This window comes from Streptomyces sp. RLA123 (assembly GCF_056270165.1).
Map to the genome: position 1 here is coordinate 3,925,505 of NZ_JBWDOR010000003.1, position 113,719 is coordinate 4,039,223.

General features: G+C 71.6%; 105 protein-coding genes, 4 tRNA genes and 5 pseudogenes (2 of these 114 cut by a window edge). 61 read left to right on the forward strand and 53 right to left on the reverse strand.

Going from position 1 to position 113,719, the window contains the following annotated elements:
• On the reverse strand, window positions 1-135 hold the beginning of the coding sequence (locus RV983_RS17760) for a DUF7144 family membrane protein (protein ID WP_475986747.1). It extends 348 nt beyond the left edge of the window; only the first 135 of its 483 coding nucleotides appear in the window; the start codon lies at window positions 133-135; the stop codon falls past the left edge of the window.
• Window positions 136-477: 342 nt separating this feature from the next.
• Here RV983_RS17760 and RV983_RS17765 point away from each other — a divergent pair, with 342 nt between their 5' ends.
• Window positions 478-1,113: an HhH-GPD-type base excision DNA repair protein gene (locus RV983_RS17765; RefSeq protein WP_475986748.1), complete on the forward strand. Its 636-nt coding sequence runs from the start codon at window positions 478-480 to the stop codon at window positions 1,111-1,113.
• Here RV983_RS17765 and RV983_RS17770 read toward each other — a convergent pair.
• Window positions 1,110-1,745 (reverse strand): annotated as a pseudogene (locus RV983_RS17770) (helicase HerA-like domain-containing protein); the annotation flags it as partial. The gene RV983_RS17765 and the pseudogene RV983_RS17770 sit on opposite strands and share 4 nt — an antisense overlap.
• A gap of 188 nt (window positions 1,746-1,933) precedes the next feature.
• On the opposite strand from RV983_RS17770, the gene RV983_RS17775 reads away from it, so the two are divergent.
• Window positions 1,934-2,230, forward strand: coding sequence for a type II toxin-antitoxin system VapB family antitoxin (locus RV983_RS17775; RefSeq protein ID WP_319134963.1), 297 nt, complete (start codon window positions 1,934-1,936; stop codon window positions 2,228-2,230).
• 146 nt (window positions 2,231-2,376) lie between these two features.
• Complete coding sequence (locus RV983_RS17780) at window positions 2,377-3,054, forward strand: LytR C-terminal domain-containing protein (RefSeq protein WP_475986749.1); 678 nt, start codon at window positions 2,377-2,379, stop codon at window positions 3,052-3,054.
• 79 nt (window positions 3,055-3,133) lie between these two features.
• Here RV983_RS17780 and upp read toward each other — a convergent pair whose 3' ends face one another.
• Window positions 3,134-3,769: a uracil phosphoribosyltransferase gene (upp, locus tag RV983_RS17785; RefSeq protein ID WP_384290175.1), complete on the reverse strand. Its 636-nt coding sequence runs from the start codon at window positions 3,767-3,769 to the stop codon at window positions 3,134-3,136.
• A gap of 158 nt (window positions 3,770-3,927) precedes the next feature.
• Here upp and RV983_RS17790 point away from each other — a divergent pair, with 158 nt between their 5' ends.
• The 4 genes from RV983_RS17790 (at window position 3,928) to RV983_RS17805 (ending at window position 5,478) form a co-directional block, all read left to right on the forward strand.
• On the forward strand, window positions 3,928-4,128 hold the full coding sequence (locus RV983_RS17790; protein WP_475986750.1) for a hypothetical protein: 201 nt from the start codon (window positions 3,928-3,930) through the stop codon (window positions 4,126-4,128).
• 222 nt (window positions 4,129-4,350) lie between these two features.
• The gene (locus RV983_RS17795) at window positions 4,351-4,893 is read left to right on the forward strand and encodes a tRNA adenosine deaminase-associated protein (RefSeq protein WP_475986751.1); all 543 of its coding nucleotides are present in this window, start codon (window positions 4,351-4,353) and stop codon (window positions 4,891-4,893) included.
• Between the two features lie 32 nt (window positions 4,894-4,925).
• On the forward strand, window positions 4,926-5,381 hold the full coding sequence (gene tadA, locus RV983_RS17800; protein ID WP_475986752.1) for a tRNA adenosine(34) deaminase TadA: 456 nt from the start codon (window positions 4,926-4,928) through the stop codon (window positions 5,379-5,381).
• A 10-nt stretch (window positions 5,382-5,391) separates the two neighbouring features.
• Window positions 5,392-5,478 (forward strand) — tRNA-Ser (locus RV983_RS17805).
• A gap of 322 nt (window positions 5,479-5,800) precedes the next feature.
• Here RV983_RS17805 and RV983_RS17810 read toward each other — a convergent pair.
• Both RV983_RS17810 and RV983_RS17815 read right to left on the reverse strand, forming a co-directional pair.
• Entirely contained in the window at window positions 5,801-7,138 is a 1,338-nt protein-coding gene (locus RV983_RS17810; protein WP_475986753.1) for a hypothetical protein, read from the reverse strand.
• Window positions 7,139-7,591: 453 nt separating this feature from the next.
• Window positions 7,592-9,625 carry a choice-of-anchor D domain-containing protein gene (locus tag RV983_RS17815; protein WP_475986754.1) on the reverse strand — a complete coding sequence of 678 codons (2,034 nt, stop codon included), beginning with the start codon at window positions 9,623-9,625 and terminating at the stop codon, window positions 7,592-7,594.
• A 439-nt stretch (window positions 9,626-10,064) separates the two neighbouring features.
• Between RV983_RS17815 and RV983_RS17820 the strand changes: the two genes are divergently transcribed.
• The 5 genes from RV983_RS17820 to RV983_RS17840 all read left to right on the forward strand — a co-directional run bounded on the left by RV983_RS17820 (window position 10,065) and on the right by RV983_RS17840 (window position 13,693).
• Window positions 10,065-10,229, forward strand: a complete 165-nt coding sequence (locus RV983_RS17820; protein WP_475986755.1) for a hypothetical protein — start codon at window positions 10,065-10,067, stop codon at window positions 10,227-10,229.
• Between the two features lie 24 nt (window positions 10,230-10,253).
• Entirely contained in the window at window positions 10,254-10,550 is a 297-nt protein-coding gene (locus RV983_RS17825; protein WP_475986756.1) for a Dabb family protein, read from the forward strand.
• A 485-nt stretch (window positions 10,551-11,035) separates the two neighbouring features.
• Window positions 11,036-11,863, forward strand: a complete 828-nt coding sequence (locus RV983_RS17830; protein WP_475990360.1) for an RNA polymerase sigma factor SigF — start codon at window positions 11,036-11,038, stop codon at window positions 11,861-11,863.
• Between the two features lie 168 nt (window positions 11,864-12,031).
• On the forward strand, window positions 12,032-12,886 hold the full coding sequence (locus tag RV983_RS17835; protein ID WP_475986757.1) for an RNA polymerase sigma factor SigF: 855 nt from the start codon (window positions 12,032-12,034) through the stop codon (window positions 12,884-12,886).
• Window positions 12,887-13,402: 516 nt separating this feature from the next.
• Window positions 13,403-13,693: a hypothetical protein gene (locus RV983_RS17840; RefSeq protein ID WP_475986758.1), complete on the forward strand. Its 291-nt coding sequence runs from the start codon at window positions 13,403-13,405 to the stop codon at window positions 13,691-13,693.
• A 43-nt stretch (window positions 13,694-13,736) separates the two neighbouring features.
• Here RV983_RS17840 and RV983_RS17845 read toward each other — a convergent pair whose 3' ends face one another.
• On the reverse strand, window positions 13,737-13,913 hold the full coding sequence (locus RV983_RS17845; protein ID WP_475986759.1) for a hypothetical protein: 177 nt from the start codon (window positions 13,911-13,913) through the stop codon (window positions 13,737-13,739).
• 106 nt (window positions 13,914-14,019) lie between these two features.
• Between RV983_RS17845 and RV983_RS17850 the strand changes: the two genes are divergently transcribed.
• The 5 genes from RV983_RS17850 to RV983_RS17870 all read left to right on the forward strand — a co-directional run bounded on the left by RV983_RS17850 (window position 14,020) and on the right by RV983_RS17870 (window position 19,548).
• On the forward strand, window positions 14,020-14,961 hold the full coding sequence (locus RV983_RS17850; protein WP_475986760.1) for an aldo/keto reductase: 942 nt from the start codon (window positions 14,020-14,022) through the stop codon (window positions 14,959-14,961).
• A 148-nt stretch (window positions 14,962-15,109) separates the two neighbouring features.
• On the forward strand, window positions 15,110-15,568 hold the full coding sequence (locus RV983_RS17855) for a MarR family winged helix-turn-helix transcriptional regulator (protein WP_475986761.1): 459 nt from the start codon (window positions 15,110-15,112) through the stop codon (window positions 15,566-15,568).
• Window positions 15,569-15,648: 80 nt separating this feature from the next.
• Window positions 15,649-18,036, forward strand: coding sequence for an MFS transporter (locus RV983_RS17860; protein WP_475990361.1), 2,388 nt, complete (start codon window positions 15,649-15,651; stop codon window positions 18,034-18,036).
• Between the two features lie 180 nt (window positions 18,037-18,216).
• Complete coding sequence (locus RV983_RS17865; RefSeq protein ID WP_475990362.1) at window positions 18,217-19,050, forward strand: YceI family protein; 834 nt, start codon at window positions 18,217-18,219, stop codon at window positions 19,048-19,050.
• A 24-nt stretch (window positions 19,051-19,074) separates the two neighbouring features.
• Window positions 19,075-19,548, forward strand: coding sequence for a PPOX class F420-dependent oxidoreductase (locus tag RV983_RS17870; protein ID WP_475986762.1), 474 nt, complete (start codon window positions 19,075-19,077; stop codon window positions 19,546-19,548).
• Between the two features lie 89 nt (window positions 19,549-19,637).
• On the opposite strand, the gene RV983_RS17875 is transcribed toward RV983_RS17870, so the two are convergent.
• Window positions 19,638-20,381, reverse strand: a complete 744-nt coding sequence (locus tag RV983_RS17875) for a response regulator transcription factor (RefSeq protein ID WP_475986763.1) — start codon at window positions 20,379-20,381, stop codon at window positions 19,638-19,640.
• A 225-nt stretch (window positions 20,382-20,606) separates the two neighbouring features.
• Between RV983_RS17875 and RV983_RS17880 the strand changes: the two genes are divergently transcribed.
• Window positions 20,607-21,503 (forward strand): LLM class F420-dependent oxidoreductase, encoded by an 897-nt coding sequence (locus tag RV983_RS17880; RefSeq protein WP_475986764.1) that lies wholly within the window; start codon window positions 20,607-20,609, stop codon window positions 21,501-21,503.
• Between the two features lie 111 nt (window positions 21,504-21,614).
• Window positions 21,615-22,457, forward strand: coding sequence for an MEDS domain-containing protein (locus RV983_RS17885; protein WP_475986765.1), 843 nt, complete (start codon window positions 21,615-21,617; stop codon window positions 22,455-22,457).
• Window positions 22,458-22,459: 2 nt separating this feature from the next.
• Here RV983_RS17885 and RV983_RS17890 read toward each other — a convergent pair whose 3' ends face one another.
• Window positions 22,460-22,672 (reverse strand): EF-hand domain-containing protein, encoded by a 213-nt coding sequence (locus RV983_RS17890; protein ID WP_475986766.1) that lies wholly within the window; start codon window positions 22,670-22,672, stop codon window positions 22,460-22,462.
• Between the two features lie 199 nt (window positions 22,673-22,871).
• Between RV983_RS17890 and RV983_RS17895 the strand changes: the two genes are divergently transcribed.
• A complete protein-coding gene (locus tag RV983_RS17895; RefSeq protein WP_475986767.1) occupies window positions 22,872-23,342 on the forward strand; it encodes a hypothetical protein in 471 nt (156 codons plus the stop codon).
• Between the two features lie 320 nt (window positions 23,343-23,662).
• Window positions 23,663-25,846 carry a SpoIIE family protein phosphatase gene (locus RV983_RS17900; RefSeq protein ID WP_475986768.1) on the forward strand — a complete coding sequence of 728 codons (2,184 nt, stop codon included), beginning with the start codon at window positions 23,663-23,665 and terminating at the stop codon, window positions 25,844-25,846.
• Window positions 25,847-26,175: 329 nt separating this feature from the next.
• Here the strand turns inward: RV983_RS17900 and RV983_RS17905 are convergent, their stop codons facing one another.
• Window positions 26,176-26,397, reverse strand: coding sequence for a hypothetical protein (locus RV983_RS17905; protein ID WP_475990585.1), 222 nt, complete (start codon window positions 26,395-26,397; stop codon window positions 26,176-26,178).
• Here RV983_RS17905 and RV983_RS17910 point away from each other — a divergent pair.
• Window positions 26,303-26,734: pseudogene (locus RV983_RS17910) on the forward strand (sigma-70 family RNA polymerase sigma factor family protein); the annotation flags it as partial. The gene RV983_RS17905 and the pseudogene RV983_RS17910 overlap by 95 nt on opposite strands.
• A gap of 402 nt (window positions 26,735-27,136) precedes the next feature.
• Here RV983_RS17910 and RV983_RS17915 read toward each other — a convergent pair.
• Window positions 27,137-27,209 (reverse strand) — tRNA-Arg (locus RV983_RS17915).
• A gap of 182 nt (window positions 27,210-27,391) precedes the next feature.
• A tRNA-Ser gene (locus RV983_RS17920) sits at window positions 27,392-27,482 on the reverse strand.
• Between the two features lie 191 nt (window positions 27,483-27,673).
• Here RV983_RS17920 and RV983_RS17925 point away from each other — a divergent pair.
• Entirely contained in the window at window positions 27,674-28,132 is a 459-nt protein-coding gene (locus RV983_RS17925) for an SSI family serine proteinase inhibitor (RefSeq protein WP_475986769.1), read from the forward strand.
• 207 nt (window positions 28,133-28,339) lie between these two features.
• Complete coding sequence (locus RV983_RS17930) at window positions 28,340-31,735, forward strand: response regulator (RefSeq protein ID WP_475986770.1); 3,396 nt, start codon at window positions 28,340-28,342, stop codon at window positions 31,733-31,735.
• Window positions 31,736-31,797: 62 nt separating this feature from the next.
• Here the strand turns inward: RV983_RS17930 and RV983_RS17935 are convergent, their stop codons facing one another.
• The 4 genes and pseudogenes from RV983_RS17935 to RV983_RS17950 all read right to left on the reverse strand — a co-directional run bounded on the left by RV983_RS17935 (window position 31,798) and on the right by RV983_RS17950 (window position 36,104).
• Entirely contained in the window at window positions 31,798-33,447 is a 1,650-nt protein-coding gene (locus tag RV983_RS17935; RefSeq protein WP_475986771.1) for a long-chain fatty acid--CoA ligase, read from the reverse strand.
• Between the two features lie 78 nt (window positions 33,448-33,525).
• Window positions 33,526-34,054, reverse strand: a pseudogene (locus tag RV983_RS17940) (SigE family RNA polymerase sigma factor).
• Between the two features lie 175 nt (window positions 34,055-34,229).
• Entirely contained in the window at window positions 34,230-35,222 is a 993-nt protein-coding gene (locus RV983_RS17945) for a DUF1906 domain-containing protein (protein ID WP_475986772.1), read from the reverse strand.
• A gap of 576 nt (window positions 35,223-35,798) precedes the next feature.
• Window positions 35,799-36,104, reverse strand: coding sequence for a hypothetical protein (locus tag RV983_RS17950; protein ID WP_475986773.1), 306 nt, complete (start codon window positions 36,102-36,104; stop codon window positions 35,799-35,801).
• A 432-nt stretch (window positions 36,105-36,536) separates the two neighbouring features.
• On the opposite strand from RV983_RS17950, the gene RV983_RS17955 reads away from it, so the two are divergent.
• Together RV983_RS17955 and RV983_RS17960 are read left to right on the forward strand one after the other, a co-directional pair.
• Entirely contained in the window at window positions 36,537-38,006 is a 1,470-nt protein-coding gene (locus RV983_RS17955) for a multicopper oxidase family protein (RefSeq protein ID WP_475986774.1), read from the forward strand.
• 189 nt (window positions 38,007-38,195) lie between these two features.
• The gene (locus RV983_RS17960; protein ID WP_475986775.1) at window positions 38,196-38,948 is read left to right on the forward strand and encodes an ATP-binding protein; all 753 of its coding nucleotides are present in this window, start codon (window positions 38,196-38,198) and stop codon (window positions 38,946-38,948) included.
• A gap of 76 nt (window positions 38,949-39,024) precedes the next feature.
• Here RV983_RS17960 and RV983_RS17965 read toward each other — a convergent pair whose 3' ends face one another.
• From RV983_RS17965 to RV983_RS17990, 6 genes are all read right to left on the reverse strand, one after another.
• The gene (locus RV983_RS17965) at window positions 39,025-40,446 is read right to left on the reverse strand and encodes an FG-GAP-like repeat-containing protein (protein ID WP_475986776.1); all 1,422 of its coding nucleotides are present in this window, start codon (window positions 40,444-40,446) and stop codon (window positions 39,025-39,027) included.
• Between the two features lie 540 nt (window positions 40,447-40,986).
• Complete coding sequence (locus RV983_RS17970) at window positions 40,987-41,166, reverse strand: barstar family protein (RefSeq protein WP_475986777.1); 180 nt, start codon at window positions 41,164-41,166, stop codon at window positions 40,987-40,989.
• Window positions 41,163-41,864, reverse strand: coding sequence for an IS5 family transposase (locus RV983_RS17975; RefSeq protein ID WP_475986778.1), 702 nt, complete (start codon window positions 41,862-41,864; stop codon window positions 41,163-41,165). Before RV983_RS17975 ends, RV983_RS17970 begins: the two co-directional genes overlap by 4 nt.
• 286 nt (window positions 41,865-42,150) lie before the next feature.
• Window positions 42,151-42,564 carry an arsenate reductase ArsC gene (locus RV983_RS17980; RefSeq protein ID WP_475986779.1) on the reverse strand — a complete coding sequence of 138 codons (414 nt, stop codon included), beginning with the start codon at window positions 42,562-42,564 and terminating at the stop codon, window positions 42,151-42,153.
• Between the two features lie 14 nt (window positions 42,565-42,578).
• Entirely contained in the window at window positions 42,579-43,325 is a 747-nt protein-coding gene (locus tag RV983_RS17985) for an aquaporin (RefSeq protein WP_475986780.1), read from the reverse strand.
• A complete protein-coding gene (locus RV983_RS17990; protein ID WP_475986781.1) occupies window positions 43,325-43,711 on the reverse strand; it encodes an ArsR/SmtB family transcription factor in 387 nt (128 codons plus the stop codon). The genes RV983_RS17985 and RV983_RS17990 overlap by 1 nt, the downstream gene beginning before the upstream one ends.
• A 96-nt stretch (window positions 43,712-43,807) precedes the next feature.
• Here RV983_RS17990 and RV983_RS17995 point away from each other — a divergent pair, with 96 nt between their 5' ends.
• The gene (locus RV983_RS17995) at window positions 43,808-44,296 is read left to right on the forward strand and encodes an ArsI/CadI family heavy metal resistance metalloenzyme (RefSeq protein WP_475986782.1); all 489 of its coding nucleotides are present in this window, start codon (window positions 43,808-43,810) and stop codon (window positions 44,294-44,296) included.
• Window positions 44,297-44,447: 151 nt separating this feature from the next.
• On the opposite strand, the gene RV983_RS18000 is transcribed toward RV983_RS17995, so the two are convergent.
• Together RV983_RS18000 and RV983_RS18005 are read right to left on the reverse strand one after the other, a co-directional pair.
• Window positions 44,448-44,534 (reverse strand) — tRNA-Ser (locus RV983_RS18000).
• 56 nt (window positions 44,535-44,590) lie between these two features.
• Window positions 44,591-46,192, reverse strand: coding sequence for a S1C family serine protease (locus RV983_RS18005; protein ID WP_475986783.1), 1,602 nt, complete (start codon window positions 46,190-46,192; stop codon window positions 44,591-44,593).
• Between the two features lie 169 nt (window positions 46,193-46,361).
• Between RV983_RS18005 and RV983_RS18010 the strand changes: the two genes are divergently transcribed.
• From RV983_RS18010 to RV983_RS18020, 3 genes are all read left to right on the forward strand, one after another.
• A complete protein-coding gene (locus tag RV983_RS18010) occupies window positions 46,362-47,171 on the forward strand; it encodes a glycerophosphodiester phosphodiesterase (RefSeq protein ID WP_475986784.1) in 810 nt (269 codons plus the stop codon).
• Window positions 47,172-47,354: 183 nt separating this feature from the next.
• Window positions 47,355-47,879: an ATP-binding protein gene (locus RV983_RS18015; protein ID WP_475986785.1), complete on the forward strand. Its 525-nt coding sequence runs from the start codon at window positions 47,355-47,357 to the stop codon at window positions 47,877-47,879.
• A gap of 156 nt (window positions 47,880-48,035) precedes the next feature.
• Window positions 48,036-49,010 carry a DUF5926 family protein gene (locus tag RV983_RS18020; protein ID WP_475986786.1) on the forward strand — a complete coding sequence of 325 codons (975 nt, stop codon included), beginning with the start codon at window positions 48,036-48,038 and terminating at the stop codon, window positions 49,008-49,010.
• A 182-nt stretch (window positions 49,011-49,192) separates the two neighbouring features.
• Here the strand turns inward: RV983_RS18020 and RV983_RS18025 are convergent, their stop codons facing one another.
• Both RV983_RS18025 and RV983_RS18030 read right to left on the reverse strand, forming a co-directional pair.
• Complete coding sequence (locus RV983_RS18025) at window positions 49,193-49,720, reverse strand: hypothetical protein (protein WP_475986787.1); 528 nt, start codon at window positions 49,718-49,720, stop codon at window positions 49,193-49,195.
• Window positions 49,721-49,836: 116 nt separating this feature from the next.
• Window positions 49,837-50,481 carry a bifunctional DNA primase/polymerase gene (locus tag RV983_RS18030; protein ID WP_475986788.1) on the reverse strand — a complete coding sequence of 215 codons (645 nt, stop codon included), beginning with the start codon at window positions 50,479-50,481 and terminating at the stop codon, window positions 49,837-49,839.
• 579 nt (window positions 50,482-51,060) lie between these two features.
• Between RV983_RS18030 and RV983_RS18035 the strand changes: the two genes are divergently transcribed.
• Both RV983_RS18035 and RV983_RS18040 read left to right on the forward strand, forming a co-directional pair.
• A complete protein-coding gene (locus RV983_RS18035; RefSeq protein WP_475986789.1) occupies window positions 51,061-52,461 on the forward strand; it encodes a PP2C family protein-serine/threonine phosphatase in 1,401 nt (466 codons plus the stop codon).
• Between the two features lie 40 nt (window positions 52,462-52,501).
• Window positions 52,502-53,959, forward strand: coding sequence for an aminopeptidase P family protein (locus RV983_RS18040; protein WP_475986790.1), 1,458 nt, complete (start codon window positions 52,502-52,504; stop codon window positions 53,957-53,959).
• Window positions 53,960-54,073: 114 nt separating this feature from the next.
• Here the strand turns inward: RV983_RS18040 and RV983_RS18045 are convergent, their stop codons facing one another.
• Entirely contained in the window at window positions 54,074-54,520 is a 447-nt protein-coding gene (locus RV983_RS18045) for an ATP-binding protein (protein WP_319663428.1), read from the reverse strand.
• A gap of 212 nt (window positions 54,521-54,732) precedes the next feature.
• Between RV983_RS18045 and RV983_RS18050 the strand changes: the two genes are divergently transcribed.
• The 8 genes from RV983_RS18050 to RV983_RS18085 all read left to right on the forward strand — a co-directional run bounded on the left by RV983_RS18050 (window position 54,733) and on the right by RV983_RS18085 (window position 63,464).
• Complete coding sequence (locus RV983_RS18050) at window positions 54,733-55,491, forward strand: hypothetical protein (protein ID WP_475986791.1); 759 nt, start codon at window positions 54,733-54,735, stop codon at window positions 55,489-55,491.
• Window positions 55,492-55,588: 97 nt separating this feature from the next.
• Complete coding sequence (locus tag RV983_RS18055) at window positions 55,589-56,404, forward strand: YcnI family copper-binding membrane protein (RefSeq protein ID WP_475986792.1); 816 nt, start codon at window positions 55,589-55,591, stop codon at window positions 56,402-56,404.
• A gap of 78 nt (window positions 56,405-56,482) precedes the next feature.
• Window positions 56,483-57,148: an SCO family protein gene (locus RV983_RS18060; RefSeq protein WP_475986793.1), complete on the forward strand. Its 666-nt coding sequence runs from the start codon at window positions 56,483-56,485 to the stop codon at window positions 57,146-57,148.
• Window positions 57,145-57,600, forward strand: a complete 456-nt coding sequence (locus RV983_RS18065; protein WP_475986794.1) for a copper chaperone PCu(A)C — start codon at window positions 57,145-57,147, stop codon at window positions 57,598-57,600. The genes RV983_RS18060 and RV983_RS18065 overlap by 4 nt, the downstream gene beginning before the upstream one ends.
• A gap of 10 nt (window positions 57,601-57,610) precedes the next feature.
• Complete coding sequence (locus RV983_RS18070; RefSeq protein ID WP_475986795.1) at window positions 57,611-59,506, forward strand: copper resistance protein CopC; 1,896 nt, start codon at window positions 57,611-57,613, stop codon at window positions 59,504-59,506.
• The gene (gene efeB / locus RV983_RS18075; RefSeq protein ID WP_475986796.1) at window positions 59,503-60,741 is read left to right on the forward strand and encodes an iron uptake transporter deferrochelatase/peroxidase subunit; all 1,239 of its coding nucleotides are present in this window, start codon (window positions 59,503-59,505) and stop codon (window positions 60,739-60,741) included. Before RV983_RS18070 ends, efeB begins: the two co-directional genes overlap by 4 nt.
• Window positions 60,742-61,368: 627 nt before the next feature.
• A complete protein-coding gene (serS, locus tag RV983_RS18080; RefSeq protein ID WP_475986797.1) occupies window positions 61,369-62,646 on the forward strand; it encodes a serine--tRNA ligase in 1,278 nt (425 codons plus the stop codon).
• Complete coding sequence (locus RV983_RS18085) at window positions 62,643-63,464, forward strand: HAD family hydrolase (RefSeq protein WP_475986798.1); 822 nt, start codon at window positions 62,643-62,645, stop codon at window positions 63,462-63,464. Before serS ends, RV983_RS18085 begins: the two co-directional genes overlap by 4 nt.
• A 52-nt stretch (window positions 63,465-63,516) precedes the next feature.
• On the opposite strand, the pseudogene RV983_RS18090 reads toward RV983_RS18085, so the two are convergent.
• From RV983_RS18090 to RV983_RS18115, 6 genes and pseudogenes are all read right to left on the reverse strand, one after another.
• Window positions 63,517-64,131: pseudogene (locus tag RV983_RS18090) on the reverse strand (rhomboid-like protein); the annotation flags it as partial.
• 34 nt (window positions 64,132-64,165) lie between these two features.
• Complete coding sequence (locus RV983_RS18095; RefSeq protein WP_475986799.1) at window positions 64,166-64,774, reverse strand: YceI family protein; 609 nt, start codon at window positions 64,772-64,774, stop codon at window positions 64,166-64,168.
• Between the two features lie 354 nt (window positions 64,775-65,128).
• Window positions 65,129-65,848 carry an ABC transporter permease subunit gene (locus tag RV983_RS18100; RefSeq protein ID WP_475990363.1) on the reverse strand — a complete coding sequence of 240 codons (720 nt, stop codon included), beginning with the start codon at window positions 65,846-65,848 and terminating at the stop codon, window positions 65,129-65,131.
• Between the two features lie 24 nt (window positions 65,849-65,872).
• Window positions 65,873-66,790 carry an ABC transporter ATP-binding protein gene (locus tag RV983_RS18105; RefSeq protein WP_475986800.1) on the reverse strand — a complete coding sequence of 306 codons (918 nt, stop codon included), beginning with the start codon at window positions 66,788-66,790 and terminating at the stop codon, window positions 65,873-65,875.
• Entirely contained in the window at window positions 66,787-67,704 is a 918-nt protein-coding gene (locus tag RV983_RS18110) for an ABC transporter permease (RefSeq protein WP_475986801.1), read from the reverse strand. The genes RV983_RS18105 and RV983_RS18110 overlap by 4 nt, the downstream gene beginning before the upstream one ends.
• Window positions 67,691-68,605, reverse strand: coding sequence for an ABC transporter ATP-binding protein (locus tag RV983_RS18115; protein WP_475986802.1), 915 nt, complete (start codon window positions 68,603-68,605; stop codon window positions 67,691-67,693). Before RV983_RS18115 ends, RV983_RS18110 begins: the two co-directional genes overlap by 14 nt.
• 300 nt (window positions 68,606-68,905) lie before the next feature.
• Here RV983_RS18115 and RV983_RS18120 point away from each other — a divergent pair, with 300 nt between their 5' ends.
• Window positions 68,906-69,634 carry a DUF6159 family protein gene (locus tag RV983_RS18120; protein WP_475986803.1) on the forward strand — a complete coding sequence of 243 codons (729 nt, stop codon included), beginning with the start codon at window positions 68,906-68,908 and terminating at the stop codon, window positions 69,632-69,634.
• Window positions 69,635-69,738: 104 nt separating this feature from the next.
• Here RV983_RS18120 and RV983_RS18125 read toward each other — a convergent pair whose 3' ends face one another.
• A complete protein-coding gene (locus RV983_RS18125; protein WP_475986804.1) occupies window positions 69,739-70,386 on the reverse strand; it encodes a DUF6344 domain-containing protein in 648 nt (215 codons plus the stop codon).
• 464 nt (window positions 70,387-70,850) lie between these two features.
• Here RV983_RS18125 and RV983_RS18130 point away from each other — a divergent pair, with 464 nt between their 5' ends.
• Together RV983_RS18130 and RV983_RS18135 are read left to right on the forward strand one after the other, a co-directional pair.
• Window positions 70,851-71,195: a hypothetical protein gene (locus RV983_RS18130; protein ID WP_475986805.1), complete on the forward strand. Its 345-nt coding sequence runs from the start codon at window positions 70,851-70,853 to the stop codon at window positions 71,193-71,195.
• Window positions 71,196-71,217: 22 nt separating this feature from the next.
• The gene (locus RV983_RS18135; protein ID WP_475986806.1) at window positions 71,218-72,108 is read left to right on the forward strand and encodes an LLM class flavin-dependent oxidoreductase; all 891 of its coding nucleotides are present in this window, start codon (window positions 71,218-71,220) and stop codon (window positions 72,106-72,108) included.
• Here the strand turns inward: RV983_RS18135 and RV983_RS18140 are convergent.
• Window positions 72,101-72,532 carry a DUF6083 domain-containing protein gene (locus RV983_RS18140; RefSeq protein WP_475986807.1) on the reverse strand — a complete coding sequence of 144 codons (432 nt, stop codon included), beginning with the start codon at window positions 72,530-72,532 and terminating at the stop codon, window positions 72,101-72,103. The two genes, RV983_RS18135 and RV983_RS18140, sit on opposite strands and share 8 nt — an antisense overlap.
• 110 nt (window positions 72,533-72,642) lie before the next feature.
• On the opposite strand from RV983_RS18140, the gene RV983_RS18145 reads away from it, so the two are divergent.
• Window positions 72,643-73,500 carry an HAD family hydrolase gene (locus RV983_RS18145; RefSeq protein WP_475986808.1) on the forward strand — a complete coding sequence of 286 codons (858 nt, stop codon included), beginning with the start codon at window positions 72,643-72,645 and terminating at the stop codon, window positions 73,498-73,500.
• A gap of 18 nt (window positions 73,501-73,518) precedes the next feature.
• On the opposite strand, the pseudogene RV983_RS18150 reads toward RV983_RS18145, so the two are convergent.
• From RV983_RS18150 to hisC, 5 genes and pseudogenes are all read right to left on the reverse strand, one after another.
• Window positions 73,519-74,619 (reverse strand): annotated as a pseudogene (locus RV983_RS18150) (GAF domain-containing sensor histidine kinase); the annotation flags it as partial.
• A gap of 51 nt (window positions 74,620-74,670) precedes the next feature.
• Entirely contained in the window at window positions 74,671-78,132 is a 3,462-nt protein-coding gene (gene cydD / locus RV983_RS18155) for a thiol reductant ABC exporter subunit CydD (RefSeq protein ID WP_475986809.1), read from the reverse strand.
• A 22-nt stretch (window positions 78,133-78,154) separates the two neighbouring features.
• Window positions 78,155-79,156, reverse strand: coding sequence for a cytochrome d ubiquinol oxidase subunit II (gene cydB, locus RV983_RS18160; RefSeq protein ID WP_475986810.1), 1,002 nt, complete (start codon window positions 79,154-79,156; stop codon window positions 78,155-78,157).
• A gap of 11 nt (window positions 79,157-79,167) precedes the next feature.
• Window positions 79,168-80,715 (reverse strand): cytochrome ubiquinol oxidase subunit I, encoded by a 1,548-nt coding sequence (locus RV983_RS18165; protein WP_475986811.1) that lies wholly within the window; start codon window positions 80,713-80,715, stop codon window positions 79,168-79,170.
• A gap of 129 nt (window positions 80,716-80,844) precedes the next feature.
• Window positions 80,845-81,918, reverse strand: a complete 1,074-nt coding sequence (hisC, locus tag RV983_RS18170; protein ID WP_475986812.1) for a histidinol-phosphate transaminase — start codon at window positions 81,916-81,918, stop codon at window positions 80,845-80,847.
• A gap of 337 nt (window positions 81,919-82,255) precedes the next feature.
• Between hisC and RV983_RS18175 the strand changes: the two genes are divergently transcribed.
• From RV983_RS18175 to RV983_RS18185, 3 genes are all read left to right on the forward strand, one after another.
• Complete coding sequence (locus RV983_RS18175) at window positions 82,256-83,356, forward strand: LacI family DNA-binding transcriptional regulator (protein ID WP_475986813.1); 1,101 nt, start codon at window positions 82,256-82,258, stop codon at window positions 83,354-83,356.
• A 227-nt stretch (window positions 83,357-83,583) separates the two neighbouring features.
• A complete protein-coding gene (locus RV983_RS18180) occupies window positions 83,584-84,588 on the forward strand; it encodes a metallophosphoesterase (RefSeq protein WP_475986814.1) in 1,005 nt (334 codons plus the stop codon).
• 158 nt (window positions 84,589-84,746) lie between these two features.
• A complete protein-coding gene (locus RV983_RS18185; RefSeq protein WP_475986815.1) occupies window positions 84,747-85,604 on the forward strand; it encodes a hypothetical protein in 858 nt (285 codons plus the stop codon).
• A gap of 100 nt (window positions 85,605-85,704) precedes the next feature.
• On the opposite strand, the gene thiC is transcribed toward RV983_RS18185, so the two are convergent.
• On the reverse strand, window positions 85,705-87,450 hold the full coding sequence (gene thiC / locus RV983_RS18190) for a phosphomethylpyrimidine synthase ThiC (protein ID WP_475986816.1): 1,746 nt from the start codon (window positions 87,448-87,450) through the stop codon (window positions 85,705-85,707).
• A 181-nt stretch (window positions 87,451-87,631) separates the two neighbouring features.
• Here thiC and RV983_RS18195 point away from each other — a divergent pair, with 181 nt between their 5' ends.
• The 3 genes from RV983_RS18195 to RV983_RS18205 all read left to right on the forward strand — a co-directional run bounded on the left by RV983_RS18195 (window position 87,632) and on the right by RV983_RS18205 (window position 90,753).
• Window positions 87,632-88,942, forward strand: a complete 1,311-nt coding sequence (locus tag RV983_RS18195; protein WP_475986817.1) for a YibE/F family protein — start codon at window positions 87,632-87,634, stop codon at window positions 88,940-88,942.
• A 26-nt stretch (window positions 88,943-88,968) separates the two neighbouring features.
• Window positions 88,969-89,169 (forward strand): hypothetical protein, encoded by a 201-nt coding sequence (locus RV983_RS18200; protein ID WP_475990364.1) that lies wholly within the window; start codon window positions 88,969-88,971, stop codon window positions 89,167-89,169.
• A 120-nt stretch (window positions 89,170-89,289) separates the two neighbouring features.
• On the forward strand, window positions 89,290-90,753 hold the full coding sequence (locus RV983_RS18205) for a flotillin family protein (RefSeq protein ID WP_475986818.1): 1,464 nt from the start codon (window positions 89,290-89,292) through the stop codon (window positions 90,751-90,753).
• A gap of 45 nt (window positions 90,754-90,798) precedes the next feature.
• On the opposite strand, the gene RV983_RS18210 is transcribed toward RV983_RS18205, so the two are convergent.
• Both RV983_RS18210 and RV983_RS18215 read right to left on the reverse strand, forming a co-directional pair.
• Window positions 90,799-91,017, reverse strand: a complete 219-nt coding sequence (locus tag RV983_RS18210) for a DUF5326 family protein (RefSeq protein ID WP_475986819.1) — start codon at window positions 91,015-91,017, stop codon at window positions 90,799-90,801.
• A 123-nt stretch (window positions 91,018-91,140) separates the two neighbouring features.
• On the reverse strand, window positions 91,141-91,458 hold the full coding sequence (locus tag RV983_RS18215) for a cupin domain-containing protein (RefSeq protein WP_475986820.1): 318 nt from the start codon (window positions 91,456-91,458) through the stop codon (window positions 91,141-91,143).
• Window positions 91,459-91,515: 57 nt separating this feature from the next.
• Between RV983_RS18215 and RV983_RS18220 the strand changes: the two genes are divergently transcribed.
• From RV983_RS18220 to RV983_RS18245, 6 genes are all read left to right on the forward strand, one after another.
• A complete protein-coding gene (locus tag RV983_RS18220) occupies window positions 91,516-91,893 on the forward strand; it encodes a phage holin family protein (protein WP_475986821.1) in 378 nt (125 codons plus the stop codon).
• Window positions 91,894-91,917: 24 nt separating this feature from the next.
• Window positions 91,918-92,454 carry a low molecular weight protein-tyrosine-phosphatase gene (locus RV983_RS18225; protein ID WP_475986822.1) on the forward strand — a complete coding sequence of 179 codons (537 nt, stop codon included), beginning with the start codon at window positions 91,918-91,920 and terminating at the stop codon, window positions 92,452-92,454.
• Window positions 92,451-93,356 (forward strand): fructosamine kinase family protein, encoded by a 906-nt coding sequence (locus RV983_RS18230; protein ID WP_475986823.1) that lies wholly within the window; start codon window positions 92,451-92,453, stop codon window positions 93,354-93,356. Before RV983_RS18225 ends, RV983_RS18230 begins: the two co-directional genes overlap by 4 nt.
• Window positions 93,357-93,437: 81 nt before the next feature.
• Window positions 93,438-94,571, forward strand: a complete 1,134-nt coding sequence (locus tag RV983_RS18235; protein WP_475986824.1) for a cystathionine gamma-lyase — start codon at window positions 93,438-93,440, stop codon at window positions 94,569-94,571.
• 225 nt (window positions 94,572-94,796) lie between these two features.
• The gene (locus RV983_RS18240; protein WP_475986825.1) at window positions 94,797-95,693 is read left to right on the forward strand and encodes a LysR family transcriptional regulator; all 897 of its coding nucleotides are present in this window, start codon (window positions 94,797-94,799) and stop codon (window positions 95,691-95,693) included.
• A 103-nt stretch (window positions 95,694-95,796) separates the two neighbouring features.
• Entirely contained in the window at window positions 95,797-96,324 is a 528-nt protein-coding gene (locus tag RV983_RS18245; protein WP_475986826.1) for an NUDIX domain-containing protein, read from the forward strand.
• 83 nt (window positions 96,325-96,407) lie between these two features.
• On the opposite strand, the gene RV983_RS18250 is transcribed toward RV983_RS18245, so the two are convergent.
• Both RV983_RS18250 and RV983_RS18255 read right to left on the reverse strand, forming a co-directional pair.
• Window positions 96,408-97,886, reverse strand: a complete 1,479-nt coding sequence (locus RV983_RS18250) for a globin domain-containing protein (RefSeq protein ID WP_475990365.1) — start codon at window positions 97,884-97,886, stop codon at window positions 96,408-96,410.
• Between the two features lie 217 nt (window positions 97,887-98,103).
• The gene (locus tag RV983_RS18255) at window positions 98,104-98,736 is read right to left on the reverse strand and encodes an HAD family hydrolase (RefSeq protein ID WP_475986827.1); all 633 of its coding nucleotides are present in this window, start codon (window positions 98,734-98,736) and stop codon (window positions 98,104-98,106) included.
• Window positions 98,737-99,260: 524 nt separating this feature from the next.
• On the opposite strand from RV983_RS18255, the gene RV983_RS18260 reads away from it, so the two are divergent.
• Window positions 99,261-100,136, forward strand: a complete 876-nt coding sequence (locus RV983_RS18260) for a GNAT family N-acetyltransferase (RefSeq protein WP_475986828.1) — start codon at window positions 99,261-99,263, stop codon at window positions 100,134-100,136.
• A 412-nt stretch (window positions 100,137-100,548) separates the two neighbouring features.
• On the opposite strand, the gene RV983_RS18265 is transcribed toward RV983_RS18260, so the two are convergent.
• From RV983_RS18265 to dnaB, 3 genes are all read right to left on the reverse strand, one after another.
• Window positions 100,549-101,382: a PIG-L family deacetylase gene (locus tag RV983_RS18265; RefSeq protein ID WP_475986829.1), complete on the reverse strand. Its 834-nt coding sequence runs from the start codon at window positions 101,380-101,382 to the stop codon at window positions 100,549-100,551.
• 227 nt (window positions 101,383-101,609) lie between these two features.
• Complete coding sequence (locus RV983_RS18270; RefSeq protein WP_475986830.1) at window positions 101,610-101,768, reverse strand: hypothetical protein; 159 nt, start codon at window positions 101,766-101,768, stop codon at window positions 101,610-101,612.
• A gap of 70 nt (window positions 101,769-101,838) precedes the next feature.
• A complete protein-coding gene (gene dnaB / locus RV983_RS18275) occupies window positions 101,839-103,320 on the reverse strand; it encodes a replicative DNA helicase (protein WP_475986831.1) in 1,482 nt (493 codons plus the stop codon).
• Between the two features lie 451 nt (window positions 103,321-103,771).
• On the opposite strand from dnaB, the gene RV983_RS18280 reads away from it, so the two are divergent.
• Window positions 103,772-105,115 (forward strand): MATE family efflux transporter, encoded by a 1,344-nt coding sequence (locus tag RV983_RS18280; RefSeq protein WP_475986832.1) that lies wholly within the window; start codon window positions 103,772-103,774, stop codon window positions 105,113-105,115.
• Between the two features lie 65 nt (window positions 105,116-105,180).
• Here RV983_RS18280 and rplI read toward each other — a convergent pair whose 3' ends face one another.
• From rplI to rpsF, 4 genes are all read right to left on the reverse strand, one after another.
• The gene (gene rplI, locus RV983_RS18285; RefSeq protein WP_475986833.1) at window positions 105,181-105,630 is read right to left on the reverse strand and encodes a 50S ribosomal protein L9; all 450 of its coding nucleotides are present in this window, start codon (window positions 105,628-105,630) and stop codon (window positions 105,181-105,183) included.
• 17 nt (window positions 105,631-105,647) lie between these two features.
• Window positions 105,648-105,884 (reverse strand): 30S ribosomal protein S18, encoded by a 237-nt coding sequence (gene rpsR, locus RV983_RS18290; protein ID WP_026250812.1) that lies wholly within the window; start codon window positions 105,882-105,884, stop codon window positions 105,648-105,650.
• A gap of 41 nt (window positions 105,885-105,925) precedes the next feature.
• Entirely contained in the window at window positions 105,926-106,525 is a 600-nt protein-coding gene (locus RV983_RS18295; RefSeq protein ID WP_475986834.1) for a single-stranded DNA-binding protein, read from the reverse strand.
• A gap of 62 nt (window positions 106,526-106,587) precedes the next feature.
• On the reverse strand, window positions 106,588-106,878 hold the full coding sequence (rpsF, locus tag RV983_RS18300) for a 30S ribosomal protein S6 (protein WP_319663375.1): 291 nt from the start codon (window positions 106,876-106,878) through the stop codon (window positions 106,588-106,590).
• A 290-nt stretch (window positions 106,879-107,168) separates the two neighbouring features.
• Between rpsF and RV983_RS18305 the strand changes: the two genes are divergently transcribed.
• The 3 genes from RV983_RS18305 to RV983_RS18315 all read left to right on the forward strand — a co-directional run bounded on the left by RV983_RS18305 (window position 107,169) and on the right by RV983_RS18315 (window position 109,906).
• Window positions 107,169-107,507 carry a hypothetical protein gene (locus RV983_RS18305; protein WP_475986835.1) on the forward strand — a complete coding sequence of 113 codons (339 nt, stop codon included), beginning with the start codon at window positions 107,169-107,171 and terminating at the stop codon, window positions 107,505-107,507.
• A gap of 199 nt (window positions 107,508-107,706) precedes the next feature.
• Window positions 107,707-108,828 (forward strand): lipid II:glycine glycyltransferase FemX, encoded by a 1,122-nt coding sequence (locus RV983_RS18310; protein ID WP_475986836.1) that lies wholly within the window; start codon window positions 107,707-107,709, stop codon window positions 108,826-108,828.
• Between the two features lie 46 nt (window positions 108,829-108,874).
• Entirely contained in the window at window positions 108,875-109,906 is a 1,032-nt protein-coding gene (locus RV983_RS18315; protein ID WP_475986837.1) for an alanine racemase, read from the forward strand.
• Between the two features lie 69 nt (window positions 109,907-109,975).
• Here the strand turns inward: RV983_RS18315 and RV983_RS18320 are convergent, their stop codons facing one another.
• Window positions 109,976-111,544: a glycosyltransferase family 87 protein gene (locus tag RV983_RS18320; protein ID WP_475986838.1), complete on the reverse strand. Its 1,569-nt coding sequence runs from the start codon at window positions 111,542-111,544 to the stop codon at window positions 109,976-109,978.
• Between the two features lie 131 nt (window positions 111,545-111,675).
• Window positions 111,676-113,719: the 3' portion of a transglycosylase domain-containing protein gene (locus RV983_RS18325; RefSeq protein ID WP_475990366.1), read on the reverse strand. 260 nt of this gene lie beyond the right edge of the window; 2,044 of the gene's 2,304 nt are visible here — the last part of the coding sequence; its start codon lies beyond the right edge, outside the window; its stop codon occupies window positions 111,676-111,678.

A 113,719-nucleotide genomic window follows, 5' to 3' on the forward strand; every position in this document is an offset into this window, starting at 1 on the left:
CTTGGCGATGGCGGAAATGCCCTCGAGGATGGCCCAGACACCCGAGACCATCATCAGGACGCCCGCGAACACGGTGCCGCCGGTCGCCCAGCCCGAGTGGTGATGCGGCTTGACCGACTGCGTCTGCTGGCTCATCACAAGGCTCCCATCGCGTCGGTGGGTGGACACCTCACACGGTCCGCCCGCACCGCCCGGTCGGCCATCGGCGATGGGCCGTTCGGGTGACGCGGGAGCGACACGCCCCGCGCGCCGCCCGGCACGGAGCCGCGCGAGTTCACCGGCGCATCGTCCTGTCCGGGCTCGTCAGCGCCGTCAGGGGCGCCGGCGGCGGCACACCGCGGGAAACACCCGGCCCGGCCCTCGCCCCCGGGACGCGGAAACGCGGAAACGCGGAGGCCTACGGAGCTCGGCGCCTCCGGACCGAGGACGGTATGCCCGCCCCGCCCGAAGGCCGGGATTCCCTGCGAGGATCAGGGGATGGCAACCACACTCCGGCTGTCCCAGCAGCCCGAGGCCGACGCGCTGCTCGGCCGCAGCCCGCTCGCCGCACTCACCGGCATGCTCCTGGACCAGCAGATCCCGATGGAATGGGCCTTCACCGGCCCGCACACCATCGCCACGCGCATGGGCCGCGACGACCTGGACGCCCATGAGATCGCGGCCTACGACCCCGAGGCCTTCGTCGCCCTGTTCTCCGAGAAGCCGGCCGTGCACCGCTACCCGGGCTCGATGGCCAAGCGCGTCCAGCAGTTGTGCCAGTACCTCGTCGAGCACTACGACGGCGACGCCGAGGCGGTCTGGCGCGGTGCCGGTGACGGCAGGGAACTGCTGAAACGGCTGGGCGACCTGCCCGGCTACGGCAAGCAGAAGGCGCAGATCTTCCTGGCCCTGCTCGGCAAGCAGCTCGGCGTCACCCCCGAGGGCTGGCGCGAGGCCGCCGGGCTCTACGGCGAGCAGGGCTCGTTCCGCTCCGTGGCCGACATCACGGGACCGGAGTCCCTGGACAAGGTGCGGGCCTTCAAACAGGAGGCCAAGCGCGCGGCCAAGGCGGCCCCGCCCGCCAAACCCGCGAAACCCGCGAAACCCGCCAAGAAGGCCAAGGCCCAGGACTAGCGGCGGCGTCGCTTGGACGTGCCGAAGAGGGACCGGGTGATCTCGCGCCCGAACTGGGTGCCGACGGAGCGGGCCAGCGACTGGAAGACGCCGCTGCCGATCACCTGCTCCACGACCCCCGGCTCCTCCTTCGGCCGCTGCTCCCCCTCCTCCCGCTTACGGGCCGCGGGTCCGGCCGCCGCGGGCCGCTCGCTCAGGCGCTCGTACGCCGACTCCCGGTCCACCGCCTGGGCGTAGCGCGGATACAGCGCGGAGCCCTTCACGGCCGCCTCCAGCGCCTCCGGGGCGACCGGTCCCATCAGCGACCGCGGCGACCGCAGCCGGGTGGCGGCGACCGGGGTGGGGGCGCCGTTCTCGCCGAGCACCGTGACCACCGCCTCGCCGGTGCCGAGACCGGTGAGCAGTTCCTCCAGGTCGTACGGGGACACCGGGAAGGTCCGCACGGTCGCCTTGAGCGCCTTGGCGTCCTCCGGGGTGAAGGCGCGCAGCGCGTGCTGGACCCGGTTGCCGAGCTGCCCCAGCACATCGGCGGGCACGTCCTTGGGCGTCTGCGTCACGAAGAAGATCCCCACCCCCTTGGAGCGGATCAGCCGCACGGTCTGCGTGATCGCCTCCAGAAAGGCCTTGCTCGCCCAGGAGCGCCCCGAGATCGAGCGCCGGTCCGGTGAACGCGTACCCCTGGGCGATGGTCCGCGCGGCGTCGGGCGTCGTCGGCGTGGTCATGGGCTGCTCCGCTGCTCCCGCTATCACCGTATTTGCCCACCATCGCACTCCCGCACCATTGCTGCGCCCGTACGCCCTTGCCCGGTAGGCTTTCCGTGTGATCTTCAAGCGCATCGGAAACGGGCGGCCGTATCCCGACCACGGCCGGAAAAGCACCCGTGAATGGGCGGACGTCGCCCCACGTCCGGTACGCCTCGACCAGTTGGTCACCACGAAGGGGCAACTCGACCTGGAGACCCTGCTCGCCGAGGACTCGACGTTCTACGGGGACCTGTTCGCCCATGTCGTGAAGTGGCAGGGCGACCTCTACCTGGAGGACGGGCTCCACCGTGCCGTGCGCGCGGCACTCCAGCAGCGGCAGGTGCTGCACGCGCGCGTGCTGGAGATGGACTGAACCCGGACGGCCGAGAGGGCACCGGCGGGCGGTACTGACATCCGTTCAGCCGATTGTTGACCCTTTCGGGTTCAAGTCGTCCCGATTGGCCGCGATTGGTTGATCGTTTAGTAGGCCAAGTCGGAATCCAGCACTACGCTGCGCACATGAGCATGCTGACGCCCCCTGGCATGGGCGGGAAGTACCGTGTCACCGGGAACCAGTACCCACGAATGCGCCGTCCACGGAGCCGGGTCCGGATCGTGACGGTACTGGTCACGACCGTCGCCGTGCTCGGCCTCGCCGGCTGGGGCACGATGCAGCTGGTCGACGTCTTCGACGGCGACGCCGCAGCCAAGGGGAAGCCCGCGCAAGCGGCCAACGCCTCCAAGGAGCGGGCCTGCGAGGCGGTCGCACCGGCGCCCAGAACACCCGGCAGCAAACCCACCGCGTTCCCCGAGCCCGGGCAGCTCACGGTCAACGTCTACAACGCGACCGCCAAGAGCGGCCTCGCCAAGAAGACCGCCGACCAGCTCGCCGCCCGGGGCTTCAAGATCGGCACCTTCGGCAACGCCGACCCCGAGTACGACCGCAAGGTCACCGCGGCCGCCCTGCTGCTCGGCGGCTCCGGCACAAAGGCCGAGGCGGCCATGAAGGTGGTCGGCGCCCAGTTCAAGGGCACCACCGCCTACAAGCCCGCGGCCCCCAAGAGCAAGCACGCGGCCGACACCGTCGACCTGATGCTGGGCAAGGGCTTCACCACGCTCGCCGCCGACAGGGTCGTCGAGAGGAACCTCGTCCTCCTCGCCAAGCCGAGCGCGGCCCCACGTCCGGCCGGCTGCTAGGGCGGCCCGACACAGACGTCAGGGCGGTCCGGACCCCGTGCGGGGTCCGGACCGCCCTGACGTGTCGGAAGGGTGCCCGCTAGCCCGCGGTGCCGTAGAGGCGGTCGCCCGCGTCACCGAGGCCCGGGACGATGTAGCCGCTCTCGTTGAGGTGGCTGTCGACGGCGGCGGTGACGACGGTGACGGGCTTGCCCGCCAATGCGCGCTCCATGGCCTCGACGCCCTCCGGGGAGGCGAGCAGCACCACGGCCGTCACGTCGTCCGCGCCGCGCTCGATCAGCAGGTCGATCGCGGCGATCAGGGTGCCGCCGGTCGCCAGCATCGGGTCCAGCACGTACACCTGCCGCCCCGAGAGGTCCTCCGGCATGCGGGTGGCGTAGGTCTTGGCCTCCAGCGTCTCCTCGTCACGAATCATGCCGAGGAAGCCGACCTCGGCGGTCGGCAGCAGGCGCACCAGGCCCTCCAGCATGCCGAGACCGGCGCGCAGGATCGGCACGACCAGCGGCCGCGGGTGGGAGAGCCGTACGCCCGTGGTCCGCGCCACCGGCGTGGCGATGTCGACCTGCTCGGTGCGCACATCACGGGTGGCCTCGTAGGCGAGCAGGGTGACCAGCTCGTCGGCCAGCCGCCGGAAGGTCGGCGAGTCGGTGCGCTCGTCGCGCAGCGTGGTGAGTTTGTGCGCCACCAGGGGGTGGTCGACGACATGGATCCGCATGCCCACGACTTTAACGTCGCGCCCGCCCCCGGGCAGAAACGGCTGCCCCTGAGCGGCTGTGCAACGGGCCGCTTTGAAACCACACTGAAGGGGGAAGGCGAGCCCTTACGCCCGGACCGTACCGCCCGGGCCCCGCGGATCACCAGAGGTGTTGCCCCATGACGGAGCACGACGACGGTGGCGCCGACGCGAGCGACGCCCGTACGCAGCAGGAGCGCGACGCCGAACGCAGACGGCGCCGGACGATGTTCCTGCGGGAGCTGAACGAGGCCAAGGAGCTCCGCGACCGCGTGCAGCCACGCAGGGCGCGCGCGGCGCGGGCGCGCCAGCAGATGCGGATGCGCACCTTCCGCTGGTAGGCCACCAGGACGGCCCAACCGCCCCTGCCGGACGGGTTCCGGCGGGTCCCCGCAGGCCGCCGCAGGGAAAAAGCCGGAAGCCCTGGCACGCGGCGCGCGCGGAAGACCCTTCGCAAAGCCGAGGTTTCTGCCACGATGCCGAGTGTGGGCGGGGACCCCCGAGCTGATCATCCGGCTCCCGCCCGAAAGTCCGGACGGCCTGAGACCTGTGGGAGAGTCACGGTGTATTTCGCCGCACTGCTCGCGCGCACCGAGGACGGTTGGGAAGCGCGCGAGACCGATCTCGACGATGTGGAAACCCTCGGCGACCTGACCGAGGTGGCCCGTGCCGCCTCGACCGAGGAAGATACGGTCCTGGTCTTCATCGAGCAGGAGGACGCCTGGTTCGGCGTCGTCCGCTTGGACGGTGAAGAGGACCCCCGGATCTATGTGTCCGACGCCGCCGCGGCGGCCCGCAGCTCCTACGGCGAGATCCTGCTCACCGACGAGCTGCTCGGCCGTGACCCGGAGGACCTCGACGAGATCGTCGACCTCGACGGCACCGAGGAGGGTGACAGCGAGGAACTCGACGACGACGTGGTGCCGGGGCCGACCGAGGTCCATGTGCCCGTGGGCCCGCTCGGTGACGCCGAGCTGCTCGTGGACCTGGGGATGAGCGACAAGGAGCTGCTCGCGCTCAGCGGCGACGGCGCGCTGACGGGCGAGGCCCTCGGCGAGATCGCCGACTCGCTGGGCTGCGCGGACGTTCTGGAGGCGGTCCGCTGACCGATCCGCTCCGCGACCCCTGGGCCGGGCCCATGCGGCTCGCCCTCCACGAAGCGACCCTCGCCCCGCGCACCGGCGACGTGCCGGTGGGCGCGGTCGTGCTGTCCTCGGACGGCACGGTCATCGGCCGGGGCCGCAACGAGCGGGAGGCGGTCGGCGACCCGACCGCCCACGCGGAGGTCCTCGCCATCCGCGAGGCCTCCAGGACGGCCGGTTCCTGGCGGCTGGGCGGCTGCACGCTGGTCGTGACCCTGGAGCCCTGCACCATGTGCGCGGGCGCCGTGGTCCTGTCCCGGCTGGACCGCGTGGTCTACGGCGCCCTCGACGAGAAGGCCGGCGCGGCCGGTTCGCTCTGGGACCTGGTCCGCGACCGGCGCCTGAACCACCGCCCGGAAGTGATCTCCGGGGTGCTCGCGGAGGAGTGCGGTGAGCTGCTCACCCGCTTCTTTCGCACAAACGATTTCAGAGCACACCCGGACGTCCGCTAAGCTCTCCCTCGGTAGCGTGTCCGAGCGGCCTAAGGAGCACGCCTCGAAAGCGTGTGAGGGGGCAACTCCTCCGTGGGTTCAAATCCCACCGCTACCGCTCTGAAGAGCAAAAACGAAGGGCCCCACTCAGTCGAGTGGGGCCCTTCGTGATCTTTGGTCTCCGTTCTGGCCCCGGTTGGCCGGTACGAGGGCCCCGGAGGAGCCGTCGTCGTCCCCCGGCCTTGTCCCGCGGGGCGCCCCACAGGGTGCTGCCGAGCTTGTCCGCGATGCTCTGCAACACGGGGTCTGTGGCGTGCTGATAGCGGCGCCGCGGCGGTGGCCGCGTCCCCGCCCCGCGGGTCGCAGGGCACACGCCCGGCCCCCGGGAGGCGGGCGGAGGGCTCGCCTGCCCGGGGAACGGGGTCACGGAAGGGCCGGGGTCACTTCACGTCGACGGCGTCGGGGGTGCCGTGGGAGGTGCGCAGCGTGGTGGTGCCGTTGAAGACGGGCATCCAGGTGCCGTCCTTGCCGGCGGTGAGCTTCTTGGTGAAGCGACCGGTCGAGTTGGTGGTGGCGTAGCCGCTGTACGCCCACTTGGTGCTGCCCTTGGGCTGGAAGAACAGGGAGACGCGCTGGCCGGGGACGGGCTTGGTGGTGGTTCCGGACTTGCGGTCCAGCACGCCCGTGGCGGTGAGGGTGGCGCCCTTGCGGACCAGCTCGGGGGAGGCGTTGAAACCGTAGATGGCGGTGGTGTTCAGAACGAGGCAGGCGGGCTTCGCGCCGGTGGGGCGGGTGGCCGTGAAGTTCGCCGTCGGGAAGAAGGTGTTGGGACCGACTCCGGGGTACTCGCCGGCGGACAGCTGGTGCTTGCCCGCGGTGAAGTTGCCGCCCAGGAGCAGCCGGGCGGTGACCACCCGGTGGTCCACGGGCCCGGTGGCCCAGCGGTTGAGGGCCGTCATCTTGCCCGGAAGGAACGTGTTGGTGCCGACCGGGTTCCAGGTCCCGAGGACGGGGTCGCGGATCTCGATGCGGGCGTCGCAGGCGGGCGGGTTCTTGTCCGACCAGCCGGCGTCCAGGCCGAAGCCGGCCTCCTTCAGGCGCCAGTCCGCCTTGTGCTGCGTGCGGATGTCGAGGGTGAAGCCGACTGCCCGCCGGTCCACCGGCACGGTGGCCGGCAAGCCGAGCACCTTGGGCACCATGCCGCGCACCGCGAGCCCGGCGGTCTCCCTGCCGACCAGCGCGGACGGGCCGCCCTCGCCGTCACTGCCACCGCCGAGGCGCGCCCCCGCTCCCAGGCGGTGGATCGGCTCGGTCATGGTGGACTGCGGCATGGACAGGCGGATCCGGTAGGTGTGGCTGGTGTGCGGCTTGAGGGTCCAGCCGTCCGCCGGACCCATCCGCCAGTGCAGGTTGACGGGGTAACGCCATTCCGAAGGCTTGGAGCCGAACGGGTAGAGGACCTTCAGCGGCGCCCGGTGCCAGGTGTCGCCGCTGCCGTCCGCCCAGTCCATCAGGACCGAGCCGGCCGGCATCGGGTCGGTCCAGTCCATGGTGCTGATGTCCCAGAAGACATGCTGACCCGTGAGAGTGGTGGAGCCGGGGTTGGCCACGGTGAGCGTGCCCTGCGCCCAGTCCCCCTTGACCGTGACCGCGCCGGGCAGCGAGACCTTGACGGAGCCGTCGAGCCACGGGTCCGCCGAGGCCGACGCCGAGGACGTCATGACGGCGCAGGCCGGCAGTGCCACGGCAGCTGCGATCAGCAGGCGTGTGAGTCTCAAGCGGATACTCCGATGAGTGTTGATCCGGCGGCAGTCGACTGCCGCGCCCCCCGCCCGCACCGGATGCGTGTGCGAGCGAGCACACCCTAGCGGCCGAGGCCGACAGCGGGCCCCGGGGTTTCCGGGGCCGGAGTTGCCCAGTGGCCGTGCCGGTCTGCAGTCCAACTGGTCTTCCCTGGCGGCACTCTGGGCTCTGGTCTCATCCGCCGCGGTCCGCCACCGTTCAGGGCGGGACGTCGCTACGGCCTGGCCGCTGGTCAGGCCGTACGCGACCTGCGTCGCACAGCGGGTCACCGGCCTCGAAAGCGTGTGAGGGGGCAACTCCTCCGTGGGTTCGAATCCCACCGCTACCGCTCTGAGCAGGAAAACGAGGGGCCCGGCGGTTTCGACTGCCGGGCCCCTCGTCGTCCTCCGCTCCGCGCCTGTGGTCCCGCCCGGGCCCGCGCCCGTGGGTCAGTCCTCGTCCCGCGCCACCCGGGTGGCGACGGTGGCGACGTTGTTGCCGGCGTCGGTGTCGAGGGTGGTGGTGACGGCCCGGGCCGTCGAGGTGATCAGGCCGAGGCCGGGAGGCGCGGTGAGGTCGACCTCGAAGGTCGCCGTCCGGCCGGGCGCGAGGTCTCCGACGGTCCACACGACCCGCTGGATGGACGGGTGCGGGCCACCGCCGCTGAGGAACCGCACGCCGCCGGGTGCGCGGGTGCTCGCCCCCCACCAGGTGATGTCCGGGAGGGGGCCGGAACCGGCGCGCGGGTCCCCGTCGAACGGGCGTCCACGGCCCAGGAGCTCCAGCGTGGCGGCCACGCCGGTGGCGGTGTCGGGGCCGTTGTTGACCACCCGCACGGTGTACGTGAGGGGGCCGCGCGGCGCGACGGCCTCCGGTGCGCTCAGGGTGATCTGCACATCGGCGCTGCTCGTGGCGGCGACACCGGCACCGGTCAGCGCCGCGCTGCGGACGCCCGCGGTGGTGTCCGCGGTGAGCGCGGCGGTGCGCGTACCGGTCGCCGTGGGCCGGAAGGTCACGGCGATCGTGCAGCGGGTCCGCGGTGCGAGGCCGCCCGTGCAGGTGCCGGCCCCCAGGGCGAAGTCCGCCGCGTCCGCCCCGGACAGGGACACCCCGTGCACGGTCTGGGTCGTGGTGCCGTGGTTGGTGAGCGTGAACGTCCGTGCCGCGCCGGTGGTGTTCAGCGGCTGGCTGTCGAGGTCCAGGCTCGCCGGGCTCAGCGTGACGGCGGGCGTGGCGATGCCCAGGGTCAGGTCGCTGGGACCCGCCACCCCGTTGCCGAAGGCCACCGTGGCCGAGGAGGTCGCGGTCGGGCCGGACGGGGCGGCGGCCACCCGCGCCGTGTAGGAGAGGGTCACGGTCCCCCCGGCGGCGAGCGTGCCGCCCGAGGCGGCGCCGGCGCCGGTGCCGAGGCGCGCGCTGACCGACGACGCCGTGACGGTGACCGTCTCCTGAACGGCCGTCGCACCGTCGACCCGGACGTCTCTCACGCCGGTGAGATTGGTGAGGGTGTCGGTGAGGACGACGCCCGTCGCCGGGGCGTCGCCGGTGTTCACCACGGAACGCGAGACGGCGACCACGTCCCCGGGGTTGAGGCCACCGCCGTCGACGTCGGTGATGCCCGACGTCCTGAACTCCGGCTGGGCGGCCTGGGGGTAGCTGAAGCCGTACCCCAGGGCGATGCCCGCGGCGCCCCGGCCGCCGGCGAACCTGCCGTCCACGGTCGTCGCTCCCGGCTGCCAGGCGCTGTCGCCGACGGCGGCGAACTCCCCGGCGCCGATGGTCACCGGCGACCCCTTCGTCGCCCCGCTGTCGACGCGGACCCCGACCGGGGCTGCCCCGGCGCCGACAGCGTCGTCGAGCAGACCGCCGGCCCGCACGGTCCTCGCCGCCCCGGCGGCGATCTGCGGGGCCGCGGCACGCGGGGTGTCGCCGCCGTCCACCAGGGCCCTGGGCCCGGCGACGAGCACCACGTGCTTCGGTACCGCGCCCTCGGCGGCGCCCCCGGTATAGGTCGCGGCGAGCCGCCAGCGGGTCGCGGAGCCCCCGTCGACCGTCCCGGTGAAGGTGGCGCCGGCGGCGCGGCCGGCGAAGACGGCCGGGAGTTGCGCCATGGCGATGGTGCGGCCGCCCACGGTCGTGGTGGTGACGGCGGCGTCCGGGAGGGTCACGGACGTCTCGCCGTCGCCGAAGCGGTAGGGGCTGGCAGCGCCGGCCGGGTCGGCCGGAGCGCTGTCGGAGGAGAAGAACACGACGCCCGCGTCGAGCGTGCTGCCCTGCGGAGGTGCCGCCGCCAGCCGCGCACCGGTGCCGCTGCCGCCGCCGGCGTGGGCGAAGCCGTCGCCTGCGGTCGTCACAATCCTCTGCAGCGTCAGCGGAAGCACGGAGGTGCCGGCTCCGGCGGCCGCGGCCGGCAGGACGGCGGGCAGCCCGAGCGCGAGCAGTGCCGGGGCGACGACGGCGGCCGCGACGCGGGGGAGGGACAAGCGTCGGGGTATATGACGCACGGTCAAGGCAACCTCCACTGAGGGGCGCGGTCGGGAGGACAAAGCGCACTTTTGTATGGTGATCAGTCAATTACGCACCGTAGGGGCGAGGGGAGGCCCCGGCCACCGGGCGTCCGCATCCGGGTGATCACCCACCGCCCCGAGTCACGGCGGCGCGAACTGACGCCCCGGAAGCCGGAGCGGACCGCGGGTCGCGGAGGCATGCGGACCCGATCCGGTACACGGTCGCTGACGCTCCGTCGACGGCGGTGGCACCGGCGCGACGGGCCCCGCGCGCGGCCGTCCCGGCAGGGCGGGAAACGCCTGCCGGGCACGCCCGCGAGCTGCTGCGGCCGCGTCTCACGGACGGCGGGGAAGAGCCTGAGGTGACGGCAAATGAGACCGCCTGATTGGCCCATTCGGTGGATACACTCCAGCCATGGCGCAGGCGAAGAAAGTCACCATGTACGTCCTCGTGGTCTTCGTGCTCTATACGATCATCACGTCGCCCGGACGTGCCGCTGATCTTGTACAGGTGGGGTTCCAGGGCGTATCCGACGCCGCCAAGGGCGTCGGTGAGTTCATGACCGCGCTGATCGACTGATCGGCCGCGACCCCGAGGAGCGCCGTGATTCGCCACCTGGTCCTTTTCAAGCTGAATGAGGGCGTCGAGCGCGACGACCCGCGGGTGGTGGCCGGCGTGCGGGCCTTCGAGGAGCTCGGCGGCCTGATCCCGGAACTCACCTCCTGGGAGCTCGGCTGGAACATCTCGTCGCGCCCCATCGCCCACGACTTCGCCCTCAACGCCTCGGTCGCCGACGAGAGCGACCTCGGCGCCTACCTGTGGCACCCCGCTCACCAGGCAGGAGTGGCCCTCTGGCACGAATTCGCCACCTGGGTGGTCGCCGATTACGTCGTCGAGTGACGGCCCCGGCCGACCCCGGTCCCGAACAGCCCTTCGCCCGCCGGGCGGAGGGCTTTTTCGTCTAGCACCGCGCCTCGCTTGCACACAGTGCACATGAATTGTGATGCTATGACCGCTTTTGCCGGATGAGTGGACCGATGAGGAGTGGCATGCCCGTGTCGGCCCGTACGGCGTCACCAGCAATTCCCGGCGACGACAGCGGGACCGGTACAACGGAGGGCGCCCGGGGCGAGGGAGGGAACGGCCGGGACGACCGGAGGATCCACAGCGCGCGGGAAGCCGCGGACGGCCACCACGGGCGGGATCCCGGTGGCGGCACGGACGGCACCGCCGGCCCGGACGTACCGGACGTACCGGACGTGCCGGAGGGCCACGCCGCCGGCGAGGGGCAGGGGAGCCAGGACGGTCCCGCCGCCCCGGAAGCCGCGGAAGCCGGGGAAGCCCAGGACGGCGGCGGCGGGGACAGCGGGCCCGGACAGGGCGGCGTGACCTTCGCGGGCCGCCCCTTCGGCCGGCCCGGCGGGACCCGCTCCGGGACCACCAACACCAACGCGATCGAGGCGCGGGCACTGACCCAGGTGCTGTTCGAGGAACTGACCGGGCTGGAGCCGGGGACCCCGGACCACGCGCGGGTGCGGGCCGCCCTCATCGAGGTCAACCTGCCGCTGGTGCGCTACGCGGCGGCGCGCTTCCGCAGCCGCAACGAGCCGATGGAGGACGTCGTCCAGGTCGGCACGATCGGGCTGATCAACGCGATCGACCGGTTCGACCCGGAACGCGGTGTGCAGTTCCCGACCTTCGCGATGCCGACCGTGGTCGGCGAGATCAAACGTTACTTCAGGGACAACGTCCGCACCGTCCACGTGCCCCGCCGGCTGCACGAGCTGTGGGTGCAGGTCAGCGGCGCCATCGAGGACCTGACGGTGGCCCACGGGCGCACCCCGACCACCGCCGAGATCGCCGACCGGCTGAAGCTGTCCGAGGACGAGGTGCTGGCCTGCCTGGAGGCGGGGCGGGCGTACCACGCGACATCCCTGGAGGCGGCGCAGGAGGGCGGGGAGGGGTCGCCGGGCCTGCTGGACCGGCTCGGCTACGAGGACCCGGCACTGACCGGGGTCGAGCACCGCGACCTCGTACGGCACCTGCTGGTGCAGCTGCCCGAACGCGAGCGGCGGATCCTTCTGCTGCGCTACTTCGGAAATCTGACCCAGTCCCAGATCAGTGCGGAACTGGGGGTTTCGCAGATGCATGTGTCGCGTTTGCTGTCCCGGAGCTTCGCTCGGCTGCGATCCGCAAATCAGCTCGAATCGTAACCTTTGCGAGCGACCCTCCCTGCGGAAATAAGTCGACATGGCGCTACAGCGTGTTGCCGACATGTGACATTCTGCGGGAACAGCGTTTGTCGCGGTCCGGCCTCCGGTATTCCAGTGGAGGAACGAACCGTCGCCCGCGACACCCGTCCGCGACCTCAAGGGGGTGGCATGTCCGTAGAACTGGGCAGTCCGAAGGTGCTGAACATCGAAGCGCCGCACCATGCTCCTGACGACAGCCTCGACATCGCCGAACCCGCCGTCGTCGACACCCGCACGCTGTCCCGCTCGCTGTTCCTGCGGCTCTCCGAGCTGACGGACGACAGCCCCGAGCGGCCCTACGTGCGGGACACGCTCATCGAACTCAACCTCCCGCTCGTGCGGTACGCGGCGGCCCGCTTCCGCAGCCGCAACGAGCCGATGGAGGACATCGTCCAGGTCGGCACGATCGGCCTCATCAAGGCCATCGACCGCTTCGACTGCAACCGCGGTGTGGAGTTCCCGACCTTCGCGATGCCCACGATCGTCGGCGAGGTCAAGCGCTTCTTCCGCGACACCTCGTGGTCGGTGCGGGTGCCGCGCCGGCTCCAGGAGCTGCGGCTGGCGCTGACCAAGACCAGCGACGAGCTCGCGCAGAAGCTGGACCGCTCGCCGACGGTCGCCGAACTCGCCGTCGCGCTGGGCGTGTCGGAGGAGGACGTGGTCGACGGCCTCGCGGTCGGCAACGCCTACACCGCGAGTTCGCTGGACTCCCCGCCGCCCGAGGACGACGGCGGCGAGGGCTCGCTCGCCGACCGGCTCGGCTACGAGGACGCCGCGCTGGAAGGCGTCGAGTACCGCGAGTCGCTCAAGCCGCTGCTCGCCCAACTCCAGCCGCGTGAACGGCGAATCATCATGCTCCGCTTCTTCGCCAACATGACCCAGTCGCAGATCGGCGAGGAGGTCGGCATCTCCCAGATGCACGTCTCCCGGCTGCTGACCCGCACGTTGGCGCAGCTGCGCGAGGGACTCACCGCCGAACACTAGGCGCTATCCCGAACCGGTACTGCGCAGGGGCTGGTTCGGGACCCCTGAGTGCTGACGGCCCGCCATCACACTGGTGCGATGGTGCACCTACCGACCGGTCGCCGGGGCGCGCTTGCCGCAGCCTCGGCGGCCGTCGTCTGCCTGGGCGCCCTGGCCGCCCTGGGCCAGGACCGCGACCGCGCGGGAACGGGCCGGGTTCGGCCGGCACCCCCGGCCGCGTGGGCAGCGCCGGCGTGCACCCGGTCCCCACGGACGGCGCATCAGACGGCCCGACACCTCGAAACCGCCCACCGGGCGTCCCGTGACGAGCGGCACCCCGTTGCCGTCCGGCTCCGCCACGCCGCGGGACCCCGGCATCACGGCCGGAGCCACGGCCACCGCGACCGTGTCCGCCCCCGCGGGCGGCGGTCCGAGTCCTACGCCCGGACCCGGGTCGGCCCCGGCGTCCGGCTCCCACGGCGAAACCGTCCGGGGCGACACCGTTCCGGGGCGGCCGGCGCCCCCGCCCGCCTGGTGGTGAGCGCGGTCGTCCGTACCGCCGGCGAGGTCCGCGGGTGCGAGAACGTCACGGTGACACCGGCCGACACCGGTGACCGCGCGGCCCTACCGGGCACGCTGGTCTTCGGCACCCGCATCATCGGCCCGCTCGGCGTGGACCGGGCCACGATCGAGAGCCGCGACCCGATGCCGGCGTCCCTCGCGGGCGGGGCGGAGGACACGGAGGCCTGGACGGAGTGCGCCGACGCCTGGCGCGTCCCTCCGGGCATGCACGTCGAGACCCGCGACGTCTCCGTCCGGGTCCCGTGACCGTTCCTCCGGTGACCCGGGGGACCCGGGCACCGGTGGTGGGTCAGGACAGGGCGAACCAGGCGACGGCCGCCACGACCACGACGGCCGCGATGATGCCGGCGATCAGTCCCGTGCGGCTGCTGCCCGAGGCCTGGACCTGCGCGGGCTCCTCATCGACGAAGGCGCGGAACATCTGGGTGTTGCCGGCCGGGTCGTAATTGTTGTCAGGGGTAGTCATGGTGCAGGACCCTAGCGAAGTCATGTCGCACCGGTCACCCCTGGGGCCCGGACAACCGGGGAACGGGGGCGGGAATACCTCCCGTCGAAACGGTGTCGCACCTTCCATGGCACTCATCGGCACCTCTGATCTCGACGTCTTTCCCCTCTCGCTCGGCGGCAATGTCTTCGGCTGGACAGCCGACGAGGAGACGACCTTCGCCGTTCTGGACGCGTACGCCGCGGCCGGCGGCAACTTCGTCGACACTGCGGACACCTACTCGTCCTGGGTCCCCGGTCACACCGGCGGCGAGTCCGAGCTCCTGATCGGCAGCTGGCTCTCCAAGCGCGGACGGCGCGACGACGTCGTCGTCGCCACGAAGGTCGGCTCCCACCCGGACTTCAAGGGGCTGAAGGCCTCGACGATCAAGGCCGCGGCGGAGGAGTCGCTGCGCCGCCTCGGCACGGACCACATCGACCTGTACTACACCCATTTCGACGACGTCGAGACGCCGGTGGAGGAGATCATCGGCGCGATGGACGCGCTGGTCCGCGAGGGCAAGGTGCGGTACATCGCCGCGTCCAACATCAGCCCGGAGCGGCTGACGGCCTCGCTGGAGTTCTCCGACCGGGAGGGCCTGGCGAAGTACGTGGCGCTCCAGCAGCACTACAACCTGGTGGAGCGGGAGTACGAGAGCTCGCTGCGCGAGGTGGTGCGGGCGCACGGGCTGGCCTCGGTACCGTACTTCGGCCTGGCCCGCGGCTTCCTCACCGGCAAGTACCGGCCCGGCGTCACGGTGGACAGCCCCCGCGCGGGCGCGGCGGGCGCCTATCTGGAGTCCGCGCGCGGCCCCCGCGTGCTGGCCGCGCTGGACGAGGTGGCGGCGGCGCACGGCGCGGAACCGGCGAGCGTGGCACTGGCCTGGCTGCGGTCCCGGCCGACCGTCGTGGCGCCGATCGCCAGCGCCCGGACGTCTGAGCAGCTGCCCGCGCTGCTGGCCTCGGTGGAGCTGGAGCTGACCGCCGCGGAGCTGGAACTGCTCACCGAGGCCTCGACCGCCTCGGCCTGACCTGCGCTCTACCGCCCGGCCCGCCTCCCTGACCGGAGGTGGGCCGTTCCTTTTGCAGTTTTTTTACCCCAATAAATTTGCCTGCAACAACCAATTATCTTACGGTTGCTCAAGGCAACCAATAGTCCTGAGGGAAGGCGGCGATCCCATGGCATCGCAGGAGCTCTACGGGGAGCTGGCGCACCAACTGCGCGCCATCCCCGCCGTGGCCCGCGAGCTCAGCCGCTCGTGCCCGCAGGACTGCCCGCCCGCCTCGCTCGGTGTGCTCGCGGTCGTGAGCCGCCACGACGCACTGCGGATGAGCCGGCTGGCGGAGCTGCTGGACATCGACATGTCGGTCACCAGCCGCCATGTCGCACACCTCACGGAACGCGGCTGGATCGACCGGCTGCCCGATCCGCACGACAGACGGTCGCGCCTGCTGCGGCTGACCCCCGGCGGCAGGGACATGCTCCATGCGGCCCTGGACGGGGTCGCCGCCTCGCTCGCCCACCACCTGCGGGACTGGCCAGACGAGGACGTCATGGTGCTCTGCGGGCTGCTGGAGCGGCTGCGCACCGCCTTCACGGCCGACTGTCGCCCCCGTACGCAAACGATCACGATGTGAAGAGGATGACGATGGCAACAACCGCATCACCGGCCGGTGTGCGGGGGGCGGCCGACGCCCACGCAGGACACGCGGCCCCCATGTCGCACCGGCAGATCATGGAGGCGCTGGCCGGGCTGATACTCGGCCTGTTCGTGGCAATCCTGTCGTCCACGATCATCTCCAACGCGCTGCCGAGGATCATCTCCGATCTGCACGGCGGTCAGAGCGCGTACACCTGGGTCGTCACCGCCGCGCTGCTCAGCACCACCGCCACCACCCCGCTGTGGGGCAAGCTCTCCGACTTGTTCAGCAAGAAACTGCTGGTCCAGCTGGCGCTGGTGATCTACGTGCTGGGCTCGCTGATCGCGGGTCTGTCGCAGAACGCGGGCATGCTCATCGCCTGCCGCGTCGTCCAGGGCATCGGCGCCGGCGGTCTGACCGCGCTGACCCAGGTCATCCTGGCCTCGATGATCTCCCCGCGCGAGCGCGGCCGCTACAGCGGCTACCTGGGCGCGGCCTTCGCCGTCGGCACCGTCGGCGGCCCGCTGCTCGGCGGCGTCATCGTCGACACCGACTGGCTCGGCTGGCGCTGGTGCTTCTACGTCGGTGTGCCCTTCGCGATCATCGCCATCATCGTGCTGCAGAAGACCCTGCACCTGCCGGTCACCAAGCGGCGGGCCAAGGTCGACTGGGCGGGTGCCTTCTTCATCACCGCCGCCGTCAGCCTGCTGCTGGTCTGGGTCACCTTCGCCGGGGACAAGTACGACTGGGTCTCCTGGCAGACCTACGTCCTGACCGCGGGCGCGGTGCTGCTGGGCCTGATCTTCGTCCTGGTCGAGTCCCGCGCGCGCGAGCCGATCATGCCGCTGCGGCTGTTCCGCAACAAGACGATCAGCCTCACCTCGGTCAGCTCGCTCTTCATCGGCACCGCGCTGTTCACCGGCACGGTCTTCCTCAGCCAGTACTTCCAGCTGGCCCGCGGGGAGTCGCCGACGATGTCCGGCGTCATGACCGTCCCGCTGGTCGCCGGCCTGTTCGTCTCCTCCACCGTCTCCGGCCAGGTCATCACCCGCACCGGTCGCTGGAAGGCCTTCCTGGTCTCCGGCGCCGTGCTGCTCACCGCGGGCCTGGGCCTGCTGGGCACGCTGCGGTACGACACCGTCTACTGGCACATGGCGATCTACATGACGCTGCTGGGCCTCGGCCTCGGCATGGTGCTCCAGAACCTCGTGCTCGCCGTGCAGAACCAGGTCAGTGCGGCAGACCTCGGCGCGGCCAGCTCCGTGGTCACCTTCTTCCGCACCCTCGGCGGCGCGATCGGCGTCTCCGCGCTGGGCGCCCTCCTCTCCGCCCGGGTCACCGACTACACCCACGACGGCCTCGCCGCGCTGGGCGTGCCGTCCTCCGGTTCCTCCGACGGCGCGATCCCGGATCTCGGCACCCTGCCCGCGCCGATCCGCACCGTCGTGGAGAGCGCGTTCGGGCACGGCGCCGGCGACATCTTCCTGGTCGCCACCCCACTGGCATTCCTCGCGCTGCTGCTTCTGCTGTTCGTCAAGGAGGTGCCGCTGAGGACCTCGAGCGGTCTGCAGCAGGCGGCCGTCGTGGCCGCCGCGCCGGAGCCGGCGGCCGCGGCCCCGGCCCCGGCCACCGTCCCGCTGCCCGAACGCGCGCCCGCGCCCGCGCCCGAACCCGCACCAGCGCCCGTACCCGTCCAGGAGGGCCCCATGATCCACGGCCAGGTCCGCAACTCCGAGGGCACCGGCGTCGAACACGCCACGCTCACACTGATCTCGCTCACCGGCAAGCAGCTCGGCCGGGCCGCCACCGGCCCCGACGGCGGCTATGTGCTCACCACGCCCGGCGCCGGCTCGTACGTCCTGATCGCGGCCGCCGACGGCCACCAGCCGCAGGCCTCCACCGTCGTGGCCGGCGAGGACCCGGTCCCCTACGACGTGGTCCTGTCCGGCACCAGCGGTCTCACCGGCACCGTCACCTCCGAGGCCGACGGCATCCCGGTCCACGGCGCCGTGGTCGTCGTCACCGACATCCGCGGCGAGGTGCTGGCCAGCGGCGGCACCGGGCAGGACGGCGGCTTCGGCTTCGGCGACCTCCCGGCCGGCGACTTCATCCTCGCGGTCAACGCCACCGGCTTCCGGCCGGTCGCCCTCCCCGTCGAGGTGGGCGGCAACGGCCCGGCCCACGTCGACGTCGCGCTGCGGCTCGGCGGCCGCGTCCAGGGCACCGTTCTCGGCGGCGCGACCCGGCTGCCGCTGCCCGAGGCGCGCGTCACCCTCGTGGACGGCGCCGGCAACGTCGTGGCCACCGCCACGACCGGCGGCGACGGCGCGTACGCCTTCGGCGACCTGGACGCGGGCGAGTACTCGCTCATAGCCAGTGGCTTCCCGCCGGTGGCGACCACGATCAGGGTCGGCGACGAGAGCGCCAAGGACGTCGACGTGGAGCTCGGCCACCCCGAGGGGTGAGCGGACCCGCTGGAGAACGGCCGGGCCGTGCGCCTGCGGAGACGCACGGCCCGGCTGCCCCGGGGGACACCCCGTTCCGGTCCGGACGGCACCGGCGGGGGACGGCCGCGCACCGTCCGGACGGACCACGACGGATGGCTCCCGCAGCGACACACACGCAACGGAAGGCGAGCGATGAGCATGACCACGACCGGGAAGACGGGCCTGCGGGGGCGGGTGCGGACCAAGGACGGCTGGGCGGTGCCGCACGCCGTGCTGACGGTCACCGACATGACGGGCCGACAGGTCGCCCGAGAGGCCGTGGACGCCGAGGGCGCGGTGCGCACCGCCGCACTGGCCCAGGGCGCGTACACGGTCATCGTGACGGCCGTCGGCTACCGCCCGGCGGCGGCGACGGCGCTGGTCACCGCCTCGGGATCGGCGGACGTCGGCACCCTGACCCTCGCCCGCTCGGGCGGCGTGGAACTGCCCCCGCCGGGCGTGTGGACCGTCGACCCCGCCCACTCCGAGATCCGCGCCGTCGCCCAGCACCTCGGACTGTCCAGCGTGCACGGCCGCTTCAAGGGCTTCGCGGCGAGCATCGAGATCGCCGAGCAGCCGCTGCACTCCGGCGTGCAGGCCGTGATCGACGCGGCGTCCATCGACACCGGCAACGGCACCCGCGACGCGCACCTGCGTTCCCCCGACTTCCTGGACGTGGCGGCGCACCCCAGCGTGACCTACCGCAGCACCTCCATGGAGCAGGCCGCCCAGGACCGCTGGACCGTGCACGGCGAGCTGTCGATGCGCGGCGTGACCCGTCCGGTGGACCTGGACCTGGCGTACCTGGGCACCGGCCCGGACCCGTGGGGCGGAGTGCGCGCCGCCTTCCGCGCGACGGCGCAGCTGCGGCGGGAGGACTTCGCCATGCACTACAACCAGGTCGTGCAGGCCGGCATCGTCGCCGTCGGCACCACCGTGAAGGTCGAGCTCGACATCCAGGCCGTGCAGGGCACCGCCCTCCCCGCCCTGTAGCCACCGGCGGCATAGGCTGCTGTCATGGCCTACATCGCGACCAACACCGCCGTGGAGCTCGATCAGTTGCTGGAGTTCGTCCGGCCGCGTCACCACGCGCTGCTGCTGACCACCCGCTCGGACGGACGTCCCCAGGGCTCCCCCGTGACCTGCGGCGTCGACGACTCCGGGCGGCTGGTGGTCTCCACGTACCCCGAGCGGGCCAAGGCCCGCAACGCGCGCCGCGACCCGCGGGCGAGCGTGATCGTGCTCTCCGACGAGTGGGACGGGCCCTGGGTCCAGATCGACGGCACCGTGGAGGTGATCGACCCGCCGGAGTCGGTCGAGCCGCTCGTGGAGTACTACCGCAACATCGCCGGCGAGCACCCGGACTGGGACGAGTACCGTGCCGCGATGCTCAAGCAGGGCAAGTCACTGCTCCGGGTGACGCCCGAGCGGTGGGGGCCCCTCGCGACGGGCGGCTTCCCGGCCCGGCTGGCGCCCTCCGACGAGGACTGACCGGCCGGCGACGGGCGCCCGCAGCGACCAGCGGCGCCGGGGTGGCGGACGGCGCCGCAGCGGGCGGGCGGCGCGGTCAGGGCCGCGGCTCACGCCGTTTCGCCCGGCTTGATCAGGTATCCGGCGCCGCGCCGGGTGTGGATCATCGGCGCGCGGCCCGCGTCGATCTTCTTGCGCAGGTAGGAGATGTACAGCTCGACGACGTTGGCCCGACCGCCGAAGTCGTACGACCAGACGCGGTCGAGGATCTGGGCCTTGCTGAGCACCCGGCGCGGATTGCGCATCAGGTAGCGCAGCAGCTCGAACTCGGTGGCGGTGAGGTGGATGCCGGCGCCGTCGCGGCTGACCGCGTGGCTGTCCTCGTTCAGCACGAGGCCGCCCACGACCAGCAGCGAGTCCTGTCGGGCGGCCGCCGCGCCGGCCCGGCGCAGCAGGCCGCGCAACCGGGCGACGACCTCCTCCAGGCTGAAGGGCTTGGTCACGTAGTCGTCGCCGCCCGCGGTGAGCCCGGCGATGCGGTCCTCGACGGCGTCCTTGGCGGTGAGGAACAGCACGGGCACGTCGGCCAGGTCGCGGCGCAGCCGGGCCAGGACCTCCAGGCCGCCCATGTCGGGCAGCACCATGTCCATGACCACGGCGTCCGGGTGCCGTTCCCGCGCGGCCCGCAGGGCGTCGGCGCCCGTGCCCTCGGTGTGGACGTCCCAGCCCTCGTAACGCAGGGCCATGGAGAGCAGATCGGCCAGGGCGGTCTCGTCGTCCACGACGAGGACGCGCACGGGGGAGCCGTCCGGACGCGTGAGGTCGGCGGCGGAGGAGGAAGGAGACGCGGTCATGGGGGGAATCCTGTGAGCCGCCGCTGAGAACACCCTTGGCGGTGTCTGTGAATTGTCTGAGAACAAGCCGTCGTGACGGGTGACGGGCGACGGGCCGCCGGGAATCGCAGGCCGCGCGGGGCGCGCGGCCGTGAACACGCCGCCCGGGGGAATGCGCGGATCGCCGGGCCGCGTTTGGTACGACGGAGATCGGACTTCAGTCGACCTGGTGGTGGGAGACGGCCCATGGGCTTCAGCGACAGCGACAGCGACAGCGGCACGGCGGCGAGGGCGATCGGCCGATACGGACTGTGGAGCGGCGGCCTGCGCGACCCCGATCCCTCCCGCGCCAAGGAACTCGCCGAGACCGCGGCCGAGTTGGAGGAGCTGGGCTACGGCGCCCTCTGGCTCGGCGGCAGCAGCGGCGTGGAGCACGCGACCCCGCTGATCGAGGCGACCTCCTCCATCACCGTCGCGACCGGCATCCTCAGCATCTGGCAGTACGAGGCCGTGGACGTCGCCGCCCGCTGGTCCGCCGTGGAGGCCTCGTACCCGGGCCGCTTCCTGCTCGGACTCGGCGTCAGCCACGCCAAGCTCGCCGCGCAGTACGACCGCCCCTACGCCGCCATGACCGACTACCTCGACGCGCTGGACGCCGCCGGGGTCCCGGCCGGCCGCCGTGTACTGGCAGCGCTCGGCCCGAAGATGATGGAACTCTCCCGCGACCGCGCCACGGGCGCCCACCCGTACCTGGTCACCCCCGAGCACACCGCGCAGGCCCGCGAGATCCTCGGCCGGGGCCCGCTGCTCGCCCCGGAGTTCACCGTCGTCCTGGACACCGACCCCGAGCGCGCCCGGGCGACCGCCCGCGCGATGCTCTCGCTCTACCTCACGCTGCCCAACTACACCAACAGCTGGCTGCGCCTGGGCTTCACCGAGGACGATCTGGCGAACGGCGGCAGCAACCGCCTGGTGGACGCGCTGATCGGCTGGGGCGACGAGCAGCGGCTGCACGAGCGCATCGACGCCTTCCTCGACGCGGGGGCCGACCACGTCGCCGTGCAGGTGCTGACCGCCGGCGAGGACCGGACCGCTCTGCCGCGTGAGGAGTGGCGCCGGCTCGCGGTGGCGCTGGGGCTCTGAGCCCGGTCACCGAAGGGGCAGTTGGGGACAGCCGCTCATCAGGAACGGAAGCCTCCGCTCAAAGCCGTTCAGCGCCCGGCCGGGCACCGGGGCCGGGCGTATGTTCGGCCCATGGACAGCGGCACCGTGCCCCGAACCGTCCCGGTCGATCGCATGGCGTCCGGCGACCACGCCTGCCTCGGCTTCGAGGACGAGGACGCCCGCTGGGAGGTCCGCGCCGCCTTCACCGCCATCGGCCTCGGCCAGGGGGAACGCGTCCTGCTCTTCAGCGGGCGCGGCACGCCTCCGGCGGAGGCCGTCACCCGGCTCACCGCGCTCGGCGTCCGCGCCGCCGATGCGGTGCGCCGCGGGGCGCTCGTCATCACCCCGCTCGTCCCCGGCTACGACTCCGCCGCCGCCTGGTCCGCCCTCGCGGAGACCGCCCACCGCCTCGGCTACCGCGGGCTCCGCGTCGCGGGCGACATGTCCTGGGCACTGCGGCCGGGCCTGGACCGGGACCGCCTCGTCGGCCACGAGGCGGCCATGACCCAGGTGCTGGCGGGCCTCGGGCTCACCGCCGTCTGCGAGTACGACCAACGGCGCTTCCACGCCTCGCTGCTGGCGCGGGTGCGCGCCGCGCACCCGCTGTGCCTGCGGCCGCCGTCCGGGGCCCTGCACGTCGAGCGGGCCGGCAGCACCCTCGCCCTCAGCGGCGACGCCGACCTCGCCACGCGCACCGACTTCGAGGTCGGGCTGCGCCATGCCTTCGGCTCACCGGCCGGGCCGCCGGTCGTCATCGACCTCACCGGGCTCGGCTTCATCGACGCGCGCTGCGCCGGCGTCCTCATCCGCCACGCGGCGTCCCTCGGCCCCGCCGACCGCGTCACCGTCCGCTGCCCGCGGCTGCACGCCCGGACGCTGCGCCTGTGCGGCGCGGCCGAGGTCCCCCAACTCGTCCTCGACGAGACGGCCTGAGGTCAGGCCTGCTGGGCCGCCCAGAACTCGTCCCAGGAAATCTTGCCGTCACCATTGGCGTCGACCCGGCTGATCACGCTCTGGGCCACCGTCTCGGTCACGTGGAAATCGCCCAGCTGGGCCATCACGCTCTTGTACTCGCCGGCCGTGATGAGACCGTCCCCGTCGATGTCGTACCGCGTGAACGCTCGCTTCGCCGCGTCGATGTCGGCCATCGTGACCACCCCTCCGTATATGTGTCGGTCTGACGCGCACACCCTAGCCGCCCCGGCCCTCTGCCTGGTTCCTGCGGTCTGCCGATCCACGCGGAGCGTTCTTGCCCCCCCACGGCGTACAGCCGGCGGCCCCTCTCCGGGGTCATGATCGTCGTTGCCGTGACCCTGCCTGCGGCGCCGACGACCAGGAAGGGAACGCATGGGGCCAGTCGTGGAGTCGGGACCGGTGACACGCGCGGCGCGCACGACGCGAGGGCTCGGCGGACCGGCACTCACGGCCACGGTGCTGATCGCCACCGCGGGCGGGCTGCTGACCACCGGCGCCGTACCCGCCTCGGCGTCCGCGAACGCCGTCCGCCCCGCGCCGCCACCGGTGGCCGCGCCCCAGTCCGTCGCCGTCAGGCTGCAGGACGGCGCCACCACCCTCTCGTGGGCGTTCCCCGATCCCGACGCCTGGCGCTACCCCGTGCACCGGCCTACGGACCCGAACGCCGCCTGGACCCCGCTCACCGACGACTCGACCACCGCCGGCATCTTCGACGACACGAGCGCGCCCAAGGGGATCGCGTACTACTACGTCGCCTCGGTCGACTCGGCCGGCGCCGACTCCGCGCCCTCGCCCACCGTCACGGTGGACCGGATCACTCCCGCGCCCCCCACACGGCCGTAGGCCCCGGTCCTCACCCTCTCGGCGCCGTACAGCGAGTGCACGGCGAACCGACTGCGCCGGCCACGGCGGCACCGGCCTGCCCGTCACCATCACGATGGGCCGCCCGGCCGCCGATGCCCGGTAAGGGGTCGGTTGCCCGGGGCAATGAGACCTTGAACCGGAATCGAACAGATGACCGGTGCCGATTCCCTTTCCTTTCATGCCCGCTTACGCACGGACACCGGATCGCGAAAATAGCCACCAGTGGTGAGGTTGCGGACCCGGAGTTATCCTGGTATTTGGTAATCGATAAGGACGCCGAATCCTCGAACGGCAGGCCTGTGGACGAATTCACTTCACTGCTGCTCGCAACCGTTCGCAATGCCGTTGCATCACTCGATGCGGTGGCTGCGACGGTTTACCTGCTCGAAGCGAGTGGAGGCCACTTGCGAGCCTCGATGACAGGAGGGCACCAGCCGGCGGTTTTCGCCATCCCGGAACGAATTCCGATCGACTCCTCCTACGTATCGGCCCGCGCATTCCGCACACAATCGATATCCCTGGCAGAAGGCGAGGATCCCTCCGACATCTACCAGCAGCATCAGCACACCAGCATGTTCCCCTACGCCGCGGCTTCCGCTCCACTGATTTCCCACGGCCGTCCGCTGGGAACCCTCACGATACTTCGCGACCCGATTCCGGACCAGGATATAGAGGCACGGATAGTCAACGGGCTCGCAGAGGCCGGTACGCGCCTGGCCGGGGAGCTGTCGAGATTCACCGAGACCGAAATGACTCTCGGTCCGACCCCCGTCATCGTTCCTGTGAGCGACTCAGCCACGATCCGCGATACGCCTCCGTCCCGCTGGGGCATCCCCGAGCTCTCCGCCTCTGTCGGGATGACCTGCATGTACCAGCTTCGACGCCTCTCCAGCGAACTGAACTCCGCCACGGGGATGAAGGACGTCATCGCGGCCGCACAGCGCCGGATCTCCGTACCCTTCGGCTGCCGTGCGGTGGTCCTGTCGAGGTTCATCGAGGGGCGGACATGGGTGGTGGGACACACCGGCGCTTCGCGTGAAACGGTGAGGATGTTCCACGGCGCGAGCGTCCAGTCGCGGAGCCCCATGGCGGAAGCAATGAAGGGAAATCCGCTCTTCCTCGAGAACGCGACCACCTCCTACACGTTCCCCCCCGACCCCGCCATGCCGTCCGGAGAGGCCCAGGTCTACCTTCCGCTCCTGGGCAGCATCGGGATCGCCGGCGTCTGCCATCTGGATTTCTCAGGTGAAAGATCGTTCGCACCCGAGGAAAAATCCCTGCTCATGATGATGGCCAGCCTTCTGGGATCGACCCTGGAGCGCATACAGCTCACCGAGGGAAAGCTCGAACTCGCCTCGAGTCTCCAAAGAAAAATGCTTCCCCGGTCGCTTCCCGATGTTCCGGGAATGATCAGCACCGCTCGCTATGTCCCCGCTTCCGCATCATCGGAGGTGGGCGGGGACTGGTACGACGTCATCGCCGCCTCGAACGGACGCGTCGTCCTGGCCATCGGCGATGTCGAAGGTCACGGCATCGACAGTGCGGCGGTCATGGGACAGGTGCGGAGCGCAGTATTCGCCTTCGCCTCCGAAGGGCACGGACCCTCGGCCATCATAGAGCGGACGAGCAAACTGTTCCTGACGTTCGGCTCCGATTTGATTGCCACATGCTGCATCGTGTCCATCGATGTCGCGGACGGTCTCATGGAGGTGGCGTCCGCCGGCCATCCAGCGCCCCTGGTCAGGGACAGAGATGGATTCATCTGCAAGCTGGAATCTCCTCCGGGAATTCCCTTGGGGGTCCCTTCTCTACTCCCACCGCCAACTTCCTACACATTCCCCATATCTCCTGGGAGCCTGATACTCCTTTATTCGGACGGCCTGATCCAGAACCGTCAGTGCGATACCGAGGAGTTCGCACTCCGTCTGTTCGCGGAATGCTCGGCGGGCGGGCACAGCGACATAGAGGACGTAGCGGACCGGCTGATCTCCGGAGTTCCCGACCCGTCGCAGCGGTACGACGACGCGGCACTGCTGCTGGTCAGCGTCGACGCGAAGGAAGGCCGCACCACATGTGAAATGGCACGCCTGGAGATTCAGTCACGAGACCTGAGAACCGTCTCCACGGCCCGCACATTCGCCCGGAACAATCTCCGTACGTGGGAGTTGACCGAAATTTCCGACGACCTGGAGATGGCCGTCTCGGAAGTGGTGACCAATGCGCTGATCCATGCGGGAAGCGACGTGGACATGCGTCTTTACCGATACCCCGACCGCGTGCGCCTCGAGGTGCGGGATACGGATTCCGCTCCCCCCATTCCGTCCTCGTTCTCCATGTCCGAAGAAGGCAGGTCGAAGGCGGAGAACGGACGCGGGATGGTCATCGTCGAGAACGTCTCGGGATGCTGGGGAAGTTCGCCCAACGGGCGCGGGAAGACGGTATGGATCGAATTCCTCACCCGGACTCCCGAGCCGGCAGGCTGATCGCCGCGCCCGCACCGCGCCGGAAACCCACATCCTGAGCCCCGCCTCCGCCCCACTCGGCTCGGGGCGCGTCACTCGTCCTCTGTGTCTTCATGCCTGGCCACGTCTCCGCCGCGTCCGACGTGCGCTACGTCTCACCCGCGGGCCGTTACGGCGGATGCCCGGCCGGTGTCTCCATGCCGAGTCCACTACGCGAGGGAGACCTGATGAACGAGAACGTCGAGGTGGTCGTGGTCGGCGGCGGGTACGGAGGTGTGACGGCGGCCAATCGGCCGGCTCGGCACGACGGCGTGTCGGTGACCCCGGTCAATCCCCGTGCCGACTTCGTCTCACGGATCCGCCAGCACCAACTCGTGACCGGCTCCGATGACACGCTCGAGGGCTTCGGTGAGGTGCTGGGCGGGAAGGTCGCGCTGGTGGTCGACACCCCGACCCGGATCGACGCCGCCGAGCGCAAGGTCACGCGGGCACGTCGACGCCCGCCGGCCGCGTACGCCGGCCTCCCCGGAAGAAGCCCGGGCGGCGTTGACCTCGTTCCGGTCCGCGCTCATGACCGGGGACCTGCAAGGGCTGCTCGACGTGCTCGCCCCGGACGTGGTCTTCGTCAGTGACGGCGGCGGCCTGAGGCTGGCGGCCCTGCGACCGGTCGTCGGCGTCGACCAGGTGCTCCGTTACATGGCCGGCAGTGTCGACAAGGCCGGCGGCACCTTCACCAGTGAGTCCACGACGGTCAACGGCAACCCCGCACTCATCCTGCGCCTGGACGGCGTGATCGACGGCGTCATGGCCCTCCGCATCGAGAACGCCCGCGTCACGGGCCTCTACTACGTCCGCAACCCCGAGAAGCTCACCCGCGTCGAGTCCGAAACCCCTCTCACCTCCCGCTGACCACCACCGGGAAGCGGGCGAACCAGCCGGCCAGGAACGCGCGGGAAACCAGTACGGCTTCGCCGGTCCGTAGAACTGGCGTGGACTCAACAGGGTCCGCCTGAAGGCAGGGTGGCGGTGGACCGGCCATCCCCACGAGGTATGGGACCCCGATCGAGCCCGGCAACGCGACTCGGTTGCTCGCCCTGCACGTCGGCAGCGCCGGCCTTCGCCGCCCTCGGGGTTCAGCCGAAGCGGGCCCAAGGCATCCTGAGGCACGCGCAGATCGCGAGGGCGCCGGGGCCACCTCCCGGCAGGCTGTCCACCGCCATGGGTGGCGACTGGGACGGTTGCCGTCCGTCGCCGTCACACGCCCCAACGCCAGAGGCCCCCGGATTATCTCCGGGGGCCTCTGAGCTGTTGTGCACTCGGCAGGATTCGAACCTGCAACCTTCTGATCCGTAGTCAGATGCTCTATCCGTTGAGCTACGAGTGCTTGTGCTTCCCGGCGTTTTCTTTCCGGTCGGCGTTGCGGGAACAACATTACATGACCTGCGCCGTGAGGTGAAATCCATTAGCCGCACCCTGCATGAGCTGCGGAAACGCCCCAGCGGAGGGGTCAGGAGCACGCCCGGGAACGGCAGAAGCCCCGGCCGGGTGGCCGGGGCTTCCAAGGAGCGGAGGCGGAGGGATTTGAACCCTCGATGGACGGTAAAGCCCAAACCGCATTAGCAGTGCGGCGCCATAGACCGGACTAGGCGACGCCTCCAGGTGTCCCGCGCGAGCGGGTGCACGCAGATGATGACACAGCCCACTGGGCTGGGACCAATCGCTGACCAGATTACTAGGCCGCCCATGGGCAGGGCAAAGGCGTTGCGGCGGGCGCCGTCGCGGCGCGCCCACGATCGGGTGGGTTGCCGGGCCGCGGCGGACGCGGAGCGGTAGGGACGAGGCATGCGAATGGCTCGGATGCCCCTGACCGCCGCGCTCGTGCTCGGCCTGTCGATGACCACCGCCGCGCCCGCCGTCGCCTGTCCGCCGGGCCGGGCGGGTGACCGGCTGACGGTGATCGTGGACGACGGGAACGGCGGTCTGTCCTCGTACGACCTGCGCTGCGGCCCGGGCGGTGGATCGGGGACCCATCCCGACGCGCGGGGGGCCTGTACGCGGCTGCGGCGGCTGGGCGGGCCGGTGGGGCCGTCCCCGAAGGACACGCTGTGCACGATGATCTACAGCGGCCCGCAGCGGGCGCGGGTGCGCGGCATCTGGGACGGCCGCCCGGTGGACGACCGCTACGACCGCACGAACGGCTGCGAGGCCGACCGGTGGCGGCGGATGGCCCCGGTGCTCCCCGCGACGCCCGGCGCGTCCCCCGACGGCATCGTCACCGAACCGCCACGTCGCGAACCGCGGGCGTGACCGATACCACATCGAAGCCGCGCAACTGTGAACGATACCCACACGTACGGGACATGGGCATCCGGAGCCTCCCGTCCAACGGCTGCCCGTACACTCGCTCTAGTGACATGCCCCCCGGTCGGCGGCAAGATGGGCCGCCACCGGTAGAAGCCCCCTAGTGGGTGGTGGCGCGGCGGCAAGTGGCGGTTTTCAGGGAGGACGCGTCTCGTGAGCAGCAGGCCATCCCGAGGCGCTGCTCGCCTCGCGGCAATACTCGACGCGCTCCCGGACGCGTTGCTGCTGGTCAATGCCAACGGCACCGTGGTCAACGCGAATTCCATCGCCTTGGAGACCTTCGAGTCCCCCGGGACGGCGCTTGTGGGCCGCGGCCTGCTGGATCTGCTGCCGGCCTTCGACGCGCGTCGCATCCCCGGCTCCATGCGCCGCCCCGACGACGACGCGGGCCGTACGAAACCCACCCGGATGATCGCTCGCCGGACCGACGGCAGTGAAATTCCGGTGGAGGTTACGAGCGCCAACCTCGACGACGCCCGCACACCCTTCGCCGAGACCTACAGCTACACCGGCGACGAGCTGCTGATGCTGGTCGTCCGCGACCTGACCGGCACCCTGGACACCGAGGCCGAACTCGCCCGCCAGCAGCGCCAGACCGAGATGATCCTGCGCGCGGCGAGCGAGGGCGTCATCGGCGTCGACACCGACGGCAAGATCGTCCTGGTGAATCCCTCGGCCGCGCAGATCCTCGGATTCCGCGCCACCGACCTCGGCGGCCAGGAGATGCACCCGCTGGTCCACCACTCCCGCCCGGACGGCACCCCGCTGCCGTACGAGGAGACCCCGCTCGCCGGCACCCTGCGCTCGGGGCTGAAGCACCGCGCCCGGGGCCAGGTGCTGTGGCGCAAGGACGGGCGCGCGGTGCCGGTGGACCTGATCACGGCGCCGGTACGGGAGGGCGACCAGCTGGTCGGCGCGGTGATGACGTTCACCGACCGCTCGCGCTTCGACGCCGTCGCGGCCCGCAACGAGCAGTTGCGGTCGCTGCTGGGCGACACGCTGCGCGGCCCGCTGGACGAACTGCGCGGTGAGCTCGCCGGGCTGGCCAACGACCCGGCCGGACAGCTGTGGCCGGAGGCCAACCAGATCCTGCACCACCTGACGGCGGGCTACGCGCGGATCACCACGCTCATCGACAGCGTGCTCACCTTCCAGCGGCTGGACCGGGGCGAGGACAAGCTCCAGCGCGAGACCACGTCCATGGACAAGGTCGTCGCGTCCGGCGTCGAGGCGGCCGTCGAGCTGATCGGGCCGGGCCGGGCCCAGTACGCGGTGCACGCCCCGCCGATCGAGGCGACGGTGGACGCCGAGCGGATGTCGCAGGCGCTGTCCCACCTGATCGCGGACGTGGCGGGCGTGGACGCGGCCGGCAATGTGCCGGTCGTCCCCAACAGCGGCGACTCGACGATCGTGGTCGCGGCGGCGCAGCGCGGCGACTCCGTGCGCATCGAGGTGCGCGGGCCGCACGCCGGCGCCAACCCGGTGCACCTGCCGATCGCGCGCGGCATCGTCGAGCGCCACGGCGGGGTGCTCCAGACGCACGACGTGCCCGGGCAGGGCAGCGCGTACGTGGTCGAGGTGCCGGTGGGCACGGCCCGCGGCAAGACGGCGGCGAACGAGCCCAAGCGGGAGTCCGAGACGACCGTCATGCCCGTGCCGTTGGAGCCGGTGCGCGGTACCGCCCCGGCGGCCCCCGCGCTCCCGGCGGCTCCCCCGGCCCTGGCACCGCCCCGGCCGGCCGGCGATACAGCCCTGCCCGCGCTGCCCGCCGCGCCCACCACGGACTCCCCGACCCCCACCGGCCGCCGCCGGGCGCTGCGGCGTCCCGACGCGGCACCGGCACAACCGGCGCAACCGCTGCAAGAGGCCCGCCCCGTCGCGATTCCCGTCCCGGCGCCGGTTCCGCCCCTGCACATCCCGGCCGCCGCGCCGGCCCCGCAGATCCCCGTACCGGCGCCCGCGCCCCTGGCTCCCGCACCGATTCCGCCCCCGCAGATCCCGCAGCAGGGCGCGGAGCAGCCGACGGGCCGCCGGGCCCGCCGGGCCGCGGCTCCCGCCCCGCAGCAGCCGCAGCCGGACCTGCTGCCCGCCCTTCCGCCCGCCCCTTCCCCTGCCCTGTCCCCCGCTCCGGCGGCGAACGGCAGCGGCCCCGGGTACGGAGGCGCCGCCCCCGAGTGGCCGGAGGCCGTGGGCTCCGCGCCCCGGTCGCGCGGGATCATCGAGAGCACCCCGCGGCCGTCCGCGATCGTCGACCCGCGCCGGCTGCCCGCCCCGTCCCCCGCTCCGGCGCCCGCCCCGGTCGTTCTGCCCACATCCGAACCGGTGGCCGAGCCGGCGTCCCCCGCGCCGATGCTCCCTGCACCGATGCTTCCCGCGCCGATGCCGGCCGCCCCGGTGATCCCGGAGCAGACGCAGCGCAGTCCCGAACCCCCGGCCCCGCAGCCCGAACCGCCGGCGCCCGCCCCCGTGCAGCCCCAGTCGTCGACGACCCAGGGCCGCGCGATCAGCGTGCGCACCCTCGGTCAGGGCGTGCCCTTCGCCCAGCAGATCAGCGAGCAGACCGCGCAGCCGGTCACGCCGACCGGCCGCCGCCGCAAGCTGGCCAACCCCGGTGAGTCCGAGGCCCGCCCGTCGGCCCCGGCACCTTCGCCTGCGCCTGCGCCTGCGCCTGCGCCTGCGCCTTCCGCGAACGGCCAGAGCGCCCCCAAGGGAACGGACACCCCCGGCCGTGCGTACGCCATAGGCGCCCCGACCGAGGCCACCGAGGGCCCGGAACCGCTGGACGGCCCGAACGGCGCGGTCGACGTCACCGACCAGGCACCCCACGAGCTGGAGGCCGTGTTCGACGAGCCGCGCCGCCTGCTGGTGTGGCCGGAGCCGGACGTCTCGACCCGCCAGGCGCTGACCGACCGCGGCTACCGCCCGGTCATCGTGCGCTCCCGCGAGGAGGTCGACGCCCAGGTCGCCGACCCGCCCGCCGCGCTCTTCGTGGACCCGCTCACCGGGCCCATCACCCGTACCGCGCTCCAGTCGCTGCGCCAGGCCGCCGCTCGGGCGGAGGTGCCGGTGCTGGTCACGGCGGGGCTGGGCCAGGCGACCCGGGAGGCCGCGTACGGCGCGGACCCCGCGGTGCTGCTGAAGGCGCTCGCCCCGCGCGACAGCGACCAGCACCCGCCGCGCGTGCTGCTGATAGAGGAGCACCTGCCGATCGCCCAGGCCTTCGCCGGCACGCTGGAGCGGCGCGGCATGCAGGTGGCGCACGCCTCCTCGGAGGCCGACGCGATGAACCTGGCCGGGCAGTTCCACCCGAACCTGGTGGTCATGGACCTCATGCTGGTGCGCCGCCGGCGCCAGGGCATCGTCGACTGGCTGCACGCCAACGGGCGCATGGAACGCACTCCGCTGGTCGTCTACACCGCCGTGGACATCGACCCGGCGGAACTGCCGCGCCTGGCGTCCGGCGAGACGGTGCTCTTCCTCGCGGAGCGCTCCACGAGCACGGACGTGCAGTCCCGCATCGTCGACCTGCTGGGCAAGATCGGTTCCTGACGGCCCGTACGCACAAGGCGGCCCCCGGGGGATTCCCGGGGGCCGCCTCGCGTGCGGGGCCGTCAGCCCAGCCGGGTGACGTCCAGCTCGCCGGACGCGTACTGCCGTCGCAGTACCTTCTTGTCGAACTTGCCGACCGAGGTCTTCGGCACGGCCGAGATGACCGCCCACCGCTCCGGCAGCTGCCAGCGCGCGATGTGCTCGCCGAGGAACGCACGCAGTTCCTCGTAGCCGATCTCGAAGCCGTCCTTGAGTACGACGGTGGCCAGCGGGCGCTCGCCCCACCGGTCGTCGGGCACCGCGACGACGGCTGCCTCCGCGACGGCCGGGTGCGCCATGAGCGCGTTCTCCAGCTCGACGGAGGAGATCCACTCGCCGCCGGACTTGATGACGTCCTTGGCGCGGTCGGTGAGGGTCAGATAGCCGTCGTACGTGATCGTGCCGACGTCACCGGTGCGCAGCCAGCCGTCCTCGCTGAACTTGTCCTCGGGGCGCATCGGTTCGGCACCGACGCCGCCGTAGTACGCCGCGGTGACCCACGGGCCGCGCACCTCCAGCTCGCCCGCGAAGTTCCCGTCCCAGGGCAGGATCTCCCCGGAGGGGCCGACCAGGCGGGCCTCGACGGAGGCGGGGAAGCGGCCCTGGGTGATGCGGTACGGCCACTCCTCCTCGGCGGCGAGGCCGGCCGGCGGGTGGGCCATGGTGCCCAGCGGCGAGGTCTCGGTCATGCCCCAGGCGTGACACAGCCGCACCCCCAGCTTGTCGTACGCCTCCATCAGGGAGGGCGGGCAGGCGGACCCGCCGATGGTGACCTGCCGCATGCTGCTGATGTCGCGCGGGTTGGCCGCGAGTTCGGCCAGCAGGCCCTGCCAGATGGTGGGTACGGCGGCGGCGTGGGTGGGGCGCTCGGTGGCGATCATCTCGGCGAGCGGGCCGGGCTGCAGGAAGCGGTCGGGCATCAGCATGTTGATGCCGGTCATGAAGGTGGCGTGTGGCAGGCCCCAGGCGTTGACGTGGAACTGCGGCACGACGACCAGGGTGGTGTCGCGGTCGGTCAGGCCCATCGACTCGGTCATGTTGACCTGCATGGAGTGCAGGTAGATCGAGCGGTGCGAGAACAGGACGCCCTTGGGGTCGCCGGTGGTGCCGGAGGTGTAGCACATGGCCGCGGCCGAACGCTCGTCCAGCTCGGGCCAGTCGTAGGTGTCGGGGCGGCCCTCGATGAGGGACTCGTACGCGTGCAGGGCGGGGCGGCAGCCCTCCAGGGGCGTGGTGTCGCCAGGACCCACCACCACGACGTGCTCGACCGACTCCATCGCCGGGAGCAGCGGGGCGAGCAGCGGGATCAGCGTGCCGTTGACGAGGATGACGCGGTCGGCGGCGTGGTTGGCGATGAAGACCAACTGGTCCGCGGGGAGGCGCAGGTTGAGCGTGTGCAGGATCGCGCCCATGGAGGGGATGGCCAGATAGGCCTCGACATGCTCGGCGTTGTTCCACATCAAGGTGGCGATCCGCTCGTCACGCTCCACCCCGAGTTCGTCGCGCAGCGCCCCGGCCAGGCGCGCGGCACGGGCTCCTATCTCGGCGAACGAGCGGCGCTGCGGCTCGCCTTCGCCGGCCCAGGTGGTGACCTGTGACCTGCCGTGCACGGTCGTGCCGTGGGTCAGGATCCGTGAGACCAGCAAGGGCACGTCCTGCATTGTGCTCAGCACCGGGCGCCTCCTCATCGAAGCGGCTACGCGAAGGTAGGTGGGTGCTGCGATTCTGGTGTCATACCGCGCGGTATGTCACTACCCCGGGAGCAACTCGGGGTCCTCGCGCAATTTGCCCAGGGCGCGGGAGACGGCGCTCTTGACGGTGCCGACCGAGACGCCGAGCGCCTCGGCGGTCTGGACCTCGCTCATGTCCTCGTAGTACCGCAGTACGACCATGGCCCGCTGGCGTGCCGGCAGGCGGGATATCGCGCGCAGCACCGCGTCGCGCTGGGCCTGCTGCTCGGCCTCGTCGCGGCCGGTCAGGGCCGCCGGGCCGTACGGCTCGGGCAGCTCGTCGGTGGCGTACTCCTCGAGGCGGCGCTTGCGCCACTGCGAGGTGCGGGTGTTGACCAGGGTGCGGCGGACGTAGCCGTCGACCGCCCGGTGGTCGTCGATCCGGTCCCACGCCAGGTAGGTCTTGGGTCAGGGCGGTCTGCAGCAGGTCCTCGGCGTCGCTCGGGTTGGCGGTCAGCGAGCGCGCGGTCCGCAACAGTGCCGGGCCCTTGGCCCGCACGTAGCTGGTGAACTGTGCCTGCGAGGCGCTGGTGCACACGGGCGTGGTCATGGCTCCACGCTAGGAGCGCGGCCCGCTCCGCGGATCCGCCGCAGGTGCCGAAGCGGGGTCACCCTGAAGTCGTACGAGGGGGGTACGCCCCACCTCCGGAGGACGGAGAACGGCGTCGCCGCCCTTACGGGGTCACCCCGCAGGGGCGGCGGCGCGACGCGTCATCCCCGGCGTGTCAATTGACGACGGCCACGGGACCGTCCAGCCGGTTGCGGTCGATCGACAGCCGCTTGCCGCCGTGCTTCTCGCGGACGGCGCCCGAGTACTGGTGGATACGGCCGCCGTTCCAGGCGTCCCGGCTGAGCACCGGTTCGCTGCGCACCGCCGGCCTGCCCTTCCAGCGGGCGAACCACACGGCATCCGGCAGGTCGTCGACGCCCTGCCGGCGGGCCCGCTCGATGTGCCGGATGCCGGACTCCGAGCTGCTGTACAGGCCGGGCAGGTAGCCGTTGTCGCCGACCTGGCGGTCCCAGGCCCGGATGAAGTCCAGGGTCTGGTCGGCGCAGCGCGCCTTCCCGGCGTGGTACGCCTCCATGTCGAGGTACAGCGCACTGCCGGGTTCGAAGCCGAGGTCGGCGGCGCTCTGCACCGCGTCGAAGCCCTCGCTCTCGCCTTGGCCCCAGGCGTCGTCCGGGTTGATCCGGTAGTTGCGCAGATGCTTGCCCCGCACACAGGGCGACTGCGAGCCGACATAGATCGGCAGGATGCGCCAGCCCATCTTGTGCACGGAGCGGACCCAGTTGCGGTTGAGGTTGCGCTGGCTGCAGGCGCGGGCGCGGCCGCCGAAGTACACGCCGATGGCGCGGTACTTGGACTTCAGCCAGGCGCGCATCGTGGCCAGGGAGGGGGCGCGGCAGGTGTCGAAGCCGTAGCCCTTGAAGGTCCGGGGCGCGGGCGCGGCGCCCTCGGCCTCCTCGCCGCCGTAGGCGTCGTACGGCATGAGCATCCCGGACAGGTCCGGGCCGAGGTCGTACCCGCTCAGTGCGTCGCCGGGATCCGTGTCGCCACCCGGTGCCATCGCCGACGCCGCAGCGGGCGCGAGCGCGGCGGGGCGGGAAGCGGTGAGCCGGGGGACGGCGCCCGCCGCGGAGACCGGTCCGGTCAGCAGACAGGTGAGCACCAGCCCTACGATCGCCGCATATCGGATGATCGGCTTGTGTTCGTGCATGGGTCGAGTGAAAGGGCGCGATGGCCCGTCGGACGGCACGCCACGCCCGGGGGTCAGCCGGACGCAGCAACGCGGACATCGTGATCTTCCCGGCCGCCGCGAGGCCGCCCGGCCGGTCCGCGGCGCCAGGCGGAAGCCCTGGGACCGGCCCCCTCGCATCCGTCCTGACCAGCACGTTCCGGGTGTCGGTGCCCGATCGTCGCTACTGCCCCGCGTTCGGTGCATTCCGTCGCCGGTGCCGTTCGCACTCTGCGGGCACGCCCTCTCGCGCTGGCCGCCGCAGGGGTTCACCGGTAGGTGCCCGGCGGGCCCAGGGCCCCCGTTCCGGCCGGTACGGTGTCCCCGGCGCCGTGGCCTCGGCCGCTGCGGCCGCAAGGAGCAACAGGAAGCAGGGTGTTGGGCGGTCATCCCGCCGACGGCGTGCGGCGCCCTGCCGGCGTACTCGTCGCCGCGACCGGCCGCGGGACGGGACCGCCGCTTCGTCCACAGCCTGTGGACACCGGAACGCGACTGCGCGACGGCAGTGAGGTTGCCGTCGCGCAGTCGCCCCTTGTCAGCGAGCCCCAGGGGCCCCGGTCACCACAGCGGACCGAAGTGGATGTTCACGTTCGACTGGTGGATCTCGGTGAACGCCGAGCCGACCACGCTCGCGTTGTTGTTCTGGTTGGACGCGCCCGCCCCGGTGGCGGCCTGCTGCGTCGTGGTCACGCTCCCGAAGTTGTCGCGCCCCACGCTGCCACCGCTGTTGCTCACCACGGTCGCGTTGGAACCGCCGCCCGACAAGGAGCCGTTGTCGGCTACTGCCGTCCCGGCGAACAGTGCCGCGGCCAGCGGCAGCGAGGCCATCGCGGCCAGGACTCGGGCGGTACGGGTGCTTGCCATGTCTTTCCCTCCAGAGGACTGGATATGGGGTGTGCGGGGCGGTTGGCCGACCGCTCCGCCGACTGTGCGACGTCGCCGCAACCAGAGTTGCCCAGCTCCCGGGCCGCCAACCAGGCCCTCCGGCCCATTTCGCTCGCAAGCGTGACGATCTATCGACAAACCTCCAAGGTCATCTCAATTCACCGGATCGGCCCCATGGCGGGGCACACCACCCGGGCCGGGCAAGCGGCAAAACGTTCCGGCCCGACTTTCGGCCAACCTGCGGCGGTGCCCGGAGCGGCGGCTTCCATGGGGGCCGCGGGCGCTGCCGTTGGGACGGATAGCGCGCCGGGGGGCGTGGCGCGCCAAGGAGCCGGGCGCGCTTCTCCTTAGGCTCCGTCTGACGATCCGCCAGTGGGCCCGCTCCGCCGCCCGGCTTCCCCAGGGAGAGATGTGACTCGGTCCCGTTTCACCGCGGCCCGGTTCGCCACCGGCCTGGTGCTCGTCCTCGCCTGGCTCGCCGGGTGCGGCCACGGCCTCCCCGGCCCCGGCCCGCAGGACGGCTCCGCCTCTCCGGCCGCCGCGGGCCCGCGCCTCCAGGACCCGCCCGAACTGCTGAGCCACGACGGCCTCCTCAGGACCACCGTCACCGTGGAGCGGCGCAAGGTCCGGGTCGGTGACCACCGGCTGTGGGCGACCACGTACAACGGCATGTACATGCCTCCGACGTTGCGCGTACGGCCTGGCGACACCATCGACCTGACCATGATCAACAAGGTCGACGAGGACACCAATCTGCACGTCCACGGGCTCCACGTCTCACCGCGCAGCCCGTCGGACGACATCTTCGTCGCGATCAAGTACGGAGCCTCGTACCACTACACCTACCGGCTGCCGCGCGACATCACCCCCGGCACCTACTGGTACCACTCCCACGCCGACATGATGTCCGCCGCCCAGGTCGCCGGCGGCGAGTCCGGCGTCATCGTCGTCGACGGCCTGCGGCAGTACCTGCCAACGTCCCTGCGCGGCATCACCGAACACGTCATCGCGCTCAAGGACTTCCAGGTCGAGGGCGACGCCATCAGGACCCACCCGCTGAGCATCGGCGCCACCACCAACCGCACCGTCAACGGCCAGCAGAACCCGGTCATCGGCATCCGGCCCGGCGAGACCCAGCTGTGGCGGCTGGCCAACATCGGCGCCAACATCTACTACAAGCTGCACCTGCCCGGGCACCGCTTCCACGTGATCGCCCAGGACGGCTACCCCGTCCGGCGCGTCTGGTCGGCGGACTCCCTGCTCATCGCCGCCGGAGCCCGCTACGACGTCCTCGTCCAGGGCGGCTCCCCGGGCACCACCCGCCTGGAGACCCTGCCGTACGACACCGGAAAGGCCGGGAACCAGTTCCCCCGCGCCGATCTCGCCACCCTCGTCACCGGCGGCACCCCCGTCCGGCCGGCCGCGCTCCCGCGCGCCTTCGCCCCGAACGAGGACCTGTCCCGCGCCCCGATCGCCGCCCGCAAGACCGTGGTCTTCACGGAGAACGCGGCGGGCACCGTCTTCTACGTCAACGGCCGCACCTACGACCCCAGGCGGAACGACTTCACCTCGGTGCTCGGCACCGTCGAGGAGTGGACGGTGCGCAACGACAGCGACGAGGAGCACTCGTTCCACGTCCACACCAACCAGTTCCAGCTGATGAGCACCGACGGGAAGCCCCACCCGCCCTCCCGCCGCTGGTTCGACACGGTCAACGTGCCCGCTCGCGGCGAGGTCGTCCTGCGCATCCCGTTCCGCGACTTCACCGGGCGGACCGTCCTGCACTGCCACATCCTGAATCATGAGGACATGGGCATGATGGCGGTCCTCGACATCGTCCGCCCCTCCGGCCGGAGCCGGGACGAGACGCGGGGCAAGTAGTGTCCGGCTTCCGGCTTCGGCGGGAAGGACGACCACGTGGCACCCGGCGACCCGGCCCCGCCGATGAGCGAGGCGGAGGCGGCGATGGTCGATCCTCTTCATCCGGTCGCCGGTGGCCGGCGACCCCCTGCACCGCGAGGCGTTGACGGCAGCGTGCGTGTACGCGGTCCACGACCCGCTGACCCGGATGTGCACCATCGCCCGCTCGGGTCATCTCGCGCCGGCCATCGTGGCCCGGACGGCACCGCGGAGATCCCCGACATCCCGGTCGGGCCGCCGCTGGGCGTCACCAGTGCCGCGCCGTTCACCACCGGCGACGTGGTGCTGGAGGAGGGCAGCATCCTGGCCCTGTCCAGCTCACCCGCGGTCGCCGCCCATCTCGCCGCGCACCCCGGCCTGCTCCGCCGTCCCGAGGAGGCCGCGGGCCCGGACGCGGACGCCGACGCCGGCCGGCCCCTCGCGGACCTCTGCGACGACATCCTCTACTCCCTCCCCGCGGGCCTGTCCGGCCGGGCAGACGCGCTCCTGCTCACCCGCACCCGGCCCTTCCCGGCCCACCGGGTGGCCTCCTGGCGACTCGAACCCGACCCCGCCGCCGTCTCCGCCGCCCGCCACCACGCCGGCGAGCAGCTCGCGGCGGCCTGGCGGATCGAGGGCGACATCGTCTTCAACACCGAGCTGATCGTCAGCGAGCTCGTCACCAACGCCATCCGCCACGGCACCCCGCCGCTCGCCCTGCGCCTCATCAACGACCGCGCCCTCACCTGCGAGGTCCGCGACGCCGGCCCCGCCGCCCGCGCCTGCGCCACGCCCGCACCGTCGACGAGGGCGGCCGCGGCCTGTCCATCACCGCCCGGCTCGCGCGGGCCTGGGGCACCCGCTACGACGCGGAGGGCAAGACGATCTGGACGGAGCCAGCCCCTGCCTCGGCGACCGTCCTGAACGCGCACGGCCCCCCGGCCGCGGCTGCGGTCGGGGGGCCGTCGCCGTATCCGGCAGCCGGTCTACTGCCTACTGCCTACTGCGAGATCACCTGGCCGAAGCCGGTGTTCCCCTTGAGGCCCACGGTGCGGGCGCTGACGGTCTTGGCGTTGACGGCCGTTGGCCCGGCGGCCGTGCCGCGCAGCACGGTGACCGCGCCGTAGGCGTTCTCGTCGCTGCCGATGACGAGCTCGGCCCGGCCGTTGCGGTTGTCGTCGATGATGCGGACGGAGGAGCCGAAGAAGTCGGACCTCTCGACGTTGTCGGGGATCCCGGCCGTGGCCTGGGTGAAGCGCAGGGCCCCGCCCGTCTTGAGCCCCGAAGCCGAGCCGAAGAAGACCGTGACCGAGCCCGCGTCCGCCGTACTGCCGACGTCCTCGCCGGGAGCGCCGACCGCGACATCGGCGTAACCGTCGCCGTTGGTGTCGCCGACGCTCACCGCCATGCCGAAGTAGTCCTCGATCTCACCGCCGTCGGGAACGCCGGGGGTGTCCTGGCTGATGACCGTCGGGCGCTGCGCCAGGTTCGGACCGGCGGCGGAGCCGTACCAGACGGTGATCTCGCCGCCCTTGTGGCGGCCGGGGATGCCGGACCGGGGGTCCTCGTAGTTGCCGATGACGAGGTCGCCGTAGCCGTCGCCGTTGATGTCGCCGATGGCGACCTTCTCACCGTCGGCGGACGTCATTTCGGTCGTGGCGTAGTTGGTGCCGTTCCAGCTCTGGTAGCTGATGTCGCCGCCCGGATCGCTGTCCACGAGATACGGGTAGACGCGCTCGGCGGCGCCGTCGCCATCGAGGTCACCCGCGACGACGTCCACCCTTGTGCCGTAAGCGAGTTTGGTGGAGGCAGCCGGGACGGCGGAGGTCCCCGAACGCTTGAAGGGGCCCTTGAGGAGGCGGCTCTGGGTCCGGCCGGTGAGAGTGACGTCGGCGTGGCCGTCCCCGTCGAAGTCGGCGGCGGCGACACCGCTGGCGTAGGTCTCCCACGCCTCATCGAAGTTCTGCTGCGGAAGGGTCGAACCGCCGGAGAGGCCGGACTTGCCGCCCCACAGGACCGTGGCCCGGCCGATGGCCTGCTCGCCGGCGATGACCTGGCGCGGGGCGCCGGCGATCAAGTCCGCGTAGCCGTCCCCATCGAGGTCGGCGGAGGTGAGGCTCTCGCCGAAGAAGTCGGATTCCTCGGCCACACCCGGCACGTTGGCCGAGTTCTGGGTGATGACACTGCGCTTGCTGGAGGCGGTGATGCCCTTGGCCGTGCCGTAGAACACGACGACGGCACCCGCGGACTCGGCGCCGCCGACGGTCGCGTACGGGGAGCCGACGGCGAGGTCGCGGTAGCCGTCCCCGTTGAAGTCGTCGTAGTACTTGGCGGGGGTGGCGTTCGCCGGCGCGGCCAGAGTGAGCGGAGTGAGGCCGGCCGTGATCAGGCAGGCGGCGACCGTGGCGGTACGAAGACGCATGGGCGGCGGGGGCTCCTACGTGAGTGGGGAGTGCGAGGCATCCGGTGCGGCCGGGGCGCTCTTGGCATGGAGCGGCGGCGGCGTAATCCAGACCGTCGAAGAGCGGCCAGGGTTGTACGGGGCGGGTAGGGAGATTTCCCGGTGCGGTTCTGGACTCCATGCCGGCGGGCATCGCGGAGCACGGTGCGGAATAGGTGAAGCTGACGGCGGGGTGGAGAGCCTGTGGAACTCGGTGGCTGCCCGCGGAGCGGGCAACGCCCCCACGCTCTGGGCGCCGGGCGATCAAAAAGCCCGCGACGAGAGAACTACGTCACCGCCGAAACCCGCGTGCGCATGCTCCAGGCCCCCGCTGCGATGGTCCAGGAGGCGGCAGCCTCGCAGACCACCAAGATCACAGCGACGACTGCGTCCCGGGACCACTTGCCATAGCGTCTGCACGCGTCGCTCACAGGTGCAGCGTTTACCAGGCGCCAAGCCACGGGCCCGGCTGACCTCAGTGACCGTCACGCTCATAGTTCGCATCGAGGGGCAGACGACGCTCTAGGCGTACTCGACCAGGAACTGGGGCCGGTACTGCTGCCGATAGCGGTCCAGTGCCTGCCAGAGCATGGTGGCGCCCCGAGGCACGCGGTCGCTGAGCTGGTCCCAGCCGACGAAGCGCAGCTCATCGGGGATCCGGACCAATCCTGTAATCGCATCCCGGAAAGCGTCCCGGTTCATGCCGCAGAAGCTGGGGAAGTCCAATTGTTGAGCATGGTCATGGACCACAGGATCATCGCCTCGCTGCTGGCGGTGTGCGCTTCGTAGTCGCGGGCCAGGCGGCGGGAACGCATCAGCCACGCAATGCTCCTTTCCACGACCCACCTGCGTGGGAGGACGGTGAACCCGCTGATGGTGTCGCTGCGTTTGATCACCTTGAGGGTGAGGCCGAGCGTGCGGGCGGCCCAGTCGACGAGGTGGCCGGTGTAGCCGCTGTCGGCCCAGATCAGCCGCAGCTTCCGGAAGCTGTTGCGCAGGGCGGGCAGCATTGTGGCGGCGGCGTCGCGGTCGGTGGTGGACGCCGGGGTGACCAGCACGGTCAGCAGCAGTCCGAGGCAGTCCACGATCAGGTGCCGTTTACGCCCGTTGATCTTCTTGCCGCCATCGAAGCCACGTGAGTCGTTCCTGACGGTGGCGTCGGCCTTCACCGACTGTGAGTCGATCACGGCCGCGGTCGGCTCGGTGTTCCGGCCCTCGGCCGTCCTCACCCGCTCCCGCAGCCGGTCGTGGAGTTCGCGGATCAGCTGGTTGTCCCGCCAGCGGCGGAAGAACGCGTACACGCGTTTCCAGGGCGGGAAGTCCGCGGGCGGGTTCCGCCACTTCACGCCGTTGTCGACCAGGTACCTCTCCCGGAAATGCTCGTTGGCTTCGACACCCACGAGCTACCGCGAGGCCCTGCCTTCATGCACCCACCACACCGCGATCACCCGATCAGGATCCCTGTTCGACCAGACGAGCCCGTTGATCGGTAAGCGGATGGCTTCTTAGGCAGCCACCATGGGGCGAGCCTCGAAGATCGGGGCCCACATCGGGCTATTGCGGGCAGGTCCACAGACTGCCCGAGTCGCTGACAGCTTACGGGCCCCGATCTCTCGCCCCATGGCAGCTCCAGCCCAAAGCCTCTCCACGCCTACTCCACGCGCAGGAACGCCGTCTGCCCCATATCTACGCTTCGGTATCGAGTTCGGCGAGCAGGCCGCGGATGCGCTGCTCGATCTCGTCGCGGATCGGGCGGACGGCGTCGACGCCCTGGCCGGCGGGGTCGTCGAGCTGCCAGTCGAGGTAGCGCTTGCCGGGGAAGACGGGGCAGGTGTCTCCGCAGCCCATGGTGATGACGACGTCGGAGGACTGCACCGCTTCGGTGGTGAGGACCTTGGGGACCTCGGCGGAGATATCGATGCCCACTTCCTTCATGGCCTCGACCACGGCGGGGTTGACGGTGTCGGCGGGGGCGGATCCGGCCGAGCGGACCTCGACCTTGTCCCCGGCAAGGTGGGTGAGGAAGGCGGCGGCCATCTGGGAGCGGCCGGCGTTGTGGACGCAGACGAACAGTACGGACGGGGTCGCGGGAGTGGTCACGGGGTCTTCCTTGGTCAGTGACTGGTGGTGGCGAGTTCGGGCTCACCTGGAAGGACGGGGACGCTCGCGGTGGCCCGAGCAGTACGGCCGAAGAGGACGACGACCAGGCCGAGACCCACGACGGCGCCAACGATCTGGGCAGCGATGAACGGCGCCACCGAGGCCGGAGCGATGCCGGCGAAGGTGTCGGAGAAGGCGCGGCCGATCGTCACCGCCGGGTTGGCGAAGCTGGTGGACGAGGTGAACCAGTAGGCCGCACCGATGTAGGAGGCGACCGCCGCCGGGGCAAGACGCTGCTGTCCCGTGCGACCGAGGCCGAAGACGAGCAGGACCAGGCCCGCGGTGGCGACAACCTCGCCCAGCCATAGGTGCCCGGCGGACCGGTCGTGAGTGGACCAGGTCACCAGCGGTTCGGCGAACATCGCGTCGGCCAGGACCGCACCCGCGATGGCGCCGGCAACTTGGGCGGGAACGTAGGCGGCGACCTCACGCGGGATCGGTCCGTCACCGGTTGCCCGGCCGGTCCACCAGGCGGCGAGGGTGACGACTGGATTGAAGTGCGCGCCGGAGACCGGGCTGAGCAGGGCGATCAGCACGCCCAGGCCGAACACCGTGGCCAAGGAGTTGGCGAGCAGTTGCACGCCCACGTCCCGGGACAGCTCGGTGGCCTGAATCCCTGAGCCCACCACGACCGCGACCAGGGCGGCCGTGCCGACGAACTCGGCAGCGACCCGGCGGCCGAACGAAGCGGAGACGGGCATCAGCAGGACCTGGCGGCGGCCGGTTCGGCGGGGATCTGGAGGAGTGAGGAGAGCCGGGCGAGCGCGGCCGGCAGCACCCAGTAGTAGACCCAGGTCCCACGCCGTTCGGAGCCGACCAGGCCCGCTTCCCGCAGCACCTTCAAGTGGTGCGAGATCGTCGGCTGCGACACGTCGAACTGCCCGGTCAGGTCGCAAACGCACGCCTCGCCGCCCTCGAAGGACGCGATCAGCGACAGCAGGCGCAGCCGTACCGGGTCCGCCAGCGCCTTGAACATGCGCGCCAGGTCGACGGCGTCCGACTCGCCCACCGGTTCGCGGACCATCGGCGAGCAGCACGCGGCAGCCTGATCGTCCTGCCCGAGGACCCGGAGCTCTGATTTCGACATGTGTCTATGTTGACGTTTGTCGATGCAGTTGGCAACCTCGGACGCGTCGAGCTGTATCGACGGATGTCGATGCAGAAGCAGATGAAGGAGACCGTCATGTCCCGCGTTCAGCTCGCCCTGCGCGTCGCCGACCTCGAAGCGTCGATCGCGTTCTACTCCAAGCTCTTCGGCGTCGAGCCCGCCAAACTCCGCCCCGGTTACGCCAACTTCGCCGTCACCGAGCCCCCGCTCAAGCTCGTACTGATCGAGGGCGAGGGCGACCAAGACACCCGCCTGGACCACCTCGGCGTCGAGGTCGAGGCCACCGAGCAGGTCACCGCCACCACCGGCCGACTCCAAGAAGCGGGGCTGGCCACCTTCGAGGAGAACGACACCTCCTGCTGCTACGCCCTCCAGGACAAGGTCTGGGTCACCGGCCCCGGCAAGGAGCCCTGGGAGGTCTACGTCGTCAAGGCCGACGCCGGCACCCTCGGCAAGAGCGCGGGCGGCACGCCGGCCACCTGCTGCCCCTCGGACGAAGCGAGCGATGTCGTCCAGGGCATCGCCCCGGTCGCAGTTGGCGGCGGATGCTCCTGCGGGAGCTGAGCGACCCCGCCAGCGGCGAAAGTTGCCGCACCTCCGCGTGCCATCCGCGTGCCATACGAGGCGGTAGCCACCGGGGAACAACGGTCAATCACGGACACGCGGACAGCAACGGGCCCCCGGCCAGAATCACTGGTCAGGGGCCGTTCACGTGCGGAGAGTGTGGGATTTGAACCCACGGTGACATCGCTGCCACGACGGTTTTCAAGACCGTTCCCTTAGGCCGCTCGGGCAACTCTCCCCGCGCCGTGGCCCCGGAGGTGGGGCGGTGGCGCGGGGACAGCCTAACGGGTCGGGTCAGCTGCTGCTGTCGCCCTTGCGCTCGCCGAGGGTGAGGCTGGCGGTGCGGGTCTGACCATCGCGGGTGTAGGTGACGTCGACCTTCTCGCCCGGCTGGTGCTGCCAGATCTCGCCGATGAGGGTGGGGGAGGAGTCGACGACGGTGTCGTCGAACTTGGTGATGATGTCGCCGGAGCGCAGCCCGGCCTTCTCGGCGGGGCCGCCGACGCTGACCGCGCTGGCGCCGGTGGCGATCTTGGCGCCCTCGCCGTTGTAGCTGGAGTCGACGCTCACGCCGATGACCGGGTAGACCGGCTGGCCGGTCTTGATCAGGTCCTCGGCGACACGGCGGGCCTGGTCGATCGGGATCGCGAAGCCGAGGCCGACGCTGCCGGACTGGGAGGTGCCGTCGCTGCTGCCGGTCGACTGGATCGCGGAGTTGATGCCGATGACGGCGCCCTCGGAGTTGAGGAGGGGACCGCCGGAGTTGCCGGGGTTGATGGAGGCGTCGGTCTGTATGGCGCTCATGTAGGACGCGTTGGAGCCCTGGCCGTCGCTGGAGGCGATGGGACGGTGCAGCGCGCTGACGATGCCGGTGGTCACGGTGCCGGAAAGGCCGAAGGGAGCGCCGATGGCGATGGTGGAATCGCCGACGGCGACCTTCTCGGAGTCGCCGACGGCGAGCGGGGTGAGCTGGTCGGGGCTGACCCCCTTGAGCTTGATGACGGCGACGTCGTAGCCCTGGGCGCGGCCGACGACCTCGGCGTCGTACTTCTTGCCGTTGGAGAACGTGGCGGTGAGCTTGCCGCCGTCCGCCGCGGGGGCGACCACGTGGTTGTTGGTGAGGATGTGGCCTTCCTTGTCGTACACGAAGCCGGTGCCGGTGCCGCTCTCCTGGCTGCCGGAGGCCTCGATGGTGACGACGCTGGGAAGGGACTGCCTGGCGATGCCGGCGACAGAGTCGGCGGACCGGCTGAGGTCCTTGGGGTTGCCCGCGACGGAGATCGTGGTGGACCCGCTGTCGTTGCGGTCGGCGGCCCAGAAGCCGATGCCGCCGCCGATGCCGCCGGCGACCAGCGCGGCGACCAGGACGGCCGCGATCAGCCCGCCGTTGCCGCGCTTGCGCGGAGCGGCGGGGGCCGGCGGCACGGGTGCGCCCCAGACCGGGCCCCCGGGACCACCGGGACCCGCGGGGACCCCGAAGGGCTGGGTCGGCGGAACCGCGGGCGGCGCGGCCGGGTGCCCGGCGTAGGGGCCCGCGTGCGGAGCGGCGTGGTGCGCGACGACGTGCGGCGGGGCCGCGTGGTGCGGGGCGGGCTGCGGCGGAACGGCCTGCGGCGGGGCCGGGGGCTGCACGGGTGCCTGCGCGGCAGGCGCGGCGGGCGCGGCACCTTCGGCGGGCGGCGCGTCGACGGACGGCGCGTCGGCAGGCTGCGCCGGAGCGGCCGCGGGGGGACTGTCGGGCGCCGCGGGCGGGGGCGACGACGGGGGAGCGGCGGACGCCGCGGGCGCGGCCTGCGGCGGCGCGGGAGGTGCAGCGGGAGCGGCGGGCTCAGCGTCGACGGGCGGCTGCGCCGGCTGCGTTGCCGGGACCGGACCGACCTCGTTCTCGGTGCTCACGGCTGTATCTCCTCCGGGATATGCGTGGTGTGCCGTGCGTACGGTTGCGGTCACGGAGACGTACGACGGCCGACAGGATGGGGACAGGATTTCCCACCGGTTGTCAGACCACCGTAAACAGTCGCGAGCGGCGTCCGTGGTACGACTGGGCGGATGGCACGATAGCCCGGTGACCCAAGACCGCGCGATCCAGGTCGTCGCCCACCGCGGTGCCTCCGAGGATGTCCCGGAGCACACACTCGCCGCGTACCGGAAGGCGATCGAGGACGGCGCGGACGCCTTGGAGTGCGACGTGCGTCTCACCGCGGACGGCGTGCTGGTCTGCGTCCACGACCGCCGGGTGAACCGCACCTCCAACGGCCGGGGTGCCGTCTCGGCCATGGAGCTCGCCGATCTGCGGGCGCTGGACTTCGGCTCGTGGAAGGGACAGCACACCGACGCCGAGGTGCCGGACCGCTTCGATGCCGACCACGACGAGGCGAGCCGGGTGCTGACCCTGGAGCGGCTGCTGGAGCTGATCGCCGACACCGGCCGCCGGATCGAGCTCGCGGTGGAGACCAAGCACCCGACGCGCTGGGCGGGTCAGGTGGAGGACCGGCTGCTGGAACTGCTGGACCGTTTCGGCATGCTGCGCCCGCCGGCGGACGAGCCGCCGCGGGTGCGGGTGATGAGCTTCTCCTCCCGTTCGCTGCGCCGGGTCCGGCTGGCCGCGCCCCAGCTGCCGACGGTCTTCCTCATGCAGTACGTGCTGCCCAGGCACCGCGACGGCCGGCTGCCTGCCGGGGTGCGGATCGCCGGGCCGAGCATCCGCATCCTGCGCTCGCATCCCGGGTACGTGGAGCGGCTGCACCGGGCCGGGCACCGCGTGCACGTCTGGACGGTCAACGAACCGGAGGACGTCGAACTGTGCGCGCGGCTCGGCGTCGAGGCCGTCATCACCAATCGTCCCAAGCAGGTACTGGCCCAACTCGGCCGGTAGGCAAGGGCGGTGGAGGACACCGCTCCGCTCCCGCCCCTCCCGGGTGCCGGAACTCGGCGCGCACCGGCGCGTTCGGTGCCCGTTCGATCGCCGTGTGTGCACCAAGAGATCACTGTTGGCCGGTTTCCGGCATGAAACGAGAGGGCATCCATCCGGTGGCGTGGGGTGAAGGAGGTCTCGGGGGTGGCGTTGGTGGTGGCCCAGGAGGTGCCGACGTCCTCGACCATGGCCCTGCCGCATGGTCCGACGGGCGTCGCTGAGGCGCGGCGCAGGCTGCGCAAGGAACTGTGTACGTACGAGGTTCCGGAGCCGGTCGTCGACGACGCGGTGCTGATCCTCTCCGAGTTGCTGAGCAATTCCTGCCGGCACGCGCGTCCGCTGGGCGAGGACGATCCCTCGGCGGCCGGCGGCAGCGGCATCCGCGCCGGGTGGCGCATCGACGAGGACGGGCTGCTGACGGTCGAGGTGACCGACGGCGGTGGTCCGACCCGCCCGCTTCCGGCCAGTCCCTCGCTCACCGCGCGCGGCGGACGGGGACTGGGCATCGTCCGCAGCCTGTCGCTGCGCTGGGGCGTACGGGACGCTCCCGGCGAGGTCACGGTCTGGGCGATGCTCGCGGTGCGCAGCCGCCACGCGCGGCGCGACGGCCTGGTGCCGCAGATCGACATCCCGATCGACTTCGCGGACCCCTTCGAGGACCTTCCCTGACGACGGCCTGACCTCGCCGTGACGCCGGCCCGGCGGTGCCCCGGCCCCCGGCGCGGCGGCTCCGGGCCCCGCCCCGGTCGCGACCTCCGCTGACGGAAGGGCACGTGGCGCTAGGCTCACGGCCGGAACACCGCCGTTACCGGGAGAGATCGAGCCATGGCGAAGAAGCGCCCGACGAACACGAAGGCCCCCGCCCGACCCGCGCAGCTCAGCGACGGGGAGATCCCCGTCGTCGGAGCCCGGGAGCCCTGCCCCTGCGGTTCCGGGCGACGCTACAAGGCCTGCCACGGACGCGAGGCGTCGCACGCGGTGGCCGAGCTGGTGCGGCGGCCGTTCGAGGGCCTGCCGGGGGAGTGCGACTGGGTGGCGCTGCGCGAGCTGGTGCCCGCGGCGACGGCGGAGCTGAAGCTGAAGGACGGGCTGCCCGAGGGCGTGCCCGTGGTGACGCTGGCGACGGTACTGCCCATGGCCTGGCCGGGGTTGCGCCGGGACACCGGCCAGGTGCTGCTGGGCCTGCAGAACGAGACGGCCTCCGGGGACATCAGCCGCGACCTCGCCGAGACGCTGCTGCGCGCGCTGACGGCGGAGCCGGGCCACCCGGTGGACGGGAACCGGCCGGCGCCGTCCGGACCTCGGTTGCAGGACCTGCTGGACCTGGACGCGCCGTTCGAGCCGGTGGTGCACACCGGGTTCGAGTTCTGGCTGGAGAACGCGGACGCCGCCACCGGAGAGGTCGCCGCCTCCCTGGAGCGGGCGAACGCGGCCGTGATCCCCACCGTGCGGCTGACCGGCGTGGACGCCGCGTACTGGTGCCAGACCCCGGAGAAGAACCACCTGCGCTGGGTCATGCCGCACCCGGAGGAGCGGCTGCTGGACGCGCTCGCGCGGCTGCACGCCGCCGGCGCCTCGTCGCTGGGCGAGGACACGCGGCTGGTCGGCTCGTTCCGGGCGCACGGTCTGGTCGTCCCGGTGTGGGACCTGCCGGTGGGCGTGTCCGCGGAGGAAGTGGAGAAGCCGGCGGCGGCGTTCGGCGAGCGGCTGGCCGAGGTGCTGGAGCAGGACACCCCGCTGACCGCGGACGAGCGCCGGGCGCGCAGCGGCCTCACGAACCGGCAGATCACGCTGAGTTGACACTCAGTGACAGCAGTGTGACAGTATGAAGATCTTCGTGGTGATCCTGGTCACAGCCGCCCCGGTCAGGGGTGGAACAGGGGCCGGAACCCGCGCACCCGGATTTGCGTTCGGGCGAAGTCTTGTTACCGTTTGAACAGTCCGGTCGCTGGTGCATCCCCCGTCGCCAGCGACCGGACGTTTCATTGTGCGGACCCGCTGCGCAGCAGCGGACGTTCCGCGTTCTCCTCGGCGATCTCCGCCACCGCCATGTACGGCTCGGCGCCCTCCGGCACCGGCACCGTCCGCTCGCGCGGGGTCTCACAACTTCCGCTCCCCAGCGCCGCGTCGATGGCACAGCGTGCCTGCACGGCCCGGCCGTCGGGCAGCAGCAGGGTCAGCATCCCGTCCAGCCGCCGGCCGGTGGTGTTGTCCCAGTACGTGCGCGCCCAGGTGTCGCCCTCGGCGGCGATGGTGCAGGTCTGCGCCCGCAGCCCCTGCGGGGAGACGAACTTCGGACCGCAGGAAGCGATCTGGCGTTCGGATACGGCCGACTCGGACAGACCGCCCAGCAGTTCGGAGTCGCTCGACAGCAACCCGCCCCCGGTATCGGCGGACACCGGTTCGACGGGGACGAAGGCTCCCGTGCCGGCCGCGGCCGGGACGACCAGCGCGGCCGCCACGACAACACAGACGAGGGCGAACATCCGAAGGTTCGACGCGCGCATCATGCGCCGAACATAGCGGGAGAAAAGGGCGGTATACCGGGGGCCACGGGCAGTTGGCCGCCCCGTGGCCCCGCTCATACCCGAAAGAGTGATGGCGGACAGCGCCCGCCCCACGTGGCTCAGTACGAGAGCCGGCTGCCGTCCGGCGCCGTGCGTCCCGCCTGCACCAGCGTGTCGACGATCACCCGCACACTCGGCAGCCACGGCGCCCGCTCGCCGGGGTCCACGACCGGCCGCCGCTCCCAGCGCGCACCGCCTGCCCCGACGGGCGAGGGGGGCAGCACCGTGTAGCCGCCCTGACCGTGGAAGCGCAGGGAGGTCGGCACCCATTCGTGCCGGTCGAGCAACTCCCCCAGCTCCTCCAGGGAGTACGGCTCCACCAGGACCACGACACGGGTCGGGGTGGCCACCACCGGCCCGGTGCGCACCCCGCGCTTGGCGAGCACGCCGAGCGCCCGCGCCCCCGCGACGGCCGGCAGGCTGACGGCGGAGACACACCCGCCGGTGGCGAGGACGACAGGCTGGTCCGGGTGGTGCGACCACCACCAGCGCACCATCCGCGGGTCACGGGTGGCCGCCAGGAGACCGGGGTCGTGCGGATGGGCGCCGGGCACCGGGCAGTCGGGGCGCAGGCAGGCGCAGCCGCCGCGCCCGTCCGTCCCGGCTCCGGGCACCACGGGCCATTGCCACTGCTCGGCGCAGGTGAGCGCCGCGCGCAGCAGCTCTGAACTGCTCTTGCGTCGCTTTCCGAGGATCTCACGCATCCGCGCTCGTTCCTTTCCGTTGGCGCTCAGGGATCTGCCCATGACACAACGTAATCTGGAACACACCGCTTACGAGGTAGCGCATCACGTCTCGAGCCGAGCGTGGAACGTGGCGGGGGGTGGCGCACACATGGCGCTTGTTCGTCAGGGTGTGCTGCGTACTGCGCTTCCGTGGTGCTTCGTGTGCGGTCCCGCTGGCTGTGCAACACCCCGCCATGGGGGGAGGGTCGGCCGTCGCCGTCTAAGACGCTCCGGCCGGGCGCCGGGTTCCTGAAGCCGCCAACTCCCATCCCGTACGTACCCACTGCTGTGGATATGACGCACTGTCGAACCCCCCCAGTCGACAACTAATTGTCGCACGCGGTGCCCTTTTTCAGCCATAGTCGCGCAACCCTTACGGCGCATCGACACCACCGCACCTACCTGGGCAATCCTGGACACGCCCCTGAGGAGGCGGTAGAAGGTAATCCATTGATAGCGGCGCAGAACGACTTGGGGGTTTGCAATGCTATTGACACAAATGCGCTGCTCTACGGAGCCGCCGCCGTATCGCGTCAAAGGTCTCGAAAGCCGGCGACCATGAGTGCGGCGGGCCTTCCAAAAGTGGCCGGAATCAACCCACCCATTCCGACATCGGCGCACACTGCCGCTCCCGCGGTCGAACAACAAGCCCGCCCGGACGACCGGTCCGAGCACGGCGGGACGGACGAGCCGGCCGGACAACCCGGCACGACCCAGGACGGCTTGGCGTCGTGGATCGACGATCTGACGACCCTGCACGAGCTGTCCGAACGCCTCGCCCGCACCTCCTGCGTCGAGGACGCGCTGCGCGAAATGCTGCGCGCGGGCGTCACCTTGACCGGTGCCCGGCGCGGGCTGGCCGCGGCCGGACCGGCCGACCTCGGCGGTCCCGCCACCGTCACCGGGCTCGGGCTCTGCCCGGCGGAGCTCGGCGCGCTGGAGACGGTCCCGCTGCCGGCCTCCCCCGCGACGGTGCCGGCCGAGGAGATCCACCCCGACCTGTGCCACGAGCCGGGCCTGGATCCGCGCCACCGCGAGGTCGCCGTGCGGCTGGGCCTCGGCGCCAGCTACGCGGTGCGGCTGGCCACGGAGAGCGCCGGGCGGCTCGGGTCGGCCGTGTGGTTCTACGACGAGCCCGCGGAACCGGGCGAACGGCTGCGCCGTCTCATCGGCCTGTACTGCCGCCACGCCACCGAGCACCTGGCCCGGCTGGTCGAGCTGGACCAGCTCCGCGCCACCGCGGCCGGCCTGCGCGCGCAGTTGCTGCCCACCCGCCTGCCGCGGATCCCCGGGGTCCGGCTGGCCGTGACGCATGTCGCGGCCCCCGGCGGCGGAGGCGACTGGTACGACGCGATGGCACTGCCGGAGGGCGCCCTCGGGCTGTCCGTCGGCGGGGTCACCGGCTCCGGCACGGGCACCATCGGCGCGATGGGACGCCTGCGGGCGGCTCTGCGGGCGTACGCGGTGTTGGAGGGCGAGGACCCGGTCGCGGTGCTGTCCGACCTGGAGCTGCTGCTGCGGCTGACCGAGCCGGCGCGCTCGGCGACCGCGCTGTACGCCCATGTCGATCCCGTCACCCGCCGGATCGCGCTGTCCGGGGCCGGGCACTGCCCGCCGCTGGTCGTCGGCGAGCGCCGGGTGGAGTTCGTGGAGACCTCGCTGTCGGCGCCGCTGGGCATGCTCAGCTGCTGGGAGGCGCCCGGCGCCGAGTTCCGTGCGCTGCCCGGCGAGACGCTGCTGCTCTACACCGACGGGCTGCTGCACCGCACCGGCGATGCCACCGACCGGGCCGTCACGCGGCTGCACGCCGCCGCGGCGGGTGCCCCCCGCGCCGCCCGGGAGGACCCGGCACTGCTCACCGATCACGTCCTGCGCACACTGCTGCCGGACGGCCGCGGCGCCGAGGAGGGCATCGAGCGCACCGAGGACCTCGTCCTGCTGGCCGCCCGCTTCGACTGACCCATTTACGATGGGTGGGTCTACAGCGAGGAGGCATGACGTGGCCGAGGACCGCGCTCCGGAGAACCCGGAAGGCGACGAGCCCATCAAGCAGCGGAAGAACGGCCTGTACCCGGCCGTCTCCGACGAGCTCACCGAAGTGATGAAGTCGGGCTGGGCCGACACGGAGCTGCGTGACCTGCAGCCTTTGGAGCAGGCCGCGTACGCCGCCAAGCGGCGCGCCGCCTTGTCCGCCCGCTTCCCCGGCGAGCGGCTGGTCGTCCCGGCCGGCAATCTGCGCACCCGCGCGAACGACACGGAATACCCCTTCCGCGCCGCCACCGAGTACGTGTACCTGACCGGCGACCAGACGCAGGACGCCGTCCTGGTCATGGAGCCGAACGGTGACGTCGGTCATGATGCGACCACCTACCTGCTGCCCCGGTCCTCCCGGGAGAACGGCGAGTTCTGGCTCGACGGCCAGGGCGAGCTGTGGACCGGCCGCCGGCACAGCCTGGCGGAGGCCCAGGTGCTGCTCGGGGTCCCCTGCGCCGATGTGCGCAAGGCCGCCGACGCGCTGCGCGAGGCGACCGGCCCGGTCCGGGTCGTCCGCGGCTACGACGCCGGCATCGAGGCCGCGCTGACCGACAAGGTCACCGCGGAGCGCGACGCCGGGCTGAAGGAGTTCCTGTCGGAGCTGCGGCTGGTCAAGGACGAGTGGGAGATCGGCGAGCTGCAGAAGGCCTGCGACTCCACCGCCCGCGGCTTCGAGGACGTCGTCCGTGTCCTGGACAGGGCCGAGGCGACCTCCGAGCGCTACATCGAGGGAACGTTCTTCCTGCGCGCCCGCGTCGAGGGCAACGACATCGGCTACGGCTCCATCTGCGCCGCCGGCCCGCACGCCTGCACCCTGCACTGGGTCCGCAACGACGGCCCCGTGCGCTCCGGCGACCTGCTGCTGCTCGACGCCGGTGTGGAGACGCACTCCCTCTACACCGCCGATGTCACCCGCACGCTGCCGGTCGACGGCACGTACACCGGCATCCAGCGCAAGATCTACGACGCGGTGTACGAGGCCCAGGAGGCCGGCATCGCCGCCGTCCGCCCCGGCGCCGCCTACCGCGACTTCCACGACGCGGCCCAGCGCGTGCTGACGGAGAAGCTCGTCGAGTGGGGCCTGGTCGAGGGTCCCGTCGACCGCGTCCTGGAACTCGGCCTTCAGCGCCGCTGGACCCTGCACGGCACCGGTCACATGCTCGGCCTCGACGTGCACGACTGCGCCGCGGCCCGCACCGAGACCTATGTCAACGGCACGCTGGAGCCCGGCGTGGTCCTCACCGTCGAGCCCGGCCTGTACTTCCAGGCCGACGACCTGACGGTCCCCGAGGAGTACCGCGGGATCGGCGTGCGCATCGAGGACGACATCCTCGTCACCGCCGACGGCAACCGGAACCTCAGCGCGGGCCTGCCGCGCAAGTCCGACGAGGTCGAGCGCTGGATGGCCGGCCTGCGCGGCTGAGTCACGGCACGCGGGCGGTGCCCCCGTCCCGTCCCCACGGGACGGGGCACCGCCCGCACCGGCGCAAGGACCGTGCACGGGCGGGCGGTTGGCGCCGGGCGGGGACGGCCGGGGTCACGACACCCTGAGCAGGGCGTCGTCCCGCCATTTGAGGATCTTGTCGAAACTGACCACCGCCCCATGGCCGGGCCGGTTGTGGAAGTGGACATGGTCCACCAGCGCCTCGATCAGGAACAGCCCGCGGCCGTGCTCCGCGTGCTGGTCCTTCTTCGACAGCGGTCGTACGGCGTGGTGCGTGCGGCGCAGATCCGGGGCGAAGCCCGGTCCGGAGTCCGCCACCTCGATGCGGCAGCGGTCGCCCTCGATACGGGCGGTCACCCGGTACTCGCCATGACTCGCGTGCTCAACAGCGTTGGCACAGGCCTCGCTGAGGGCCACGGACAAGTCGTACGAGATGTCTGGGTCCACCCCGGCGGTCTCCATCGTCCCCAGCAGGAGCCGACGGGCGAGCGGAACGCTCGCAGCCTCGCGCCGCAAATGGAGGGACCACCAGATGCTCATGCTCAGCCTCCTGGCTGCGGCTCGACATACCGATACGTATTGCCCCGAAACACGGCCGGTAAGCGTGGTGTTGACGTGATGACGCCCATACGGCCGATGCCCGGCCCCGGCACACGGGTGTACGCGGGCGTCCGGAACCCATAGCACACACCGCCGAAGTGCGAGACCCACTGCACGCGAACGAGGGACGCGGTGAGAAGATGACGCCCGTCATGGCTTCTCCTGTGCGCGCCGGCGCCGATCTGCGACTGCTGCGGGCCGCGGTGTTCACCGCGGTCTGCGTCGTGTTGTCCGCGGCCGCGCACTCCCTCGCCTCAGGTCACGCGGTGCCCGGCTGGTCGCTGCTGGCCGGCTGGGTGATGGTCTTCGCGGTGGCGGCGCCGCTCGCCGGACGGGAGCGGTCGCTCCCCGCCATCGCGGCGGGCCTGGCCGGCGGACAGCTGGCCCTGCACGTGCTGTTCAACGCGGGCGGCGTGTGCGCGCCGGGCGGTGTCCCCCGGGCCGCCGGGATCATGGAGATCGCCGGACGGCTCATCTGCGCCGACCGGCCCCGGCCGCTCGGCGGCATGAGTGGTGTGAGCACCATGAGCGGCATGGCCGACATGGGCGGCATGAGCGGCATGAGCGGCATGGCGCACGCTCACACCGAGAGCACGATGCTGGCCTACAGCCTGCCGATGCTGCTCGGGCACCTGATCGCCGCGCTCGTCGCCGGCTGGCTGCTGCGCCGCGGCGAGGCCGCGTTGTGGCGGATGGTCGCCCTGGGCGTGCGGGGTCTCGCCGAACTCACCGGTGCCGTCCTGCGGCACGCCGTCGCGCTGGTGCGCGCCCTGGTGGCGGGAGAGCCGGGCGCACCGTCCGTCGCGGGCGGCCCGCGCCGCCGGGCCGCCGACTCCGGGCCGCCGCGCACCGTCCTGCTCCGGCACAGCCTCGCCCGGCGCGGCCCTCCGGCGTACGCCCTCGCGGCCTGAACGCGACCCGCTCCACGGACGTAGGGGGACGGAGTCGCGCGCCGCACGCGTGCCATCCGTCATCCCTCACACCTTCACCCGTGGAGTTTCTGCACCCATGAACGCATTGAACGCCAAGAGCACCGCCATGCGCCGCGCCGTCGCCATCGCCGGACTCAGTGGAACGGCCGTCCTCGCCGCCGCGGTACCCGCCTTCGCGCATGTCTCCGTTCAGCCGAACTCCGCCGCCAAGGGCAGCTACAGCACGGTGGCCTTCAAGGTCCCCAACGAGGAGGACAAGGCGTCGACCATCAAGGTCGAGGTCAACCTGCCGGCCGATCACCCGATCGCGTCGGTCTCCCTCCAGCCCGTCCCCGGCTGGACGGCCCAGGTCGTCAAGAGCAAGCTCGCCAAGCCCATCACGAGCGACGACGGCAGCATCACCGAGGCCGTCACCAAGATCACCTGGACCGGCGGGAAGATCGCCCCGGGTGAGTTCCAGCAGTTCCCGGTCTCGTTCGGCCCACTGCCGGAGGACGCCGACCAGCTGGTCTTCAAGGCGGTCCAGACGTACGACAACAAGGATGTCGTCCGCTGGATCGAGGAGCAGCAGGAGGGCCAGGCCGAGCCGGAGTACCCGGCGCCCGTGCTGACGCTGGCGGCTGCCGCCGACACCGAGGCCGGCGGCCACGGCCACGGCGCCGCCGCGTCCGCCTCCCCCGCCGCCGACACCAACGCGGACGGTGACGGTGACGGTGACGGTGACGGTGACGGCAAGAGCGTCACCACGGAGCAGGCGGCGTCCGCCGACGCCAGTGACACCACCGCCCGTGTGCTGGGCGTCGTCGGCATCGTCGTCGGCGTGCTGGGCGTCGGCTTCGGCGTGCTCGCCGGGCGCCGCCGCGGCGCCGGTGGCGGCACCTCCGCCGTCTGACGCAGTATCGCCGGGTGGCCGCCGCCGTGCGCGGGGCCGGCCACCCGGCGTCGTACCGAACTTTCCTGGGGAACCCTGATGCGTACCACCACCCGGGCGGTCGCCGCGGCGGCCGCCGTCGCCGCGCTCGCCCTCACCCTCGCCGCCTGCGGCGGCTCGGACGACCCGGCGGGCGCCGGCACCGATGCCCCCCTGGTGTCCACCGACGCCACCCAGAAGGCCTCGACCGTCCTCGACACGCCCTTCGACAAGCCGGACATGATCCTCACGGACACGCACGGCAAGAAGTACGACCTGGTCAAGGAGACCGCGGGCAAGCCCACGCTGCTCTTCTTCGGCTACACCCACTGCCCCGACGTCTGCCCGACGACGATGAGCGACATCGCCATCGCCAAGTCCAAGCTGCCCAAGGCCGAACAGGCCGCGCTCACCGTGGTCTTCGTCAGCACCGATCCGGAGCGCGACACCCCGCCGCGGCTCGGCGCCTGGCTGGGCGCCATGGACAAGACCTTCGTCGGCCTGACCGGCGACTTCGCCACGATCCAGGCGGGCGCCCGCACGCTCGGGATCGACGTGGAGAAGCCGGTGAAGGAGAAGGACGGCAGCATCACCGTCATGCACGGCGCGCAGGTCATGGCGTACTCGCCGAAGGACGACAAGGCGCACGTGCTCTACATGTCGGGGACCACCTCCCAGCAGTTCGCCGCCGACCTGCCGAAGATCATCCAGGGGCGGACGCCGTGAGGCACCCGGCCGCGCTGGCGGTCACGGTCGCGGTCACGGTGGCTCTCGGACTCGGGGCCACCGCCTGCGGCTCCTCGCCGGACGGTCCCGAACTCAAGGTCAGCGGCGCCTACATACCGCAGCCCGCGCTCGCGGACATGGCGGCCGGCTACTTCACGGTGACCAACAGCGGTGACCAGGACGCCCGGCTGACCTCGGTGACCAGCGATCTGGCCGGCGAGGTGACCATGCACTCCACCGCGGGCAACGCCATGCGGCGGGTCGACGCGTTCACCGTGCCGGCGGGTGGGCGGCTGACCCTCGGGCTCGGCGGGAACCATCTGATGCTGATGAAGCTCACGCACAAACCCGTGGCCGGTGAGGTGGTGTCCGTGGAACTGCACTTCGACGACACCGACGCCATCGCGGTACGGGTCCCGGTCAAGCCGGCGGGCTATCGCCCGGGGGACTGAGGAGGGCGCCATGAAAGAGCTGACAAAGGCCGGGCTGCGACTGCTGGCCGTACCACTGACCGTGCTCGGCCTGCTGCTCGGCGGCGCCGCGCCGGCCTCCGCGCACGCCGCGCTGGTGGGGACCGACCCGGCACAGGGCTCGGTGGTGAAGACCGCGCCGCAGCAGGTGCGGCTGACCTTCTCCGAGGGCGTGCTGCTCGCGTCCGACGCCGTCCGCGTCCTCGGGCCGGACGGCCGGCGGGCCGACATCGGCGCCGCGAGCAACGGCGGCGAGGGGAACGACACGGCGGTCGTCGCGCTGCGGCCGGGGCTGGGCAACGGCACGTACACCGTGGCCTGGAAGGCGGTGTCCGCCGACAGCCACCCGGTGGCAGGGGCCTTCGTCTTCTCCATCGGCGCACCCTCGAAGACCACGGTCAGCCTGCCCACCCAGGAGGCGGGCGGCGGCGTGGTCGGAGCGCTGTACGACGTCGGGCGCTACGCCGCCTATCTCGGGTTCGCCCTGATGGTCGGCTCCGCCTTCTTCCTGGGCGTGTGCTGGCCGGCCGGCGCGCAGCTGCGGCCGCTTCGCAAGCTGGTCGCCGGCGGCTGGGCCACCATGGTCGCGGCGACGATAGCGCTGCTGCTGCTGCGCGCCCCGTACGCCAACGGGGGGTCCGTCGGCGACATCCTCGACCTCGGCGGCGCGAGCGACGTCCTGGACACCCGGCCCGGGGCCGCGCTGCTGTCGCGGCTGCTGCTGCTCGCCGCGTCCGCGGTCTTCATCGCCGTGCTCTTCGGGAGCTTCGCCAAGCGGGAGGACCCGGTCGAGCGCCAGGACCTCGCCTGGGGCCTGTCGATCGGCGGCACGGTCGTGGCCGTGGGCCTCGCCGCGACATGGGCCATGGCCGAGCACGCCTCGGTCGGCATCCAGGCCTCGGTGGCCATGCCGGTCGACATCGTGCACCTGCTGGCCATGGCGATCTGGCTGGGCGGCCTGGCCACGCTGCTCGTCGCGCTGTGGCGGGGGCTGCCGGTGGAGCGGTCGGCGGTACGGCGGTACTCCCGGATCGCCTTCTGGGCCGTGACGGCCCTGGTCGCCACCGGCGTCTACCAGTCGTGGCGTCAGCTCGGCTCCTGGGACGCGCTGGTCTCCACCGGGTACGGGCAGCTGCTGCTGGTCAAGATCGGCCTGGTCATGCTGCTGCTGGAACTGGCCTGGCTCTCCCGGCGCTGGACGGGGCGGCTCGCGGAGAAGGCCAAGGCCGTGCAGCCCGTACGGAGCGCGAAGAGCGCCAGGGCCGCGGCCGCCGTCGCCCAGCCGGTGGCCGCGGGGCGGGGCGGGGACCCCGCCGTCCGTACCGCGCAGCTGGCCCGGCAGGAGACGGCACTCGCCAAGGAACGGGACCGCAAGGTGCGCGACGCCGACCCGGAACGCACGGGCCTGCGCAGGTCCGTGCTGGCCGAGGCAGCGGTCGCGGTCATGATCCTGGGCGTCACCACCCTGCTCACCGGTACGCAGCCGGGCCGGGCCGCCGAGGAGAGCGCGACGGCGGGGGCGACCGCCCCGGTCACCTCGGTCCCCGAACCGCTCGACGTACGGATCCCGTTCGACACGGGCGGCCCGAACGGCAAGGGTGAGGCGGAGGTGACGCTCGACCCGGGCAGCACCGCCGAGAACGAGCTGCACCTGCTGATCACCGCACCCGACGGCCAGGCCCGCGACGTCCCCGAGGTGAAGGTCTCCTTCACGCTCCCGGCCCAGAAGATCGGCCCGATCCCGGTCACCCTGGGCAAGGTCGACACCGGCCACTGGAGCGCGGAGAACGTCCAGATCCCGATCCCCGGCCGGTGGACGCTCTCGGTCACCGTACGGACCTCGGACATCGACCAGGTCACCCGCACCAGGACAGTGAAGATCAATTGACGAACGACCCGATCCGCCGGCCCATCTCGCGGCGCCGCCTGCTCGGCACCGCCGGTGCGGCCGGCGCCGCGGGGCTGGCCGTGGGCGGCGGCTCCGCCGTCGCGGCGAACGCGGCCCGCGAGGAACCGGCCGCACTCGCCTCGGTGGGCGCCGCGAACGTGCCCTTCCACGGCGTCCACCAGGCCGGCATCGTCACCGCGGCGCAGGCGCAGGGCCATCTCGCCGCCTTCGACCTGGCAGCGGGCGCCGGGCGCGCAGGCGCCGCCGCGCTGCTGCGCCGCTGGTCGGCGGCGGCCGAGGCGATGACGACGGGCCGGGCGCCGGCCGGCGACGACCAGATCGCCCTGGACGCCGGGCCCGCCTCGCTGACCGTCACCTTCGGCTTCGGCCGCTCCTTCTTCGGCCGGACGGGGCTGCGCACGCGGCTGCCCGAGGCACTGGCCCCGCTGCCGCCCTTCTCCGCCGACGCACTCGACCCGCGACGCGGCGAGGGCGACCTGTGGATCCAGATCGGGGCGGACGACCCGCTGGTCGCCTTCCACGCCCTGCGCGTGCTGCAGAAGCAGGCCGCCGGAACGGCGGTGCTGCGCTGGCAGATGACCGGCTTCAACCGCGCGCCCGGGGCCACCCCCGTGCCGCGCACCACCCGCAATCTGATGGGGCAGATCGACGGCACCAACAACCCCGAGCCGTCCGACCCCGACTTCGGGCAGCGGGTCTTCGTGCCCTCCTCCGGCGCGCCGCAGTGGATGGCCGGCGGCTCGTACGCGGTGGTGCGGCGGATCCGGATGCTGCTGGACTCCTGGGACCACCTCTCCCTGGAACGCCAGGAACGGGTCATCGGGCGCCGCAAGTCCGACGGTGCCCCGCTGTCCGGTGGCACCGGGACCGCCAAGCCCGATCTGAACAGGATCGAGGCCGACGGACGGACCTTCGCCATCGCCGCCGACGCCCACGTCCGGGTGGCAGCACCGGAGTCCAACGGCGGAGCCGCGATGCTGCGGCGCGGCTTCTCGTACCACGACGGCTTTCTTGAGGACGGCGCCCCGGACGCCGGGCTGCTCTTCGTGGCCTGGCAGTCCGATCCGCTGACGGGCTTCGTCCCCGTGCAGCGCAAGCTCGACCGGGGTGACGGGCTGTCCCGTTTCCTGCGGCACGAGGCCAGTGGGCTGTTCGCCGTGCCGGGCGGTGCGGGACCCGGCGAATACGTGGGTCAGCGGCTCCTGGAGGCGTAGGGCACATCACCGGCCGGCCCTTGGGACGTGCGGGCCCGGCCCTCCGCTCCGCACGTCCCAGGGGGCCTGCCGGTGAACGACCGGTGGGCCTCTTCGCTTGTCCACTGCGTTATCCACAGGCCTTGGGGGCAACCTGGGGATAAGTCGACACGACAGGGATGACGAGTAGGGACCAGATCGACAAATCGGCACAGGGGCGTCATCCCGCCGCACAGACCCTCAGATGCACATTCGTCACCCCAATACCTTCGAACAACTCGATAGAGGGAAGAATTCTCACTCGAAAGGGAGTGTGGGTGGGGTTTGACCGGGGAATCCATGGGCTCCCGATGGGTCGACGGAATGGTCGACTCCATCTTCCACAGTCCATCCACACCCGCTGTGGACAAGCCGGTGGAATACCCGGCCCCCTGTGGATAACCCGTCCCGCCGGACCTGCTCCAACTGCCGCTGTCCACAGGCCACATGCTCTCGGAGGAGGGGTGTGCGGAATTCGGTCGACGGACACTTCACCGTCATTTTCGGCCGCGCCGCATTTCCGGGGCCCTGTCTTTCAAATCGGACATAACACTACATAAAGCACTTAACTTGTCGCGTTCGGGCCTGCTGCACCGGTAGCCTGTCCCCGTGATTGACCTTCGCCTGCTTCGTGAGGACCCCGACCGTGTGCGCGCCTCCCAGCGCGCCCGTGGAGAGGACGTCGGCATCGTCGACGCCCTGCTCTCCGCCGACGAGCGGCGCAGGTCGTCCAGTACCCGCTTCGACGAGCTGCGCGCCGAGCAGAAGACGCTCGGCAAGCTCATCCCCAAGGCTCAGGGGGACGAACGCGCCGAACTCCTCAAGCGGGCCGAGCAGCTGAAGGCCGCGGTCAAGGCCGCCGACACCCAGCAGCACGAGGCCGCCGAGGAGGCGCAGCGCCTGCTGCTCCAGCTGGGCAACATCGTCCACCCCGACGCCCCCATCGGCGGCGAGGAGGACTTCGTGGTCAAGGAGGAGCTCGGCACCCCGCGGGACTTCACCGCCGAGGGCTTCGAGCCCAAGGACCACATCGACCTCGGCGAACTGCTCGGCGCCATCGACATCGACCGCGGCGCCAAGGTGTCCGGCTCGCGCTTCTACTACCTGACCGGTGTGGGCGCCCTGCTGGAGCTGGCCCTGGTCAACGCGGCCATCGCACAGGCCACCGCGGCCGGCTTCACCCCCGTCCTGACCCCGACGCTGGTCAAGCCCGAGGCCATGGCCGGCACCGGCTACCTCGGCCAGGTCGAGGACGACGTGTACTACCTGGAGAAGGACGGCCTGTACCTGGTCGGCACCTCCGAGGTCCCGCTCGCCGCGTACCACATGGACGAGATCATCGACGGGGCCAAGCTGCCGCTGCGCTACGCCGGTTTCTCGCCCTGCTACCGGCGCGAGGCCGGCTCCTACGGCAAGGACACCCGCGGCATCATCCGGGTGCACCAGTTCGACAAGGTGGAGATGTTCGTCTTCACCCGCCCCGAGGACGCCGAGGCCGAGCACGAGCGCCTGCTGGAGTGGGAGAAGCAGTGGCTGACCTCGCTGGAGCTGCCCTTCCGGGTGATCGAGCTGGCCTCGGGCGACCTCGGCTCCTCCGCGTCGCGGAAGTTCGACTGCGAGGCGTGGATCCCCACCCAGGGCAAGTACCGTGAGCTGACCTCGACCTCGAACACCACCGAGTTCCAGGCCCGCCGGCTGTCCATCCGGATGCGGGACGAGAACGGCACGCGCGCGCTGGCCACCCTCAACGGCACCCTCTGCGCCATCCCGCGCACGATCGTCGCCCTCCTGGAGAACCACCAGCAGGCCGACGGCTCGATCCGGGTCCCCGAGGTGCTCCGCCCGTACCTGGGCGGCCGTGAAGTGCTGGAGCCGGTAGCCAAGTGACTGCGCACCCCTCGCACCTGCCCTACCGCCTGATCGCGACCGATCTCGACGGCACGCTGCTCGGCCCCGACCACACCGTCTCCGAGCGCTCGCGCCGGGCGCTCGCCACGGCCACCGCGGCCGGCGCCGCGCACGTCGTCGTCACCGGGCGCCCGGTCGCCCGCACCCGGCACGTGCTGGAATCGCTGGGTTACGAAGGCCTCGCGGTGTGCATGCAGGGCGCGCAGGTGTACCACGCAGGCGAGAAGCGGCTGCTGACCTCGGTCACCCTGGACCGCCAGACGGCGCGGCAGGCACTGGAGAAGATCGAGGCGGCGACCGGCCGGCTGGCCGTCGCGGCCGCCCTCGATGGTATGGACGGCGACATCGTCCTCGGCCCCGGCTACCGGCTCTTCGAGTCGGAGCTGCCGGTGGGCCAGGTCGAGGTGCTGGACGAGCTGTGGACGGCGCCGATCAGCAAGCTCTACATCCAGCACCCGCAGCTGGGCGACGACGAGCTCGCCGAGGCGGCCACCGCGGCCGCCGGCGGCCTGATCGGGGTCGTGATGTCCGGGGCCGGCATCGTCGAGCTGCTGCCGCTGGGACTGTCCAAGGCCAGGGGCCTGTCGCTGGCCGCCCGGCGGCTGGGGCTGACCGCCGCGGACACCATCGCCTTCGGGGACATGCCCAACGACCTGCCGATGATCGACTGGGCCGGGTACGGCGTCGCCATGGGCAACGCCCACGCCTCGCTGAAGTCCGCCGCCGACGAGGTAACGGCCTCCAACGCCGAGGACGGTATCGCCGTGGTGCTGGAGCGGTTCTTCCCGGCTGCGTGAGCCCGCGGCAGGCCAGCCCGATCAGCAGCGCGGTGAAGTGCCCGAGGTCGGTGTACGTCCGTCCGGACTGCAGCAGCGGGTACGCGAAGAAGGCCGCGGCGGCCGCGAGGTACGCCCATCGCCACGGGGGACGCAGCAGGTAGGTGAGGACGCCCGCCACACCGGCGAGCCCGTAGCTCACGCCGATGTCGACGGTGTGCGCCAGTGACGGCGACAGCCGGTCGGCGTGGATGCCGAGGAAGACGGCCTGCTGGCTGATGAGGGTCGCACCGACGTGGGCGAGGGCGACGACCGCGAGCCAGCGGCGCGTGCCGAGCCGGCGCTCGACGGGTGCGTGCACGACCTCGTAGAAGAGGAAGTACAGCAGGAAGGCCGGCGGGGACTCGATCCACAGCGCGCTGACGATCAGTACGCGGACCGGGTGGCTGCCGAGCTCTTCCAGGTTGGTGCTGTTGTGGTGCAGCAGGAAACCGCGGATGTGCGGCGAGACGGCCGCGAGGATGCCGCTGGTCACCGCGAGGACGAGCAGCCAGGTGTGGGTGCCGGGAGTGGCGCGCACCCAGGCGCGGGCCTCGGAGAACAGCAGGCGCGCCGCGTCGCCGGGAGCGATGCGGCGTCGCCTGCCACCGGCGTCGTGCGCCGGCTCGTTCGATGCCATCCCCACCATCTTGCGGCAGGGACGGCCGAGGCACTCAGCCGGTTCAGGCCGCCTTGATCGCCGAGATGTCGAAGGTGAGCTTGACCTTGTCGCTGATCAGGACGCCGCCACCCTCGAGGGCCGCGTTGTAGGTCAGGCCCCAGTCACCGCGGTTGACGGTGGTCGCGCCCTCGAAGCCGACGCGCAGGTTGCCGTACGGGTCGACGGCCGAGCCGTTGAAGGCGAAGTCGATGGAGACCGGCTTGGTGGTGTCCTTGATGGTGAGGTCACCGTGCATGCGGTAGGTCTCGGCGTCGACCTGCTCGGCGGAGCTGCTCCGGAAGGTGATCTCCGGGAACGCGGCGGCGTCGAAGAAGTCTCCGGTGCGCAGGTGCTCGTCGCGCTGGGCCTGGTTGGTGTCGATGCTGACGACCTTGATCTTCAGCTCGGCGGAGGAGTTGGCCGGCTTGGTGCCGTCGAGCTTCAGCGAGCCCTCGTACTCGGTGAACTGACCGCGCACGGTCGTGACCATGGCGTGCCGGACGGAGAACCCGACCTCACTGTGCGTCGGATCGATCGTGTAGTCGCCGGTCAGGTTCGCCAGGTCGGCGGTGGCCACGGCGTCGGGGGTGCCCGCGGTCTCGGCGTCGGTCTTGCGGCTGAACAGGCCCATGATGGTTTAACTCCTCGTCGGGGGTTGGTTTACGTTTCAACCTCTTGCACCGTAACGCCATTCCCTTGAATCCTCAAGGAGGAACGTGACGGAGCCCACTTTCGAGGAAACACCAAGAACCGCCGCCGACGCCGCCCACGGGCGGCGAGGCGCAGGTCGATGCGCCTGGCGAGCTCCGGGCGGAAGAGGGCGATGAGCAGCCCCAGTGCGACCAGGAACACACCGACGGCGCAGAGCAGCGGAGTCTCGGACGTCACTCAGCACATCAGACAATCCGATGTGCTGCGACCTGAAGAAACCAGGCCGCCCGGGCGGTGAAGACCACCCGGGCGGCCGAATCCGCGGGGCGTCGGGCTACTCCTCGCCGGCCAGCGTGAGCGAGCGCATCCGCTGCCCCGCGTAAACGGTGGCGAGCACGGTGACCCCGATCAGCAGCACCACCGCCAGCGGCAGGCCGACGTCGGACGTGATCTGCCCCTCGCCCGCGATCCGCTGAGCCAGCGCAAGCGCCCACTGCTGCACGCTCAGCGTGCGTGCGCCCGGCACCAGTGAGCCGATCAGCGACTCCCAGATCAGCGCGTACACCAGGCCGAAGACCACGGCCTGCCGGGTCACCACGCCCAGCAGCAGGAAGACCGCCGCGTAGGTCACCGAGGCGACGGCCGCGGCCACGGCGAAGGCGACCGCGATGCCCTGGCTGTTGCCGTTGAGGATGAAACCGGCGATCAGCGTCGGCACGGCGGAGAAGACCACCGAGACACCGATCGCGACCAGCAGCTTGGTGACGATGATCGTCGGCCGCGGGACGGGCTTGGCCAGCAGGTAGACGATCGAACCGTCGTCGATCTCCGGCCCGACGGCGCCGGTGCCGGCGAAGACGCCGACCAGCGGCACCATCGTCGCCAGGGCGAAACCGCCCAGGACCGAGGTGGCGGTGGAGTCGTCGGCGCCGGTCAGCCCGCGGACCGCCGCGGAGATGAGGATCAGCAGCGCGGGAAGGGCGAACAGGACCAGGGCCCGGCGCCGGCCGAGCAGACCCCGGTAGGTCAGCCGGGCCACGGTGGGATTGAACAGTGGGAACACAGGAAGCTCCTCGCCCTATGCCGTGACCAGATAGGAGAACACGCTCTCCAGGGACTCGTCGGAGGGCGAGACCGTGAAGAGCCGGATGCCGCGCTCGCGCGCGACCCGCGGCAGAAGTTCGGTGAAACCGGCGAAGTCGATCGCCTGGATCCGCAGCGCCCGCTCCTTCCAGTCCAGCTCGATGGCGGCCGTGGAACCGTCCGCGATCAGCGCGGCGGCCAGCGCCCGGTCGTCACTGGAACGCACCAGGTAGCGGTGCGGCCGGTCCGTCATCAGGCGGCGGATCTTGCGGAAGTCGCCGGAGGCGGCGTGCCGGCCGGCCACGACCACCTCGATGTGGCTCGCCAGCTGCTCGACCTCCTCCAGGATGTGCGAGGAGAACAGCACCGTGCGGCCCTCCTCGCCCATCCGCCGCAGCAGGTCCATCAGCTGGAGCCGCTGGCGCGGGTCCATGCCGTTGAACGGCTCGTCCAGCAGCAGCACCGACGGGTCGTGCACCAGCGCGGAGGCCATCTTGGCGCGCTGCCGCATGCCCTTGCTGTAGGTGGCGATCTTGCGGTCCTGGGCGAACTCCATCTCGACGGTGGCCAGGGCGCGCCCGGCCGCGGCGCCCGGGTCGGGCAGGCCGTGCAGCTCCGCGTTGGCCACGACGAACTCTCGCGCCGTGAGGAAGTCGTACATCCCCTCCCGCTCGGGGACGACGCCGATGTGCCGGTACACCTGCTCGTTGCGCCAGATCACCGTGCCGTCGAGGGTCACGCTGCCGACCGAGGGGGCCAGGAAGCCGCCCATCATGTTGATCAGCGTGGACTTGCCGGCGCCGTTGGGGCCGAGCAGTCCGGTGACGCCGGGGCCGATCGTCATCGTCACGTCGTTGACGGCGACGACGTTGCCGAACCAGCGGGACACATGGTCGATGGACAAGGTGGTCACGACAGGACGGCCTTTCGGTAGCGGCGCATCAGCAGGCCGAAGGAGCCGGCGATCGCGACGAGCAGGACAACCACGTAGGCCACTCCGGCCACCGCGTTCGGCGGGCCCGCGGCGTCGACGAAGGAGGACGACGCACCCAGCACCCAGGTCTGTGCCCCGTCGATCAACGTGATCGGCGAGAACAGCCCCAGCCAGCCGATCACGTCCCTGTCGCCCTGGACGGAGGCGACCGCCTGGACGCTGGTGACGGCGCCGTACGGGAGCGTGAACAGCGCGATGATCGCCGCGACACCGAAGCCCCGGCGCGGGGTGAGCGCCGCGATCACCAGGCCGAGGCCCGCGTAGAGCATCGACAGCAGCAGCTCGGCGAGCAGGGCCTTGGCGAAGCCCGAGGTCTGGTCGGAGAAGTCGAACTTCGCCAGCAGCGCGCCGACGTAGAGGACCAGCACCGGAGTCGCGGTGAGGACGAACAGCGCCGTGGTGAGCGCCGCGAACTTCGCCGCCACGTAGTCGACCGCCTCGATCGGGCGGGAGAAGTACAGCGGCGTCGTCTTGAAGCGCAGGTCCAGCGAGACCGCCTGGGGGGCCTGCGCCGCCAGGAAGAGGCCGATCACCGCCTGCATGATGATCGCGTACCGGGTGTACTCGATCGGCAGTTCGGTCATCTTCGTGCCGATCGCCACGGCCACGATGATCGCGGCGGGGCCGCACATCACCGCGAACAGGATCATCGGCAGCACCTTGGACTTGACCGAACGGCCCAGTCCGTAGGCGCCGCGCAGGCTCTGCGTGTACAGCGAGCGCCTGGCGTACGCGCGGCCCAGCCGCGGCCCTTCGTAGTGCCGGTACCCGATGTCGTGAATGACGTCCTGGGCGCCGCCGGCAGCCGGCGCGCGTCCCTCAAGCTGCGTCACGGTCGTCCCCTCCCCGGAAGATCTCGGCGATGCGGTGCCGGCGCTGCTCCATCCGGACCAGGCCGGAGCCCAGTTCGGCGACGGCGTCGCGCACGGTGTCGTAGGTCTCGTCGCCGTCGATGTCGACGAGCAGCAGATGGCCGTCGGCGTGGGCGTTCAGCCCTGCGGCGGTGAGCTTGCTCAGCAGCTCCTCCTCGTGCTCGGTCACCTCGACCGCGAGAGAGGCGGTGGCCTGCGTGAAGTCGCTGGTGGAGGAGGCGCGCAGCAGCTGTCCGCCGTCGATCACGACGAGGTGGTCGCTGGTGCGTTCGAGCTCGCCGAGCAGATGCGAGGTGACGAGGACGGAGATGCCGAACTCGGCGTGGACACGCCGGATCAGCCCGAGCATGTCGTCGCGGCCGACGGGGTCCAGCCCGTTCGTCGGCTCGTCGAGCAGCACCAGCCGTGGGTCGTGCACCAGGGCCTGGGCCAGCTTCACGCGCTGCTTCATGCCCGTCGAATAACCGCCCATGGGGCGGTAGCGCTCCTCGTACAGTCCGACATGGCGCAGCGTGTCGGCGGTCCGCTCGCGCGCGGCCGTCGGCGGCAGCCCGGACATACGGGCCATGTGCACGACGAACTCCGTCGCGGAGACGTCCGGCGGCAGGCAGTCGTGCTCCGGCATGTAGCCCACGGCGGCACGGATGTCCGCGCCCCGGGTCGCCACGTCCATGCCCAGCACGGCGGCGCGGCCCTCGGTGGCCGGCGACAACCCCAGCAGGATCTTGATCAGGGTCGACTTGCCGGCCCCGTTCGCACCCACCAACCCGGTCACCCCGGGTTCGATGTCCACGGTGAGCCGGTCCAGAGCGGTCACCCTCGGGTACCGCTTCGTCAGGCTTTCAGCAGCGATCACAGTCACACCACGAACCTAGTGGTGCGAACCACACCCGTCGTCAGTCTCGGGGGTAGTCGTCCGTAGTCCTTGGGGCGGAGGTTCCCGTAGGGGACGGGTGATCACCGGATAGGTTGCGGCCGGCGGAAATCTCATGCGGGAGGGGCGTGAACGGGCGTGGAGAGCGTCGGGAACGGGGAGAACCGGGAAATCCTGGGGAACCGGGAGAACGCGGGCGGTCCTGCGGGCTCGCGGGGCCCGGGGAGTACGCGGCGCTCGCGGGGTTCGGGGAGCGGGCGACGGGGCATCGTCGGGACGGTCCTGCACGTGCTGCGCCGTAGGCCGGCGCTGTTGTGCTTTCCGGCGCTGAGCGCGGGGGTTCTGATGATCCTCCTGCTCATCGCGTGGCTTCAGCCGCTTCGGGGCATCTGGGAGCGCGCGCGGCTCGACCAGGCGCCCACCACGGGGCAGTTCATGGCGCTCCTGGTGTTGTACTTCCTGCTGTCCTGCACCAGTACGTACTTCAACGCGGCGCTCCTGCACTCCGTGCACGCGCTGGGGCAGGGCCTGCGCCCGGCCGTACGCGTCTCGCTGCGGGCGGCGCTGCGGCGACTGCCGACGCTGCTGGCGTGGTGCCTGCTCGGCAGCAGCCTGGGGATGGCGCTGCGGGTCCTGGAGTCGACCGCGGGGGTGTCCTGGATCTTCGAACTGGCCGGAACGTCCTGGTCGTTGTGGACCTTCTTCGTGCTGCCCGTGATCGTCGCCGAGGGCACCGGCCTCTTCACCGGCCTGCGCCGCTCAGTGACACTGGGCCGGGCGGAGCTGGGCAACTGGGTGGCCGGCGGGATACGCCTGGCCCTGACAACCATCCTCGTGGTGATCATCGCGATCATCGCCCTCATCCTCGCGGTCGAGTCGGACAGCGTGACGGTCATGGTCGCCGCGGCAGGCTGCGTCGTCGCGCTGTTCCTCGCGACGGGCCTGCTCTCCGCGACCGTTTCCGGCATCTACCGGATGACGCTCTACCAGCGGGCGGTGGCACGTCGGCCGGCCTGACCTGCCTGACCGGCTTGTCCTGCCGTACCCGTCGGGGCTGCCGGGGCTGCCGGTTCCGGGCGTGACGTCCGGTCCCGCGGTCCGTTGCAGCGCGTGCGTGACGCTCACGCGCACAGTGCCAAGTCGCCGCGACGGTCGGCCGTTCGGGCGTGCGCCTCGGCCGCGGTCCTGGCCGAGGTCTCGTCGGCACCTGCCGTCGCCGCTTGGACGGAAGCGCCCTCACGGACCCTGCGGGAACCACTGCGCGGCACCGGGGAGGCGCCGTGGGCCTCGGCGCGAATGCGCTGCTTCATCGTGGGCGGCAGCGACAGGTCGCGCAGACACTCGGCGATGCGGGGGGCGAGGAGGTGCGCGGCCGACGACTCGTGCGCTGCCGTGGACCCCGGCGACCCCGGCGATGCCGATGGCATCGCGGCGCGGTGGGCGAGGGCGGCGCGGTGTGCCGTTGCCTGCCGTGTCGTGCGGTCGGGCCGTGGCCGGGCGGCGGGAACGAGATGCCGTGCCGACCGCGCGCGGGGCGGGACGACGGGTTCGCGGCGTTCCGGCGCCGCACCCGTGGGTGGTGCCTTCACCCCCCTGGAGGTCTCGGCGAGCAGCGCCTCCACCAGGGAGAGCGGGGCGGCCTGCTGTCGCGGGGCGACGGCGGCGGTGGTACGGCCGGCCGGGACGGCGAAGCCGAGACCGGCGATCATCTTGAGAAGGAGCGTGACGAAGGCGTTCCAGAACGCCTTGGTGTGAGTGTTTGCAGCCATGACCTCTCACTTCCTCGTGAGTCGGGGAGCGACTAGTCCGATGATGCGGAAGTGAGCACGGAATGTCCGGAAGCGCACCTCGAGAGTGGCGATATTCCGATCAACACCACCCGGGTGGCCCAAGCGGGACCCCATCGCCCCCGTTCGGAGGCCCGTTCACCTGACAATCCCCCGGGTTGCGGGGCCCTGAGACCGGTGTTATCTCCCGACAGTCCCCGGCCCCAACGGGGGGGTGGGTCGCCACGGCGGCGCTCCGGACGGCCCTGCTTCCTCGACGTATGTGCGGAGGACCACCCGCCGTGACGAAAGCTCCCCGGGCGGTTCCGGGCGCCGGATACGGTGGCCGCCGTGTCCTTCCGTTTCTCCTTCACGGGACCCTCGCCGTCGGCGGTCGCACGCGTTCGCGCGGTGCCGCCGGAAACCCTCGAAGACCCCGATGACCACTGCTACCTGGCCATGTACGGATGCGGGGTCCTGGCCCGGACGGACGCCGCCTTCCGCATCGGCGGATTCGGCTGGGACGACTGGCGGTCGACGGCCTGCGCGCGGGCCGGGAGACCGAGGTCGACCTGTATCCGCAGGGCGTGGAGCGCACCTTGACGTTCCGGCCCGACGGCGGGCGCGTGCGCATCAGTTGCGTGTCGCGGACGTCCTGGGTGCCGCGACCGGATGTCGAGGTGCGCGCCGCCGACGAGCTGATGGACGACTGCGTCCGGCTTGCCCGCGACTTCGCGACCGCCCTCGCCGCCGTGGCCCCCGCCGTCGCCCGTCTGCCGCCGTTCGACCGCTGGACCCGGGGAGGTGCATGACCCCGGGCCGTATGGTCGTCCCATGCGTCTGAGCACTGTGATTCTGCCGATCTACCGTTGGGCTGCGGAAGGACGGGAGGTGTGGCGGCGGGCCGAGCAACTCGGCTTCCACACCGGCTACACCTACGACCACCTGTCGTGGCGGAGCTTCCGGGACCTCCCCTGGTACGGGGCGGTGCCCACGCTGACGGCGGCGGCCGCGGCGACGGAGCGCATGCGGCTGGGAACGCTGGTGACATCACCCAATTTCCGGCATCCGGTGACGCTGGCGAAGGAACTCATCACCGTGGACGACGTCAGCGACGGCCGGCTCACGCTGGGCATCGGCGCGGGCGGGACCGGCTTCGACGCGACGGCGCTGGGGCAGGAGCCGTGGACGCCGCGCGAGCGGGCGGACCGGTTCGGGGAGTTCCTGCCCGTGCTGGACCGGCTGCTGACCGAGCCGGTCGCGGACTACGAGGGGGAGTTCTACTCGGCCCGCGAGGTGCGGAACATCCCCGGCTGCGTGCAGCGACCGCGGATCCCGTTCGCCGTGGCGGCCACGGGACCGCGCGGGATGCAGCTGACGGCCCGCTACGGACAGGCGTGGGTGACCTACGGCGATCCCAAGGGCCCGGCGGACGTGCCCGTCGAGGACTGCCCGGCCGTGGTCTCCCGGCAGTTCGACAAGCTGGAGATCGCGTGCGCGGAGATCGACCGCGATCCCGGCGAGCTGGAGCGGGTGCTGCTCACCGGGTCGACGGCGGAGCGCCCGCTGGAGTCCCTGGACGCCTTCGTGGACTTCGCCGGCCGGTACGCGGAAGTCGGCATCACCGAGATCGTCCTGCACTGGCCGGTGCGGGACTCGGTCTACGCGGCCGACGAGAAGGTCTTCGAGCGCATCGCCACCGAGGCCCCCGCGCAGCTCAACTGAGGCTGAGCCCGGTCCCCCGCCGCCACCGGGCGAGCCGCACCGGCGACGCGACCGGCGGGGGGCCGGCCGGGCAGACGTCGACGTGGCTGATCCGGCAGGTGCCGGAGGGCACGGCAGCCCTCAGGACGGCGGCGGTGCCGTCGCCCGCGACGCGCCAGCGGCGGCCGGCCGGGACGGCGGCGGCGGGCCGCTCCCCGGGCTCGATCATGATCCAGCGGCCGCCGGGCGTACGGTGCCGCACGACGGCGGAGCCGCACAGGGCGCATGTCGTGGCGGTGCCGGACGCCGGATCGGGGGCGCGGACCTGAGCGGGTATCTCCCCGCGGGAGGCGAAGCCGATGCCGTCCAGGACGGTCGCCACGGCATCGGCCAGGAGCACCGGCTCCCGGTCGGGCTGTTCCTCACAACGCGTCATGAGTGCCATGCCGCGATGGTGACAGCCGCCACTGACAATGCCGCGGCGCGGAATGTGGCGGTGATCGCACCCGGCCCCCGGCTACAGCCATCGGGGACCGGATGAGCGACCATGGGTCGGTGACCTCAGCCACCCAGCATCCCCTGTCCCCGGACGCCCTCCTCGCGGTCCCCGCACCGCGGCTGATCGCCACCGATCTGGACGGCACGCTGCTGCGCGACGACAAGACCGTCTCCGACCGGACGATCGCCGCGCTGGCGGACGCGGAGGCGGCAGGTGTCGAGGTCTTCTTCGTCACCGGCCGTCCGGCCCGGTGGATGGACGTCGTCGCCGAGCACACCGCCGGCCACGGCATGGCCATCTGCACCAACGGCGCCGCCGTCTACGACCTGCACCGGGGGCGCCTGCTCGCGGCCTATCCGCTCGACGCGCGCGACGCGCTCTCCGTCGTCGCGGCCCTGCGCACCACCGTGCCCGGCACGACCTTCGCCGTGGAACTGACCGGCGGCTTCGCGTACGAGCCGGCGTACCCGCCGTACACGCCCATGCCCGACGCGCTCGTGGCGCCCGTGGAAGAACTGCTCGGGGCGGCCGGAGGCGGTCAGCCGGTGCTGAAGCTGCTGGCCAAGCACCCGTCGATGGACCCGGACCTCTTCCTGCGCACCGCACTGGCGGCGGCCGGGCAGTACGCGGAGATCACCCGCTCCAGCCCCTCCGCGCTGCTGGAGATCAGCGGCACCGGGGTCAGCAAGGCGACCACGCTGGCCCGCTGCTGCGCCGAGCTCGGGATCAGCGCCGACGAGGTGGTCGCGTTCGGCGACATGCCCAACGACCTGGGAATGCTGTCGTGGGCGGGCACCTCCTACGCCGTCGCCAACGCCCACCCGGACGTGCTGGCGGCCACCACGCACCACACCGCGGCCAACGAGGACGACGGCGTCGCCCGGGTCATCGAGCGGATCCTCGCCGCCCGCTGACCGCCGGGCCGGGCACCGTCACAGGGGCGCCTCCCAGGCCAGGGTGGTGCCCTTGCCGTCGGGGCCCGGCCCGAAGGTGGACTCGCCGCCCAGCGCCTCCGCCCGCCGGGCCAGGTTGCGCAGACCGCTGCGCCGCCCGGTCTCCGGGATGCCCACCCCGTCGTCGGAGACGATGAGCCGGACGCCCTCCAGCCCGTCGCCGAGCACGGCGGTGGCGTCCACGATCACCTCGACCCGGGTGGCCCCGGCGTGCCGCAGCACGTTCGACAGCGCCTCCCGCAATGCGGCGATGAGGTTGCGGGCGCCGAGCGCGCCGACCCGCGAGTCGACGGGACCCACGAAGCGCACGGAGGGCTGGAATCCCAGACCCCGGGCGACCACGGACGTCTCCCGCAGCACTTGGGCGCGCAGCCCCGCGGGGGCGTCGTCACCGGGTTCCTGCTGGAGGGCGAAGATCGCGGTGCGCACCTCCTGGATGGTGGCGTCCAGTTCGTCCACGGCGTGCGCGATGCTCGCCTCGGCCTCGGGCGGCACCGACTTGCGGATGGCGCCCTGGAGCATGAGCCCGGTGGCGAAGAGCCGCTGGATGACCAGGTCGTGCAGATCGCGGGCGATACGGTCGCGCTCCTCGTAGACCGCCAGCCGGTTGCGGTCCCGCTGGGCCTCGGCGAGCAGCAGCGCGAGCGCGGCCTGCGCGGCGAACTGGGCCGCGATGACGCGGTCGTCCTCGGTGAAGACCGGGGCGCCGCGGACCCGCGGCAGGGCCAGCGCCCCCATCACATGCCCGCTGCTCAGCAGCGGCAGCATCATGCTGGGCCCGAAGCGGGGCGTGATGGTCGCGCCCATGCGGTCGTCGGTGGCCGCGTCCTCGATGTACACCGGCTCTCCCGCCAGCAGGGGCGCGGCAGCCGGGCTGTCGCCCTCCAGGACGGTGCCGACCAGGCCGGCGGGGTGGTCGGCCGAGGCCGCGACGACCTCCAGACCGCCCTCGGCCGTCGGCAGCAGAACGAGGCCCGCGTCGGCCTCCACCAGCGCACGGGCCTGCTCGGCGACGACGTCGAGCGCCCCGGCCCCCGGGTTGCCGAGCAGTGCCGTGGTGACGGAGCCGACCGCGTCGAGCAGCTTGGCGAGTCGTTCTGCCATACGGCGAGCGTAGGCCGCCGACGGCCCTCATGCCGGGGCGGGAAGCGCCGCGCTCCCGGCGTCGGCTGCGCGTTCGCGCTCCAGGGTGCGGCGGAAGGGGCCGTCGGCGACGGCCAGCTCGTCGTACGTGCCGCGCTGCACGACGCGGCCGCGGTCGAGGACGACGATCTCGTCGACGTCGGCCAGTCCGGTGAGGCGGTGCGTGATCAGGACCGTCGTCCGGCCGGCCGTCGCGGCCAGCAGGTCGGCGGTGAGGGCGTCGGCGGTGGCCAGGTCGAGGTGCTCGGCGGGCTCGTCGAGGACGAGGACGGGAAAGCCGGCGAGCAGCGCGCGGGCCAGGGCGAGGCGCTGGCGCTGGCCGCCGGACAGGCGGGTGCCGTGCTCGCCCACGGGGGTGTCGAGGCCGAGGTCCAGCCGGGCGGCTGCCAGGGCGTCCGTCAGCTCGGCGTCCCCGGCCCCGGGGCGGGCGATGCGCAGGTTCTCCCGGACCGTGCTGTCGAAGGCGTGCGCGTCCTGCGCGCACAGCCCCACCATGCGGCGGACGGCGTCGCCGTCGAGGGTTGTCGCGTCGGTGCCGGCGAGGGTGTAGGCGCCGGATTCGGGGTCCAGGAAGCGGAGCAGGACGTGGGCCAGGGTCGTCTTGCCCGCGCCGGAGGGGCCCACGACGGCGAGGCGGCGGCCGGGGGTCAGCTCCAGGTCCACGCCGTCGAGGGCGGGCGCCGCCTGCCCGGGGTGCCGTGCGGTCAGGGCGCGCAGCACGACGGGATGCGGTGCCCGCGGCGGCCGGGCCGGGTGCTCCGGCTCCCGCACGGGCTCGGGGGCGTCCAGGACATCGTGGACGCGCTGCGCCGCGCGCAGGCTGCGGCGGCGGTGCTGGGCCGCGGCGGGCAGGCCGGTGACCGCCTCGAACGCGGCGAGCGGGGTGAGCACGACCACCGCGAGCGCGAGGCCGTCCAGCCGGCCTGCGGCGGTCGCCTGCACCCCGGCGAACGCGCACACGACGACGGTCAGCCCGCTCAGCAGCGTACCCAGGCCCGCTCCGAGCGCCGCACCGGACGCCGAGCGGGCCGCGATCCGGGTCAGCGCGCGGTCCGCGGCCGCGGCCTTGGCGCGTCGTGCGGGCAGTGCCCCGGCGACCGTCGACTCGGCCGTGCCGGTGAGCACGTCGACCACCTGGGTGGCCAGTTCCCCGCGCGCCGGGGCCAGGGCGCGTTCGGCCCGGCGCGACAGGGCGGAGGACAGCGCCGGTACGGCCGCGCCCGCCGCGAGCAGCCCCACGGCGAGGGCGGCGCCGGCCTCCGGCAGCAGCCACGCCGTGAAGCCGGCCGCCGCGGCCCCGGTGACCCCGGCCGCGGAGGCGGGCAGCAGCCATCGCAGGAAGTAGTCCTGAAGGGAGTCCACGTCCGCGACGAGGCGGGAGAGCAGGTCCCCCCGGCGGATGTCCCGCAGCCCGGCCGGCGCGAGGCGTTCCATGCGGCGGTACACCGCCACCCGCAGATCCGCGAGCGCGCGGAACGTCGCGTCGTGCGAGACCAGGCGCTCCGCGTACCGGAACGCGGCCCGTCCGATGCCGAACGCCCGGGTCGCCGTCACCGCGACCATCAGATAGAGCACCGGCGGCTGCTGCGAGGCCCGGGCGATCAGCCACGCGGAGGTCGCCATCAGGCCCACCGCGCTCAGCAGCGCGAGCGCCGCCAGCACCACGGCGAGCGCGAAGCGCGGCCGCAAGGGGAACGCCGTGGCCCGCACACGCCGGGCGGCGCCGGCCTCCCCCGGCCGGGTCACGGCGGGACGGACCCGCTCGGCGGCGGCGACGGGGCCGGCTGTCACCGAAGGACGTGCGGAGAACATGGCCACCGCCGAGGGCCGGATGCCCGCGCGCACCGGACCGTCGCCGAGCCGCACCTCGCGGTCCGCGATCGCCAGCAGCGCGGGCCGGTGGACGACCAGCACGACGGTACGGCCGACGGCGAGCCGCCGCACCGCATCGACCACGACGGCCTCCGTCTCCCCGTCCAGTGCCGCCGTGGGCTCGTCCAGCAGGAGGACGGGCCGGTCGGCGAGGAACGCCCGGGCGAGCGCGACCCGTTGGCGCTGTCCCGCGGAGAGCCCCGCGCCCGACTCGCCGACCCGGCGGGCGGGGTCGAGTTCGGGCGCGCCCGCGTCGTCGAGAGCGGCGCGCACCTGTGCGTCGTCGGCGTCCGGCCGGGCGAGCCGGACGTTGTCGGCGAGGGTGCCGGCGAAGAGGTGGGGTCGCTGGGGAACCCAGGCGATGTGACGGTGCCAGTCGGCGAGTTCGAGGTCGTCGAGGGCGGTGCCGCCGACCAGGACGCGTCCGGCGGTCGGCCTGGTGAAGCCGAGGAGCACGCTCAGGAGGGTGGACTTGCCGACGCCGCTGGCTCCGGTGATCGCGACCGTCTCGCCGGGCGAGACCCGCAGGGACACCGCGCCGAGGCGGCCGGCGACGGTGAGGCCCTCGGCCTCGACGGCCGCGGTGCGCGGGTCGGGGGCGGGGGCGTCGCCGCGCCGCGGGGCCGGGGTCTCCAGGAGGGCGAAGACCTCGTCGGCGGCCGACAGCCCTTCCGCGGCCGCGTGGTAGTGGGTGCCGACCTGCCGCAGCGGCAGATACGCCTCGGGTGCGAGGACGAGGATGACCAGCCCGGTGTACAGGTCGAGTTCGCCGTGGACGAGACGCATGCCGACACCGACCGCGACCAGGGCCACCGAGAGCGTGGAGAGCAGTTCGAGGGCGAAGGAGGAGAGGAAGGAGATGCGCAGCGTGCGCATCGTGGCGCGCCGGTAGTCGGCGGTCACGGCCCGGATCGACGCGGCCTGCGCCTTGGCGCGGCCGAAGACCTTGAGCGTGGGCAGACCGGCGACGACGTCGAGGAAGTGCCCGGACAGCCGGGCGAGCAACTGCCATTGGCGGTCCATGTGAGCCTGGGTGGCCCAGCCGATGAGGACCATGAACAGCGGGACGAGAGGCAGGGTGAGGGCGATGGTGAGGGCCGAGACCCAGTCCTCGGTGACGATACGGGCGAGGACGGCGGCGGGAACGACGACGGCGAGCCCGAGTTGCGGCAGGTAGCGGGCGAAGTAGCCGTCGAGGGCGTCGATCCCGCGGGTGGCCAGGGTGGTGAGCTCGCCGGTCCGGCGCTCGGTGAGCTGTGCCGGCCCGAGCAGCGTCGCATGGTCGATCAGCCGGGTGCGCAGGGTGGACTTGACCTCCGCCGCGGCCCGGTGGGCGCACAGTTCGGTGAGCCAGGAGACCAGGGCGCGGCCGACGGCGACCCCGGCGAGCAGCAGCAGCGGGGTGCGCAACCCGTCGGTGCCGAGGCCGTCCTGGAACCCGCCGACCACGATCTTCGCGAGGAGCATCGCCTGAGCGATGACCAGCCCCGCGCCGGCGAGGCCCAGCAGGACGGAGACGGAGAGGAAGACGCGGGTGGCACGGGCGTACCGCAGCAGCCGCGGGTCGACGGGTTTCACGTGAAACAGCCCCTCGTGTCGCTCAGTGCGCTTCGGCGATGTGCTGGGTGCCGATCCGCTTGCGGAACACCCAGTACGTCCAGCCCTGGTAGAGCACGACCAGCGGTGCCGCGATCCCGGCGCACCAGGTCATGATCTTCAGGGTGTAGGGGGTCGAGGACGCGTTCTCGACCGTCAGGCTCCACGCCGGGTCCAGCGAGGAGGGCATGACGTCCGGGAAGAGCGTCAGGAAAACGGTCGCCACGACGGCGACGACCGTGACCCCGGACAGCGCGAACGCCCAGCCCTCCCGGCCGCGCAGGTTCGCGCCGAGCGCCCCGAGCAGCGCGAGCACGGCGACGATCACGGTGACCAGGCTCGCCGCGTCCCCACCGGCACCCTGTGTCCACACCAGGAACGCCACGGCGAGCACCGCGGTGACCGCGCCGGCCCCGGTGGCGAAGCGACGGGCCCGCGCGCGGATGTCGCCGAGGGTCTTGAGCGCCGCGAACACCGCGCCGTGGAAGGTGAAGAGGCTGAGCGTGACCAGGCCGCCGAGCAGCGCGTACGGGCCGAACAGGTCCCAGACCTGCCCGGTGAACTCGCCGGACCGGTCGATCGCCACCCCGTGCGCGATGTTGGCGAAGGCCACGCCCCACAGGAACGCGGGGATGGCGGAGGTCCAGAAGATGGCCCACTCCCAGCTGGTCTGCCAGCGCTCGTCGGCCCGCTTGGCGCGGTACTCGAAGGCCACGACACGGACGATCAGGCAGAGCAGGATCGCCAGCAGCGGCAGGTAGAAGCCGGAGAAGAGGGTCGCGTACCACTCGGGGAAGGCGGCGAAGGTGGCGCCGCCGGCGGTGATCAGCCAGACCTCGTTGCCGTCCCAGACCGGGCCGATGGTGTTGATCAGCACGCGCCGCTCGGGGCGGTCGCGGGCGAGCAGCCGGGTGAGGACGCCGATGCCGAAGTCGAAGCCCTCGAGGAAGAAGTAGCCGGTCCACAGGACCGCGATGATGACGAACCAGACGTCGTGGAGGTGCATGCCGTCTCTCCCTAGTACGAGAAGGCCATCGGGCGGTCGGCGTCGGCGTCGCCGCCGATCTTCGTGGGGGGATTCAGGTCCGCCTCGGTGAGCTCGGGAGGCCCCGCCTTGGCGTACGTGACCAGGAGCCTGATCTCGACGACGGCGAGGACGGCGTAGAGCGCGGTGAGGACGATCAGCGAGGTCAGCATCTCGGCGGTGGAGACGCCGGGGGAGACCGCGTCCTCGGTGCGCAGCAGTCCGTACACCACCCACGGCTGGCGGCCGTTCTCGGTGAAGATCCAGCCCCAGGAGTTGGCGATCAGCGGGAAGCCCATGGTGAGCAGCCCGATCCGCCAGTACCAGCGCGACAGTCTCGGGTTGAGGGCGGTGTTCCTGGTGAGCATCAGGTGCGGCGGCTCGTCCTCGGCCGTGCGACGATCCTCGGCGAGCCAGAACCTGCGGCGGGTGAGCCAGAGTCCCGCGAGGCCGACCGCGAAGGACGTCATACCGAAGCCGATCATCCAGCGGAAGCCCCAGTAGGCGACCGGGATGTTGGGGCGGTAGTCGCCGGGGCCGTATTTCTGCTGCTCGGCCTTGTTGACGTCGTTGATGCCGGGGACGTACGAGTCGAAGTCGTCGTGGGCGAGGAAGGACAGCAGCCCAGGGACCTCGACGGCCACGGAGTTGTGGCCCTTCTCCACGTCGCCGTAGGCGAAGATCGAGAAGGGGGCCGGGGACGCGCCGTCCCACAGGGCCTCGGCGGCGGCCATCTTCATCGGCTGCTGCTGGTACATCACCTTGCCCAGCCGGTCACCGCTGAGGGCGGTCAGCAGCCCCGCGACGACCGCGGTGACCAGGGCGAGGCGCAGCGAGGTCCGCATGACCGCGACGTGCTTCTTGCGGGCCAGGTGGTAGGCGGCGATGCCCATCATGAAGGCCGCGCCGGTCAGGAAGGCGGCACTCAGGGTGTGGAAGACCACGACGACGGTGGTGTTCTGGCTGAGTACGGCCCAGAAGTCGGTGAGTTCGGCGCGCCCGGTGACCTTGTTGTAGCGGTAGCCGACCGGGTGCTGCATCCAGGAGTTGGCGGCGAGGATGAAGTACGCCGACAGGACCGTGCCGAGCGAGACCAGCCAGATGCAGGCCAGGTGGATCTTCTGCGGCAGCTTGTCCCAGCCGAAGATCCACAGGCCGATGAAGGTGGACTCGAAGAAGAAGGCGATGAGCGACTCGAAGGCGAGCGGGGCGCCGAAGACATCGCCGACGAAGCGCGAGTAGTCCGACCAGTTCATGCCGAACTGGAACTCCTGGACGAGGCCGGTGGCCACGCCCATGGCGATGTTGATCAGGAAGAGCTTGCCCCAGAACTTGGTCGCCCCCAAGTACTTCTCCTTGCCGGTGCGGACCCAGGCCGTCTGCAGGCCGGCGGTCAGGGCCGCGAGGGAGATCGTCAGGGGGACGAAGAGGTAGTGATAGACGGTGGTGATGCCGAACTGCCATCGCGCGACGGCCACGGAATCGAGTGCCAGACCCACGTCACGCCTCCTGTTCTGGTGCGCTTGTGAAAGTGAACGCATTCACAAGCTCAGTATGACGTACATACTTTTGCCCCCTCCCACCGGGGGGTGAGAGGGGGCAAAAGGAGAGAAGCACCAGGTCAGAGCGGCGTGGCGGCATCCGCCCCCGCGACGGCCGTCACGGGCGCACTACAGCTCCTTGCGGAAGGCCTCGGCCGTGCGCAGCAGCACGTCATTGGCACCGGTCTCACCGATCGTGATCCGCGCACCCTCACCGGCGAACGGCCGCACGGTGACCCCCGCGCTCTCGCACCGCGCCGCGAAGTCCGCCGTGTGCTCCCCCAGCCGCAGCCAGACGAAGTTGGCCTGCGTCACGGGGACCGTCCAGCCCTGCGCGGTCAGCCCCTCGTACACCCGGGCCCGCTCGGCGACCAGCGCGTCCACCCGGTCGAGCAGCGCCTCCTCGGCGCGCAGCGAGGCCACCGCGGCATCCTGGGCGAGCTGACTGACACCGAAGGGGACGGCGGTCTTGCGCAGCGCCACCGCCACCGGCTCCTGCGCGATCGCGAAACCGACGCGCAGGCCGGCCAGTCCGTACGCCTTGGAGAAGGTGCGCAGCACGGCGACATTGGGGCGGTCCCGGTAGACCTCGACGCCGTCGGGCACCTCGGGGTCGCGGATGAACTCCTTGTACGCCTCGTCCAGTACGACCAGCACATCGGAGGGCACGCGGTCCAGGAAGCGCTCCAGCGCGGCCCGGCGGACCACGGTGCCGGTGGGGTTGTTGGGGTTGCAGACGAAGATCAGCCGGGTGCGGTCGGTGATCGCGTCCGCCATCGCGTCCAGATCGTGCGTCTCCTCGGCGTCCAGCGGGACCGGCACCGCGGACGCGCCGCTGATCTGCGTGATGATCGGATAGGCCTCGAAGGACCGCCAGGCGTAGACGACCTCGTCGCCGGGGCCGGAGGTGATCTGCAGCAACTGCTGGGCCACGCCGACCGATCCGGTGCCGGTCGCGATGTGCTCCACAGGAACGCCGAAACGAGCGGCCAACTCGGTCTGGAGCGCGGTGCAGGCCATGTCGGGATAACGGTTGAAGCTCGCCGCGGCGGCCGTGACCGCCTCGAGGACACCGGGCAGGGGCGGGTAGGGATTCTCGTTGGAGGACAGCTTGTAAGCCGTCACGCCGTCCTCCACCGCCGGGGGTCGACCCGGCTTGTAGGTGGGGATACCGTCCAGTTCGCGGCGCAGTCGGGGGTTCATGCCCACACCATACGAGGGGCTTCTCGCTCTGGGGAGGCCCTGATGCGCGTGAGAACCAGGGGGCGCCCGGCCGCGGCGGCGTGCTGGACAAAGCGATGCGCGCCGGTGGCGCGCGCGGTGGCGCGCATCCCTCGTAGGGGTGAGTTGATGCCGCTCCGGACCAGGGGCCAATGCCCCCGCGACCCCCACCGGCCGACCGCGTAACCAGCCATCGAAACCGCACGCGACCTGCGCGTTCAAGGCCCTGTCCCGGATCGCGGAACGCAGAAACGTCTCTGTCAATGCGCCACGCGGGCCCCCCGCGAACGGACCACCCGAGCCCTACTATCACCACGCCATGACAGCAGCAGGGAACCACCAGGCGAAGCGGCCCGTCGGACGCCGGCTGGAGCGGGCGGGCATCAGGGACGTGGCCGCCGCGGCCGGTGTCTCGATCACCACTGTCTCCGACGCGCTCAACGGCAAGGGCCGGCTGCCCGACGCCACCCGCGCCCACGTCCGTGAGGTCGCCGACCGGCTGGGCTACCGCCCCTCGGCCGCCGCCCGCACGCTGCGCACCGGCCGGTCGGGGCTCATCGGGCTGACCGTGACCACCTACGGGGAAGAACCTTTCACCTTCACCGAGTTCGCGTACTTCGCCGAGATGGCCAGGGCCGCCACCTCCGCCGCGCTCGCCCGCGGCTACGCCCTCGTCATCCTGCCCGCCTCCTCCCGCCACGACGTGTGGAGCAACGTGGCGCTCGACGGCACCGTGGTGATCGACCCCTCCGACCACGACCCGATGGTCGCCGAACTGGTCCGGCAGGGCATCCCCGTGGTCAGCGACGGCCGTCCGGCCGGCAGCCTGCCCGTCCAGGCCTGGGTCGACAACGACCACGAGGCCGCCGTCCTCGGCATCCTGGAGCATCTCGCCGAAGCCGGCGCCTGCCGGATCGGCCTGCTCACCGGCACCAGCACGGACACCTACACCCGGCTGTCCACCAGCGCCTACCTGAGCTGGTGCGAGCGGGTCGGCCAGGAACCGGTGGTCGAGTCCTACCCGGCCCACGACCCCTGCGCCGGGGCCGTCGCCGCCGACCGGCTGCTCGCCCGGCCCGACCGGCCCGACGCGGTCTACGGCCTCTTCGACCCCAACGGCACCGACCTGCTGGCCGCCGCCCGCCGCTACGGGCTGCGCGTTCCGGAGGACCTGCTGCTGGTCTGCTGCAGCGAGAGCACGGTCTACGCGGCCACCGAGCCGCCCATCACCACGCTCTCCCTCAAACCCGGACGCATCGGCACCGCCGTCGTCCAACTGCTCATCGACGCCATCGAGGGCGTTGGCGGCGGCCGGCCGGTCCAGCAGGTCATGCCGACCGACCTCATCGTCCGCACCTCCTCCCAGCGGCGCTGCCCCCGCACCACCGTGAACCCGCCGCGGGGGCCCTCCGGGGAATGAGCGGTGCGGGCGGCGGGCCGGACGGGGGCACGGCGGCGGACCCCGGGTCCACCCATGCGGAGCCGTATCCTCCGGGGCGCGATGAGCCCGCCACGGGGTGATTTGTCCGGACCAGATGAAATCGCTATCACCAGGTGTGTCACGCCGCGACATCGTCATTCCTATGATGGGCGGATGGTGGCGCGACGGTGGAGGGTTCGATGACTCAGGGGGCAGGTCAAGGACCCATGCTCGGCACGGGGTCCGGCGGGCGTGCGCACGGTGCGGAAGCCGCGGCCCAGAGCGCGCCACCGGCGCCTCCGGGCCGGCAGTCCGGCTACGAGCCCACGCTCGTCGACGAGGCGCCGCTCCCCGAGGAGTACACGCCCACCCAGCGCGACCTCCCGATCATCAGCGCGTCCGACGAACCGCCGCTCGGCCCGCTCTACGTCGTCGGCGACGTCCACGGCTACCTCGGTGAGCTCTGCGACGCCCTGTACGCGATCGGGCTGATCGACGCCGAAGGCCACTGGGCGGCGGGCAACGCCCGCCTGTGGTTCCTCGGCGACTTCACCGACCGCGGCCCGGACGGCGTCGGCGTCATCGACCTGGTCATGCAGCTGTCCGCCGAGGCCGCCGCGGCCGGCGGCTACACCCGCGCCCTCATGGGCAACCACGAGCTGCTGCTCTACGGCGCCCACCGCTTCGGCGACACACCGGTGAACTCCGTGGCCGGGACCGCCACCTTCCTCGCCGCCTGGCGCCTCAACGGCGGCCAGACCAGCGACATGGAGCGGCTCGAGGACCACCACATCGCCTGGATGTCCCGGCTGGACGCGGCCGCCCTCGCCGACGGCCACCTCCTGCTGCACTCCGACACCACCGCGTACCTGGAGTACGGCGAGACCATCGACGCCATGAACGACGCGGTCACCGGCATCCTCCAGCGCGGCGACGCCGACGAGTGCTGGGAGCTGTTCCGCAAGTTCACCCGGCGCTTCGCCTTCCGCGGCGAGGACGGGGCGCAGGCGGCACGGGAACTGCTCGACACCTACGGCGGCCGGCGCGTCGTTCACGGCCACAGCCCCATCCCGTACCTGCTCGGCGAGCCCGGCAACGAGCACACCGCGGACTCCCCCGACCGGACCGCCGTCATCTCGGGACCGCACGTCTACGCCGACGACCTCGCGGTGGCGATGGACGGAGGCGTGACCATGGAGGGCAAACTCCTGGTCGCGCGCCTCCCGTTGTAGCCCCCGGAACCCCCATTTTCCGGAAACACTCTGTCACCCCGTCACCTCCGCGCTCTACCATCGGGATATCCGTAGGCAGCTTCTCCTCCGCTTCCGCCCAGCCGGTCCGGAACTCCAGCACGGACTTCGGGGCGGCACCGGAGACGGAGCATCGGGGGATGCACATGAACAGCGCTCCACATCTGCTCACCGAGGACCGCCCGGAGTTCGAGCGCGCCCTCGATGCGGCCCTGCACTCGGAGAGCACCCGGGCCGCCCTCGCGGACGCCCGGAACCCGCTCAACACCGAGCAGTTGCGCACCATGGCGCTCAGCGCCGCCGCGCCCATCTCCGCCTGCGCGGCGCCGGAGTACGAGAGCTACGTCAAGGCCCGCGAAGGGCTGTCCGAGCAACGCCGCGAACAGCGGGTCGCCGCCGTCTCCGGCATCGGCTACGCCGCCGCCGCACCGGGCGTCGCCGACGGCTCGGGCGCCGGGCTGTTCGCGATCGTCGCCGTCCTCACACCCGTCCTCGCCGGCACCGCCGCCGTGATCTTCCTGGTCCTGGGCTACGCCCTGGCGCTCGGCCACTCCGAGCCGGACATCGCCGCTCCCCTGCGCCAGGCCGGCTGGGTGTTCGCGGGCGTCGCCGCCTGCGGCATCGTGGTCGGCATGATCGGCCTGCTCCTCACGGCCCTGCGCAACGACCCCACCGCCCAGGGCGACCACCCACCCGACGAACCGCCCCAGATCGCAGCGGCCCGCGAGATCTGGCGCCGGGCCCTGCTGGAACGCGGCCTCCAGCCCTTCCTCGACGCGGCCCTGGCCAAGGCCGCGGGTTCCGCCCCGCCCCCGCCGGACCGCGACAACGGCGACGGCAACCACCGCATGCCGCGCCTGGGTTACTCCCGCCCCGACTTCACCAGCCCCGGCCCCGAGTCCTCCCCGGAACCGGGGCACCGGTTCACCAGTCCCGACTTCTCCAGCCCCGACTTCTCCAGCCCGGACTACGGCGGCCCCGACCACGCCCCCAACTGACCGCCGGGCGGCGATCGGTCCACGGACCGCAGACGGCCCCCGTCCCCGCGTCGCACCGCGGGGACGGGGGCCGTACCGTTCTGCCGCGTACGGGACGGGCTCAGTCCGCCAGCGGCAGGTAGACCCGGTTGCCGGAGGCGGCGAACTCCCTGGACTTCTCCGCCATGCCGGCCTCGATCTCCTCGGCCGTGCCGCCGTGCTGCCGCCGGATGTCCTGCGAGATCTTCATCGAGCAGAACTTCGGGCCGCACATCGAGCAGAAGTGCGCGGTCTTCGCCGGTTCCGCCGGCAGCGTCGCGTCGTGGAAGGCCCGTGCCGTGTCCGGGTCGAGAGCCAGGTTGAACTGGTCCTCCCAGCGGAACTCGAAGCGGGCGTCGGACAGGGCGTCGTCCCACTCCTGGGCTCCGGGATGGCCCTTGGCGAGGTCGGCGGCGTGGGCGGCGATCTTGTAGGTGATCACGCCGGTCTTGACGTCGTCGCGGTCGGGCAGGCCCAGGTGCTCCTTGGGAGTGACGTAGCAGAGCATGGCCGTGCCCCACCAGGCGATCATGGCGGCGCCGATGCCGGAGGTGATGTGGTCGTAGGCGGGCGCGATGTCGGTGGTCAGCGGGCCGAGGGTGTAGAAGGGCGCCTCTTCGCAGATCTCCTGCTGGAGTGCCACGTTTTCTGCGATCTTGTGCATCGGGACATGTCCCGGGCCCTCGATCATGGTCTGCACGCCGTGCCGCTTGGCGACGGTGTTGAGTTCGCCGAGCGTGCGCAGTTCGGCGAACTGGGCCTCGTCGTTGGCGTCCGCGATGGAGCCGGGGCGCAGCCCGTCGCCGAGGGAGTACGTGACGTCGTAGGCGGCGAGGATGTCGCAGAGCTCCTCGAAGTGCTCGTAGAGGAAGCTCTCCTTGTGGTGGGCGAGGCACCAGGCCGCCATGATCGAGCCGCCGCGGGAGACGATGCCGGTCTTGCGGCGGGCGGTGAGCGGGACGTGGCGCAGCAGCACGCCCGCGTGGACGGTCATGTAGTCGACGCCCTGTTCGGCCTGCTCGACGACCGTGTCCTTGTAGATCTCCCAGGTCAGCTCCTCGGCCTTGCCGTCGACCTTCTCCAGGGCCTGGTAGAGGGGGACGGTGCCGATGGGGACGGGGGAGTTGCGCAGCACCCATTCGCGGGTGGTGTGGATGTTGCGGCCGGTGGACAGGTCCATGACCGTGTCGGCACCCCAGCGGGTGGCCCAGGTCATCTTCTCCACCTCCTCCTCGATCGAGGAGGCGACGGCGGAGTTGCCGATGTTGGCGTTGACCTTCACCAGGAACCGCTTGCCGATGATCATCGGTTCGGTCTCCGGGTGGTTGACGTTCGCCGGCAGCACCGCCCGGCCCGCCGCGATCTCCTCGCGGACGACCTCGGGCGGGACGTTCTCGCGGATCGCGGCGAACTCCATCTCCGGGGTGATCTCGCCGCGCCGGGCGTACGCGAGCTGGGTGACCGCCCGCCCCTCCCGTCCGCGCCGGGGCAGGCGCGGGCGGCCGGGGAAGACGGCGTCCAGATTGCGCAGCCCTCCGCGGGGGGCGGTGTGCTTGATGCCGTCGTCCTCGGGGCGGACGGGGCGGCCGGGGTACTCGTCGGTGTCGCCGCGGGCGGCGATCCAGTTCTCGCGCAACGGCTCCAGGCCGCGGCGCACATCGGTGGTGACGGTGGGGTCGGTGTACGGGCCGGAGGTGTCGTACAGCGTCACGTCCCGGCCGTTGGTGAGGTGCACCCGGCGGACAGGGACCTCGATGTCCGGGCGGGACCCGGTCACATAGCCCTTGTGCCAGCCGATTTCGCGCGCGCGTGCGTCACGCATGGTCATGAGACCCACTCCCTACGCCGGCATTACCCGGTAACAGGTTCAGCGGTCGGCGCAGCTGGTGGCCCTCGGCCGGTCAGCGCCCTCTCAGCCCGGTGCTCCGAGCTCCCGCGGTGTGCAAAGGTGGGACAACGCTAGCGGGTCTTCTCCGGCGCACACCAGTGGGCCTTGGGATGATCGGCGCGTGGACTCCCCTCATGCGCAGCCCCCCGGTCACGGCGACGGCCACGACGGCGGCCGGAGTCACGGGCACAGCCACGGCCACGGTCCCGTGCCGCCGGTCTCCCGGCATCTGCGGAAGGTCATCGCCGCGGTGCTGATCCCGTTCGTCGCCGCGGTGGTGGTCGGAATGGTGGTGCTCTGGCCGAACGGGGTGCCGGCCCACAAGCGCTCGGGGGTCGGGTTCGACCAGCAGACGCAGTCGGGCCGGGTGGTGCGGGTCGAGAACGTCAAGTGCGCGGACGTCCACGCCGAGCCGAACGCCGGTGAGCCCGGCGCGGCACCGTCCGCCCCGTCGATCTGCGAGCGGGCGACCATCCAGGTCACCTCGGGCAAGGACACCGGCCGTACCTTCACCGAGATCGTGCAGCCCACCCAGACCCGGCACTACACACAGGGGCAGAAGGTCCTGCTGTCCTATGCGCCCGCCGCGCCCAAGGAGTTGCAGTACTCCGTCACCGACGTGGACCGGGCGCTGCCGCTGTGGCTGCTGGCCGGGCTTTTCGCGGCGGCGGTGGTCCTGGTCGGGCGGCTGCGCGGGATCCTGGCGCTGGTGGCGCTGATCATCAGCTTCGCGGTGCTGACGCTGTTCATCCTCCCGGCGATCCTGCACGGCAGCGATCCGCTGCTGGTGGCGGTCATCGGCGGCGGCGCCATCATGCTGATCGCGCTCTACATGTGCCACGGCCTCAACGCCCGTACCTCGGTGGCCGTCCTCGGCACGCTCTGCTCGCTGCTGCTGATCGCGCTGCTGGGCTCGGTGTTCATCGACTGGGCGGTGCTCAGCGGCAACACCTCGGACGAGACCGGGCTGATCCACGACCTGTACCCGGGCATCGAGATCCACGGTCTGCTGCTGGCGGGCATCGTCATCGGCTCGCTCGGTGTCCTGGACGACGTGACGGTCACCCAGACCTCGGCCGTGTGGGAGCTGCGGGAGGCCGATCCGGGCGCCGGCCGGCGGAAGTTGTACCGGGCGGCGATGCGCATCGGGCGCGACCACATCGCCTCGGTGGTCAACACGCTGGTGCTGGCGTACGCGGGCGCGGCGCTCCCGCTGCTGCTGCTCTTCTCCATCGCGCAGCGCGGCGTCCTGGCGGTGGCCGGCAGCGAGCTGGTCGCCGAGGAGATCGTCCGGACCCTGGTCGGCAGCATCGGCCTTGTGGTGGCCGTGCCACTGACGACCGCGCTGGCCGCGCTGGTGGTGTCGGCGGACCGCTCCGGGAGGGACACTGTCCCCACGGGCGGCGGGCGCCGCCGGCGCCGCGCACGGTGAGTTCCAGAGGTACGGGGGTGGGCAGGGTGATCGGGCTCCAGGGGAGGGTGACCGGCACGGTGGGCCCGGGGCTGGTCGGCGAGGTGATCGTGCAGGTCCGCGGGGGTGCGGAGGCCTTCCTCGCGTACCCGGCGACCGAGGGGGAGCGCATCGGGAAGGGCACGGTCGTGGTGGTCGTCGAGTATCTGGCGCCGCGGACCGTGTACGTCGCGCCCGCGTACGGCTGACGGAGGCATCCGCGTTCGTATCAAGAATGCGACAATGATCCGCCAGGATCTTCCGGTGTGTCTTGCGCAGGCGCACACTCCCGTACGCGGTCCCGATCGGGGCCATTCGTAAGGGGGCGTATGCCGATGGTGATCGGCGTCGCGGCGGGCGCGGTGCTCGTCGCAATCATTATGGTGATCGTGCTGTTCCGGCTCATGTGGCGGGTCGCCGAGCCGAACGAGGCACTGGTCATCTCCGGTTCCAAACACCGTGGCGACGGGGTCGGGGAGGGCATGGGATTCCGCGTCGTCACCGGTCGCGGAACGCTGGTGATGCCCGGTGTCCAGGTCGTGCGGAAGCTGTCGCTCGATCTCAACGAGGCCGAGCTGAACGTGGACTGCGTCACGCAGCAGGGCATCCCGCTCAAGGTGCACGGCGTGGTCATCTTCAAGGTCGGCGACGACTTCGCGTCGATCGCGAACGCCGCACGGCGTTTCCTGGACCAGCAGAAGTTCATGGCCGAGCGGGTGCACAACGTCTTCGCCGGTCATCTGCGCTCCATCGTGGGCGGGTTGACGGTGGAGCAGATGATCCGCGACCGGGAGCTGCTGACGGCCGAGACCCGGGCGGCGTCGGGCTCGGAGATGGAGAAGCTCGGCCTGATCATCGACTCGCTGCAGATCCACGAGATCGTCGACCCGACCGGCTACATCAAGAACCTCTCCGCACCGCACGCCGCCGCCGTCCACCGTGACGCCCGTATCGCGCAGGCCGAGGCGGACCGGATGGCCACCGAGGCCGAACAGCAGGCCGCGGCCCGTATGGCGGAGGCCACCCGGGACAGCCAGATCCTCCAGGCCGGCTACATGGCCGAACGGGACAAGGCCACCGCGTCCGCGCAGCAGGCGGGCCCGCTCGCCGAGGCCGCGGCCCGGCAGGAGGTCGTGGTGCAGGAGACCCGGGTCGCCGAACTGGAGGCGCAGCGGCGCGAGCAGCAGCTCCAGGCGGACGTCCGCAAGCCGGCGGACGCCTCCGCGTACGAGAAGCGGACGCTGGCCGAGGCCGAGCGTGACGCGCGGATCTCGGCGGCCGAGGCGAAGGCCAAGGAGACGGAGCTGGCCGCGATCGCCGAGGCGAACCGGGTGAAGTCGGCCGCCGCCGCACAGGCGGAGCAGACGAAGCTCAGCGGTTTGGCGAGCGCCGCGGCCACCCGGGCCACGGGTGAGGCCGAGGCCGCGGCCACTCAGGCGCGCGGTCTGGCGGAGGCCGAGTCCGCGAAGGCCAAGGGTCTGGCGGAGGCCGAGGCGATCAAGGCCAGGGCCGCCGCGCTCGCGGAGAACCAGGAGGCGGTGGTCGCCCAGCAACTGGCCGAGAACTGGCCGGAGATCGTCCGGGCCGGCGCATCCGCCTTCGGCAACGTCGACCACATGGTGCTGCTCAACGGCGCCGACGGCATGTCCGAGATGTTCGCCAAGGCGCTCACCATGGGCGGCACGGGCCTGGGGCTGGCCCGTCAGCTGCTCGCCCAGATGAACGGTGGGGCCGAGCCGTCGTCCAATGGCTCGGCGCCGCAGCGCCCCGAGCGCGTTCCGCTCAAGGACTGAGCGGCGCGCTCCCGCGGGGTCCGGTCGTCACCGGGCCCCGCGGGGTCACCACCGGTCGTGGGAGTCCGACGACGAGGACGACGAGGTGACCTTCTTGACGACGAACACCAGGCCGCCGACGAGTGCCACGAAGATCAGCACCTTGAACAGCAGCCAGAACAGGAAGCCGACCGCACTGGCGATCATGCCGCCGAAGACCACGATCGCGATCACCGGCACCGCGACCCACTTGACCCACCAGGGCACGCCCTCGAAGAGCTTCACCGTTTCCTCCTCCGTATCGTCATCGTCCTTGGTTCAAGGCTAGGGCCGCGGGGGGCCTGCGCGGAGGCCCGGTGGACCCCATCCGTCCCTGACCGTCCCCCTACGGGACCGGGGGGACGGCCCTCATCCCTCGGGCGGCGAGAAGACCACCAGGACCCGCAGGTCCTCGCTGACGTGGTGGAAGCGGTGCGGCACCCGGGCCGGCACGTAGACCACGCTGCCCCGCGCGACCTGCGTCGTCTCCTCCCCCACGGTGATCAGCGCGCGGCCGCTCACCACGAGGTAGATCTCGTCCTGGGCGTGCGGTTTCTGCGGGTCGAGTTCGCCGGCCTGCAGCGCGTACAGCCCGGCGGACATGTTCCGCTCCCGCAGGAAGCTCAGAAACGCACCGTCGTTGGCGGCGCGTTCGGCCTCCAGGTCGTCCAGCCGGAACACCTTCACTTGCCCGCTCCCTTGCACCCCTGTGCCTGCGCGATCACTTCTGCGACGATCTCAGCCATGATGAACTTCGTCGTCAAGACGCTCGCGAACGCCGGGGCCCTGCTGGTGGCCATCTGGCTCGTGGGCAACATCACGCTCACCGGTGACGACACCGCGCACAAGGCTCTCACCCTGGTCCTGGTCGCGCTGGTCTTCGGCCTGGTCAACTGGCTGGTGAAGCCGTTGGTGAAGCTGCTCTCGTTCCCTGTGCTGATCCTCACCCTGGGATTGTTCACCCTGGTGGTGAACGCCTTGATGCTGCTGCTGACCTCCTGGCTGTCCGGCAAGCTGGGTCTGGACTTCCATGTCGAGGGCTTCTGGGCTGCCGTGCTCGGCGGTCTGATCATCAGCCTCGTGTCCTGGGCACTGAACATGGTGCTTCCCGACGAGGACTGAGCGCCGGACTGCATCATGGAGGCCATGAGCGCTCAGTCGTCGTCCCGCGACCCGTTCCGGGTGTGCTTCGTCTGCACCGGCAACATCTGCCGGTCGCCCATGGCCGAGCACGTCTTCCGCGCCCGCGTCGAGGAGGCCGGGCTCGGCGGCCTGGTCGTGGCCGACAGCGCGGGCACCGGGTCATGGCACGAGGGGGACGGCGCCGACCACCGCACGGTGTCCGTGCTCCGTTCCGCGGGGTACGGGCACGAGCACGTCGCCCGGCAGTTCCAGCCCGAGTGGTTCGCCGGCCTGGACCTGGTCGTCGCCCTGGACGGCGGGCACCTGCGGGCCCTGCGGCGCCTCGCCCCGACCCCTGAGGACGCCGCCAAGGTACGGCTGCTGCGCAGCTGGGACCCGGCGGTCGCGGGCTCGGCGGACAGTGCCGCACTCGACGTGCCGGACCCCTACTACGGGGGCATGGACGGCTTCGAGCTCTGCCTGGAGATGTGCGAGGCCGCCGCCGACGGGCTGCTGGCCGACGTACGCGACGCCCTTGGCGAGCCCGCTCCTGCGCCGTGAACCGGCCCGCTGACCCCGGGGACCTCGGCGATCTCCGTGACCGCGTTGCGGCCCTGCTGGGCCGGGACCCGGGCGACCCGGTCCCGGTGGGCGGCGGTTCCGTCTGCACCGCGGCCCGGCTCGGCGGGCCCGGTGGCCGCCGCGCGGTCTTCGCCAAGACGCTCGACGGCGTCCCGGACGGTTTCTTCGCCGCGGAGGCGGCGGGACTGCGGCTGCTGGCCGCCACCGGGACGGTCGCGGTGCCGGAGGTGCTGGCGGCCGAGCGGCACACCCTGGTCCTCGAGTGGATCGAGCCCGGTCCGGCCACACCGCTGCAGGCCGAGCGGCTGGGCCGCGAGCTGGCCGCGCTGCACGGCGTGCGGGCCACGGCCTGGGGCACCACCGGCCCCGGCTTCATCGGCCGGCTCCCCCTGCCGTCGCCCGCCGGGCCGCCGCCGGCCGCTCCTCAGGACTGGCCGGCCTTCCACGCCGAGCACCGGCTGCTGCCCTTCCTGCGGCAGGCCGCCGGCAACGGGGCGATGGCCCCGGCCGACGTGCGGTCCGTGGAGCGGGTCTGCGAGCTGCTGCCGCGGATCGCGGGCGCTCCGCAACCGCCCGCGCTGATCCACGGCGACCTGTGGTCCGGCAACGTCCTGTTCGCCGCCGACGGCCGCGCCCGGCTGGTCGACCCGGCCGTGCAGGGCGGCCGGCCCGAGGCGGACCTGGCGATGCTGGAGCTCTTCGGCTGCCCGCAGTTGCCGCGGATCCTCGCCGCATACGAGGAGGTGCGCCCGGTGCCGGGACGGGCGGAGCGGGTGGCGCTGCACCGCTTGCACCCGCTGCTGGTGCACGCGGCGCTCTTCGGCGGCCCCTACGGAGCGGCCTCGGGCCGCGCCGCCCGGGAGGCCCTGTCGCGGGCCTAGCGGGCGATCGGGTTGGATGGGCCGTACACCGACATGGTCCGCCGGTCCGTTCGACACGGCGGGGAGAGCGAGGAGAACGCGATGACGGAGTACGAGAACGCGCCCGGGGACAGCACCCGCAGCGTGCACGCCGGGCGCCCGGAAGCGCGTCCGCACGAACCCACGCTGCCCGGCCCGGTGTTCGCCGCACACTTCCACCTGCCGGGCGACGTCACTGGCCCGTACACCTACGGCCGCGACGAGAACCCCACGTGGACCCGGCTGGAAGAGGCGATCTCCGCCCTGGAGTCTCCCGACGCCGATGCCGAGACACTGATCTTCTCCTCCGGCATGGGCGCGATCTCCTCCGTGCTGCTCTCGCAGGTGCGCACCGGGGACACCGTGGTGCTCCCCTCGGACTGCTACCAGGCCACCCGGAGCCTCCAGGGCCGCCTGGAGGACTACGGGGTGGCGGTGCGGCTCGCCCCCACCGCGGGCGACGCCCAGGCGGAGGTGCTCCAGGGCGCGAAGCTGCTGTGGATCGAGACCCCGTCCAACCCGGGCCTCGACGTGTGCGACATCCGGCGCCTGGCCGACGCGGCCCACGCCGCCGGGGCGCTGGTCGCCGTGGACAACACGCTGGCCACGCCGCTCGGTCAGCGCCCGCTCGACCTCGGCGCGGACTTCTCGGTGGCCAGCGGCACCAAGGCGCTGTCCGGCCACGGTGACCTGCTGCTGGGCTACGTGACCACCCGCCGCCCCGAACTCGCCGCCCAGGTACGGCTGTGGCGCAAGACGGTCGGCGCCATCCCGGGCCCGATGGAGTCCTGGCTCGCGCACCGCTCGCTGTCCACCCTCGCGCTGCGTGTGGACCGCCAGGCGGCCAACGCCCTGGCGCTGACCGCCGCGTTGCTGGAGCGCCCCGAGGTCACCGATGTGCGCCACCCCGGCCACCCGGAGGACCCGGCGCACGCCGTCGCCGCCGCGCAGATGGCCCGCTTCGGCAGCGTCGTCTCCTTCACGCTCCCGGACAAGGCGCACGCGGAACGCTTCCTGTCCGCGCTGCTGCTGACGACCGAGGCGACCAGCTTCGGCAGCGTGACGAGCACGGCCGAGCGGCGGGCGCGCTGGGGCGGCGACGCGGTGCCCGAGGGCTTCGTCCGCTTCTCGGTGGGCGTGGAGGACGCTGCCGACATCGTGCGCGACGTACTGCACGCGCTCGACAGCGCCAAGTAGCGCCCGCTGTTCATCCGGAACAGATATATCTACGTAGACGGCGCTACGCAGAATGGGTGGCCCGAGCCTCCCCCCTCGTGGCTCGGACCACCCTGGCTTTACGCGCGGAGACCCGCTCGCACAAGGCTAGTTGACTCTGCGTCAGTGTCCAATCACAGTTTCGATGCAGACCTATCGATATATTTATAGTTGCGGGCACGACCAACGCTTCAAGGGAGCGGTTCCATGGATCTGGCTCTGCTGCGCACGTTCGTCACGGTGCACCGGGCCGGATCCTTCACCAGAGCCGCCCAGTTGCTGGGCCTGTCCCAGCCCGCGGTCACCAGCCAGATCCGCAGCCTCGAACGGCAGGTCGGCCGCCCCCTGTTCCTGCGGATGCCGCGCGGGGTCAGCCCCACGCCGGTCGGCAACGACCTGGCCCACAAGGTCGCCCCGCACCTCGACGCCCTCATGGAGATCACCGAGGGGGATCTCGCGGAGGACTCCGGCAACCGCACCCTCCATTTGGCCGGGCCGCCCACCTTCACCTCGCTGCGCGTCCTGCCCGCCCTGGCCCCGCTGGTCGCCGAGGGCCTGCGACTGCGCATAGTGCTCGCCGGCGAGGACGAGGCGCTGGCCGGTCTCGCCGCCGGCCACCATGACGTGTCCCTGGGCACCATCCGCCCGCGCGACCGACTGCTGGCCGCCACCCCGCTGTGGGACGAGGAGCAGATCCTGGTCGCCGCGCCCGCCTGGCAGGAGCGCATCGGCGGCCCGCACGCGGTGCGCACCCACGGGGCACGGGTCCTGGACGACGTCCCGGTGATCTCCTACGACGAGGGCATGCCGCTGCTGGACCACTACTGGTCGGCGGTCTTCGACAGCAGCCCCGCCGTCGTGCCCGCGGTCGTGGTGCCGGACCTGCGGGCGGTGCTGGCCTGCGTGGTGGCCGGGGTCGGCATGGCGGTGCTGCCGCGCTACCTGTGCTGCGAGGCGCTGACCGGCGGGGCCGTCGCGGCGCTGCTGGAGCCGCCGGTCCCTCCGCTGCGCACCTATTTCGTGTCCGTGCGCGCCGGGACGATCGCCCTGCCGCACATAGCGCGGGTGCACGAGCAGCTCCTGCGCGCCGCGGCCGGCTGGTGAGCGCGCGCCGGGCGGCCGGCGGGTGACGTCCGAGGGAACTGCGCGTTCCGATTCGCCGTCCCGGAGGCGTTTGCCGTCTCCCGCGCCGCGGCAGATCTCAGGCATGCCACCGGACACCGGAACACCCGCCCCACCCGCTCCGCCGACCGCCCCGGCCACCCGTCCCGTGGTCAAGCGCACCGCCCGCGCCATCCTGCTGGACGGCGACTCGCTCGTGCTCATCAAGCGCACCAAGCCCGGTCTCCACCCGTACTGGGTCACCCCTGGCGGGGGCGTGGAGGCCGAGGACGCCACGGTGGTGGAGGCCCTCCACCGTGAGCTCGACGAGGAGCTCGGCGCCAAGGTCACCGACGTCGTCCCCGCCTTCGTCGACACCGTCGAGCACATCGCGGGCGACGGCTCGCACGGCGTCAAGGTGCAGCACTTCTTCGTCTGCCGGCTGGCGTCCATGGATCCGGCCCGTCGGCACGGCCCCGAGGTGGACGACCCCTCGGGGACGTACGAGATCGTGCGCGTGCCCTTCAGCCGGGTCGGGCTCGCCTCGGTGGAGGTCGTCCCGCTCACCCTGCGGCACTACCTGGACGGCAACATCGAGGGCGTGCTGGGGCTGCTCTCGTCCGACCTGGGCTGATCCGGGCCGGTCCCTTCCGGTCCGGCAGGACGGTGGCGCGGCAACGTTTTTCCTCGTGAGGCGGGTGTGGGGGACGTACTGCGTCAGTCTCCGGCCGCGACCAGTTCCTCGAACAGGTCGTGCCGGATGCGCCGCGAGGGCATGCCGCTGCGCAGCAGGCTGTCCACACCCCTGCGGATCATGCCGGGCGGCCCGCTCAGATACGCGTCGAACTCCGGCCAGGGGCCGTACTGGTGGACGATCTCCGGCAGTTGCCCGTGCAGACTGCCGGGGCCGCCCTCGGAGACCACCGGACGGACGGACAGCCAGGGGTGGGTGCGGTCCAGCCGCAGCAGGGTGTCGAGGTCGTACAGGTCGTGGTCGCTGCGGGCGCCGTAGAAGACCTCCATGGCGCGCCGCCGCCCGTGCTCGGCGACGTCCTCCACCAGCGCCTTGATGGGCGCGATGCCGGTGCCGCCGCCGAGGCAGAGCAGGCCGTTGTCGGCGCTGTGGTCCACGACCATGGAGCCGGACGGGGGGCCGAGCCGGACGATGTCGCCGGGCCGGGCGCGGTGCACCAGGGCCCTGCTGACCCAGCCGGCCGGGACGGCCTTGACGTGGAATTCGAGCAGGCCGTCGGCCCCGGGGGCGGAGGCGAAGGAGTAGTGCCGCCAGACGCGCGGCCACCAGGGGGTCTCCAAGGTCGTGTACTGCCCGGCGAGGAAGGGGTACGGCTGGTCCGGCCGCACGGTGACCACCGCGATGTCGGGGGTGCGCAGGTCGTGCGAGACGATCTCGCCGTGCCACCAGGGCGGGGCGTGCTTCTCGTCGGCGGCCGCGGCGTCGATCATGATCTGCGAGATCGCAGTGTAGGCGCGGACCCAGGCGGCCTCGACCGCGTCGTCCCAGATGTCGGCGGCGTAGCGGGTCAGGGCGCCGATCAGGCATTCGCCGACCGCCGGGTAGTGCTCGGGGCGGGTGCCGTACTTGCGGTGCCCACGGCCCAGATGGGCCAGGTATTCGGTGAGCGTCTCGGCGTCGTCAATGTGTTCGGCGGCGGTGAGAAGCGCTTTCAGCAATCGGTCCCGCTGGGTGTCCATCGCCGCCGGGAAGAGTTCGCGCAATTCCGGGTGGCGTATGAACAAAAGAGCATAGAAATACGACGTTGTTTTGTCAGCGACAGGGCCGATGGTTTCCATGGTCCGACGGATCAGCGCCGCGTCCGCGCTCGTCCCCCGTTCCGCGGGCCGCGGCTCCGCCCGGGGCGGCGCATCCGGAACCGGCGGGGGCGGGGGCGGCGGGGGCGGCGGCTGTGGGTCCGCGGCCGGCGGGGGCTGCCGGTGACCGGCGACGGCGTCATCGGTCACCGGCCGCGCGGATATCCGGTCGGCACCCGTCCCCACCGGCCGTATCGCCCGCACCGGCCTGCTGGGCATCCCGCTCCCGGGGCCCCCCGTGCCGCCCGCCGTGCCGTCGTAGTGCGGCCGCGGCCCTTCGGGGGGCCTTCGGGGGCTGAACCATCCGTCGGTGTCGGCGTCGGCCCCCTTGCCGGGCCCGCGCGCGTTCGTGGTCAGAGCGTCCATGATCAGCTTCGCCTCGAGCTTCTCCCGGTCGGTGTCCGTCATTGGCACACGTTCTGCGCGGAGAGCCTGCCACGCGCATCATGCCGAACGGACAAATAGCCGGAAGTACGGGAAACGCGAAGAGGAATCCCGTTAGGCTCGGTCGCCTACGGGGCCTGCCCGGAACCGTGCGTTCCCCATTACCGTGGCCGTGCGCGCCCATGGGGAATTCTCCAGGTCACCCCGTGACGAGTGCATATGCTTCCCGCAAATCACGTCCGGCGTACGCGTGGGTCGCCAGACCGCTCACGTGGTGGTCGCCGTTGACGGCCACCGAGACCGGCAGCGCGGCGAAGAGCGCGGTGTCCGACATCGAGTCCCCGTAGGCCACGCACTCCCGACGGCTCACCCCGTACCGGGCGCACAGCTCGTCCGCCGCCGTCACCTTGGACTGCGGGAGCAGGATCCCCGACCGGTCCAGCAGCGCGTCCGGCGCGAACGGCACCTCGGGGAAGACGGACGCCCGCACCTCGTGCGCGCCCCAGGGCAGCAGCCGCCGCACGAAGAAGTCCGGCGAGAGCGAGATCACCGCGCAGTGCTCGCCGCGGGCCGCGATGTCCGCCCACACCTCACGTATCCCCGTGAGCCACGGGGCGCCCTCGAAGGCCGCCGTGAGGTGGGCGTCGGTCAGCAGCCCGTACATCTCCCAGGCCCGCTCGGCATAGCCGGGAGAGTCGATGGCACCGCCCGCCAGCGCCGTCTCCAGCTCGCGGAACTCCGCCACCAGGCCCAGCTCCCGGGCGAGTTCCATGCTCGCCGAGGAGCCGTGCATCAGCGTCCCGTCCATGTCGAAGATGTGCAGCCGTCCCACGTGCCCTCTCCCCTCACCCGACCCCCTGGACGGTACGCGACGGCCCGGCCGGCGCCGGACAGCCGTACCGCCTTCGCGGAGTGCCCGCCGGGGACGTACCGGCCAGGGCGCGGTCCCGGTCCGCCGCCACGAGCTCCAGCGCCTCCTCAACCGACCCCGACAGGACCGTCCCGGCCACGTCCGCGACCCCCACCGCTTCTCGCCGGCACACAGCGCCGGTCGGCCCTGATCGTCACCACCTCGGGACCGGGCGCGCCCAACGGCGCCCGCACGATGGCCGGATCGCACTGTCCGGCGTGCGGTCCGCACGACGGTTCGTCGACGTCGTAGCGACGCAGCCGTACTTCACCGGCGACCCGGGCCTTCCGGCGGCCGCCCCGCCGCCGCCTCCACGGAGCACCACCGCGGCGAACGCCCACACCCGGGCAAAGCCGGCGCCACAGTCGGAGGACAGCCGGCCCCGGCCGATGCCCATAGGGGAAAACTATGCCCGCCGCGCACCCGCTCCCGGCCAGGCTTCCCGCATGACTTCGCCCTTGCCTGCCACGCTGCCGGTCCGCCGCCTCGGCCCCGGCGACCTTCCCGCCTGCTCGGAACTCGCAGTCAGCCGCGACTGGGGCGCCGAGGAGCACAAGTGGCGCTTCCTGCTCACCCACGGCACCGGCTGGGGCATCGACGCCCCCGACGGCCGCGGCCTGGCCGCCACCACCGTCCTCACCCGTTACGCGGGCGGCCTCGCCGCCGTCAGCATGGTGCTCGTCGCCGCCCGCTACGAGGGCCGCGGCCTCGGCCGCCGCATCATGACGCACGTCCTCGGCGAGGCGGGCGACGACACCGTCACCCTGCATGCCACGGACCGCGGCCGCCCCCTGTACGAGAAGCTCGGCTTCCGCGCCGTCGGCACCATCGTCACCCACCGCGGCACCTTCCGCCCGCCGGCCGCCGGCGAGACGGGACTCCCGGACGCCCCCCGCCCCGCGGGGGAGGCCGACCTGCCGGCCCTGCTCGCCCTGGACGCCGAGGTGTTCGGCGCCGACCGCTCGCCCCTGCTGCGGGATCTCCGCCACTTCGCGGAACGCACCCTGGTGACCGAGGAGGACGGCAGGCTGACCGGCTACGCCTCCGCCTGGCTCAACGACGGCACCCTCGTCGTCGGCCCGGTCGTCGCGGACACCACGGCCGGCGCACAGCGGCTCGTCACCGCGATCGCCCGCGACGCCGGGGGCCCCGTCCGGCTCGACCTGCGCGCAGAGGGCCCCCTGCGGCACACGCTGCCCGCCTGGGCCGCCGCACACGGCGTCCTGCCCGCCTTCCCCAACACCCTGATGGTGCTGGGCGACCGCGACCTCCCCGGCGACGACGCCCGGCGCCACACGCCGTTCATGCTGGCGCTGGGCTGACCCCGCGACTCGGCGCCGGGGCGGTGCAGGGTCTCGCGGTTGGTGTCGGAGACCGCCCTCGTGACCTGCTGCTTCGTCCGTTGCCTCACGGCGTGTCGGACATCGGAGCCTCAGCTTCGTGTCACTTCCTCGGCGGTCTGTCTTGATCGGAGCAGACTGCCGGGCATGTGACCTGGGCTGTCGCGCACCTTCCGAGTCAGCAGCCCGCAGGTCTCCCACCTGTGCGGTTGCCAGGTGGTTCGGGGACGAGCGCGGTGTCGGGTCGGACGTGCGGGCGCACGCGTCGACGCCGCCGGCGAGGGCCTGGACGTGTGCTGCCGGAGCGGAACTCGCGTGGACAGGCCTCCGGGCGTGGACCCGCTCGATCGCGCCGTGCGGTCGATGCGCTTTCCCGGCCGGCCGGACGGGGGGATCAGCGCAGTCCGGCGAAGAGATCGTTCTCGGGTATGGCTGCGCCGGTGGCGTCCTGGACACGTACGAAGGTCTCGATGCCCATCAACTCGCCGAACCTCTCCTTGCCCATCTTGAGGAAGAAGATGTTCTCGCCCTGACTGGCGTGCGCGGCCAGCGCGTCGAACTTCTGACCGCTGAACCCGGTGGTGTCCACCCACGTGGTGATCTCATCGTCGGGGAGGCCGATCTCGGCCATCGCGGCGGCCTCGGCAGGATCCGGCTCCGGCATGTCCTCATGAAACTCGCGCATGATCTCGCCGAACCGCTGCATCATCGAGCGGGGCATCGTGGTCCAGTACACCTTCGGTGCCAGCGCGGTCATCTCCAGCGCCGCCATCGTGATGCGGTGGGCCTGGATGTGGTCGGGGTGGCCGTAGAAGCCGTTCTCGTCGTAGGTGACGACCACATCAGGTCGGTAGTGCCGCATAAGTTCCGCGAGTCGGGCCGCGCCTTCCTGCACGGGGGTCTGCCAGAAGGATCCGGGGGCGTCGTTGCTCGGCCAGCCCGTCATCCCGGAGTCGGCATAGTCCAGCATCTCCAGATCACTGACCTTCAGGACGTCACAGCTCGCCTCGAGTTCTTGACGGCGCATCAAGGCGACCGCCGCCGGATTGTGCCCGGGATCGCCCGGCTTGGCACCCCCCGGTCCGTCACCGCAACCGCCGTCGGTACACGTCACGAGAACCGTGCGGATGCCTTCCGCCGCGTACCGCGCGAGGACCCCTCCGGTTCCGGTGGCCTCGTCGTCGGGGTGGGCGTGCACCGCCATGAGCGTCAAGGGCCGGTCAGGCATGAAACAGTCCTCCTGCAGAAATACGTCTCGGTCCGAGTGCGCGGTGGGCGTACCGCGATCCCGAGGGCCCGGATCCTGCCGGGGCGACGACCTTGTGGTCACCGTGTTCCCCGCCCGTGCGGCGCTGGTCCCTCGGTCGATGCAACAGTGCTGGCCCGACCGGCTGTTCCCGGCGCGCACGGAACACCTCGACACCTCGGGTCGCAGGGCCGGCGGGGGCGCCGGAATCAGAAGGTGATCTCCAGGCCGATGACGGGATGCCCGACATGGCGGCGCATGAGCGCGGAGCACCAGTCGCCGAGCCGGGCTGTCACGTCCTTCCGGCGGAGCAGGGCGCCCGCCTTCTCGAACGAGGTACAGGCGCGACCTGCATGTCTCTGCGCCATGTCGAATCCGCTTCCATCCGGCACCAGCTGTGAGATTCCGATACGAAATTTGAGACCCTACAGGCGGACGTCAGGTCTGGGCCATGTCTACGAAGCGGGAGTAGTGGCCCTGGAAGGCCACGGTGATCGTGGCCGTGGGGCCGTTACGGTGCTTGGCCACGATCAGATCGGCCTCGCCCGCCCGGGGGGACTCCTTCTCGTAGGCGTCCTCGCGGTGCAGCAGGATCACCATGTCGGCGTCCTGCTCGATGGAGCCGGACTCACGCAGGTCGCTGACCATCGGCCGCTTGTCGGTGCGCTGTTCGGGGCCACGGTTCAGCTGGGAGAGCGCGATGACCGGCACTTCCAGCTCCTTGGCGAGGAGCTTGAGGTTACGGGACATGTCGGAGACCTCCTGCTGGCGGCTCTCGGGGCGGCGCGAGCCGCCCGCCTGCATCAGCTGGAGGTAGTCGATCACGACCAGGCGCAGGTCGTTGCGCTGCTTAAGGCGGCGGCACTTGGCACGGATCTCCATCATCGACAGGTTCGGGGAGTCGTCGATGTAGAGGGGGGCCGCGGAGACGTCCGGCATCCGGCGGGCGAGCCGGGTCCAGTCGTCGTCGGTCATGTTGCCGGAGCGCATATGGTGCAGCGCCACCCGGGCCTCGGCGGACAGCAGGCGCATCGCGATCTCGTTGCGCCCCATTTCGAGGGAGAAGAAGACGCTGGGCATGCCGCTGCCCACCGAGCAGGCGCGGGCGAAGTCCAGCGCGAGCGTGGACTTGCCCATCGCGGGACGTGCGGCGATGACGATCATCTGGCCGGGGTGCAGGCCGTTGGTGAGGGAGTCCAGGTCGGCGAAGCCCGTCGGCACGCCGGACATCTGGCCGCTGCGGGAACCGATGGCCTCGATCTCGTCGAGGGCGCCCTCCATGATGTCGGAGAGCGGCAGGTAGTCCTCGCTGGTGCGCTGCTCGGTGACGGCGTAGATCTCGGCCTGGGCGGAGTTGACGATCTCGTCGACGTCGCCGTCGGCGGCGTATCCCATCTGCGTGATGCGTGTGCCGGCCTCGACCAGGCGTCGCAGGACCGCGCGTTCGTGCACGATCTCGGCGTAGTACTCGGCGTTGGCGGCGGTGGGCACCGCGTTGACGAGGCTGTGCAGATACGGGGAGCCGCCGACCTTGCTGAGCTCGCCGCGCTTGGTGAGCTCGGCGGCGACCGTGATCGGGTCGGCGGGCTCGCCCTTGGCGTACAGGTCGAGGATCGCCGCGTAGACCGTCTCGTGCGCGGGACGGTAGAAGTCGGCGCCCTTGATGACCTCGACGACGTCGGCGATGGCGTCCTTGGACAGCAGCATGCCACCCAGCACCGACATCTCGGCGTCCAGGTCCTGCGGCGGGACGCGTTCGAAGCCGCCGCCACCACGGTCCTCGTCACGGTCGCGGTCGTGATCGCGGTCGCGGTCGTCCTTGCGGCGGAAACGGGCGACGGGCAGCCGGTCGCCGGGGCCGTCCGGCGGGAAGGACGGCTCCCCTCCCCAGTGGTCCTCCGCGGGTTCGGGCTGGCTCACCCCCCTGCCACCTCCTCCCGTGGACGCGCACCGCTCGCGCTGCGTGGCCGTTCTTTCCTACGCCATCGCTCTGACAGTTCTGACAGTCGAGACGCCCGTGCACGCCTGTGGCACGTCGGGCGACGCCCCACGGTAGGGGTCCCCGGGGCCCGGAGCCAAGACGGTTATCCACAGGGGCTGGGGACGACCTGTTGAAGAAACCGCTTCGCCTGTGGAGAAGCCCGCCCAAGCTGTGTACAGGCCGGGGGACAGTGACGTGGACAAGCACACAATCACCCAATGATCACGGCCCTGACCTGCACTTTCTTCATCCACCCGCTGTGGACAAGAAAAACTTCCCCCTTCGGCTCAAGATCGCGACAAACGACGCGGAGCAGATCACCCTGCGCAGCGGCAAGTAATGGCCGAAGCCACCTTGCAGCTATTACATGTGGATGATTACGCTGGCCGCGTGCCTCAGACCGCCGAGTTCTCCCGTCAGCAGTCCGCCCGCCGCCACGACCGCGAGATCTTCGGCCTCGCCCTGCCCGCCTTCGGCGCCCTGGTCGCCGAACCGCTCTTCCTCCTGGCCGACAGCGCGATCGTCGGTCACCTCGGCACCGCCCAGCTCGCCGGCCTCGGTGTGGCGGGCGCGCTCCTCACCACCGTCGTCGGTGTCTTCGTCTTCCTCGCCTACGCCACCACGTCCGCCGTGGCGCGCCGGGTCGGCGCGGGCGACCTGCCCGCCGCGATCCGCCAGGGCATGGACGGCATCTGGCTCGCCCTCCTGATCAGCGTTGCCGCCGTGGCCGTGACCGTCCCCGCCGCGCCCGCCCTCACCGGCCTCTTCGGCGCGTCGGGCACCGCGGCCCCGTACGCCGTCACCTATCTGCGCATCAGCGCACTCGGCGTCCCCGCGATGCTCGTCGTCCTCGCCGCGACCGGCGTCCTGCGGGGCCTGCAGAACACCAGGACCCCCCTCCAGGTGGCCGTCGGCGGCTTCGCCGCGAACGCCGCGCTCAATGTGCTCCTGGTCTACGGAGCCGGATTCGGCATCGCCGGCTCCGCCTGGGGCACCGTGATCGCGCAGAACGCCATGGCGGCCGCCTACCTCACGGTCGTCGTCCGCGGCGCCCGGCGGCACGGCGCGTCCCTGAAGCCCGATCTCGCCGGTATCCGGGCCTGCGCCCAGGCCGGCACTCCCCTGCTGATCCGCACCCTGAGCCTGCGCGCCGTCCTCATGATCGCCACGGCCGTCGCGGCCCGGCTCGGGGACGTCTCGATCGCCGCGCACCAGATCGCCTTCGCCCTGTGGACACTCTCCGCCTACGCCCTCGACGCTCTCGCCATCGCGGGGCAGGCGATCATCGGCCGCCATCTCGGAGCCGGTGACGCGGAGGCCGCCCGGGCCGCCTGCCGTCGCATGGTCCAGTGGGGCGTCGTGGCCGGTGTCCTGATCGGGCTGGTGGCGGCGGTCGGCCGGCCGCTGATAGCACCGCTGTTCACCTCGGACCCCTCGGTGCACTCCGCCCTCGTCCCGGTGCTGCTCGTCGCGGCCTTGGCCCAACCGGTCAGCGGCGCGGTCTTCGTCCTGGACGGCGTGCTGATCGGCGCGGGGGACGGCGCCTACCTCGCCGGCTCCACGATCGTCACCCTGGTGGTCTTCGCCCCGGTCGCGCTGGCCGTGCCCGCGCTCGGGGGCGGTCTGACGGCACTGTGGTGGGCGATGGACCTGATGATGCTGACCCGGCTGGTCACCCTGCAACTGCGCGCCCGTTCCGGCAGATGGGCCGTCACCGGCGCGGTCCGCGTCTGACCGGCCGGCACGGACGAAGGGCCCGGAACCATGTGGTTCCGGGCCCTTCGCTCACGCGGTGGGGGTCAGCTCGCGATGACCTCGACGTCGAGACCGGCCTCGACCTCGGGGTGCAGACGCACCGACACCTTGTGCGAGCCCAGCGTCTTGATCGGCGAACCGATCTCGACCCGGCGCTTGTCCACGTCCGGACCGCCCGCGGCCTTGATGGCGACCGCGATGTCGGCCGGGGTCACCGAGCCGAACAGACGGCCGGCGTCACCCGCGCGGGTCACCAGCTTGACCTTGACACCGGCGAGCTGCGCCTTGATGGCGGTCGCCTGCTCGATGGTCGCGATCTCGCGGATCCGGCGCGCGCGGCGGATCTGCTCGACGTCCTTCTCGCCACCCTTGGTCCACGCGATCGCAAAACCGCGGGGAATCAGGTAGTTGCGGGCGTACCCGCTCTTGACCTCTACGACGTCGCCTGCGGCGCCGAGGCCGCTGACCTCATTGGTGAGGATGATCTTCGCCATTGCTCAGTCACCCTTCCTTAGCGAGCGGTCGAGGTGTAGGGCAGCAGCGCCATCTCACGGCTGTTCTTCACGGCCGTGGCGACGTCGCGCTGGTGCTGGGTGCAGTTGCCGGTGACCCGGCGGGCACGGATCTTGCCGCGGTCGGAAATGAACTTCCGCAGCAGGTTCGTGTCCTTGTAGTCGACGTACGTGATCTTGTCCTTGCAGAACACGCAAACCTTCTTCTTAGGCTTGCGAGCAGGCGGCTTCGCCATTGTCTCTCTCCAGTGTGATCAAGAAGTGTGGTGCGCCGCCCTTAGAAGGGCGGCTCGTCCGAGTAGCCGCCGCCCTGGCCGCCACCGGAGCCACCGCCCCAGTTGCCGCCACCACTCTGGCCGCCACCGGCCGGAGCGCTGGTCGCCCAGGGGTCGTCGGCGGGTGCGCCGCCCTGGCCGCCACCGGAGCCACCGCCCCAGTTGCCGCCACCACCCTGACCGCCGCTGCCGCCGCCGTAACCGCCCTGACCGCCGCGGGCGCCGCCGGCACCACCGCCGCTCGCCCTGGTGATCTTGGCGGTCGCGCTGCGCAGGCTGGCGCCGACCTCGTCGACGTCCAGCTCGTAGACCGTCCGCTTGACGCCCTCACGGTCGTCGTAGGTCCGCTGCTTCAGCCGGCCCTGCACGATCACGCGCATGCCCTTCTGAAGGGACTCCGCCACGTTCTCCGCCGCCTGCCGCCAGACCGAGCACGTGAGGAAGAGGCTTTCGCCGTCCTTCCACTCGTTGGTCTGCCGGTCGAAGGTGCGGGGGGTGGACGCGACACGGAACTTCGCGACCGCCGCACCGGAGGGGGTGAAGCGCAGCTCGGGGTCGTCGACGAGATTGCCGACGACCGTGATGACGGTCTCGCCTGCCATGGTGGGTGACCTCTCGGCTTTTCTTGGCTGCTCGGTATCCCGAATGCCGTGAGCCGTCAGGCTCAGTGGGTTTCGGGGCGGAGGACCTTGGTCCGGAGAACCGACTCGTTCAGGTTCATCTGACGATCGAGCTCCTTGACGACCTCAGGTGTGGCGTTGAGGTCGATGACCGAGTAGATGCCCTCGGGCTTCTTCTTGATCTCGTAAGAGAGACGACGACGGCCCCAGGTGTCGATCTTCTCGACCTTGCCGCCGCCCGTACGGACGACACCAAGGAAGTTCTCGATCAGCGGGGAGACAGCACGCTCCTCGAGATCGGGATCGAGGATCACCATCACCTCGTAGTGACGCATGTGGAACCCACCTCCTTCGGACTCAGCGGCCATGGCGTTTCCATGGCAGGAGGGTTTGCATCGCGTCGCAACGGTATCGCGGGCCACCGACAACGCCCTGGGCATTCGGGGGATCGCACCCCGGAGGCCTTGTGGACCGTTGTGTGGGCCTGCACAGACACCGGTGCAGACGGTACACACTACCCGGCCCTGTGCTTCCGGTTGAAATCCGCCCGTGGAAGACCGCAATCTGTACACATCGGGTGTGTCCGGCGCTACGATGCGCCACTTCTCCATCACGGAGGTGCTCCATGGCACAGGCAGTACGACCCACCACCGACGCTCGTCACCACCACCGCCTCCGATTCACCTTCAACAGCGACGGCCGGCCCCACCCGGTGGAGAACGGCCTCGCTGTCGCGACGCTCGTGCTGGGCCTACTGGCCTCCATCGCCGCCTTCTGGAGCGGGCTGCACCTGTTGAGCTCCTGGGCCGGCCTGATCGGGCTCCTCGTCGGCGCCTACGGGCAGTACCGCTCAGTCACCACCGCGGAGCGCTTCTTCTTCATCATCGGGATGGGCCTGGCCGGTGTCGGTTTCTACATCGGCATGGCCCACGGCGGTCTCTTCGGCGGAGTGGTGGGGGGATAGGCGCCCACGGCAGGCGGCACCGTCCCGCGAAGCCGCCCGCGGGAACGTCCCGGGCCCGGCTCCCGGCCGTCCGGGCCTGAGCCGCGGCCTCCGGTTGTCCACAGCCCTCGCAGGGGCGTTCGCCGTTCGCAGTAGGCTTCGGCGCAGAGTAGTGCAGACACAGACGCCTTAGCCGCAGCAGCGATGGGGAGCGCCCCGCATGAGCTTGACCCTGAGGACCATCAGTCGGGAACAGCACCTGGCGTACATCCAGAGCCTGCCCTCGGCGAGCCACTGCCAGGTCCCCGCCTGGGCGGACGTCAAGACCGAATGGCGCTCGGAGAACCTGGGCTGGTTCGACGACAGGACCGGTGAACTGGTCGGCGCGGGCCTGGTCCTGTACCGGCAACTGCCCAAGGTGAAGCGGTACCTGGCGTACCTGCCCGAGGGCCCGGTGATCAACTGGTACGCGCCCAACCTGGACGACTGGCTGCGCCCGATGCTCGCGCATCTGAAGCAGCAGGGCGCCTTCTCCGTGAAGATGGGCCCGCCCGTGGTGATCCGCCGCTGGGACGCGAACGCCATCAAGGCGGGCATCGCCGATCCGGACGTCAAGCGCCTGCGCGACGTCGAGGCGACCTTCATCGAGCCCCGCGCCTTCGAGGTGGCCGACCGCCTGCGCCGCATGGGCTGGCAACAGGGCGAGGACGGCGGCGCCGGCTTCGGGGACGTGCAGCCGCGCTACGTCTTCCAGGTCCCGCTGGAGGACCGCAGCCTGGACGACGTCCAGAGGGGCTTCAACCAGCTGTGGCGCCGCAACATCAAGAAGGCCGAGAAGGCCGGCGTCGAGGTCGTCCAGGGCGGCTACGACGACCTTGCGGTCTGGCAGCAGCTGTACGAGGTCACAGCCCAGCGCGACCACTTCCGGCCCCGCCCGCTGTCGTACTTCCAGCGCATGTGGCAGGTGCTCAACACCGAGGACCCCAACCGGATGCGCCTGTACTTCGCCAAGCACGAGGGCGAGGTGGTCGCCGCCGCCACCATGCTCGTCGTCGGCCGGCACGTCTGGTACTCCTACGGGGCCTCCGCCAACCACAAGCGCGAGGTGCGTCCCAGCAACGCCATGCAGTGGCGCATGCTGCGGGACGCCTACGCGCTCGGCGCGAGCGTGTACGACCTGCGCGGCATCAGCGACTCCCTGGACGAGAGCGACCACCTCTTCGGGCTCATCCAGTTCAAGGTGGGCACCGGCGGGCAGGCTGCCGAATACCTGGGCGAGTGGGACTTCCCGCTCAACAAGCTGCTCCACAAGGCGCTCGACATCTACATGTCGCGCCGCTGACCCGTCCGTCCGACCGCCGACACCACGAAAGGCCACCACACCCGCCATGGCGCTCTCCCTGTACGTCGACACCGTGCGCTGGCGTGCGCACCAGCAGTCCGTGGCGGAGCAGTTCCCGGGGCTGATCCCGGTCTGCAAGGGCAACGGATACGGCTTCGGCCACGAGCGCCTGACGGAGGAGGCCATCCGCCTGGGCGCGGACATCCTGGCGGTCGGCACGACGTACGAGGCCGCGAAGATCAAGGACCTGTTCGGCGGCGACCTGCTCGTCCTCACCCCGTACCGGCTGGGCGAGGAGCCGGTGCCGCTGCCCGACCGGGCCATAAGGTCCGTCTCGTCGGTGGAGGGCGTGCGCGGCCTGGTCGGCGCGCGGGTCGTCATCGAGGTCATGAGCAGCATGAAGCGCCACGGCGTGAGCGAGGACGACCTCGTCAAGCTGCACTCGGCCATCGACGACGTCCGCCTGGAGGGCTTCGCCATCCACCTGCCGCTGGACCGCACCGACGGCTCCGACGCGGTGGAGGAGGTCTTCCACTGGATGGAGCGGCTGCGCGCGGCCCGGCTGCCGCTGCACACCCTGTTCGTCAGCCACCTCAAGGCGGGCGAGCTGGAGCGGCTGCGCACCCAGTTCCCGCAGACGCGCTTCCGCGCCCGGATCGGCACCCGGCTCTGGCTCGGTGACCACGAGGCCACCGAGTACCGGGGCGCCGTCCTGGACGTCACCCGCGTCGCCAAGGGCGAGCGCTTCGGCTACCGCCAGCAGAAGGCGGGCGAGGACGGCCACCTGGTGGTCGTGGCGGGCGGCACCTCCCACGGGGTGGGCCTGGAGGCCCCCAAGGCCATGCACGGCGTCATGCCGCGCGCCAAGGGCGTCGCCCGGGCGGGCCTGGCCACCATCAACCGCAACCTCTCGCCCTTCGTGTGGGCGGGCAAGCAGCGCTGGTTCGCCGAGCCCCCGCACATGCAGGTGTCGATCCTGTTCCTGCCGGGCGACGTGGCCCCGCCCGCCGTCGGGGACGAGCTGGTGGCCCATCTGCGGCACACGACGACCCAGTTCGACCGCGTCGTCGACCGCTGAGGCCGCGCTCCGCACACAGTGAGGCCCCCGCGCCGCAGGGCTGCGGGGGCCTCAGGAGCGCCGCGGAGGTCAGGCCGGCGGGTTCTGGTCCACGCCCCACTGCACGGGCTGCTGGACCGGCCCCCCGGGCCCGTACGCGGCCCCCGGGCCGCCGAACGGGGCCGCGTGGCGCGCGTGGTGGCGCGAGCGGCCCCCCAGGAAGACCTTGTCCTCCGCCCCGTCCAGCACACCGCCGGAGGGGTCGTCCGAGCCGTCCCGGCGGGCCGGGTCGCGCTCGGGGAAGAGCGCGTCGCGGACGACGACCGCGCACAGGTAGAGCGTCCCCAGCAGGTGCACCGCGATGGCGAGGTCGTAGCCGTACATCGGCAGGCCCTTGTTGCCGCCACCCGTGGTGTACGCCAGGTAGAACCAGATGCCGAGGAAGTACATGACCTCGGCGGCCTGCCAGATCAGGAAGTCGCGCCAGCGCGGTCGGGCCAGCGCGGCGAGCGGCACCAGCCACAGTACGTACTGCGGTGAGTAGACCTTGTTGGTCAGGACGAAGGCCGCGACGATCAGGAAGGCCAACTGCGCGAAGCGCGGCCGCCGGGGCGCCCACAGCGCCAGGAGGCCGATGCCGACCGTCAGCAGCACCATCAGCACCGCGACATAGGTGTTCACCACGGACTTGTCGAGCGAGATGCCGGTCACCTGCGTGATGGCCAGCCAGAGGGAGCCGTAGTCGACGCCGCGTTCCTGGCTGAAGGCGTAGAAGCGCGACCAGCCGTCCCAGGCCAGGAACGCCACCGGCAGGTTCACCACGAACCAGGCGCCCAGCGCGCCGACGAGGGCGACGCCCCACGCCTTGAGCTTCCCGGCCCGCAGGGCCAGCACCAGCAGCGGCCACAGCAGCAGCAGCGGGTACAGCTTCGCGGCCGTCGCCAGGCCGATCAGGATGCCGGCGGCCAGCGGGCGGCTGCGGGACCACAGCATCATCCCGGCCGCGGTGAGGGCCACCGCGAACAGGTCCCAGTTGATCGTCGAGGTCAGCGCGAACGCGGGGGCCAGCGCGACCAGCAGCGCGTCCCAGGGGCGGCGGCGGTTGGTGCGGGCCACACAGACCGCGATGACCGCGGTGCACGCCATCAGCATCCCGGCGTTGACCAGCCAGTAGATCTGCTCGCGGTGCTGGATCGTGCCGCCGTGCGGGGTCAGCCAGGAGGCGACCTCCATGAAGACGCCGGTCAGGACCGGGTACTCCAGGTAGCCCATGCCGCCGGAGACCGTGTCCGGGATGCGGTCGAAGTAGGGCACCAGGTCGTCGGCGAAGCCGCGCCCGTAGTACAGGTGCGGGATGTCCGAGTAGCAGGCGTGGCTGTACTGGGCGTTCGCCCCGAAGAACCAGCCGCTGTCGTAGCAGGGCAGCTTCTGCACCATGCCGAGCGCGAACATCCCGATCGCCACCAGCACGATCACCCGCAGCGGGTTCCACCACCCGCTGCGTCCGACCGCGGCGAACCGCCCCAGCGGCCCCCCGATGACCTCGCTCCCGGCCCGGGCGACCGGGTCCTCCCCCGTCGGGGGCACGACCTCCTCGGCCTCCCGGGACTCCTCGGCCGCCCCGGCGTCCCGGTGGTGGTCTTCGCGCAGGCTCGTCATGCGGACATCCTGCCCTACCCGGCTGAGCGCGGGCTGTCCCCATCCCTACGGGGCCGCGAACGGCCGCGGCCGCGGAGGGCATGACGCCCTCCGCGGCCGCGGATCGGTGCGGGTGTGCTCCCTGGGGAGCGCTAGCCGGTACTGCCGGCGAAGAGGCCGCCGGCGTCGTTGCCGCCGTTCCCGTTGCCGCCGCCCTTGGTGGTGCTGGAGGACGGGGTCGAGCTCGGCGTAGTGGAGGTCCCGCCGTCCGCGCCCCCGTCCGCGGCGCCGCCGTTGCCGCCGTTGCCGCCGTTGCCGCCACCGCCGTCCTGGCAGCCGAAGAACTTCCTGCAGGTCTCGGTCGCGGTCGCGGTGGGCGTCTGGAGGGTCGGCGTGATCGTCGGGGTCGGCGGGGCGCTCTCGCTCTGGGTCGGCGAGGCCGTGACGGACGGGCTCGGCGACGCCGGGGCACCCAGCTCGTCGTGGACGTCACCGATCTTGACCGGCTTCGGGAAGGGCGTGTCCTGCGTACCCTTGAGCGCCGACTTCATGTACTCGGTCCAGACCTTGGTCGGAATGTCACCACCATGGATGGACTCGACACCCGCCGTGCCGTTCATCGAGAGCAGAGTGTGGGTCTTCGGATTCTCGCGGAACATCGCGACCGAGGTCGACAGCTGCTGGGTGTAGCCGACGAACCAGGCCGACTTGTTGCTGTCGGTCGTACCGGTCTTGCCCGCCGCCGTCCGGCCGAGCGCCAGGGCGTTCATACCCGTACCCTTCTTGATCACGTTCTCCAACGTGTCGGTGACGTTGTCCGCGACCTCGGACGGCATGGCCTCGGTGGGCTTGGGCTTGTCGAAGCCCTGCACCTCCACACCGCCCTGCTTGACCGCCGTCACCGAGTACGGCTCCGCGTGCTTGCCCGAGGCCGCGAAGGTCGCGTAGGCATCGGCCATGCGGACGGCGCTCGGGGTCGAGGTGCCCAGGGCGAACGAGGCGTTCCGGCCGGCCAGCGACTCCTTGAGGATTCCGGCCTTCTCGGCGACCGAGGCCACCTTGTCCATGCCGACGTCCATGCCGAGCTGCACGAACGGGGTGTTGATGGACTGCTCCATCGCCTTGCGCAGCGTGATGTAGCCCCAGGGGTAGTCGCTCTCGTTCTCCTGGTAGAAGGGCGTGTTGTCCTTCTTCAGGACGTCGCTGCCGTCGTTGTTCTTGACCCTCAGGTGGTCGTTGCCGTTGTACTTGCTGAGCGGCGAGATGCCCTCGCCGTTGCTGCGGTAGGTGCCGTACTCCATGGCCGCGGCGAGCACGAACGGCTTCCACGTCGAACCGACGGGTACACCCGAGGTGTTGGCGTTGTTGGTGAAGTGGTTGTTCTCGAAGCCGGCGCCGCCGTAGATCGCGACGATCGCGCCGTCGTTCGGCTTCACCGAGGCCGCGCCGAACTGGACGTACTTGTCCTTCTCGCGCTTCTTCGGGTCGAGGTTGTCCTGCTCGACCTTCTTGACCGCGTCGGCCAGCGCGTCCACCTTCGGCTTCTCGAAGGTCGTGTAGATCTGGTAGCCACCCTGGTCGAGCTCCGCCCGGCTGATCTTGGAGTGGGCGAGCACGTAGTTCTTGGCGGTGTCCACCAGGTAGCTGGTCTGGCCGGTCATGCCCTTGGTGGCCTTCAGCCCCTGCGGCATGGGGTACTTGGCGACGGCCTTGTCGTACTCGGCCTTGGTCAGGTGACCGTCCTTGTACATCTCACCGAGGATCCAGCGCCAGCGCTCCTCGGAGTTCTTCCGGTTGGTCTCCGGCGTGGCGCTCTTGTCGATGCTCGTGGCGCCGGCCGGGTCGTAGTACGTGGGGCCCTTGAGCAGTGCGGCGAGGAACGCACACTGACTGGGCGTCAGCTTCTCGGCGTCCTTGCCGTAGTAGGTCTGGGCCGCCGCCTGGATGCCGTAGCCACCGCGTCCGTAGTACGCGGTGTTCAGGTAGCCCTGGAGGATCTTGTCCTTGCTGAGCTTCGTCCCCACCTTTATGGAGATGAAGAGCTCCTTGAACTTCCGGCTGACCGTCTGGTCCTGGCTCAGGTAGGTGTTCTTGACGTACTGCTGGGTGATCGTGGAACCACCCTGCGCGTCACCGCCCTTGGCCATGTTGAACAGGGCCCGGCCGATACCCATGGGGTCGACGCCGGAGTCCTTC

Coding starts and splice junctions, on each gene's coding strand:
- RV983_RS17765 (WP_475986748.1), top strand. CDS start 478: ATGGCAACCACACTCCGGCTGTCCCAGCAGCCCGAGGCCGACGCGCTG.
- RV983_RS17780 (WP_475986749.1), top strand. CDS start 2,377: ATGAGCATGCTGACGCCCCCTGGCATGGGCGGGAAGTACCGTGTCACC.
- upp (WP_384290175.1), bottom strand. CDS start 3,769: ATGCGGATCCATGTCGTCGACCACCCCCTGGTGGCGCACAAACTCACC.
- RV983_RS17790 (WP_475986750.1), top strand. CDS start 3,928: ATGACGGAGCACGACGACGGTGGCGCCGACGCGAGCGACGCCCGTACG.
- tadA (WP_475986752.1), top strand. CDS start 4,926: ATGCGGCTCGCCCTCCACGAAGCGACCCTCGCCCCGCGCACCGGCGAC.
- RV983_RS17820 (WP_475986755.1), top strand. CDS start 10,065: ATGGCGCAGGCGAAGAAAGTCACCATGTACGTCCTCGTGGTCTTCGTG.
- RV983_RS17835 (WP_475986757.1), top strand. CDS start 12,032: ATGTCCGTAGAACTGGGCAGTCCGAAGGTGCTGAACATCGAAGCGCCG.
- RV983_RS17845 (WP_475986759.1), bottom strand. CDS start 13,913: ATGACTACCCCTGACAACAATTACGACCCGGCCGGCAACACCCAGATG.
- RV983_RS17850 (WP_475986760.1), top strand. CDS start 14,020: ATGGCACTCATCGGCACCTCTGATCTCGACGTCTTTCCCCTCTCGCTC.
- RV983_RS17855 (WP_475986761.1), top strand. CDS start 15,110: ATGGCATCGCAGGAGCTCTACGGGGAGCTGGCGCACCAACTGCGCGCC.
- RV983_RS17860 (WP_475990361.1), top strand. CDS start 15,649: ATGTCGCACCGGCAGATCATGGAGGCGCTGGCCGGGCTGATACTCGGC.
- RV983_RS17865 (WP_475990362.1), top strand. CDS start 18,217: ATGACCACGACCGGGAAGACGGGCCTGCGGGGGCGGGTGCGGACCAAG.
- RV983_RS17870 (WP_475986762.1), top strand. CDS start 19,075: ATGGCCTACATCGCGACCAACACCGCCGTGGAGCTCGATCAGTTGCTG.
- RV983_RS17875 (WP_475986763.1), bottom strand. CDS start 20,381: ATGACCGCGTCTCCTTCCTCCTCCGCCGCCGACCTCACGCGTCCGGAC.
- RV983_RS17880 (WP_475986764.1), top strand. CDS start 20,607: ATGGGCTTCAGCGACAGCGACAGCGACAGCGGCACGGCGGCGAGGGCG.
- RV983_RS17885 (WP_475986765.1), top strand. CDS start 21,615: ATGGACAGCGGCACCGTGCCCCGAACCGTCCCGGTCGATCGCATGGCG.
- RV983_RS17890 (WP_475986766.1), bottom strand. CDS start 22,672: ATGGCCGACATCGACGCGGCGAAGCGAGCGTTCACGCGGTACGACATC.
- RV983_RS17895 (WP_475986767.1), top strand. CDS start 22,872: ATGGGGCCAGTCGTGGAGTCGGGACCGGTGACACGCGCGGCGCGCACG.
- RV983_RS17905 (WP_475990585.1), bottom strand. CDS start 26,397: ATGAGCGCGGACCGGAACGAGGTCAACGCCGCCCGGGCTTCTTCCGGG.
- RV983_RS17925 (WP_475986769.1), top strand. CDS start 27,674: ATGGCTCGGATGCCCCTGACCGCCGCGCTCGTGCTCGGCCTGTCGATG.
- RV983_RS17945 (WP_475986772.1), bottom strand. CDS start 35,222: ATGCACGAACACAAGCCGATCATCCGATATGCGGCGATCGTAGGGCTG.
- RV983_RS17950 (WP_475986773.1), bottom strand. CDS start 36,104: ATGGCAAGCACCCGTACCGCCCGAGTCCTGGCCGCGATGGCCTCGCTG.
- RV983_RS17965 (WP_475986776.1), bottom strand. CDS start 40,446: ATGCGTCTTCGTACCGCCACGGTCGCCGCCTGCCTGATCACGGCCGGC.
- RV983_RS17970 (WP_475986777.1), bottom strand. CDS start 41,166: ATGAACCGGGACGCTTTCCGGGATGCGATTACAGGATTGGTCCGGATC.
- RV983_RS17985 (WP_475986780.1), bottom strand. CDS start 43,325: ATGCCCGTCTCCGCTTCGTTCGGCCGCCGGGTCGCTGCCGAGTTCGTC.
- RV983_RS17990 (WP_475986781.1), bottom strand. CDS start 43,711: ATGTCGAAATCAGAGCTCCGGGTCCTCGGGCAGGACGATCAGGCTGCC.
- RV983_RS17995 (WP_475986782.1), top strand. CDS start 43,808: ATGTCCCGCGTTCAGCTCGCCCTGCGCGTCGCCGACCTCGAAGCGTCG.
- RV983_RS18020 (WP_475986786.1), top strand. CDS start 48,036: ATGGCGAAGAAGCGCCCGACGAACACGAAGGCCCCCGCCCGACCCGCG.
- RV983_RS18025 (WP_475986787.1), bottom strand. CDS start 49,720: ATGATGCGCGCGTCGAACCTTCGGATGTTCGCCCTCGTCTGTGTTGTC.
- RV983_RS18030 (WP_475986788.1), bottom strand. CDS start 50,481: ATGCGTGAGATCCTCGGAAAGCGACGCAAGAGCAGTTCAGAGCTGCTG.
- RV983_RS18035 (WP_475986789.1), top strand. CDS start 51,061: ATGAGTGCGGCGGGCCTTCCAAAAGTGGCCGGAATCAACCCACCCATT.
- RV983_RS18045 (WP_319663428.1), bottom strand. CDS start 54,520: ATGAGCATCTGGTGGTCCCTCCATTTGCGGCGCGAGGCTGCGAGCGTT.
- RV983_RS18050 (WP_475986791.1), top strand. CDS start 54,733: ATGGCTTCTCCTGTGCGCGCCGGCGCCGATCTGCGACTGCTGCGGGCC.
- RV983_RS18055 (WP_475986792.1), top strand. CDS start 55,589: ATGAACGCATTGAACGCCAAGAGCACCGCCATGCGCCGCGCCGTCGCC.
- RV983_RS18060 (WP_475986793.1), top strand. CDS start 56,483: ATGCGTACCACCACCCGGGCGGTCGCCGCGGCGGCCGCCGTCGCCGCG.
- RV983_RS18070 (WP_475986795.1), top strand. CDS start 57,611: ATGAAAGAGCTGACAAAGGCCGGGCTGCGACTGCTGGCCGTACCACTG.
- RV983_RS18095 (WP_475986799.1), bottom strand. CDS start 64,774: ATGGGCCTGTTCAGCCGCAAGACCGACGCCGAGACCGCGGGCACCCCC.
- RV983_RS18125 (WP_475986804.1), bottom strand. CDS start 70,386: ATGGCTGCAAACACTCACACCAAGGCGTTCTGGAACGCCTTCGTCACG.
- RV983_RS18130 (WP_475986805.1), top strand. CDS start 70,851: ATGCGGGGTCCTGGCCCGGACGGACGCCGCCTTCCGCATCGGCGGATT.
- RV983_RS18135 (WP_475986806.1), top strand. CDS start 71,218: ATGCGTCTGAGCACTGTGATTCTGCCGATCTACCGTTGGGCTGCGGAA.
- RV983_RS18140 (WP_475986807.1), bottom strand. CDS start 72,532: ATGGCACTCATGACGCGTTGTGAGGAACAGCCCGACCGGGAGCCGGTG.
- cydB (WP_475986810.1), bottom strand. CDS start 79,156: ATGCACCTCCACGACGTCTGGTTCGTCATCATCGCGGTCCTGTGGACC.
- RV983_RS18165 (WP_475986811.1), bottom strand. CDS start 80,715: ATGCGTTCACTTTCACAAGCGCACCAGAACAGGAGGCGTGACGTGGGT.
- hisC (WP_475986812.1), bottom strand. CDS start 81,918: ATGAACCCCCGACTGCGCCGCGAACTGGACGGTATCCCCACCTACAAG.
- RV983_RS18175 (WP_475986813.1), top strand. CDS start 82,256: ATGACAGCAGCAGGGAACCACCAGGCGAAGCGGCCCGTCGGACGCCGG.
- RV983_RS18180 (WP_475986814.1), top strand. CDS start 83,584: ATGCTCGGCACGGGGTCCGGCGGGCGTGCGCACGGTGCGGAAGCCGCG.
- RV983_RS18185 (WP_475986815.1), top strand. CDS start 84,747: ATGCACATGAACAGCGCTCCACATCTGCTCACCGAGGACCGCCCGGAG.
- thiC (WP_475986816.1), bottom strand. CDS start 87,450: ATGACCATGCGTGACGCACGCGCGCGCGAAATCGGCTGGCACAAGGGC.
- RV983_RS18205 (WP_475986818.1), top strand. CDS start 89,290: ATGCCGATGGTGATCGGCGTCGCGGCGGGCGCGGTGCTCGTCGCAATC.
- RV983_RS18220 (WP_475986821.1), top strand. CDS start 91,516: ATGATGAACTTCGTCGTCAAGACGCTCGCGAACGCCGGGGCCCTGCTG.
- RV983_RS18225 (WP_475986822.1), top strand. CDS start 91,918: ATGAGCGCTCAGTCGTCGTCCCGCGACCCGTTCCGGGTGTGCTTCGTC.
- RV983_RS18235 (WP_475986824.1), top strand. CDS start 93,438: ATGACGGAGTACGAGAACGCGCCCGGGGACAGCACCCGCAGCGTGCAC.
- RV983_RS18240 (WP_475986825.1), top strand. CDS start 94,797: ATGGATCTGGCTCTGCTGCGCACGTTCGTCACGGTGCACCGGGCCGGA.
- RV983_RS18245 (WP_475986826.1), top strand. CDS start 95,797: ATGCCACCGGACACCGGAACACCCGCCCCACCCGCTCCGCCGACCGCC.
- RV983_RS18250 (WP_475990365.1), bottom strand. CDS start 97,886: ATGGACGCTCTGACCACGAACGCGCGCGGGCCCGGCAAGGGGGCCGAC.
- RV983_RS18260 (WP_475986828.1), top strand. CDS start 99,261: ATGACTTCGCCCTTGCCTGCCACGCTGCCGGTCCGCCGCCTCGGCCCC.
- RV983_RS18265 (WP_475986829.1), bottom strand. CDS start 101,382: ATGCCTGACCGGCCCTTGACGCTCATGGCGGTGCACGCCCACCCCGAC.
- RV983_RS18270 (WP_475986830.1), bottom strand. CDS start 101,768: ATGGCGCAGAGACATGCAGGTCGCGCCTGTACCTCGTTCGAGAAGGCG.
- rplI (WP_475986833.1), bottom strand. CDS start 105,630: ATGGCGAAGATCATCCTCACCAATGAGGTCAGCGGCCTCGGCGCCGCA.
- rpsR (WP_026250812.1), bottom strand. CDS start 105,884: ATGGCGAAGCCGCCTGCTCGCAAGCCTAAGAAGAAGGTTTGCGTGTTC.
- RV983_RS18295 (WP_475986834.1), bottom strand. CDS start 106,525: ATGGCAGGCGAGACCGTCATCACGGTCGTCGGCAATCTCGTCGACGAC.
- rpsF (WP_319663375.1), bottom strand. CDS start 106,878: ATGCGTCACTACGAGGTGATGGTGATCCTCGATCCCGATCTCGAGGAG.
- RV983_RS18305 (WP_475986835.1), top strand. CDS start 107,169: ATGGCACAGGCAGTACGACCCACCACCGACGCTCGTCACCACCACCGC.
- RV983_RS18310 (WP_475986836.1), top strand. CDS start 107,707: ATGAGCTTGACCCTGAGGACCATCAGTCGGGAACAGCACCTGGCGTAC.
- RV983_RS18315 (WP_475986837.1), top strand. CDS start 108,875: ATGGCGCTCTCCCTGTACGTCGACACCGTGCGCTGGCGTGCGCACCAG.
- RV983_RS18320 (WP_475986838.1), bottom strand. CDS start 111,544: ATGACGAGCCTGCGCGAAGACCACCACCGGGACGCCGGGGCGGCCGAG.